Origin of the sequence: Streptomyces sp. NPDC021100 (genome assembly GCF_044333095.1) — a bacterium.
Classification (GTDB): domain Bacteria; phylum Actinomycetota; class Actinomycetes; order Streptomycetales; family Streptomycetaceae; genus Streptomyces.
In genome coordinates this window covers 32,394-146,634 of sequence record NZ_JBIRQH010000004.1, presented here as the reverse complement: position 1 = coordinate 146,634, position 114,241 = coordinate 32,394, and the positions used below count along the sequence as shown (strand labels likewise).

94 protein-coding genes and 2 pseudogenes (1 of these 96 running past the window's edge) are annotated in these 114,241 nt (G+C 74.0%); 43 read left to right on the top strand and 53 right to left on the bottom strand.

Annotation, left to right across the window (positions count from 1 at the left end; all coding sequences use genetic code 11):
- The 4 genes from aceA to ACH4PU_RS10055 form a co-directional block, all read right to left on the bottom strand.
- On the bottom strand, positions 1-801 hold the 5' portion of the coding sequence (aceA, locus tag ACH4PU_RS10070) for an isocitrate lyase (RefSeq protein ID WP_398268853.1). 501 nt of this gene lie to the left of the window's left edge; the window shows 801 of its 1,302 coding nt (coding positions 1-801); it begins with the start codon at positions 799-801; the stop codon falls past the left edge of the window.
- Between the two features lie 34 nt (positions 802-835).
- Positions 836-4,087 (bottom strand): type I polyketide synthase, encoded by a 3,252-nt coding sequence (locus tag ACH4PU_RS10065; protein ID WP_398268850.1) that lies wholly within the window; start codon positions 4,085-4,087, stop codon positions 836-838.
- Positions 4,088-4,098: 11 nt separating this feature from the next.
- Positions 4,099-9,765, bottom strand: a complete 5,667-nt coding sequence (locus ACH4PU_RS10060; RefSeq protein ID WP_398268847.1) for a type I polyketide synthase — start codon at positions 9,763-9,765, stop codon at positions 4,099-4,101.
- Positions 9,766-9,856: 91 nt separating this feature from the next.
- Complete coding sequence (locus tag ACH4PU_RS10055; RefSeq protein WP_398268844.1) at positions 9,857-10,840, bottom strand: beta-ketoacyl-ACP synthase III; 984 nt, start codon at positions 10,838-10,840, stop codon at positions 9,857-9,859.
- 724 nt (positions 10,841-11,564) lie between these two features.
- Here ACH4PU_RS10055 and ACH4PU_RS10050 point away from each other — a divergent pair.
- Entirely contained in the window at positions 11,565-11,951 is a 387-nt protein-coding gene (locus ACH4PU_RS10050; RefSeq protein ID WP_398268840.1) for a helix-turn-helix transcriptional regulator, read from the top strand.
- A gap of 189 nt (positions 11,952-12,140) precedes the next feature.
- Here the strand turns inward: ACH4PU_RS10050 and ACH4PU_RS10045 are convergent, their stop codons facing one another.
- From ACH4PU_RS10045 to ACH4PU_RS10025, 5 genes are all read right to left on the bottom strand, one after another.
- Positions 12,141-13,082 carry an SDR family NAD(P)-dependent oxidoreductase gene (locus ACH4PU_RS10045; protein WP_398268837.1) on the bottom strand — a complete coding sequence of 314 codons (942 nt, stop codon included), beginning with the start codon at positions 13,080-13,082 and terminating at the stop codon, positions 12,141-12,143.
- A 77-nt stretch (positions 13,083-13,159) separates the two neighbouring features.
- Complete coding sequence (locus ACH4PU_RS10040; RefSeq protein WP_398268834.1) at positions 13,160-14,164, bottom strand: SDR family oxidoreductase; 1,005 nt, start codon at positions 14,162-14,164, stop codon at positions 13,160-13,162.
- Positions 14,161-15,486, bottom strand: a complete 1,326-nt coding sequence (locus ACH4PU_RS10035; RefSeq protein ID WP_398268831.1) for an NAD(P)/FAD-dependent oxidoreductase — start codon at positions 15,484-15,486, stop codon at positions 14,161-14,163. The genes ACH4PU_RS10040 and ACH4PU_RS10035 overlap by 4 nt, the downstream gene beginning before the upstream one ends.
- A 59-nt stretch (positions 15,487-15,545) precedes the next feature.
- Positions 15,546-16,436: a class I SAM-dependent methyltransferase gene (locus ACH4PU_RS10030; protein ID WP_398268828.1), complete on the bottom strand. Its 891-nt coding sequence runs from the start codon at positions 16,434-16,436 to the stop codon at positions 15,546-15,548.
- Positions 16,433-16,681 (bottom strand): acyl carrier protein, encoded by a 249-nt coding sequence (locus tag ACH4PU_RS10025; protein WP_004946046.1) that lies wholly within the window; start codon positions 16,679-16,681, stop codon positions 16,433-16,435. The genes ACH4PU_RS10030 and ACH4PU_RS10025 overlap by 4 nt, the downstream gene beginning before the upstream one ends.
- Positions 16,682-17,262: 581 nt before the next feature.
- Between ACH4PU_RS10025 and ACH4PU_RS10020 the strand changes: the two genes are divergently transcribed.
- Entirely contained in the window at positions 17,263-18,339 is a 1,077-nt protein-coding gene (locus ACH4PU_RS10020) for a 3-oxoacyl-ACP synthase III family protein (protein WP_398268824.1), read from the top strand.
- Positions 18,340-18,554: 215 nt separating this feature from the next.
- Here ACH4PU_RS10020 and ACH4PU_RS10015 read toward each other — a convergent pair whose 3' ends face one another.
- Complete coding sequence (locus tag ACH4PU_RS10015) at positions 18,555-19,055, bottom strand: DUF2867 domain-containing protein (RefSeq protein WP_398268822.1); 501 nt, start codon at positions 19,053-19,055, stop codon at positions 18,555-18,557.
- A 111-nt stretch (positions 19,056-19,166) separates the two neighbouring features.
- Here ACH4PU_RS10015 and ACH4PU_RS10010 point away from each other — a divergent pair, with 111 nt between their 5' ends.
- From ACH4PU_RS10010 to ACH4PU_RS10000, 3 genes are all read left to right on the top strand, one after another.
- Positions 19,167-20,075: a class I SAM-dependent methyltransferase gene (locus ACH4PU_RS10010; protein WP_398268819.1), complete on the top strand. Its 909-nt coding sequence runs from the start codon at positions 19,167-19,169 to the stop codon at positions 20,073-20,075.
- A 99-nt stretch (positions 20,076-20,174) separates the two neighbouring features.
- Positions 20,175-22,604, top strand: a complete 2,430-nt coding sequence (locus ACH4PU_RS10005; protein WP_398268816.1) for a hypothetical protein — start codon at positions 20,175-20,177, stop codon at positions 22,602-22,604.
- A gap of 28 nt (positions 22,605-22,632) precedes the next feature.
- Positions 22,633-22,902, top strand: coding sequence for an acyl carrier protein (locus ACH4PU_RS10000; RefSeq protein WP_398268813.1), 270 nt, complete (start codon positions 22,633-22,635; stop codon positions 22,900-22,902).
- A gap of 51 nt (positions 22,903-22,953) precedes the next feature.
- Here the strand turns inward: ACH4PU_RS10000 and ACH4PU_RS09995 are convergent, their stop codons facing one another.
- Positions 22,954-24,522 (bottom strand): APC family permease, encoded by a 1,569-nt coding sequence (locus ACH4PU_RS09995; protein WP_398268810.1) that lies wholly within the window; start codon positions 24,520-24,522, stop codon positions 22,954-22,956.
- Positions 24,523-24,574: 52 nt separating this feature from the next.
- Entirely contained in the window at positions 24,575-25,582 is a 1,008-nt protein-coding gene (locus tag ACH4PU_RS09990; protein WP_398268807.1) for a hypothetical protein, read from the bottom strand.
- A gap of 247 nt (positions 25,583-25,829) precedes the next feature.
- Between ACH4PU_RS09990 and ACH4PU_RS09985 the strand changes: the two genes are divergently transcribed.
- From ACH4PU_RS09985 to ACH4PU_RS09975, 3 genes and pseudogenes are all read left to right on the top strand, one after another.
- On the top strand, positions 25,830-26,711 hold the full coding sequence (locus ACH4PU_RS09985) for a DMT family transporter (RefSeq protein WP_398268804.1): 882 nt from the start codon (positions 25,830-25,832) through the stop codon (positions 26,709-26,711).
- Positions 26,712-26,736: 25 nt separating this feature from the next.
- A complete protein-coding gene (locus ACH4PU_RS09980) occupies positions 26,737-27,276 on the top strand; it encodes an NUDIX hydrolase (RefSeq protein WP_398268801.1) in 540 nt (179 codons plus the stop codon).
- Positions 27,277-27,344: 68 nt separating this feature from the next.
- Positions 27,345-27,615, top strand: a pseudogene (locus tag ACH4PU_RS09975) (transposase); the annotation flags it as partial.
- A 36-nt stretch (positions 27,616-27,651) separates the two neighbouring features.
- Here the strand turns inward: ACH4PU_RS09975 and ACH4PU_RS09970 are convergent.
- From ACH4PU_RS09970 to ACH4PU_RS09960, 3 genes are all read right to left on the bottom strand, one after another.
- Positions 27,652-28,467, bottom strand: coding sequence for a hypothetical protein (locus ACH4PU_RS09970; RefSeq protein ID WP_398268798.1), 816 nt, complete (start codon positions 28,465-28,467; stop codon positions 27,652-27,654).
- A gap of 136 nt (positions 28,468-28,603) precedes the next feature.
- On the bottom strand, positions 28,604-28,717 hold the full coding sequence (locus ACH4PU_RS09965) for a Scr1 family TA system antitoxin-like transcriptional regulator (RefSeq protein WP_398268795.1): 114 nt from the start codon (positions 28,715-28,717) through the stop codon (positions 28,604-28,606).
- Between the two features lie 10 nt (positions 28,718-28,727).
- Positions 28,728-29,183, bottom strand: coding sequence for a helix-turn-helix domain-containing protein (locus ACH4PU_RS09960; protein WP_398269876.1), 456 nt, complete (start codon positions 29,181-29,183; stop codon positions 28,728-28,730).
- A gap of 253 nt (positions 29,184-29,436) precedes the next feature.
- On the opposite strand from ACH4PU_RS09960, the gene ACH4PU_RS09955 reads away from it, so the two are divergent.
- Positions 29,437-29,811: a hypothetical protein gene (locus ACH4PU_RS09955; protein ID WP_398268792.1), complete on the top strand. Its 375-nt coding sequence runs from the start codon at positions 29,437-29,439 to the stop codon at positions 29,809-29,811.
- 11 nt (positions 29,812-29,822) lie between these two features.
- On the opposite strand, the gene ACH4PU_RS09950 is transcribed toward ACH4PU_RS09955, so the two are convergent.
- On the bottom strand, positions 29,823-30,482 hold the full coding sequence (locus ACH4PU_RS09950; RefSeq protein WP_398268789.1) for a TetR/AcrR family transcriptional regulator: 660 nt from the start codon (positions 30,480-30,482) through the stop codon (positions 29,823-29,825).
- A 299-nt stretch (positions 30,483-30,781) separates the two neighbouring features.
- Between ACH4PU_RS09950 and ACH4PU_RS09945 the strand changes: the two genes are divergently transcribed.
- The 4 genes from ACH4PU_RS09945 to ACH4PU_RS09930 all read left to right on the top strand — a co-directional run bounded on the left by ACH4PU_RS09945 (position 30,782) and on the right by ACH4PU_RS09930 (position 34,286).
- A complete protein-coding gene (locus ACH4PU_RS09945; RefSeq protein ID WP_398268786.1) occupies positions 30,782-31,348 on the top strand; it encodes a hypothetical protein in 567 nt (188 codons plus the stop codon).
- Positions 31,349-31,647: 299 nt separating this feature from the next.
- The gene (locus ACH4PU_RS09940) at positions 31,648-32,241 is read left to right on the top strand and encodes a CatB-related O-acetyltransferase (RefSeq protein WP_398268783.1); all 594 of its coding nucleotides are present in this window, start codon (positions 31,648-31,650) and stop codon (positions 32,239-32,241) included.
- Entirely contained in the window at positions 32,234-33,139 is a 906-nt protein-coding gene (locus tag ACH4PU_RS09935; protein WP_398268780.1) for a virginiamycin B lyase, read from the top strand. Before ACH4PU_RS09940 ends, ACH4PU_RS09935 begins: the two co-directional genes overlap by 8 nt.
- A 241-nt stretch (positions 33,140-33,380) precedes the next feature.
- A complete protein-coding gene (locus tag ACH4PU_RS09930; protein ID WP_398268777.1) occupies positions 33,381-34,286 on the top strand; it encodes a DMT family transporter in 906 nt (301 codons plus the stop codon).
- Between the two features lie 94 nt (positions 34,287-34,380).
- On the opposite strand, the gene ACH4PU_RS09925 is transcribed toward ACH4PU_RS09930, so the two are convergent.
- On the bottom strand, positions 34,381-35,301 hold the full coding sequence (locus ACH4PU_RS09925) for an NADP-dependent oxidoreductase (RefSeq protein WP_398268774.1): 921 nt from the start codon (positions 35,299-35,301) through the stop codon (positions 34,381-34,383).
- Positions 35,302-35,342: 41 nt separating this feature from the next.
- Entirely contained in the window at positions 35,343-36,839 is a 1,497-nt protein-coding gene (locus tag ACH4PU_RS09920) for an MFS transporter (protein ID WP_398268771.1), read from the bottom strand.
- A gap of 166 nt (positions 36,840-37,005) precedes the next feature.
- Here ACH4PU_RS09920 and ACH4PU_RS09915 point away from each other — a divergent pair, with 166 nt between their 5' ends.
- Both ACH4PU_RS09915 and ACH4PU_RS09910 read left to right on the top strand, forming a co-directional pair.
- Positions 37,006-37,440: a MarR family winged helix-turn-helix transcriptional regulator gene (locus ACH4PU_RS09915; RefSeq protein ID WP_398268768.1), complete on the top strand. Its 435-nt coding sequence runs from the start codon at positions 37,006-37,008 to the stop codon at positions 37,438-37,440.
- A 243-nt stretch (positions 37,441-37,683) separates the two neighbouring features.
- Positions 37,684-38,679 carry an MBL fold metallo-hydrolase gene (locus ACH4PU_RS09910; protein ID WP_398268765.1) on the top strand — a complete coding sequence of 332 codons (996 nt, stop codon included), beginning with the start codon at positions 37,684-37,686 and terminating at the stop codon, positions 38,677-38,679.
- Between the two features lie 53 nt (positions 38,680-38,732).
- Here the strand turns inward: ACH4PU_RS09910 and ACH4PU_RS09905 are convergent, their stop codons facing one another.
- Positions 38,733-39,368 carry a TetR/AcrR family transcriptional regulator gene (locus tag ACH4PU_RS09905; protein ID WP_398268762.1) on the bottom strand — a complete coding sequence of 212 codons (636 nt, stop codon included), beginning with the start codon at positions 39,366-39,368 and terminating at the stop codon, positions 38,733-38,735.
- A gap of 233 nt (positions 39,369-39,601) precedes the next feature.
- On the opposite strand from ACH4PU_RS09905, the gene ACH4PU_RS09900 reads away from it, so the two are divergent.
- Entirely contained in the window at positions 39,602-40,924 is a 1,323-nt protein-coding gene (locus ACH4PU_RS09900; protein WP_398268759.1) for a serine-threonine protein kinase, read from the top strand.
- A gap of 131 nt (positions 40,925-41,055) precedes the next feature.
- Positions 41,056-41,673 (top strand): hypothetical protein, encoded by a 618-nt coding sequence (locus ACH4PU_RS09895; RefSeq protein WP_398268756.1) that lies wholly within the window; start codon positions 41,056-41,058, stop codon positions 41,671-41,673.
- Between the two features lie 77 nt (positions 41,674-41,750).
- Here the strand turns inward: ACH4PU_RS09895 and soxR are convergent, their stop codons facing one another.
- Both soxR and ACH4PU_RS09885 read right to left on the bottom strand, forming a co-directional pair.
- Complete coding sequence (gene soxR, locus ACH4PU_RS09890) at positions 41,751-42,200, bottom strand: redox-sensitive transcriptional activator SoxR (protein WP_398268753.1); 450 nt, start codon at positions 42,198-42,200, stop codon at positions 41,751-41,753.
- Between the two features lie 16 nt (positions 42,201-42,216).
- The gene (locus ACH4PU_RS09885) at positions 42,217-42,855 is read right to left on the bottom strand and encodes a TetR/AcrR family transcriptional regulator (protein WP_398268750.1); all 639 of its coding nucleotides are present in this window, start codon (positions 42,853-42,855) and stop codon (positions 42,217-42,219) included.
- 198 nt (positions 42,856-43,053) lie between these two features.
- Between ACH4PU_RS09885 and ACH4PU_RS09880 the strand changes: the two genes are divergently transcribed.
- Complete coding sequence (locus ACH4PU_RS09880; protein ID WP_398268747.1) at positions 43,054-43,611, top strand: DUF2165 domain-containing protein; 558 nt, start codon at positions 43,054-43,056, stop codon at positions 43,609-43,611.
- A 216-nt stretch (positions 43,612-43,827) separates the two neighbouring features.
- Here ACH4PU_RS09880 and ACH4PU_RS09875 read toward each other — a convergent pair whose 3' ends face one another.
- Positions 43,828-44,907 (bottom strand): Zn-dependent alcohol dehydrogenase, encoded by a 1,080-nt coding sequence (locus ACH4PU_RS09875; RefSeq protein ID WP_398268744.1) that lies wholly within the window; start codon positions 44,905-44,907, stop codon positions 43,828-43,830.
- Between the two features lie 315 nt (positions 44,908-45,222).
- Between ACH4PU_RS09875 and ACH4PU_RS09870 the strand changes: the two genes are divergently transcribed.
- Both ACH4PU_RS09870 and ACH4PU_RS09865 read left to right on the top strand, forming a co-directional pair.
- Positions 45,223-45,846, top strand: a complete 624-nt coding sequence (locus ACH4PU_RS09870; protein ID WP_398268741.1) for a hypothetical protein — start codon at positions 45,223-45,225, stop codon at positions 45,844-45,846.
- Positions 45,847-45,911: 65 nt separating this feature from the next.
- Positions 45,912-46,550, top strand: coding sequence for a YqjF family protein (locus ACH4PU_RS09865; protein ID WP_398268738.1), 639 nt, complete (start codon positions 45,912-45,914; stop codon positions 46,548-46,550).
- 159 nt (positions 46,551-46,709) lie between these two features.
- Here ACH4PU_RS09865 and ctaD (ACH4PU_RS09860) read toward each other — a convergent pair whose 3' ends face one another.
- Positions 46,710-48,407 (bottom strand): cytochrome c oxidase subunit I, encoded by a 1,698-nt coding sequence (gene ctaD / locus ACH4PU_RS09860; protein ID WP_398268735.1) that lies wholly within the window; start codon positions 48,405-48,407, stop codon positions 46,710-46,712.
- 262 nt (positions 48,408-48,669) lie between these two features.
- Positions 48,670-50,088, bottom strand: coding sequence for an aldehyde dehydrogenase family protein (locus tag ACH4PU_RS09855; RefSeq protein ID WP_398268732.1), 1,419 nt, complete (start codon positions 50,086-50,088; stop codon positions 48,670-48,672).
- Positions 50,089-50,307: 219 nt separating this feature from the next.
- Between ACH4PU_RS09855 and hmgA the strand changes: the two genes are divergently transcribed.
- Together hmgA and ACH4PU_RS09845 are read left to right on the top strand one after the other, a co-directional pair.
- A complete protein-coding gene (hmgA, locus tag ACH4PU_RS09850; protein WP_398268729.1) occupies positions 50,308-51,633 on the top strand; it encodes a homogentisate 1,2-dioxygenase in 1,326 nt (441 codons plus the stop codon).
- 33 nt (positions 51,634-51,666) lie between these two features.
- Positions 51,667-52,416 (top strand): GntR family transcriptional regulator, encoded by a 750-nt coding sequence (locus ACH4PU_RS09845; RefSeq protein WP_398268726.1) that lies wholly within the window; start codon positions 51,667-51,669, stop codon positions 52,414-52,416.
- 147 nt (positions 52,417-52,563) lie between these two features.
- Here ACH4PU_RS09845 and ACH4PU_RS09840 read toward each other — a convergent pair whose 3' ends face one another.
- On the bottom strand, positions 52,564-52,830 hold the full coding sequence (locus ACH4PU_RS09840) for a hypothetical protein (RefSeq protein ID WP_398268723.1): 267 nt from the start codon (positions 52,828-52,830) through the stop codon (positions 52,564-52,566).
- Positions 52,831-53,108: 278 nt separating this feature from the next.
- Positions 53,109-53,918, bottom strand: coding sequence for an SGNH/GDSL hydrolase family protein (locus ACH4PU_RS09835; protein WP_398268720.1), 810 nt, complete (start codon positions 53,916-53,918; stop codon positions 53,109-53,111).
- 383 nt (positions 53,919-54,301) lie between these two features.
- Here ACH4PU_RS09835 and ACH4PU_RS09830 point away from each other — a divergent pair, with 383 nt between their 5' ends.
- The 6 genes from ACH4PU_RS09830 (at position 54,302) to ACH4PU_RS09805 (ending at position 63,876) form a co-directional block, all read left to right on the top strand.
- Complete coding sequence (locus ACH4PU_RS09830; protein ID WP_398268717.1) at positions 54,302-54,862, top strand: hypothetical protein; 561 nt, start codon at positions 54,302-54,304, stop codon at positions 54,860-54,862.
- A gap of 1 nt (position 54,863) precedes the next feature.
- Positions 54,864-55,958 (top strand): GNAT family N-acetyltransferase, encoded by a 1,095-nt coding sequence (locus ACH4PU_RS09825; protein ID WP_398268714.1) that lies wholly within the window; start codon positions 54,864-54,866, stop codon positions 55,956-55,958.
- 416 nt (positions 55,959-56,374) lie between these two features.
- On the top strand, positions 56,375-57,244 hold the full coding sequence (locus ACH4PU_RS09820; RefSeq protein WP_398268711.1) for a glycosyltransferase family 2 protein: 870 nt from the start codon (positions 56,375-56,377) through the stop codon (positions 57,242-57,244).
- The gene (locus ACH4PU_RS09815) at positions 57,241-58,317 is read left to right on the top strand and encodes a glycosyltransferase (protein WP_398268708.1); all 1,077 of its coding nucleotides are present in this window, start codon (positions 57,241-57,243) and stop codon (positions 58,315-58,317) included. The genes ACH4PU_RS09820 and ACH4PU_RS09815 overlap by 4 nt, the downstream gene beginning before the upstream one ends.
- Positions 58,314-59,120: a polysaccharide deacetylase family protein gene (locus ACH4PU_RS09810; RefSeq protein ID WP_398268705.1), complete on the top strand. Its 807-nt coding sequence runs from the start codon at positions 58,314-58,316 to the stop codon at positions 59,118-59,120. The genes ACH4PU_RS09815 and ACH4PU_RS09810 overlap by 4 nt, the downstream gene beginning before the upstream one ends.
- Positions 59,113-63,876, top strand: a complete 4,764-nt coding sequence (locus tag ACH4PU_RS09805; protein WP_398268702.1) for a lipopolysaccharide biosynthesis protein — start codon at positions 59,113-59,115, stop codon at positions 63,874-63,876. The genes ACH4PU_RS09810 and ACH4PU_RS09805 overlap by 8 nt, the downstream gene beginning before the upstream one ends.
- Before the next feature lie 18 nt (positions 63,877-63,894).
- On the opposite strand, the gene ACH4PU_RS09800 is transcribed toward ACH4PU_RS09805, so the two are convergent.
- A complete protein-coding gene (locus tag ACH4PU_RS09800) occupies positions 63,895-64,386 on the bottom strand; it encodes a hypothetical protein (RefSeq protein ID WP_398268699.1) in 492 nt (163 codons plus the stop codon).
- Positions 64,387-64,838: 452 nt separating this feature from the next.
- Here ACH4PU_RS09800 and ACH4PU_RS09795 point away from each other — a divergent pair, with 452 nt between their 5' ends.
- Positions 64,839-65,237: a hypothetical protein gene (locus ACH4PU_RS09795; protein WP_398268696.1), complete on the top strand. Its 399-nt coding sequence runs from the start codon at positions 64,839-64,841 to the stop codon at positions 65,235-65,237.
- An 86-nt stretch (positions 65,238-65,323) separates the two neighbouring features.
- Here the strand turns inward: ACH4PU_RS09795 and ACH4PU_RS09790 are convergent, their stop codons facing one another.
- The gene (locus ACH4PU_RS09790) at positions 65,324-66,697 is read right to left on the bottom strand and encodes a xylan 1,4-beta-xylosidase (protein WP_398268693.1); all 1,374 of its coding nucleotides are present in this window, start codon (positions 66,695-66,697) and stop codon (positions 65,324-65,326) included.
- A gap of 177 nt (positions 66,698-66,874) precedes the next feature.
- Between ACH4PU_RS09790 and ACH4PU_RS09785 the strand changes: the two genes are divergently transcribed.
- Positions 66,875-67,927, top strand: a complete 1,053-nt coding sequence (locus tag ACH4PU_RS09785) for a hypothetical protein (protein ID WP_398268690.1) — start codon at positions 66,875-66,877, stop codon at positions 67,925-67,927.
- Between the two features lie 15 nt (positions 67,928-67,942).
- Here ACH4PU_RS09785 and ACH4PU_RS09780 read toward each other — a convergent pair whose 3' ends face one another.
- Positions 67,943-68,317, bottom strand: a complete 375-nt coding sequence (locus tag ACH4PU_RS09780; RefSeq protein ID WP_398268687.1) for a GntR family transcriptional regulator — start codon at positions 68,315-68,317, stop codon at positions 67,943-67,945.
- 116 nt (positions 68,318-68,433) lie between these two features.
- Positions 68,434-70,302, bottom strand: coding sequence for an asparagine synthase (glutamine-hydrolyzing) (asnB, locus tag ACH4PU_RS09775; protein ID WP_398268684.1), 1,869 nt, complete (start codon positions 70,300-70,302; stop codon positions 68,434-68,436).
- Positions 70,303-70,511: 209 nt separating this feature from the next.
- Between asnB and ACH4PU_RS09770 the strand changes: the two genes are divergently transcribed.
- The gene (locus tag ACH4PU_RS09770) at positions 70,512-71,447 is read left to right on the top strand and encodes a GNAT family N-acetyltransferase (RefSeq protein WP_398268681.1); all 936 of its coding nucleotides are present in this window, start codon (positions 70,512-70,514) and stop codon (positions 71,445-71,447) included.
- Between the two features lie 257 nt (positions 71,448-71,704).
- Here ACH4PU_RS09770 and ACH4PU_RS09765 read toward each other — a convergent pair whose 3' ends face one another.
- Positions 71,705-73,384: an IucA/IucC family C-terminal-domain containing protein gene (locus ACH4PU_RS09765; protein ID WP_398268678.1), complete on the bottom strand. Its 1,680-nt coding sequence runs from the start codon at positions 73,382-73,384 to the stop codon at positions 71,705-71,707.
- A gap of 393 nt (positions 73,385-73,777) precedes the next feature.
- Between ACH4PU_RS09765 and ACH4PU_RS09760 the strand changes: the two genes are divergently transcribed.
- A complete protein-coding gene (locus ACH4PU_RS09760; protein ID WP_398268675.1) occupies positions 73,778-74,266 on the top strand; it encodes a GNAT family N-acetyltransferase in 489 nt (162 codons plus the stop codon).
- A 17-nt stretch (positions 74,267-74,283) separates the two neighbouring features.
- Here ACH4PU_RS09760 and ACH4PU_RS09755 read toward each other — a convergent pair whose 3' ends face one another.
- The 4 genes from ACH4PU_RS09755 to ACH4PU_RS09740 form a co-directional block, all read right to left on the bottom strand.
- On the bottom strand, positions 74,284-74,796 hold the full coding sequence (locus ACH4PU_RS09755) for a hypothetical protein (RefSeq protein ID WP_398268672.1): 513 nt from the start codon (positions 74,794-74,796) through the stop codon (positions 74,284-74,286).
- A gap of 251 nt (positions 74,797-75,047) precedes the next feature.
- Entirely contained in the window at positions 75,048-75,506 is a 459-nt protein-coding gene (locus tag ACH4PU_RS09750; RefSeq protein ID WP_398268669.1) for an NUDIX domain-containing protein, read from the bottom strand.
- 94 nt (positions 75,507-75,600) lie between these two features.
- Positions 75,601-76,722, bottom strand: a complete 1,122-nt coding sequence (locus ACH4PU_RS09745; RefSeq protein ID WP_398268666.1) for a DegT/DnrJ/EryC1/StrS family aminotransferase — start codon at positions 76,720-76,722, stop codon at positions 75,601-75,603.
- Positions 76,719-77,720, bottom strand: coding sequence for a Gfo/Idh/MocA family protein (locus tag ACH4PU_RS09740; protein WP_398268663.1), 1,002 nt, complete (start codon positions 77,718-77,720; stop codon positions 76,719-76,721). The genes ACH4PU_RS09745 and ACH4PU_RS09740 overlap by 4 nt, the downstream gene beginning before the upstream one ends.
- Positions 77,721-77,922: 202 nt before the next feature.
- On the opposite strand from ACH4PU_RS09740, the gene ACH4PU_RS09735 reads away from it, so the two are divergent.
- Positions 77,923-79,311: a helix-turn-helix domain-containing protein gene (locus tag ACH4PU_RS09735; RefSeq protein ID WP_398268661.1), complete on the top strand. Its 1,389-nt coding sequence runs from the start codon at positions 77,923-77,925 to the stop codon at positions 79,309-79,311.
- A 157-nt stretch (positions 79,312-79,468) separates the two neighbouring features.
- Here the strand turns inward: ACH4PU_RS09735 and ACH4PU_RS09730 are convergent, their stop codons facing one another.
- The 3 genes from ACH4PU_RS09730 to ACH4PU_RS09720 all read right to left on the bottom strand — a co-directional run bounded on the left by ACH4PU_RS09730 (position 79,469) and on the right by ACH4PU_RS09720 (position 85,733).
- Positions 79,469-80,371, bottom strand: a complete 903-nt coding sequence (locus tag ACH4PU_RS09730) for an esterase/lipase family protein (protein ID WP_398268658.1) — start codon at positions 80,369-80,371, stop codon at positions 79,469-79,471.
- Positions 80,372-80,601: 230 nt separating this feature from the next.
- Positions 80,602-81,798: a hypothetical protein gene (locus ACH4PU_RS09725; RefSeq protein WP_398268656.1), complete on the bottom strand. Its 1,197-nt coding sequence runs from the start codon at positions 81,796-81,798 to the stop codon at positions 80,602-80,604.
- A 308-nt stretch (positions 81,799-82,106) separates the two neighbouring features.
- The gene (locus ACH4PU_RS09720; RefSeq protein WP_398268653.1) at positions 82,107-85,733 is read right to left on the bottom strand and encodes a DNA polymerase III subunit alpha; all 3,627 of its coding nucleotides are present in this window, start codon (positions 85,731-85,733) and stop codon (positions 82,107-82,109) included.
- 197 nt (positions 85,734-85,930) lie between these two features.
- Here ACH4PU_RS09720 and ACH4PU_RS09715 point away from each other — a divergent pair, with 197 nt between their 5' ends.
- Together ACH4PU_RS09715 and ACH4PU_RS09710 are read left to right on the top strand one after the other, a co-directional pair.
- Complete coding sequence (locus tag ACH4PU_RS09715) at positions 85,931-86,983, top strand: DUF3533 domain-containing protein (protein WP_398268650.1); 1,053 nt, start codon at positions 85,931-85,933, stop codon at positions 86,981-86,983.
- Positions 86,984-87,442: 459 nt separating this feature from the next.
- Entirely contained in the window at positions 87,443-87,889 is a 447-nt protein-coding gene (locus tag ACH4PU_RS09710; protein WP_398268647.1) for a subtilase-type protease inhibitor, read from the top strand.
- A gap of 434 nt (positions 87,890-88,323) precedes the next feature.
- Here ACH4PU_RS09710 and ACH4PU_RS09705 read toward each other — a convergent pair whose 3' ends face one another.
- From ACH4PU_RS09705 to ACH4PU_RS09695, 3 genes are all read right to left on the bottom strand, one after another.
- Positions 88,324-89,460: an SPFH domain-containing protein gene (locus tag ACH4PU_RS09705; protein ID WP_398268644.1), complete on the bottom strand. Its 1,137-nt coding sequence runs from the start codon at positions 89,458-89,460 to the stop codon at positions 88,324-88,326.
- Positions 89,461-89,562: 102 nt separating this feature from the next.
- Complete coding sequence (locus ACH4PU_RS09700; protein WP_398268641.1) at positions 89,563-90,498, bottom strand: S1 family peptidase; 936 nt, start codon at positions 90,496-90,498, stop codon at positions 89,563-89,565.
- A 497-nt stretch (positions 90,499-90,995) separates the two neighbouring features.
- Positions 90,996-92,249, bottom strand: coding sequence for a DUF5685 family protein (locus ACH4PU_RS09695; protein WP_398269873.1), 1,254 nt, complete (start codon positions 92,247-92,249; stop codon positions 90,996-90,998).
- Between the two features lie 242 nt (positions 92,250-92,491).
- On the opposite strand from ACH4PU_RS09695, the gene ACH4PU_RS09690 reads away from it, so the two are divergent.
- Positions 92,492-92,929, top strand: coding sequence for a cell division protein SepF (locus ACH4PU_RS09690; protein WP_004949241.1), 438 nt, complete (start codon positions 92,492-92,494; stop codon positions 92,927-92,929).
- A 137-nt stretch (positions 92,930-93,066) separates the two neighbouring features.
- Here ACH4PU_RS09690 and ACH4PU_RS09685 read toward each other — a convergent pair whose 3' ends face one another.
- Positions 93,067-94,254, bottom strand: a complete 1,188-nt coding sequence (locus ACH4PU_RS09685) for an acyl-CoA dehydrogenase family protein (RefSeq protein WP_398269871.1) — start codon at positions 94,252-94,254, stop codon at positions 93,067-93,069.
- Between the two features lie 247 nt (positions 94,255-94,501).
- On the bottom strand, positions 94,502-96,088 hold the full coding sequence (locus ACH4PU_RS09680) for an MFS transporter (protein WP_398268637.1): 1,587 nt from the start codon (positions 96,086-96,088) through the stop codon (positions 94,502-94,504).
- A gap of 158 nt (positions 96,089-96,246) precedes the next feature.
- On the opposite strand from ACH4PU_RS09680, the gene ACH4PU_RS09675 reads away from it, so the two are divergent.
- Together ACH4PU_RS09675 and ACH4PU_RS09670 are read left to right on the top strand one after the other, a co-directional pair.
- Positions 96,247-97,458 carry a hypothetical protein gene (locus ACH4PU_RS09675; RefSeq protein WP_398268634.1) on the top strand — a complete coding sequence of 404 codons (1,212 nt, stop codon included), beginning with the start codon at positions 96,247-96,249 and terminating at the stop codon, positions 97,456-97,458.
- 326 nt (positions 97,459-97,784) lie between these two features.
- Positions 97,785-98,786: a phosphatase PAP2 family protein gene (locus ACH4PU_RS09670; protein ID WP_398268631.1), complete on the top strand. Its 1,002-nt coding sequence runs from the start codon at positions 97,785-97,787 to the stop codon at positions 98,784-98,786.
- 72 nt (positions 98,787-98,858) lie between these two features.
- On the opposite strand, the gene ACH4PU_RS09665 is transcribed toward ACH4PU_RS09670, so the two are convergent.
- Positions 98,859-99,074, bottom strand: a complete 216-nt coding sequence (locus ACH4PU_RS09665; RefSeq protein WP_398268628.1) for an I78 family peptidase inhibitor — start codon at positions 99,072-99,074, stop codon at positions 98,859-98,861.
- A 573-nt stretch (positions 99,075-99,647) separates the two neighbouring features.
- Between ACH4PU_RS09665 and ctaD (ACH4PU_RS09660) the strand changes: the two genes are divergently transcribed.
- On the top strand, positions 99,648-101,324 hold the full coding sequence (gene ctaD / locus ACH4PU_RS09660; RefSeq protein WP_398268625.1) for a cytochrome c oxidase subunit I: 1,677 nt from the start codon (positions 99,648-99,650) through the stop codon (positions 101,322-101,324).
- A gap of 23 nt (positions 101,325-101,347) precedes the next feature.
- Here ctaD (ACH4PU_RS09660) and ACH4PU_RS09655 read toward each other — a convergent pair whose 3' ends face one another.
- Together ACH4PU_RS09655 and ACH4PU_RS09650 are read right to left on the bottom strand one after the other, a co-directional pair.
- A complete protein-coding gene (locus ACH4PU_RS09655) occupies positions 101,348-102,268 on the bottom strand; it encodes a hypothetical protein (protein ID WP_398268622.1) in 921 nt (306 codons plus the stop codon).
- Entirely contained in the window at positions 102,265-103,515 is a 1,251-nt protein-coding gene (locus ACH4PU_RS09650; protein ID WP_398268619.1) for a glycosyltransferase family 4 protein, read from the bottom strand. The genes ACH4PU_RS09655 and ACH4PU_RS09650 overlap by 4 nt, the downstream gene beginning before the upstream one ends.
- 270 nt (positions 103,516-103,785) lie before the next feature.
- Between ACH4PU_RS09650 and ACH4PU_RS09645 the strand changes: the two genes are divergently transcribed.
- A complete protein-coding gene (locus tag ACH4PU_RS09645) occupies positions 103,786-104,589 on the top strand; it encodes a hypothetical protein (RefSeq protein WP_398268616.1) in 804 nt (267 codons plus the stop codon).
- 284 nt (positions 104,590-104,873) lie between these two features.
- Positions 104,874-105,209: a hypothetical protein gene (locus ACH4PU_RS09640; RefSeq protein WP_398268613.1), complete on the top strand. Its 336-nt coding sequence runs from the start codon at positions 104,874-104,876 to the stop codon at positions 105,207-105,209.
- 201 nt (positions 105,210-105,410) lie between these two features.
- On the opposite strand, the gene der is transcribed toward ACH4PU_RS09640, so the two are convergent.
- From der to ACH4PU_RS09620, 4 genes and pseudogenes are all read right to left on the bottom strand, one after another.
- Positions 105,411-106,871, bottom strand: a complete 1,461-nt coding sequence (gene der / locus ACH4PU_RS09635) for a ribosome biogenesis GTPase Der (RefSeq protein WP_398268610.1) — start codon at positions 106,869-106,871, stop codon at positions 105,411-105,413.
- A gap of 64 nt (positions 106,872-106,935) precedes the next feature.
- Positions 106,936-107,447 (bottom strand): annotated as a pseudogene (locus tag ACH4PU_RS09630) (lysophospholipid acyltransferase family protein).
- Between the two features lie 50 nt (positions 107,448-107,497).
- Positions 107,498-108,226, bottom strand: coding sequence for a (d)CMP kinase (gene cmk / locus ACH4PU_RS09625; RefSeq protein WP_398268607.1), 729 nt, complete (start codon positions 108,224-108,226; stop codon positions 107,498-107,500).
- A 119-nt stretch (positions 108,227-108,345) separates the two neighbouring features.
- Positions 108,346-109,431 carry a prephenate dehydrogenase gene (locus ACH4PU_RS09620; RefSeq protein WP_398268604.1) on the bottom strand — a complete coding sequence of 362 codons (1,086 nt, stop codon included), beginning with the start codon at positions 109,429-109,431 and terminating at the stop codon, positions 108,346-108,348.
- Between the two features lie 255 nt (positions 109,432-109,686).
- Here ACH4PU_RS09620 and ACH4PU_RS09615 point away from each other — a divergent pair, with 255 nt between their 5' ends.
- Complete coding sequence (locus ACH4PU_RS09615; protein ID WP_185944589.1) at positions 109,687-110,049, top strand: DUF952 domain-containing protein; 363 nt, start codon at positions 109,687-109,689, stop codon at positions 110,047-110,049.
- Positions 110,050-110,291: 242 nt separating this feature from the next.
- Positions 110,292-110,984, top strand: coding sequence for a DNA polymerase beta superfamily protein (locus ACH4PU_RS09610; RefSeq protein WP_398268601.1), 693 nt, complete (start codon positions 110,292-110,294; stop codon positions 110,982-110,984).
- A 365-nt stretch (positions 110,985-111,349) separates the two neighbouring features.
- Here ACH4PU_RS09610 and ACH4PU_RS09605 read toward each other — a convergent pair whose 3' ends face one another.
- The 3 genes from ACH4PU_RS09605 to ACH4PU_RS09595 are packed head-to-tail and all read right to left on the bottom strand — an operon-like array spanning position 111,350 to position 114,215.
- Positions 111,350-112,567, bottom strand: a complete 1,218-nt coding sequence (locus tag ACH4PU_RS09605) for a pseudouridine synthase (RefSeq protein ID WP_398268598.1) — start codon at positions 112,565-112,567, stop codon at positions 111,350-111,352.
- Positions 112,567-113,214 (bottom strand): SMC-Scp complex subunit ScpB, encoded by a 648-nt coding sequence (gene scpB, locus ACH4PU_RS09600; RefSeq protein WP_398268595.1) that lies wholly within the window; start codon positions 113,212-113,214, stop codon positions 112,567-112,569. The genes ACH4PU_RS09605 and scpB overlap by 1 nt, the downstream gene beginning before the upstream one ends.
- On the bottom strand, positions 113,211-114,215 hold the full coding sequence (locus tag ACH4PU_RS09595; RefSeq protein ID WP_398269868.1) for a segregation and condensation protein A: 1,005 nt from the start codon (positions 114,213-114,215) through the stop codon (positions 113,211-113,213). The genes scpB and ACH4PU_RS09595 overlap by 4 nt, the downstream gene beginning before the upstream one ends.
- Between the last annotated feature and the right edge of the window lie 26 nt (positions 114,216-114,241).

Genomic DNA, 114,241 nt, shown 5'->3' with positions numbered 1-114,241 from the left:
CATGCCCGCCTCGACGCGGTAGAAGCCCTCGGCGGTGCGTTCGCCGGTGCAGAAGCGGGCGTCGCGCTCGTCGACGTCGCTGGTGAGGAGGTTGGCGGCGAGGGCGTCGGTGCGCGCGACGATCAGGGTGGGAACATCGGCGATGTCGGCGGCCAGGCGGGCGGCGTTGAGGGTGCGGATGTGCTGCGCTGTGGGCACGAGGACCTTGCCGCCCAGGTGCCCGCACTTCTTCTCCGACGCCAGCTGGTCCTCGTAGTGGATGCCCGCCGCGCCGGCCGCGATCATCGCCTTGGTCAGCTCGAACGCGTTCAGCGGCCCGCCGAAACCGGCCTCCGCGTCCGCCACGATCGGCGCCAGCCAGTCCACCGAGGAATCCCCCTCGGCCGTGGCGATCTGATCGGCGCGCAGCAGCGCGTTGTTGATCCGCCGCACCACCTGCGGCACCGAGTTCGCCGGGTACAGACTCTGGTCCGGGTACGTCTGCCCGGCCAGGTTGGCGTCCGCCGCCACCTGCCAGCCCGACAGGTAGATCGCCCGCAGCCCCGCCCGTACCTGCTGCACCGCCTGACCACCGGTCAACGCACCCAGCGCGTGGAGGTAGTCGTACTCGTGCAGCTCCCGCCAGAGCCGCTCCGCCCCGCGCCGGGCCAGGGTGTGCTCCTCACGGACACTGCCGGACAACCGGACGACGTCCTCCGCCGAGTACGTCCGCTCCACCCCCTTCCAGCGGGGGTCGGTCGCCCAGCGGTGGGCGAGCTCCGCGGCGGTGGTGGGCGCCGTCGGCGGGGGGTTGTGGGACATCGGGGGCTCCTCGTCGCATCGGTGGTGGGGGCCGTCAGGCACGTCGGGGCGGGTCGGTGCGGACCCGGTCGAACCAGGCGCCGAGGACGCGGGCGGTCGTGGGGGCCCGGTCCTCCAGGATCGAGAAGTGGTCGGCCAGGACGGGTTCGGCCGCGTCGGCGGCCTTCCAGGTGGGGTCGACGGGGGCGCCGTGGGACGCCTCGGGGGCCACGGCCCGGACGGCGAGGGTCGGGACCTCGACCTCCACCGGCTGCCACTCGGCGTAGAGGCGCACATAGGCGCCCATGGCCATGAGGTTCTCGTCGTTGACCACGACGCCCGTGGGGTCCCGGTCGAGGATCTCGCTCATCGCCCAGACGAACAGGGCCTCCCGCTCCCCCGCGTCGTCGATGTCGTACGTGTCGATCATCGCGACGCCCTGCGCCCGGGTGCCGGACCGCAGCAGGCGTTCGGCGACCGCGCGGGCCATCAGCCCGCCCACGGAGTGGCCGACGAGGAAGAACGGCGCGCCCGCGGCGGCCTCGGCGGTGGCCTCGGCCATGGCGTCGACGGCGGCCGACCACGACTTCGGGAGCGGCGCGGACCTGCCGAAGCCCGGCAGGACCAGGGCGGACGTCCGCAGCCGGGGCCGCAGTTCGGCGGCGAGGCGGGCGAACTGGTGGGGTCCGGAGCCCGCGAGGAACGACGGGACGCAGATCACCACCGGGTCCGGGGCGCCGTCCGCGACGAGGACCGAGCGCGCGGTGCCGGTCAGTTCCGCGGTCGAGGCGAAGGACGGCTGGAAGCGGGACGCCGCCGCCAGCAGCGGTACGGCCTCGGCGATGGCGTGTTCGACGTGGGCGCGGCGGAGCAGCTGGGTGTACGTACCGCCGCGTCGGCTCTCCCCCTCGGCGGGGACGGCGGGGACGGCCGGCCGGTCCGGGGTGCGCTCGGGAGCGCGCTCGGTGAGCCAGTAGCGCTGCCGCTGGAACGGGTAGGTGGGCAGCGGGACGGCGCGTGCGCCGCGGCCGTCGAACAGCGGCGTCCAGTCGACGCGTACGCCGCCGACGTGGGCCTGGGCGAGGGAGCGGAGGAACGCGGTGTGCCCGGGGGCCGCGTCCCCGCCCGTCGGCCGGGTGATCAGGAAGTCGTCCGGGTCGCCGCCCGCCGCGGAGACGGCGGCGGTGAGCGCGTCGGTGAGCGTCGGCCGGAGGCCGACGTCCAGGAACGCCTGGAAGCCCTCGGCCAGCCTCGCGCGCACGCTTTCGGCGAGCGGCTCCACGGGGGCGGGGGCGCCCGTCGCGGCCCGCGCCGCCTCGGGCAGTGTGCGCCGCCCGGCGATCACCTCGGCGGCGGCCTCCCCGCCCGGCGCGGCGAGCACGGCGTCGGGCTCGACGCCGTACGCGCGCCACAGGGCCGCCAGCGACACCGTCACGGCGAAGGAGACGGCCCGTTCGAGAGCGGGGGCGCCGGGCGCGCCCTCGACGGCGGCGGCGAGCGGGTTCCCGTCGGTGTACGGGGCGAGCGCCTCCGCGCACTCCTCCATGCGGCGGGCGAACGCGGGCTCCGCGGCGAGGAGTTCGCGTATCCCGTCCGGGCGCTGCCCGTCGGGGCCCGGTACGACGAAGGCGACGCTTCCGGGGCGGGCCCGGGTGGGCAGCAGGACGTCGGGGGCGGCCTGGCCGGCGGCGACGCGGTCGAGGCCGGCGAGCAGGTCGTCGCGGGTACGGCCGACGACCGCCGCGCGGTGGGAGAGCGTCGCGCGCGTGGTCGCCAGCGAGAACGCCACGTCCAGCGGGTCGGCGTCCGGGTGCTCGCGCGCCCACTCCGCCAACCGCCGGGCCTGCGCGGCCAGTCCGGACGGCATCCGGCCGGACACCGTCCATACCAGCGGCGCGTCGTCGGGCCGGTCGGATGCCGGCTCCTCCGAGACCGCCGGCGGCTCCTCGACGATCACGTGGGCGTTCGTGCCGGACGCGCCGAAGCTCGACACGCCCGCACGGCGCGGCCGTTCCGGAGAGCGCGGCCACGGCCGCTCCTCCGTGAGCAGCCGCACCCGTCCCCGCGACCAGTCCACCTTCCCCGTCGGGCGATCGACGTGCAGCGTCGCGGGCAGCCGTTCCGCCCGCAGCGCGCCGATCATCTTGATGATCCCGCCCACACCCGCCGCCGCCTGCGTATGGCCGATGTTCGACTTCAACGAGCCGAGCCACAGGGGGCGTTGACCGGGGTCTCCGTACGCGGCCTGGAGCGCCTGGACCTCGATCGGATCCCCCAGCGTGGTCGCCGTCCCGTGCCCCTCCACCGCGTCCACGTCCGCCGCCGTCAGCCCCGCGTCCGTCAGCGCCGCGCGGATCACCCGCTCCTGCGCCGGACCGTTGGGGGCCGTCATGCCGTTGCTGGCGCCGTCCTGGTTGACCGCCGAGCCGCGCAGCACCGCGTGCACCCGGTGCCCGTTCCGCCGGGCGTCCGACAGCCGTTCCAGGACGAGGACGCCCATGCCCTCGGCCCAGCCGGTGCCGTCGGCCGCGTCGGCGAAGGCGCGGCAGCGGCCGTCGGGGGACAGTGCGCGCTGCCGGGAGAACTCCACGAACACGCTGGGCGTGGCGAGGACGGTGACGCCGCCGACGACGGCCAGCGAGGACTCGCCGCGGCGCAGCGACTGCATCGCGAGATGGGTGGCCACGAGCGACGACGAGCAGGCCGTGTCGACCGTCAGCGCCGGGCCCTCGAAGCCGAACGTGTAGGCCACCCGGCCGGAGACGAAGCTGCCGAGCGTGCCGATGCCCCAGCGGCCGGCGACCTGGTCGGCACGGGAGCGCGCCACCCAGGCGTAGTCCTGGAACATCGCGCCGGCGAACACGCCGGTGGCGCTGCCGCGCAGGCTCTCCGGGTCGATCCCGGCCTCCTCCAGGGCCTCCCAGGTCCCTTCGAGGAGCAGCCGCTGCTGCGGGTCCATCGCCAGCGCGTCGCGGCGGCCGACGTTGAAGAACCGCGGGTCGAACTCGGTGGCCGTGGACAGGAATCCGCCGGTGCGGACGTAGCTCGTCCCGGGGTGGGCGGGGTCCGGGTGGTAGACGGTGTCCATGTCCCAGCCGCGGTCCTCCGGGAAGCCGGCGATCGCGTCGCGGCCCTCGGCGACCAGCCGCCACAGGGCCTCGGGCGAGTCGGCGTCGCCCGGGTAGCGGCAGGCCATGCCGACGACGGCGACGGGTTCGGCGGCGGTCGCGTTACGCCGCTTGAGCCGGGCGTTCTCCTTCATGGCCGCCCGGAGGGCCGCCACGAGGTCGTGGTTGTCGACGGTCATCTCTCGTTCCCTCATTCGTCGCCGCCGCGCAGTGCCAGGCGGACCAGGGTCTCGGTGTCCATGGCGTCGAGCGCCGCTTCCTCGTCGTCCGGGCTCTCCTGACCGGGCTCCTCCCCCTCCGGGAACAGCCCCGCCTGGAGGAGCGCGGCGACGGCCCGTGGGGTGGGGTGGTCGAACACCGCGGTCACGGGCAGCCGCAGGCCGGTGACCACGCCGAGGCGGTTGCGGAGCTGGACGGCGCCCAGGGAGTCGAAACCGAGCTCGCTGAACGGCCGGTCGGGGCCCACGGCGTCCGGACCCGGGTACCGCAGCACGGTGGCGATCTCACTGCGGACCAGCCGCAGGAGGGCCCGTGCGCGGTCCTTTCCGGTGCGGGCCGCGAGGTCGGCGAGGAGCGCGGCGGGTCCGGCGGCGGACCCGCCGGGCCGGGCCGCGGCCGGGGCCAGGGAGCGCAGCACGGCCGGCAGCGTCCCCGCCTCGGCCTGGGCGCGCAGGGCGGCCGTGTCCAGCCGGGCGGCCAGCGGCGTGGGGTCGGCGGAGCCGAGGGTGGCGTCGAAGAGGGCCAGGCCCTCGTCGGCGGACAGCGCGCGGACGCCGTCCCGGGCGAGCCGTGCCGTGTCCGCGCCGCTGAGGTGGCCGGTCATGTCGCTGCGTTCCGCCCACAGGCCCCATGCGACGGAGACCGCGGGCAGCCCCTGGGCGCGGCGCAGGCGGGCGAGGGTGTCCAGGAAGGTGTTGGCGGCGGCGTAGTTGGCCTGGCCTGGGCCGCCGAGGGCGCCGGCGAGGGAGGAGAAGAGGACGAACGCCGTCAGGTCGAGGCCGAGGTCGCGCGTCAGCTCGTGCAGGTGCCAGGCGGAGTCCGCCTTGGCGCGCAGCACGCGCTCCAGTTGCCCGTCGGTCAGGGAGGTGACGAGCGCGTCGTCCAGGACGCCGGCGGCGTGCAGGACGGCGCGCACCGGGCGGTCGGCGGGGACGGAGGCGAGGAGCCGGGCCAGGGCGTCGTGGTCGGACGCGTCGCAGGCGGCGATCCGGACGTCGGCGCCCTGGGCGGTGAGTTCGGCCGCGAGGTCGCGGGCGCCCGGGGCGTCGGGGCCGCGACGGCCGGCGAGCAGCAGGTGCCGGACGCCGTGCCGGGCGACGAGGTGCCGGGCCACCAGGGCGCCCAGGCCGCCGGTGCCGCCGGTGATCAGGACGGTCGCCTCCGGGTCGAAGGGCGTGCCGGCCGCTCCCCGGGCCCGGGCGGCCCGGGGGACGAGTGGCGTCCCCGCGCGGACGGCGAGTTGGGGCTCGTCCAGGCCCAGGGCGCGGGCGAGCTCCGCGGGGCCGGCCGCCTCGTCGAGGTCGACGAGGGCGAACCGGTCCGGGTGTTCGGCCTGGGCGCTGCGCACCAGGCCCCACACGGCGGCCGTCTCCGGGGCGAGGCGGGCGTCGTCACCGGGGCGGGCGGCCACGGCCGTGCGGGTGACGAACACCAGGCGCGGCCCGTCGCCGCCGGGACGGGTGCCGTCGGCGGCCGGCCGCTCGTCGGCCTGCCACTCCCGCAGCAGGGCCAGGACGCGGCCGGTCAGCGCGCGGGCGGCGGCGGGTGGCGCGAGCCCCTCGGGCGGGGTGACGGGGACGACGAGCCGGCGGACGCCGAGGTCGGGGTCGGCCGGGTCGTAGGCGGGGAACGGCCAGTCCTCGGTGCCGTCGAGGACCGCCACGGACCCGGGCGGCGGCGGCACGGGCGTCCCGGCCGCGGGCGTCCACGCGACGGTGAACAGGCAGTCGGCGGCCACCGGCCGGGCCGCGGCGAGCCGGTCGGCCGTCACCGGCCGGGCGAGGACCGACTCCACGGACGCGACGAGCCGCCCCTCCGCGTCGTGCGCGGTCATCCGCACGGCGTCTCCGCCGGCGGACGCGAGCCGCACCCGGAGCTCCCGGGGCGCGTCCCCGTCGGCCGGCAGCCGGACCCCCGACCAGGCGAACGGCAGCAGCGCCGCGCCGGGCGCGCCTTCCGTACGGTCGGCGAGGGCGGCGTGGAAGGCGGCGTCGAGGAGGGCCGGGTGCACCAGGTGGCGGACGTCGGGGGCTTGGCCGCCCGCGTCGAGGACGACGTCGGCGGCGATCCCGTCCGCGTACCGCCACGCGGCACGGACGCCCCGGAACCAGGGCCCGTACGCGACGCCGCACTCGGCGAGGCGGGTGTAGAGGCCGTCGAGGGCGAGGGGGGTGGCGCCTTCGGGGGGCCAGGCGGCGGGATCCGGGACGGCGGCCGGGGACTCCCCCACCGGCGCCCCCGCCGCCAGCACCCCCGACGCCGTCCGCGTCCAGCCGTCCGCGCCGTCCTCCGCGTGCAGGGTGAATGCGGCGCGCCCGGCGGCATCCCGCTCCGCGACGTGGAGTTGCAGGGCGCAGCCGCCGTCGCGGACGAGAAGCGGGGCCTCCAGGGTCAGTTCCTCGACGACGGGTGTGCCCAGGCGGGTGCCCGCGGTCGCGGCGAGTTCCAGGAGTGCCGTTCCGGGGACGACGATTTCGCCGTGGACGGTGTGGTCGGCGAGCCAGGGGTGGCGTTCCGGGGAGACGTGGCCGGTGAACAGGTGGCCGCCGCCGGCCGCCAGGGGGACGCGGCCCGCGAGGAGCGGGTGGCGGGCCGGGGTCAGGCCGGTCGTACGGAGGTCGCCCGCCTCGGCCTGGACGCCGGCGGTGGGCCAGAAGCGCCGGCGGGTGAAGGCGTACCCGGGGAGGTCGACGCGGCGCGGGCCGGCGTTCGCGTACGTCGGAGACCAGTCCACGTCGACGCCGCCCGCCCACGCCTCGGCGAGGGAGCGCAGGAAGTCGTCCGGTTCCCCGTGGCCGCGCTGGAGGGTGCCGACGACCAGGCCGGAGCCGGCCGGGTCGGTGTCGTCGAGGATCTGGCCGACCGGCGCGGTGAGCACGGGGTGCGGGCTGATCTCGACGAAGACCCGGTAGCCGGCGCCTGCCATGTGCCGCAGGGTCTCCTCGAAGAGGACCGGCCGGCGCAGGTTGGTGTACCAGTAGTCCGCGTCGAGCCCGGTTGTGTCGGCGGGCCGCGCGGTGACGGTGGAGTGGAAGGGGACGGCGGCCGTCCGGGGGCGTACGGGGGCGAGGGCGGCGGCCAGTTCCTCGCGGACGCCCTCGACCTGCGGCGAGTGCGAGGCGTAGTCGACGGGGATCCGCCGCACCCACACCCCGTCGGCGGCGCACTCCTCGTACAGCTCGTCCAGCGCCTCCGCCGGGCCCGAGACGAGCACCGAGGAGCGGCTGTTGACCGCGGCGACGGAGAGTCCGCCGTCGAGCGCGGCGAGCCGGGCCCGGACGTCCTCCACCGGCTCGGCGACGGAGAGCATGCCGCCGCCGGTGCCGAGGCCGCGGATCGCCTTGCTGCGCAGGGCGACGATCCGGGCCGCGTCGTCGAGGGTCAGCGCCCCCGCGACGTACGCGGCGGCGATCTCGCCCTGCGAGTGCCCGACGACCCCGTCGGGCTCGACGCCGTGGGCGCGCCAGAGGGCGGCCAGCGACGCCATGACGGCGAACAGCACGGGCTGGACGACGTCGACGCGGTCGAGCGGGGGCGTGCCGGGGACGCCCTTGACGACGTCGAGCAGGTCCCAGTCGGTGTACGGGGCGAGTGCCGCCGCGCAGCGTTCCATCTCCGCCGCGAACTCCGGTGCGGAGGCGAGCAGTCCGGTGGCCATGCCCTCCCATTGGGAGCCCTGGCCGGGGAAGACGAAGGCGATCCGGCCGGCCGGCCCGCCCCCGTGAGCGACCGGGCCTTCGGTCGCCACGCGGTCGAGGGCGGCCAGCAGGTCGTCGCGGGTACGGCCGACGACCGCCGCGCGGTGCGGCAGCTTCGCGCGCGTGGTCGCCAGCGAGAACGCCACGTCCAGCGGGTCGGCGTCCGGGTGCTCGCGCGCCCACTCGCCCAACCGCCGGGCCTGCGCGGCCAGTCCGGACGGGGTGCGGCCCGAGACCGGCCACACCAGCGGGGTGTCGGTGGGCCGGTCGGATGCCGGCTCCTCCGAGACCGCCGGCGGCTCCTCGACGATCACGTGGGCGTTCGTGCCGGACGCGCCGAAGCTCGACACGCCCGCGCGGCGCGGTCGTTCCGGAGAGCGCGGCCACGGCCGCTCCTCCGTGAGCAGCCGCACCCGTCCCCGCGACCAGTCCACCTTCCCCGTCGGGCGGTCCACGTGCAGCGTCGCGGGCAGCCGCTCAGCCCGCAGGGCGCCGATCATCTTGATGATCCCGCCCACACCCGCCGCCGCCTGCGTATGGCCGATGTTCGACTTCAGCGAGCCGAGCCACAGCTCCGACGACCGCTCCCCGTACGCCGCCTGGAGCGCCTGGACCTCGATCGGATCCCCCAGCGTGGTCGCCGTCCCGTGCCCCTCCACCGCGTCCACGTCCGCCGCCGACAAGCCCGCGTCCGCCAAGGCCGCGCGGATCACCCGCTCCTGCGCCGGACCGTTGGGCGCGGTCAGCCCGTTGCTGGCGCCGTCCTGGTTGACCGCCGAACCGCGCAGCACCGCGTGCACCCGGTGCCCGTTCCGCCGCGCGTCCGACAGCCGTTCCAGCAGCAGGACCCCGAGGCCGTCGGAGAAGCCGGTGCCGTCGGCCGCGTCGGCGAAGGCGCGGCAGCGGCCGTCCGGGGAAACCGCCCGCTGCCGGGAGAACTCCCGGTAGACGGTGGGGGTGGCGGCGATGGTGACGCCGGCGACGACGGCCAGCGAGGACTCGCCGCGGCGCAGCGACTGCATCGCGAGGTGGGCTGCGACCAGGGACGACGAGCACGCGGTGTCGACGGTCAGCGCGGGGCCCTCGAAGCCGAAGGTGTAGGCCACCCGGCCGGAGGCGACGGCCGGGAGGGTGCCGATGCCCCAGTAGCCCTGGAGGTCACGGCCGTCGGCGTGGGCGACGTAGCTGTAGTCGACGCCGGAGACGCCGGCGAACACCCCGGTGCGGGAGCCGCGCAGGCCGGCGGGGTCGAGGCCGGCGTCCTCGAACGCCTCCCAGGTGCCTTCGAGGAGCAGCCGCTGCTGCGGGTCCATGGCCAGGGCCTCGCGCGGGCTGATGCCGAAGAAGTCGGCGTCGAAGTCGGCGGCGCCGCGGACGAAGCCGCCGTGCCGGGTGGTGGTGGTGCCGGGGTGGTCGGGGTCGGGGTGGTGGAGTTCGTCGAGGGGCCAGCCGCGGTCCTCGGGGAAGCCGGTGATCGCGTCGCGTCCCTCGGCGACCAGCCGCCACAGGGCCTCGGGCGAGTCGGCGTCGCCCGGGTAGCGACAGGCCATGCCGATGACGGCGACGGGGTCGTGGTCGCCTTCCGGGACGGCGTCGTCAGCGGGTGCGGAGTCCTCGGCGGCGTCGAACCCGAGCCGGTGCAGCAGTTCGCCCGCCACGGCCCGCGGGTTGGGGTGGTCGAACAGCAGGGTCAGCGGCAGGTCGAGGCCGAAGGCGCGGCTGAGCCGGCCGGTGAGTTCCAGCGCGGCGAGCGAGTTGTAGCCGTAGTCGAGGTAGGCGCGGTGCGGATCGATGGTGTCGGGCGTCCGGCCGAGGAGGTCCGCCGTCTCGGCGAGCACGGCGTCCAGGACCGTGCGCAGCCGGTCGCCGGGCGCGGCCTCGGCCACCTGCCCGGCGAGGGTGCCGGCGGTGTGGTTGCCGTCGGATTCCGCAGTACTCACGTGCATCCCCTCGCTGACGTGCTCTCGGGTCGGAACTCTCGGTGGTGCGAGTCGGTTGGCGGTCGCCGTGTCGCGCCCGTCCTCGTCCCGTTCAGGGGCAGCGGACGACCTGTGCGGCGTAGCTGAGGCCCGCCCCGAAGCCCATGAGGAGCACGGGGTCCCCGGACCGGATCTCACCGAGGTCGATGAGGCGGGACAGGGCGAGCGGGACGGACGCGGCGGAGGTGTTGCCGGTGTGGACGATGTCGCGGCCGACGGCGGCCCGGTCGGCGCCCAGGCGTTCGGCCAGCCGCTCGATCATGCGCAGGTTGGCCTGGTGGGTGACGAAGCCCCGCAGCTCGGTGGGGGCGAGCCCGGCCCGGGCGCAGGCTTCCTCGGCGACGGCCACGAGTTCGGTGGTCACCCAGCGGTAGACGGCCTGGCCACGCATCGTCACGCTGCCGTGCCGGCCGGGGATGGCGACCAGGCCCGCCTGGTCGCCGTCGCCGCCCCAGACGACCGGGTGGATGCCGGGGCGTTCGTCGGCGACGACGACCGCGGCGCCGGCGCCGTCGGCGAAGACCGTGGCGGTGTCGACGTCGGTGGGGTCCACCCAGTCGGTCATCCGCTCGGCGCCGATGACCAGGGCGCGCCGGCTGGTGCCGGAACGCACCAGTCCGTCGGCGACGCCGAGCGCGTAACAGAATCCGGCACAGGCGGCGTTGACGTCGAAGGCGGCGATGCGGGGGACGCCGAGCAGGGCGGCGACCGAGGCGGCTCCGTTGGGCATGGGCGAGGGCAGCGAGCAGGTGGCGAGGACCAGCAGGTCGACGTCGGCGGGGGTGAGGCCGGCGGCGGAGAGGGCCTTGCCGGCCGCGGTGGCGGCCATGGACTGCACCGAGTCGCCGGCGCCCGCGAAGCGGCGTTCGCGGATGCCGACGCGGCGCTCGATCCACTCGGCGGAGACGCCGAGGGGCGCGCCGATCGTCTCGTTGTCGACGATCCGCTCGGGACGGACGCCGGCGACGGCCGCGATGCGGGAGCCGGGGGAACCCCCGGAAGCGGGGGCGGGTGCCGGTGGGGGCGGTGTGATCAAGGTGAGCTCACCTCGTCGGGTCGGCGGCGGGGGACGGCGGGACGGGCGGGTGGCCCGGGGCCTCCGTGCTGGCTGGTGGGTGCGGTCGCGACCGCCGGTGGGCGGGGTGCCGCCGCGTCGTGTCGCGCCCGTCGTGTCCGGCCGCGGTACGGCCGGGGCGGCGGGGACGCCCGGGTGGCCGCGGCGGGCGTACGCCCCCGGCTTCCGGGTGCGCGGTGGACCGGTCCGGGGTCCGGGGGCGCCACCCGTCGGGCCCCGGGCGTCCCAACGGGTTACCGCTGGGCACACGGCGTACCGGACGGTCCCGCCCGGCATCCCGCCGCGGCCCGGCCGGCCGGGCGTCCGGGCATGATCCGAAAGCTTGTATCGGGCCCCTCCGCGTCCTAGGCTTCGCGAGCGGGGCGAATCGCCCGTAGCCACCGCGAGGTTCCGTCCGGGCACATTTCAAACATGAACCGCCGCCCGGGAGTTGTCCGACTCTCCCGGCCCCACCGGTGGCCGCGGGGAACGGTTGACGAGGGGGTGGGCCACCACTGGCAAGAGCGGCCGTCGAGGCCGCGTCGATCGACATCAGGCCGAAGGGGGAATGGCCGATCGTGTCCGTGTTACCGCGACTCCGCAGAACGGCGCCGGCACATCCGTGCGCCGTGAGGCTCGACCGCCTCTTACAGACCTCCTGCCTTCTCTCCTTCGGCGGACATTCCCTCGAGGAGTTGGGAAGCACATGAACGGGGAACACGGGGTGAATCCTTCGCCGAAGCGTCTCGTCGAGACGACCGCCGAGAAGAACGCCGCCGCGGGGCCTTCGACGGTCCCGGCACCGGAACGGGGAGCCTCCCCGCTGCCCGGCGGTGCCCTGGACAAGGGCGTACCGCGATCGGCCCTGCGGGCGCTCACCCCGCGGGAACGCGAGGTGCTGAGCGTACTGCCGAGCGGTGAGGGCAACGTTGCCATCGCCCGCCGCCTGGGCATCGCCGAGCGGACCGTCAAGGCGCATCTGACCAGCATCACCAGGAAGTTGGGGCTGCGCTCCCGGGTGGAGGCGGCGCTGCTGTCGGCCGAGTGGGCCGACGAGCTGCGGGCCGACCGGGCGGACGCGGACCGGACGTAGCGGAGCGAGCGGGGGAACCGGGGGGACGGGGGCGGCGGACACGGGCGGCACCTCCTCCATGCGGACTGTCCTTTCCTGGACGGCGGATGAGTCGAGAGTGGGGCCGGCCTCCGTCCCACGGACCTCGTACGACGCGGCGGCCCCGCGGGTCACCGGCGCCGGCTCGTGCCGGTGACCCGTCCGGGCCCGCTACCCGCGGCCCGCGCCGTCGACCGCCTTGGTCAGCCGGTGCATGCGCGTGGCCAGGCTCATCCGGCCCTCCAGGCGGAACGCCGGCGGGCGCCGCCCGTCCACGTCCGCGAAGCCGTACTCGACCGCCAGGTCTCCGGTGCTGAGCACCTGCCCCGACTTCTCGCCGACGTCCGGGTCGGCGAGCAGCGCGGCGACGGCCCGGCCCACGTACTCCGGGGAGTGCACCACCGCCGCCGGGCCGCTGCCCATCAGCTCCCAGGCGGCGGCCACCCGTTCGGTGCGGACGAAGCCGGGGTGCAGCGACAGCGCGGCGACCCCGCGCTTGCGCAGGTCGGCGGCCATGCCGCGGCACATCCGGTCGGCGGCGGACTTGAACACGTCATAGCCGACCTGGCCGAGGTAGATGTCGCCGTCGGTGAAGCTGATGCCCACCACCAGGCCGCGGTCCTGCTCGAACATCAGCGGGACGAGCCGCCGGGTGACGTCGTACTGCCCGCGCAGCGACGCCTCGAACAGCTCGTAGCGCCACATCGGCTGGTCCCAGAAGGGGGCGTCGAAGCGGACGTCGGCGGAGCGCTCGTAGCCGCCCCAGGCGTTGTTGACGAGCAGGTCCAGCCGGCCGTGGTCGGCGCGGACGCGGTCGGCGAGCGCCTCGTTGTCGGCGGCGGTGCCGTGGTCGCAGCGGAGCGCCACGCCCTTGCCGCCGCGCGCGGTGACCTCGTCGGCGGTGTCGTCGACCGTGCCGGGCAGATCCTCGGTGCGCGCGCCGCCGCGGGTGCTGCGGCCGGTGACGTAGACGGTGGCCCCGGCGGCGCCCAGCGCGAGGGCGATGCCGCGGCCGACGCCGCGGCTGGCGCCCGTCACGACGGCCACCTTCCCCGACAGGTCCGGCGGGGTCCAGTCGTCGGTCGTCCCGGACGCGCCGGTGGCTTCGGTCATCGCTGTGTCCTCCGTTGTGGTTCGTGGTCCGGGCCGGCGTTCCGCGCGCGGGAGTTCAATGGGCGTTCAGCGGGAGCTCATGCGAGGTGCCGGGCCGCGTAGGCGAGGGTGGTGGCGTACGCCGCGGTGTCGTCGACCGGCGGCAGGCCGTAGCGGTCCCGGAGTTCGGGCATCGAGGTGGGCAGGACGCCGCCGCTGCACCGGGTGACCTCGCTGACGTCGCGCAGCACGGACAGGTACGAGCGGGTCATCGGCGGCTGGTCGGCGATGGCCTCGGGGGCGAGGCCGTCGGCGTCCAGCAGCGGCGGGACGGTGAGGTGGCGGCCGCGTTCGGCCGCCTGCTTCACGACGATCGCGACGCAGGTCTCGACGTCCATGGCCGCGGGGCCGAGGGTGACCCACCACTCGCCCTCGTCGTCGCCGCGTTCGACCGCCCGCAGCACCGCCTTGGACAGCAGGTCCTGGGGGACGAAGTCCATCCGGATGCCCGGGTGGACGGGGAGGAAGGGGGCCCGGCCGCGGCCCAGCCAGTCCGACATCTGCTGGACGATCTGCGGATGGGAGGTCCAGCCGGTGACCGAGTCGCCGATGAGGTTGGTGGGGCGGTAGATGGCGTGCGGGATGCCGGAGGAGCGCAGGAGGTCCTCTGCGGCCCGCTTGGAGGTGATGTAGTTCCGGCACACGTTCTCCGCGCGGAGCGGCACGGGGGCGGTGTCCGCGAGGGCCGCCACGAACGCCGTGCTCATGAAGTGCACGGGCGCGCCCGCCTCGCGGGCGAACTCGATCACCCGGCGGGTGCCCTCGACGTTGACGGGCTCGTAGCGCTCGGCGGGCAGCCCCCACTCCGTCAGGCCGGCGGAGTGGATCACGACGTCGACGCGGGCGGCGAGTTCGGCGTAGGCGCCGGCGTCGAGTCCCAGCCGGTCCTTGGTGACGTCGCAGCGCACCACCGGCTCGGTGGCGTCGGGCACGGTGGCCGCGCGGGCGGCCGGCACCAGGCGGACGTCGGCGGGCTCGCGGAGCAGGGAGCGGCCGACGACGCCGGTGGCGCCGGTGAGGAGGACGGTGCGGCGGGCGCTCACGGCCGCGACTCCTTCCAGTTCATGAGCCGCGTCGCGGCGCGGGCCCCGATGTAGAGGGCGGGTTCGGGCGGGAACGAGGCGGGCGGGCGGCGCCGTCCGTCGTCCACGAAGAGGAGCCGCGAGTGCGGGGTGTCCTTGCCGAGCGTCAGGTCGCGGAGGACCTTTCCGCCGGTGTGGGTGGCGGCGATACCGTTCCCGCAGTAGCCGTACCCGTAGAGGACCCGGCCGCCGGCGAGCGTGCCGAAGTGCGGCGCGTAGTCGCGGACGACGTCGGCGGTACCGCCGTAGGCGTAGCTGAACTCGACGTCCGCCCACATCGGGAAGAACCGCAGGAACTCGCGGTGGATGGCGCGGTAGACCTCGGGCCGGTTCATGTTCCGCTGCCGCTTGTCCCGGCCCCAGTAGTACGGGGCGGGGCCGCCGGCGAACATGATCCGGTTGTCGTGGGTGAACCGGGCGCAGGTGAGCAGGGACTTGGCCTCGACCAGGCCCTCGCGGCCCGCCCACGGGACGCGGGCGAGCTGGGCGTCGGTGAGCGGCTCGCTCACCATGGCGTACGTCCAGATCGGCACGACCTTGCGGCGGAACGGCGGGAAGGCGTCCATGTGCACATTGGTGGCGAGGACCACCTTGTCGGCCTTCACCCGGCCGCCGGCGGTGACGACGACGGGCCGGACACCCGGCTCGACGCGCAGGCAGGGGGTCTGGTCGTAGAGCGTGACGCCCTTCTCGCGGACCACCCGGGCCAGCCCGCGGGCCAGTTTGAACGGGTTGACCAGCGCGCCGCCGGTGCGCATGCCGGCGGCGATGGCGGGCGAGCCGACGACGGACATCGCCTCGTCGCGGGACATGATCTCGGGGGGCGCGGCGCCCAGCCGGACGGCGAGGTCGCGGTCCTCCTCCAGCCGCCGGAGCTGGGCGGCGTCGGTGGCCACCATCAGGTAGTCGGTGGCCTCGTACTCGGCGTCGACCTTGTTCTTCCGCGTGAAGCGGCCGATCTCCAGGATCGACCGGCCGACCGCCTGGGACGCCTCCAGGGCGCGTTGTTCGCCGAATTCCCCGACCAGCGCCTGGATGTCCTTGCCGATGGTGGGCGTGACGAATCCGTCGGCGCGGCCCGAGGCCCCGTACCCGGAATGGTGGGCCTCGACGATACGGATGTCGAGGGCCGGCTCGGCCTCTTTCAGGAAATAGGCCGTCCACAGTCCGGTGAATCCGCCGCCCACGATGCAGACGTCACAGTCGACGGTTTCCCGCAAGGGGGGACCGGGCGTGACCGGTTCGGTGTCGTGCCAGTACACGACATGCTTGTACGCGTTCAATGAGTGCTCCTCAACGGCCCGCCGGACGGCTTTCACGACGGCTCTTTCCGGGCGGCTTCTCAGACGGCTTCGAAGACGATGCGCGAGAGACCCAGGTGGCGGTTGGCGAAGTGGCCGACCGTCGCGCCGAGATACCGCTCGTAGTCGGCGACGTTCTGCTCGCCGGCGAGGGCGACCGCCTCTTCCCGCCGCGCCTTCAGCCGGTCGAGCCATTCCCCGCAGGTCCGGGCGTAATGGTCCGGGTCGTTGCGCAGCCGTACCACGTCGAACCGTTTCTCCGCGGCCTCCAGCACCTCGGCGAGCGCTGGAATCTCGGATTCCGGGAAGATGTGGTCGATGATGAACATCAGATCGCGGACGGTCTGTTTGTCCATCCGGACGTTGTTGCCCTTGACGTTGGTCTGGAGGGCGATCCGGCCGCCGGCGGGCAGCCAGGAGCGGCAGCGCTCGAAGAACTCCCGGTAGGCGGCGACGCGCTCGGCGCGGCTCAGCCCGGTGCGGGCGAAGTGCTCGAACGCGCCGATGGAGACGATCGCGTCGTAGGGCTTCGCCGGCTCGTGGTCGAGCCAGTTCTCCACCCGCACCTCGGTGCGCGGCAGGGCACGCCCGCGCAGCAGCTCCGCCTGGCTGTCGCTGAGCGTGAGGCCCACCGCGTGCCCCACGCCGTGCACGGTCACCAGGCGTTCCAGCAGACTGCCCCAGCCGCAGCCGACGTCGAGCACCCGCCCCGCACCGGCCGCCCGCGCGCCCTCGACCAGGTGGTCCAGCTTGCGCCGCTGGGCCGCCTCCAGGGTGTCGGACGCCGCGTCGGGGCCGTCGTCCCAGAGAGCACAGGTGTAGGTCATGGACGCGTCGAGCCACAGGGCGAAGAAATCGTTCGACAGGTCGTAATGGTGGCGGATCGCCTCCGCGGTGGCACCCGCGTACCCCGGCTGGACGGCCGCGGTCACGCCGCGCTGCCCGACTTGGTCTCCTCGGCGAGCCGCACCAGGTCGCCCACGGTCTTCACGCTCGCGGCCTTGGACGGGTCGAACTCGATGTCCAGGTCGTCCTCGATGGAGTAGACGATGTCGGCTATCTGCAGGCTGGACAGACCGACCGAGTCGAAGGCGGTGTCGGCGTTCAGCACATGCGCGTCCGCCTTGCCGCCGAGCTTCTTGGCGATACGGGCGCAGACCTCTTCAGCAGTGATCACGAGACAGCCTTTCCGATCATTTCCGATGTTTCCGGTGCGCGGTGACCGAATGTCCGGGATGAGTGCGTGCGATGGGGGAGGGTGTTCCGGCGGTCGCGAGACGGACGCCGCGTGGAACGGGGGTGCGGATGCCCGGGAGGATGTCCACGAGGCTCGCACCCGGAAGGAATTCCAGCGGTTTTCCGGACGCCGCTGTACGCGATTCCGAACCTTTCCGTGCACGTTTTCGCGCACGGTCCCGTGCACACTCGGCCCGCCCCGGCCACGGGCCGCCGCCGGCCCCTTCCGGCCGTTCGCGTCCCGGCCGGGTGCGGTAACCGCCACGGTCCTCGCGACCAGTGGCTCCGGCATGGGTGTCACCGACCTTACCCAGCCATCCGACAGCACTCCATTGCCCTTTAGGGCAATGATCAACAGCCCCGGCGGATTGCTGGCGAAAAAGGACTCGAGGTGTTTTCCTTGCTCGGTACGAGCGGCCCGGACCGAGCCCGTGACCGTCCTGGACCCGGCATGCCCGCCACCGCGCGGGCCGGCGACGGACGGGCGGCACCGGCCGTGAGCAGGCGTCGAAAGGACCCGCCATGCAGCCCGACGGCACCGCCGGCATCGTCGGTATTGTTGATTTCGGCAGCTACCTGCCCGAGAACGTCGTCGGCCCCGAGTTCTTCCGGGCCCCGGACGCGCCCCTCGACCCCCTCGCCGAGATACCGCTGTTCAAGGTGCCCGCGACCCGCCACCACGTCGCACGGGACGAGCGGGCGGCCGACATGATCGCCAAGGCGGCCCGGCCGGTCTTCGAGCGCCTCGGCGTGGACCCGGCCGGCACGGTGGACGTCCTGCTCACCAACGTCCTGTTACCGGACGAGGCGTTCATGGGCGTCGGGGCGCAGGCGGCGCACCGGCTCGGCATCAGCCCCGAGTGGATCGTGGACCTGCACAACGCGGGCTGCGGCTCGTTCATGTACATGATGGCGCTGGCGCAGAAGATCATGGCGGGCGGCGGAGCGCGCACCGCGCTCATCGCCAATGTGCAGAACACCGCCGGGCAGGTCTTCGCCCAGTCCGAGGTGCGCCGGCAGCCGCACGCGGCCGTCCCCGGGGACGGGTGCGGCGTCGCGTACCTGGAGGCGGGCGGCGGTTCGCCGATCCTGGGGGTACGGACCCTGAACGTCCCCGAGCACTCCTTCGACCTGGGGCTGCGGACGCCCGACGGGCGCAAGTACTGGGAACCGGGCGGCGGTCAGATGGACATCGCCTTCGACCCGGCCCGGCAGACCGAGATCCTGGAGCGCGGCAACCGGCTGGTGCCCGAGCTGGTCGGGAAGCTCTGCGCGGACCTCGGAGTGGCGACCGACGCCGTCGACGTGCTGGTCACCAACCAGCCCAACCGGATCTTCCTGAAGAACTGGCGGGGCGCCCTGGGCATACCGGAGGAGCGCCATCTCGACACCTTCGACCGGTACGGCAACCTCTACGGCGCGGCCGTGCCCATCACACTCGACCGGGCGGCCCGGGAGGGCCGGCTGCGCGACGGCGACCTGGTGGTGATGTCCGGCTTCGCGCACGCGGGCGACTTCGCCTCGGCGGCGGCCGTGCGCTGGCGCGGCGGCGCGGCGTCCTCCGGCCCGTCCCCCGACGCGTCCCCCGGCGCCGCATGAGCCGGCGGATCCGGCGGTGCTCCCGCCGCGCGCCCGCCCCGTACCGGCCGCCGGCCGGGAACGGCGGCGCTACGAACGGCGGTTCCCGGAACGGCGGTGCCCCGGCCGGGCTCCGGCCGGGGCACCGCGGAACGGGACACGACCGCGAGGCGGGACGCGACCACGGAACGGGACGAGACCGCGAGGCGGGACGCGCCGGGCGGCTCCGGGCGGTGTTACCCCGCCGCCGGGCCGGCGGCGCGCTGCCGCGCCTTGCAGGAGCGCCGCAGCAGGTAGGGCACGGCGATCTGGTGCACCGGCCGGGCCAGCCCCCAGAGCAGGCCGGCCCCGCGCCCCTTGAAGTGCTGGGCGGTGGCCCACACCAGCGTCGAGCCCTCGGTGAGCACCACGTTGTAGGAGGAGAACAGGCCCGAATGCCCGTCCATGGTCAGCGCGTTCGGGGCGGAGTCCGTGATGCGCCACCCGAGGACGTGCTCGGCGGACCCGGACTTGGGCCCCATGCGCAGCCCCAGCACCTTCGTCCACCCGAAGCGCAGGAAGAACCGCAGCGCGGCCGGGGCCTCCTCGATCGCGGCCCGCGCCCACTCCTCCGGCGTCCGGGAGCGGGCGTCGTCGACCGCTATGGCGTAGGCCGAGGCGTAGTGGGGGTCGGTGAATTCCTCGGTTTTCCGGAGGGATTGCGGAACGTCGACGCGACGCGCACGGGGGACGGTCATGACGCGGACTCCTTCGGCTGACGGGCGCGGACGGCACAGCAGCGTATCGGACGGCACAGCAGAGCGAACAGGGTAACGGATCGCTCGCAAACTCCCCAGGAGGAAAGGCAGTTGAAACCTCTCGGTTCCCCTGAAAGGGTCCGCTCGGGTGAGCGGAAACCGGTTATCGACAATGTCTCGGATACCGCGCGCTGGGTCGCCGAGTACCGGGCCAGGGAATCCGCCCGCCGGGACCGGCTGTTCAGCGATCCGTACGCGGCCGCGCTGGCCGGCGAGCGCGGCCGGGTGATCGCCGAGGAGGCTCGGCGGGGTTTCGGCAACGGCTGGTTCTTCATCGCCCGGACCAAGCTCATCGACCTGCTGGTCGAGGAGTGCGTGGCGGAGGGCTGCACCCGGGTGATCAACCTGGCGGCGGGCTTCGACACCCGGCCGTACCGCCTCGACCTGCCCTCTTCCCTGGAGTGGGTGGAGGCCGACCTGCCGGGGATCGTCGAGGAGAAGGAGCGGGCGCTGGCCGCCGAGAAGCCGCGCTGCGTCCTCTCCCGCACCGCCGTGGACCTCACCGACGCCGCCGCCCGCCGCGCCTTCCTGGCCTCGGCGACGGCCGGCGGCGGCCGGACGCTCGTCATCACGGAAGGGCTTCTGCTATATCTGGACGCGTCCGAGGTCCACGCCCTCTCGGCGGATCTGAAATCCTGCCGGGTGACATGGTGGACGGCCGACGTCATCGGCCCGCTCATCCGCCGGCTTTCGGCCCGGGCGAGCCGCGAGAACAACGCGCCCGTCGTATTCGCACCGGACGACGGAGTCGCATTCTTCGAACGCGCCGGCTGGGCCGTGGAACGCGTCGGCACCCAGTTGTCCGCGGCGGCGAAATGGCGTCGCCTTTCCCCGCTGATGCGGCTCGTCTCCCGGCTCCCCCAGGCCGATCCGCGGCATCCGGGGAACGCCCTCTGGTCGGCCGTCGTCCGGCTGCGCGACCCGGAATCCGTAGCGCCTTCCGACCGACGTCCCGCCTGACCTTTCGGCCGGCGTCCGCGTGACGTCCGACCGGCGTTCCGCCCGACCCCGCCGCCCCCGGCGATCCGTTGAAACACCACTACCGTTGGGATGTGCCCGATGCCCGAAAACCCCCACTCCGGCGGCCTCCGGAGGCTGGTGGCCGTCGTCTCCGACCGTGACGTCGCAGGCCCCGCGGCGGCCCGCGCGCTGCGGGACCTGGCCGGCGCGCGCGACGTCGTCACCCCGGTGGAGCCGGCCGGTCACGACGGCACCGACGCCTACCGGGAAGTCGTCGACCGCGGCCTGCGCTTCCTCGACCTGGTCGGCCCCGAGGACCGGTTCACCCTGGTCACGGCCGACTCGCTGGCGGGCGTGGAGAGCGCCGTCGCCGAGGCGGCCGGCGACGGGAAGGCCGTGCTCAGCCTGCTGGTCGTCGACCACCGGGAGCTCCGCTACCGGATGACCTCCCCCGACGACCTCAACACCCGGCTGGCCAAGCTGGCCGCGGCCCTGGGCGACGCCGTCGAGTTCGAGCCGAGCCCGTACACCGTGCACGTCTACACGGACCCGGACGTCGAGAGCTTCTACTCGGTCGAGCTGTTCACCCCGCGCTGGGCGCCCGACGAGGAGTGGGTGGTGACCGCCGACCTCGCCTGCGCGTTCGTCGACTCCGTGCAGCTGCACTCCAACCGGCGGCTGCGGCCGGCCCTGAAGACCAGCACCATGGCCGACGCCCTCGCCGACTTCCTCACCGCCGAGGCGGGGACGTCCTGGGGCCTGCACTACTACACCGGCTCCGGCGTCGCGACGTTCATCGACGACATCGAGCGGCGGGCCGTCGGCAACGGCAACCCGATCGTGCGCGGTCCGAGCGAGCACAGCCTGGCCTGTTCGGCGCTGGCCCGCTGGACGCTGGACGGGGCGCCGTTCGCGATCGTGGCGACGAGCGGCATGCACGAGGAGTTCCGCGGCACGCTCGCCAACCACATCTCCGTCGGCACCCGCGGCTTCATCGTCTGCTGCGACTCCAAACTGGACGCCTGGCACCCCTTCCAGGGCACCATGCACCTCACCGAGGACAGCCGTCCCTCGCTGCTCGCCCGTGGCTTCCCGGTGGTGCACATCCCGCGCTCCGCGGACATCGCCCGCGGCCTCGCGGAGGCGTTCGAGGCGTACTCGGCCGGCAAGGGCCCGGTCATGATCATCGCGCCGCGCGACGTCCTCCAGACGACGCTCCCCGACGAGCAGCGCCCCGAGATCCCCCGGACCGCGCCGCGCCCGGCCGTCGAGGCGGTCCGCTCCCCCGAGGTCGACCGGCTGGTCACCCTGCTCAACACCGAGCGTCGCCGACTGCTGTGCCAGGTCGGCCCGTTGAGCGGCCCGGCCCTGGAGCTGATGTACGAGCTGGCGCGGGAGGCGGGCATCGGCCTCGCCGACTCGGTGGCCCAGCCCGGCACCGTCAGCCGCTACCGGGACGGCCGGACCGTCGACGAGTACATCGGCACGCTGAGCATGTACGGCTACTCGCCGCGCGTCTTCGAGTACCTGTACAAGGACGGCGCGCTGCGGCCCGCCGGCGAGCAGGCCGTGATGTTCGTCGGCACCCCCATACCGCAGATCGACACCCCCTTCTCGGAGATCTCCCTGCGGCAGCTCGCCCCCGTCCAGATCGTCGAACGGGAGGTCGACCGGGCGCCGTTCACCGGCCTGGGCGTGGTCGCCGACATCGAGGGCGTGCTGCGCGCCCTGCGGGAGCGGCTGGACGTCGACCCGGAGGTGCTGGCGTACCGCCGCGCGGCCATCGCCTCGTCGCGGGAGTCCGACGGCGACGTCATCGGCCTGCTCCCGGTGCTGCCCATGACCACCAACCACTTCTTCCGGCGGCTGCGCGGCGTCCTGGACGGGCTGATCCGCGAGCAGGACTACCGCTACGTCGGCGTCTACGACATCGGCCGGGCCGGCCTGTCGGCGGTCAACAGCCTGCCGCGCACCAGCAAGTCGTTCTCCGGCTGGTACGGGCGCGGGCTGATGGGCGACGGGCTGATGGCGCTGCCGGGCATCGCGACCCGCCGGGACGAGAACGTCATCTCGTTCACCGGCGACGGCACGGCCGCGATGGTGCCGGACATCGTGCCGACGCTCGTCCAGCAGATCGCCGTGGACCACTCGGCGTTCCGCCGCAACCTGACGATCTTCCGGTTCGTCAACGGCAGCCACTCCGTGATCCGCACCTACCGGGAGAGCGTCGACCCGGGCGCGGTCGACGGCCAGTGCGGTGTGCTGACGTTCACGCCGGAGGACTACGACCGCCGGTACGGCTCGCTGCTGGTGCGGCACCGCCGGGTGACCCGGTTCGAGGACGTGCCGTTCGCGGAGCAGCTCCAGGAGCCGGAGACGGTGAACCTGTACTCGGTGCTGCTGGGCCACAACAACGAGGGCGACGGCCTGAGCCGGTTCTCGTCGCTCGGCTGGCAGCGCGACGAGCTGTCGCCGAAGGCCCTGGCGGTGGCCGGGGTGCCGCTGCCCGAGCGGCCGGCGAAGCCGTGACCCCTACCGGAGAGATGAGGAGGCGGCCATGAACCGGGCCGAGATCGAGGAGCGGGTGATCAACCTGCTCGCGGAAGCCGTGGTGGTGCCGAGAGAGGACGTCGAGGACCTCCGCACCGATCTGCGCGAGGACCTCGGGGTCGACTCGATGGACTACGTCGAGCTGATCACCGTCCTGGAGCGGGACCTCGGGCAGCAGGTGGAGCGCGAGGAACTGGCGTACGTCCGCACGGTGGGCGACGTGGTGGACCTGGTGCAGCGGCTGGTCTCCCGGCGGGACGCGGCGGCGGCGGGGTGAACCGGGCGGGCGGCGCGGGCTCGGGTGCCCGCGCCGCCCGGGACCGGGGGCTCAGGCCCGTCCGGCCGCCTCGTTCGCCGCCGCCTTCTCCAACTGGAACGCCTCGTTCCCGAGCCCGATCCGAGCGTGCACCTCCGGCCGTACGGACTTCAGCACGGCCCCCAGCACCAGCCCGGCGACCAGCGCCACCAGCACGATGCCCGGAAGCAGCCAGCGGAGCGGCGAGCCCGGCCCGGAACCGACCAGCGCGTCGAAGTCCCGGACGGTGATCACGGCGATCACGGTCAGGGCCAGCCCGGCGACGCCCGAGGCGACGAGCCGCCACGCCTGGGCGCGGGCGGCGCCGCGCCGTACGAAGAAGACGATCACACCGGCGGACGCGGCGATCATCAGCACGGTGACGCCGAGCGCGCAGACGTTGCCCAGCCAGTTGGACAGCCGCAGCACGGGCGCCGTCGGGTCGCCGGTCGGCTTGTCGTCGGTGGCGGCGAAGACGATGACGACGAGCAGCGCCACGGTGCTCTGCAGCAGGGAGCCGTGGGCGGGGGCGCCGCTGGTCCGGGAGGTGCGGCCGACGGCGGCGGGCAGCAGCCCCTCGCGGCCCATGGCGAAGGCGTACCGCGCGACGACGTTGTGGAAGCTGAGCATCGCGGCGAACATGCCGGTGACGTAGAAGAGGTGCATCACGTCGGTGAACCCGGAGCCGAGCCGGTCCTCGGTGAGCCCGAAGAGGAGGTTGGGGCCCTCGCTGAGGGAGAGTTCGTGGATCTTCGACGGCCCGGCGGCGACGGTCAGCGCCCAGGCGCTGACCGCGAAGAAGACGGCGATGAACCCGACGGCGAGGTAGGTGACCCGGGCGACGACGACCTGGGGGCGGCTGGTCTCCTCCGAGTAGACGGCGGCCTGTTCGAAGCCGACGAAGGAGGCGATGGTGCCGCAGAAGGCGGTGCCGAGGCCGGCGCCGGAGAGCGTGTCGGGGTGGAAGGCGCGCAGCGAGACGCCCTCGGGTCCGGGTGAGCCGAGGCCGGCGACGTCGAAGACGAGGACCATCACGACCTCGATCAGCAGCAGGACGCCGAGCACCTTCACGTTCAGGTCGATCTTCAGCCAGCCGAGGACGCCGACGACCACGACGGCGATCAGGGCGGGTATCCACCAGGCGACGGTCACGTCCAGGTGCCGCTGGAGCAGGTTGGACAGCTCGAAGCCGAAGAGGCCGTAGATGCAGCACTGCATGGCGCTGTACGAGACCAGGGCCACGATGGACGACCCGGCGCCGGCCGTGCCGCCGAGGCCGCGGGCGATGTACGCGGTGAAGGCGCCCGCGTTGTGCACATGGCGGCTCATCTCGGCGTAGCCGAAGCTGAACAGCAGCAGGATCAGCCCGAGGATGACGTACAGCAGGGGCGCGCCGACGACGCCCAGCACGCCGAAGGTGACGGGCATGCCGCCGGTGGTCACCATCAGCGGCGCGCTGGCGGCGACGACGGACATCAGGAGGCCGGCCAGGCCGATGCGGTCGGCGCGGAGGCTCCTCTCCTGTCCCTTGAAGGTGCTGATCTCGCCGGGTGTCGCCTTGCCTGATGTCGTCCTGCCTGATGTCGTCCTGCCGGTGGGCATGCGGGGGCCGTCCTCACTGGGGTGGGTGTGCGGGGGGAATGTCCTGCGTTGTTCACCGGGAGCCGAGGGCGGCGCGCCGGGCGGCGCGGTAGGCGGCCTTGGGGTCCCGGTCGGGGTAGGCCCAGGGCTCCCGGGTGACGTGCGGGCCGATCCGGATGAGCAGCGCCGCGGCCTCGGCCAGCCGGCCCTCGTGGAGCTTGGCGTGGGCGAGGAAGTTCAGGTCGACCTTGTGCCGGGGGTGCGGCGGGGCGGCGGGTGTCCGGGGGACGCGGGGGTCGCCGGGCGCCTCGGGCGCGTCGTCCGTGTCGTTGACGTCCCACTCCAGCCACCAGTCGAAGGCCGTCTTGAGCACCTGGCGGGCCCGGCGGCCGGCCCAGTGCCCGGAGGCGCCCGGGTCGCGCGGCAGGGTGCCGGCGCGGGCCAGGGCGCGGAAGCGCTCGGCGTGGGCGACGACGGGGAGCAGGGCCAGCGGCGAGTCGGCGGGGGCCTGCTCGGCGGCCCAGGCGGCGAAGTCGTAGACCTCGTGCAGCGGGTCGTCGTGGTCGGCCTTGTGCCCGGCCAGGCAGGCGGCCATCAGGTGGTGGGCGTGGTGATGCTCGGGGTGCCGGGCCCGCACCTGGCCGAAGCAGCGGGCGGGCTCGTCGTCGGTGACGCCGGCGTGCGCCAGGAGGAGCAGTCCCAGCCAGGGGGTGGGGTCGTGGGGCGCCATCCGGGCGGCGGCCCGGCACAGGCTCCGGGCGCTCTCGGCGTCGCTCTTACGGCGTACGGCACGGTGGACGGCGGCGCAGGCGAGCAGGGCGGCGGCGTCGGCGCTGTCGGGCTCGGCGAGCAGCCACTCGCGTCCCCAGGCGGTGCTGGTGGACACGGCGGCGAGGGTGGTGAGGCGGTGGCCGCGCAGGTCCCAGTCGTCGCCGGTCTCCGCGAGGAGCCGGCGGGTCTCGGCCCACCGCCCCCGGGCCAGCTCGTCACGGACGGTGACCAGCTCGGTGTCGTCGAGTGCGGAGTCGAAGGTCGGCCCGCCCCCCAGCCGAGAGCGGCCCAAGGGGGGTGGAGGGGTCATCGTCGGGCGTCCTCCGCGGCGTGCGTCCCTGCGGGGGCCCGGACCCGGGTGCCCGCTGACCGGCATTTTTGATCACGCACAGCAAAGCGTTAGTCACAGCTTCCCGTCAAGGGCGATACGGTCCCGTCCGCTCCGGTCTGGATGAACGTCCGAAAGCGGGGTACTCGGACGGCGTACCGTCCGTGCGGCGACTATCGTCTACCTGGTCAATTCGCTGATGACCGGCAGGTCTTGAGGTGCGCGACGTATGGTCTTCGCCTTCGCCCTGAGCGCGGCTTTCTGCCTCGGTGTCGGGTTCGTCCTCCAGCAGAACGCGGCACAGCGGGCCCCCATGAGCGATTTCCTCTCCTTCCGACTGCTGCTGGACCTGGTCCGGATGCCGCGCTGGCTGGCGGGGATCGGCCTGATGGTGTGCGGCATGGCGCTCGGCGCGGTGGCGCTGGGCGGCGGCGAGGTGTCGCTGGTCGAACCGCTGCTCGCGACGAACCTGCTGTTCGCCATGGCCCTCTCCCGCTGGCAGACCAAGCAGCCGCTCGGCTGGACGGGCTGGGGCGGCCTGTGGCTGCTGGCCGGCGGTGTCACCGCCTTCATCGTCGCGGGCCGCCCGCACGGCGGCGCATCGGTGTCCGACCCGCTCCGGCACTGGCTGATCGTCGGCCTGGTCATCGGCGGCGCACTGGTTCTGGCGGCCGTCTCCAAGCGCCTCCGGATGAGCGCCGAGGCCGCGACCCTCGCCGTCGCCGCCGGCCTGCTGTACGGCCTCCAGGACGCCCTCACCCGGGTCAGCGGCCAGCGCTTCCGCGACGGCGGCTGGGCGTCCCTGGTGATCAGCTGGCAGCCGTACGTGGTCCTGGCCCTGGGCGTCACCGGCCTGGTCCTGGTCCAGAGCGCCTTCGAGACGGCCCCCCTGCGCATGTCCTTGCCCGCCCTGACGGCGGCCCAGCCCCTGGCGGGCATCGCCTGTGGCGTGGGTTTCCTGGGCGACCAGCTGCGCACCACACCGGCGGCCCTCGCCTGGCAGGCGGCCGGCATGGCCGCGATCGTCGTCGGCATCATCCTGATCGGCCGCCACCCGGCGATGCCGCCGGGGACGACGGCACCGGAACTCCGGGACCTCCAGCCGCACTGAGACCCCCTCCCGCTTGAATGTCTCCATGACCGACCGAACCGATCACCCTCAGCCCCTGTCGGCGGACGAGATCCTGGACGTGGTGGACGAACAGGACCACGTCGTGGGCCGGGCCCCCCGAGCCGAGATCTACGCCCGCCGCCTCCTCCACCGCTGCACGTTCATCCAGGTACGCGACGCGGAGGGCCGCCTCTTCGTCCACCGCCGCACCGCCAGGAAGCTGGTCTTCCCCTCGCACTACGACCTCTTCGTCGGCGGCGTGGTCGGCACCGGCGAGACGTACGACGAGGCGGCCCTCCGGGAGGCGGAGGAGGAACTGGGCGTCACCGGCCTCCCCGCCCCCACTCCCCTGTTCCGCTTCCTGTACCGCTCGGAGCAGTACGGGGGCTGGTGGTCGGCCGTCTACGAGGTCCGGTGCGATCTTCCGGTCCGGCCGCAGGCGGAAGAGGTGGCCTGGCACGGCTTCCTGCCGGACGACGAGGTCGCGCGGCGCCTGCCGGAGTGGCAGTGGGTCCCGGACGGCCTGGAGGCGTGGCGGAGGCTGCGGGAGTGGCGGACGGGGTGAGGCGCCCGGCCACTGATCACAGACCGTCGGCACCCGCATCGGTCGAGAGCCCGGTACGCGCGTCATAGGCGGAGGAGGACGTCCGCCGGCCTTGGGAGCGGCCGTTGGAACCAAACAGCCGTTGGAACCAAACAGGCTCACCCCCGCAAGGGTCCGGGCCGGGGGTTCGGAAACCTCCGCCCCCACCTGCCCTGCCCGGCCGTGCGCCCAAACCCGCCCGCCCCGGCTCCGGCAGGCCGCTCGGCTCCAAGAACCAGCAGCCCGCCACCCCGCCACGACGTGGGCAAATCCGTCAGACGCCCCGAGACCATCATCGAACGCGACCGGGCCAGACCTTGACGAGTGCCGTGAGAGGTCCCATGCGGACTCCGCGTGTCAGATCGCGGTGGGGATGTAGCGGGCTGCCGCGAGCTTGGCCATCGTCCGAAGTCTCGCGAAGTAGGAGGCGCAGTACTCCGAGTTGATCGAGGTCACGACCTTGTCGAGGTCGGCGATGCAAGCCCAGAGGAGGGCGATGCCACTGTCGTCGAGCCCACCGTTCAGCTCGCTCTGGACGAGGCCGGCGACGTCGGCGTCCAGGAGGACCAGCTCCACTCCCTCGACGTCGATGCCGCGGAAGCTGTCCGGGTACGGGGCGCGCCGGTGTTCCTCCCACAGCCGGGCGAGCCGGTCTTCGGTCTGCGCTCCGTCCAGGTCGACAGCTGCCACGTCTGCCGCCGATGGCGGGCGAAGGAGCAGGGAAACGGCATCGAAGACGGCACGCACCATGCCGATGGCCGTGACCGGACCGACAGCGGCACTTGTCACAGCGCCCTGCGCGAGCTCGTCGCGCAGTAGCCGGCCACGGTCGAGCTCAGCAGCGAGTTCGGCCGGGATGAGCCCTGCGTCGGCGGCCCGCTCGACGAGGTCCTGGACCGGTTCGTCGATGGCCAGGCACTCGGCGAGGACGTGCTCCAGGGCGAACAGGGAATGCGTGACGGCAACGGTGGCGAACTCGTACCGGTAATAGGAGTGCCGGATGAGTTCGCGGGAGGTTTCCATCGCGCTCATGACATACATCGACGCGTCGCCGGGCAGAACCAGGTCTGCCACCAAGGCGTCCATGCCCGCATAGTCGGGAACGACGTTTCGGGCACGCGGGTCCGGTACTGGCAGAGGAAGCGGGCCGGGCGACGGCGGCAGGGTGTTCACCAGCGCAGTCTTGTCGTCCGAAGGCTCTCGGGGCCAACGGATTTGCCCGGGGCGGTCGGCGACGCAGTGCCGCCCGTCGCCACCAGCCCGGTCCGGCCTTGAAGAACAAGCTGGGCGGGTGCGCCGGTAGGCGCGATCAGGGGGACAAGGGGCCGTTCGGCTCGGCCACGGCGGTCACGAACGGCAGGACGCGAAGGTCGATGTGGGACTCGCGGGATCGCTCAAGGAGGTGCAGCAGTTGAGCACGCATCACTCGCTTGTCACCCGTCCGGATGTGGAGAGCCGCTTCCCCCCAGAATCACCTGGAAACGCGGCGGGTCGGGGCGCAGCATGATCTCGCACAACTCGGCGCGGAAGGCGACCTTGCTCTCCAGATCGCCTCCGTACAGCGGCAGTCCGGCTTCGAGGGCCAGACGCGTGTGCTCCACCGTCTCCAGCACTGCCGGTGTGAAGTCTGTGATGTGGTGGATCGTGGTGGCCCGCGCGTATTCCTTCAGGAACCGTTGCAGCCATTTCGCGTCCGGATTGTCGTCGAGCTCGTCGCGGAGCTTGAAGATGGCCCCGTCCGCGTCCAGCGCCTTGTCGATGCGGAGCGTGACGTCACGGCGCGGGATGTGACTGCCCTTCTCGAAGTGCGAGATGGCGGTGTTGTCGAGCGCGACCTCCTTGCCGAGCTGCTTCTGCAACCAGCCCTTGGCGAGCCGATGCGCTCTGATGGCCTCGCCCTAGCTCGGCGACGCGCCTCTGGGAGGCGGTAAACGGCCTGGGTTCGGGCATGGTTGCGTCCCCCGCGTGAGAGAGCCGGTTCCTTCGGGTCTGGGCGGGGCAGAGCATAGGGGCGGGAGGGAGTACGGGTCAGCGGAACCGGGCGGCCGGCACCGCAACGGCTGGTACTGCGTTCGATTGTTGCCGTCGTGATGCCCGGCCGGCGGCGCCGCACACGTCGTTCAGCGGGAGCCTTTCAGCCACTTGACGCAGGCAGCGGGCCGCCCGGCGAGGCACCCCCACGCCGCCGAGCGGCGTCAGTTCGTATTCCTCGCCACCGGCGAGGTCCGCGGGATCGCCGCGCCGGCCCTGCCCAGCGCCGACGGGATCGCGCGACGGGGGAACACCCTGTACGTCGCCCGTTCCGTGGACAACGAGGTCGACACCCTGCGACTGTCCGACGACGCCACCCGGGCCACCGTCGTCTCCGCCCGCACCTACTCCGGGGCCGATACGACCACGGGCGTCGCCGTGAGCGGGGACCGGCTGCTGGTGACCAACTCGCAGATGGACACGTACCTCAACGGCGCCCCGCGGACCAGTCCGTCCTTCACCGTGGAAAGCCTGCCGTTGCGCTGAGCCCGCATCGCTCAACCACGACCGGGGGGCCTGGCGTTGGGAGTGGCTCCGCCCGGGCTCCGGCCACCGTCGGCGGCCTCGGCGCCGGTGATCCAGCCGTGCAGCGTCGTCTCCAGGAGGGCGTCGACGTAGGCGGGGCCGGCGGGTTTGCGGACGAGCAGCAGTGAGTAGTAAAGCGCCCCGTACATCAGGTCGATGAGGATGTGCGGGTCCCGGCCGGGATCGAGCTGCCCCTGCGCCTGGGCCGCGCGCAGGCGGTCGGCGGCGGCCTGCTCCAAAGGGCCGATGAAGCGGTCGAAAACGGCTTGGGCGAGCTCGGGGTGGTGCTGGGCCTCGCCGATCAGCGCCGAGTAGTGCGGCCAGAGCTCCGGGCCGCCGATGCTGGCGACGGCGGCGTTCATCTGGCTGCGGAGGTCGGCCACGATGTCGCCGGTGTCGGGGAAGGGTGCCGCGTCGACGGTCTGTTCGAGGAAGGCGTCCAGCAGCAGGGCCCCTTTGGAGGGCCACCAGCGGTAGATGGTCGCCTTGCTCGCGCCCGCCCGGGTGGCGATGGCGTCCATGGTGACCTTCGGGTACCCGAGCTCCTTGCACAGTTGCAGGGCCGCCGCCCTGATCGCCCGGGCGGATCGTTCGTTGCGTCGGGACGGAGCGGGAAGGTCGGGCGGAGTCACCCACCGATGCTAACGCGTCGAAACGAAACGAATCGTTTTGACAGAGGGCATACAAGCGCTGCATGATCCACCCCACGTCGAAACGAAACGAGTCGTTTTGCGTGGTGGGGGGGGCTCCGGGGGGAAGCGCCGCGGTCGCGGCGTTCCCCTCCGGTCCCGACGAGGAGTCGGGTCTCCAGCGCGGCGAGGGCCGGTCTTCACGACACGTTCGGCTTCCCGGCCGTGTCGGAGCGGCCGAAGTCGCGGACCCGGCCGCTCCGGGCCCGGACGCGCATCATTGATCGAGGGGGAAAATCGCCGTGAACTATGTCGTCACGTTCTCGCCGTGGATCGTCTACGCGGTCCTGCCGTCCCAGCAGTGGCAATGGGCCGCGCTGGCCGGCCTGGTCGTGGCGGTCGGTGTCATCGTGAAGCAGCGGTCCGCCGGCTACGGCCCGGACGCGCTGATCATCGAATCCTGGTCGGCCGCTTTCTTCGCCGTGCTCGCCGCCGTGGCCTTCGCCGACCCCCACTCGGCCCTGCACCCGTACTCGGCCGCGTTGTCCTCGGCGGTCCTGGCCCTGATCGCGGGGGTCTCGCTGCTGGTGGGCAAGCCGTTCACGCTCGGCATCGCGAAGCAGTCCACCCCGCGGGAGATCTGGGGCCGGCCGCTGTTCGTGCGGACCAACGCCGTCATCACCGCCGTCTGGACCGTCGCGTTCGCGGTGGCGGCAGCCGCCCTGGCGCTTCTCGCGCACGCGGGCCAGGGCCACTCGACCACCGCCACCGCGGTCCAGGTCGTCGGCTTCGTCGCCCCGATGATGTTCACCAAGCGCTACATCGCCGGCGTCCGGCCCCAGACCGCCCCGGCACACGGCGAGCGCTGACGACGCCGAACGCGCGCCAATTCACCGGCGTCCGAGCCCGCCGGCGGCCAGGCCCGGGAGCATCCGGATCCGCCGGACGCGAGAGGACCGTCCGGGCACCGACCGACGCGGTGATCGCCGCCGGACCCGGGCACGGACTCCTCGGCTCGTGGCCGCCACACCGACCGCTGACGTCACCCACGCCCCGGCGGGTCGCGGTCGGCCGACCCGCGCGGGCCCGCCGCCGGCCCGGCCCGAAGGCCGGCCACCACCGCCCCCGACCGCCTCGCTTTCCCAGGAACACCCCCCAGGAACACCCCGTGAACGCACCCATCCCCGACCCCGCCACCCTGCACCCGCTGCCCGGACACGACCGGGTGGTCCTCCTCCGCCCGCTGGTCGCCGACCCGCGGATCGAGGTCGGCGAGTACACCTACTACGACGACCCGGACGGCGCGGCCGAGTTCGAGCGCCGCAACGTGCTGTACGGCTACGGCCCGGAGCGGCTGGTGATCGGCAAGTACTGCGCGATCGCCGCCGGCACCCGGTTCCTGATGGCCGGCGCGGCACACCCGACGATGGGCGTCTCCACCTTCCCGTTCACCATGTTCGGCGGCGCCTGGGCGGAGCGCACCCTCGATCTGGTGACCGGCATGCCCGGCGTGCGGATCGGGGACGGCGCCGTCATCGCGGCCGGCTCGGTCGTCACGGCCGACGTCGAGCCGTACACGGTGGCCGGCGGGAACCCCGCCCGGCCTATCCGCCGCCGCTACGAGGACGCCGATGTGGAGCGTCTGGTACGGGCCTCGTGGTGGGACTGGCCGGTGGAAAGCGTCACGGAGCACGTCCGGACCATCATGGCGGGCACGCCCGCCGACATCGAGCGGATCGCCCGGAGGATCTCGCATGCCTGACACACCCGTCACCCTCACCCGGACGCCCGTCGGCGACGACGGCTGCGGCCCGTACGCCGTCACCGCCGGCCCCGACGGCGCACTCTGGTGCACCCTGGTCCACGCCGGGCAGATCGCGCGCCTCACCCCCGACGGCCGGCTCGACCGCTTCCCGCTCGACTCGGCGTCCTGCGGTCCGTCGGTCATCACCCCCGGGCCGGACGGGGCCCTGTGGTTCAGCCGCCTCAAGGACGGCCGGATCGGCCGGATCACCGTGGACGGCCGGGCCGCCTCCTTCGCCGTTCCGCGGCCGGAGAGCGGCCCGTTCGGGATCGTGGCCGGCCCCGATGGCGCGCTCTGGTTCACACAGCTCCACGGCGACCGGATCGGACGGATCACCGTGGACGGCCGGGTGACGGAGTTCCCGCTGCCGGTGAGCGGCGCGTTCCCGTCCGGCATCACGGTCGGACCGGACGACGCGCTCTGGTTCACCCTCAACCAGGCGGACGCCGTGGGCCGCATGAGCCCGGACGGAGACGTCACGCTCCACCCGCTGCCGACGCCGCGGGCCGCGCCGGTCGGCATCACCCTCGGGACGGACGGTGCGCTCTGGTTCGTCGAGATCGGCGCCGGACAGATCGGGCGCATGGACACCGACGGCCGCACGGACGAGTTCCCGCTGCCCGACCGCGGGAGCCGGCCGCACGCCATCGTCGCGGATCCGGTGCGGGGCGGCTGCTGGTTCACCGAGTGGGGAGCCGGGCGCGTCGGGCACATCACGCCGGCCGGTGAGATCTCGGAGTACGACCTGGAGGATCCCGGCTGCGAGCCCCACGGCCTCGCGGTGGGGCCCGACGGCGCTGTGCACGTCGCGCTGGAGACCGGGGCGATCCTGCGCCTGGAGGCGCCGAGGAGCTGAGGGGCCGAGGGGCCGGAGAGCCGAGGCACCGAGGCTCGGCACACTTCGGCGGGTGCCGAACCGTCCGTACCCGATGCTGGACGGACGGCGGGGCGGAGCGGCGCCGGCGCGTCCGGCCCGTCGGCACGGCGCACACGGCGCACACGGCACGCGGGCGTCCCCGCGCCGCCGTCGCAAGCCCTCCGCAGCCCCGCCGTCCGCCTCGCCTCGCCTGCCCCTCACCTCCAGGAACAGGAACACGATGAACACTCGTCCCTCCCGTCTGGCCGCCGGCGCGGCCCTGGTCACCGTGGTGCTGTGGGCCTCCGCCTTCGTCTCGATCCGCAGCGCGGGCACGGCGTACTCACCGGGCGCGCTGGCGCTCGGACGGCTGCTGGCCGGTTCCCTGACGCTGGGGGTGTTCTGTCTCGTACGGCGGGAGGGGCTGCCGCCGCGCTCGGCGTGGCGCGGCATCGCGACATCCGGGCTGCTCTGGTTCGGCCTCTACATGGTCGTCCTCAACTGGGGTGAGCGGCAGGTGGACGCCGGGACCGCCGCGCTCGTCGTCAACATCGGCCCGATCCTGATCGCGCTGCTGAGCACGCGGCTGCTGGGGGACCCGATGCCGCCGCGGCTGCTCGCGGGAATGGCGGTGTCGTTCGCGGGCGCCGTGGCCGTGGGCCTGTCGATGTCGCGGGACGGCGGCTCGTCCGTGCTCGGTGTGGCGCTGTGTGTGCTCGCCGCGCTGGCGTACGCCTCCGGGGTCGTCGCCCAGAAGCCCGCCCTGCGCACCGCGAGCGTGCTGCAGACGACGACGTTCGGGTGCCTCGTCGGCACGGTGGCCTGTCTGCCGTTCGCCGGACAGCTCGTCCACGAGGCGGCCGGCGCTCCGTCGTCCGCCACGCTCGGCATGGTGTACCTGGGCGTCTTTCCGACCGCGCTCGCGTTCACGACCTGGGCGTACGCCCTCGCCCGTACGACCGCGAGCCGGATGGCCGCGACGACGTACGCCGTGCCCGCGCTGGTCGTCCTGATGTCCTGGCTGTTCGTCGGCGAGGTGCCCGGGCCGCTGACGCTCGGAGGCGGGGCGCTGTGCCTGGCGGGGGTGGCGGTATCGCGGTCCCGGCCCCGGCGGGCCCCGGCCGAGGCCGGCCCGTCCGGCGCGTGAGGGCACCCGCGCGGTGCGCGGTTCCGGGGTCCGGGGCGCGGCCCCGGGAAGCGGCGAAGGGGCCGGCCCGGGGCACCGGCCCGCCGTACGCGCCCTACGGCACGATCACGAGCTTCCCTCGCGTGTGCCCCTCCGCACTCCGCCGCTGCGCCTCGGCGGCCCGCTCCAGCGGGAACGCCTCCGCCACCTCCACGCACAGCCGCCCCCGCTCCGCCAGGTGTCCCAGCGCCGCCAGGTCCGCCGCGTCGGGACGAACCCAGAGGAGCCGGCCGCCCATCTCCGTCACGGCGGGGTCGGCGATCGAGACCAGCCGGGCGCCGGGGACGGTGATGCGGGAGGACGTCTTGATGACGCCGCCCCCGACGAAGTCGAGGACGACGGAGGCGCCCTCCGGGGCGAGTGCGCGGAAGCGGTCGACGAGGCCGTCCCCGTAGGCGACGGGCTCGGCGCCGAGCGAGCTCAGGTAGGCGTGGTTGCGCTCGCTGGCCGTGCCGATCACTCGGGCGCCGGTGTTCCGGGCGAGCTGGACGGCGAGGGAGCCGACGCCGCCCGCCGCCGCGTGGATGAGGACGGTGTCGTCGGGACCGACGCGGGCGGCCCGCAGCGCCTGGTAGGCGGTGAGGCCGGCCAGCGGCAGCCCCGCCGCCTGCTCGAACGAGATGTTGGCCGGTTTACGGGCCAGGGTGCGCACCGGCGCGGCGACGAACTCGGCGTAGGTGCCGCGGGAGAGGAAGTCCTCCCGGACGTAGCCCATGACCTCGTCGCCGACCTGGAACTCGGGGGTGTCCGCGCCGAGCCGGACGACGATCCCGGACACGTCCCAGCCGGGGACGACCGGGAAGACCGCGTCGAGCTGCCCGTCGAGGTAGCCGGCCTGGGCCTTCCAGTCGACCGGGTTGACGGCCGCCGCCCTGACCCCGATGAGCACGGAGTCCGGGCCGACCTTGGGTTCGGGGACCTCGCCGTACTCCAGGACCTCGGGTCCGCCGTAGGCGCGGTAGCTGACAGCCTTCATGGTGATGCTCCTCGGGTCCTGACGTCCTGGGGTCCTGGTGTTCAGCGCGTGGCGCCTGCCGTTTCAGCGTCCGCCGCCGGGGCGGAGCCCGCCACCGCAGCGGACCGCAGGGTGTGAATCCTCCGCAGTCCGAGCACGGCGACCAGCGACACCAGCCCGAACGCCACGGCGGCGATCACGAAGGTCAGGGTGAACTGGCTCTCGGCGGGCAGCTTGGGCAGGCCGGGCGGCAGGTGCTCGACGCTCTTGGAGGCGAGCACGGTGGTGACCATGGCGCTGCCGATGGCGCTGCCGGTGGAGCGGGAGATGGAGTTGATGCCGTTGGCGATGCCGGTCTGGTGGGGCGGCACGCTGCCGACGATCACGGCGGGCATGGCCGCGTAGCCGAAGCTGATGCCGGCGCCGACCAGCATCCCGCCGGCGATCACCGAGAACGCGTGGTCGTGGTCGACGGCGAGCCAGGCGAAGCCCAGGGCGCCGGCGAGCGAGGCCAGGTAGAGCACCGGCCGGGGGCCGTGCTGCCGGACCAGCTTGCCGCCGATGGGCGCGGCGAGCAGCGAGACCAGGGTGCCGGGGAGCAGGAACTCGACGGAGGCCCGCAGGATGCTGGCGTCGAATCCGTAGCCGGTGAGCTTGGAGGGCATCTGGACGAGGTACGAGACGCCGATGAACAGGGCGAACGAGCCGAAGCCGACGAGCAGCCCGGCGAGGTTGGCGAAGAGGACCGGCCGGTGGGCGAACATCCGCATGTCGACCAGCGGCTCCTTGACCTTCCGCTCGACGAGCGTCCACACGGCGGCCATGATCACCGCGCCGGCGAAGCAGCCGAGGGTGCGGGCCGAGGACCAGCCCCACTCGTGGCCCTGCGAGATGGGCAGCAGGAGCAGGACGAGGGTGGCGGCCAGGGTGAGGGCGCCGAGGACGTCCGTCCGGCCGCCGGTGGTCTCGCGGGTGGCGGGGACGAGGGCGGCGACGGCGATCAGGGCCAGCGCGGCGAGGCCGGTGGCCAGCCAGAAGGCGCTGCGGTAGTCGGGGTGGTCACCCGAGGTGAGCAGGCCGACGGCGACCAGGGCGAGACCGCTGCCGAACGCCAGGGTGCCGCTGACCAGGGCCATCGCGCCGGGCAGCCGGGCCGGGCGGATCTCCTCGCGGAGGACGGACAGGGCCAGCGGGAAGATCGCGGTGGCGGCGCCCTGGAGCACCCGGCCGACGATCAGCCAGAGCAGCGAGTGGGTGGTGGCGGCCAGCACGGACCCGGCCACCATGACGACGAGGACGCCGATGAGCGTCTGCTTCTTGCCGTGCTGGTCGCCGAAGCGGCCGAGCAGCGGGGTGAAGACGGCGGCCGAGAGCAGGGTCGCGGTGGTGACCCAGCTGACGTTGGCCGGGGTCGTCTCCAGATCGCTCTGGATCAGGCCGAGGATCGGCACCACCAGGGTCTGCATCATCGAGACCACCATGGCGGCCAGGCTCAGGGCGAAGACGACGACGGTCTCGCTCCGCTGCCGGGCCGGGGTGGCGGGCGCTGGTGTGGTCATGGCCGGTTCGTTCCTCCGCTTGCTTCACGAAGCTGGTGCTTCATGCCCTTGATGCTTCACGACATTGATGCTTGAGGTCGTCAAGCAACTGGGCAACGGTAGGCCCGATACTTGAGGTCGTCAAGTTAATGGTTTAAGCCATCAAGCTCTTCAGTAGACTGCCGTCATGACCGCCTCGATCTCCCCCAGCAAGTCCGAGCTCCTGGAACTCGTGGCGGCACTCGGCACCGCCCAGTGGCAGGACTTCTCCGCCTCCGCCGCCCGGCACGGCCTCACCGGCGTCCAGGCCAAGCTGCTCGCCCAGCTCAAGGGGCCGGTCCCGATGCGCGGCCTGGCCGCCCTGCTGGTCTGCGACGCCTCCAACGTCACCGGCATCGTCGACCGGCTGGAGGCCCGCGGCCTGGTCCGCCGGGAGCCCGACCCCTCCGACCGCCGGGTGAAGAACGTGGTCGCCACCGACGAGGGCCGGGAGACCATCCGCCGGGTCAGGGAGGAGATGCGGGCCACCCACGACGCCCTCGACTCCCTCGACGACGAGGAGCGGGCCGTCCTGCACGGACTGCTGGAGCGACTGCGCACCGGCCTGGAGCGCCGGGCCTGAGCGGGTCCGGGGTCTGAGCGGGCCCCGGGTCCGAGCGGGCCCCGGGTCCGAGCGGACGCCGGGTCCGAGCGGACGCCGGACCTGAGCGGACGCCGGACCTGAGCGAGCGCCCGGGCCTGAGCGAGCATCCGGCCAGAGCACAGCCCGCCCTCCCATATCGCCGCCGCCGTCCGTATTCTGACGGCCGGTCCGGTTCCGCGCACCCGGCGCGGGCCGGGCGCACCCCGAGGAGAGGCGCGCACGATGTCGAGCACCAGCACCCCCCTGTCCGGCTCCCAGGGGGCCGAGCCGTCCGCCGGACCGGCGGACGCCGCCCCCACCGGCCCGGACGCCGTCCCCGCCCCCTACACCGTGCCGCTGGCGCCCGGGGTGAGCGCCTACGTCCAGCCCGACGGCGGCTGGTGCCTGAACAACGCGGGCTTCGTCACCGACGGCGGCCGCACCCTGCTGATCGACACCGCCCCGACCGTCCGCCGCGCGGAGCTGCTGCGCGACGCCGTCGCCGCGAGCGGCGCCCCCGCGCCCTCCCTCGTCGTCAACACCCACCACCACGGCGACCACACCTACGGCAACTGCGTCTTCGCCCCCGAGGCGACCATCGTCGGGCACGCCGGCTGCCGCGAGCAGACCCTGGCCGTCGGGCCGCAGCTGCACGCCATCTGGCCCTGGGTCGAATACGGCGACGTCCGGATCACCCCGGCCACTCTCACGTACACCGACGAACTCACCGTGCACATCGGCGACACCGAGGTGCGGCTGATCCACCCCGGCCCCGCGCACACGGTCGGCGACACCATCGTCTGGCTGCCGGAGCGGCGGATCGTGTTCACCGGCGACCTGGTCTTCAACGGCGGGACGCCGTTCATCCCGTTCGGCTCGCTCAGCGGCTCCCTCGCCGCGCTGGACGTGCTGCGCGGCCTGGACGCCGAGACCGTCGTCCCCGGCCACGGGCCGGTGACCGACCCCGGCGTGTACGACACCGTGGAGCGCTACTTCCGGTACGTCGGGGAGCTGGCGCGCGCCGGGCACGCGGCGGGGCGCACCCCGCTGGAGGTGGCGCGCGCGGCCGACCTCGGCGAGTTCGCGGCGCTCCAGGAGAGCGAGCGGCTGGTCGGCAACCTGCACCGGGCCTACGCGGAGCTCGACGGGCTGCCGCTGGGCGTGCCGCTCGATCTGCCGAAGGTGCTGGGGGACATGGCCGAGATGAACGGCGGCCGGCCGCTGGCCTGCCACGCGTAGCACCCCGGCCGCGTCCCGATCGGCCGTCCCGATCAGCAAGGATCGGCAAGCGCTTACGGCCGGAGCGCCCGCAGCAGGAGGTCGGCCAGGTGGTCGCCGACCTCCCGCGGCGTCAGCGGCCCGTCCGGGCGGTACCAGCTGCCGAGGTGGTGCAGCGAGCCGAAGTGGTAGTCCACCACCAGGTCGGCGGGGGTCGCCCGGCTGAAGACGCCCGTCCGCTGCCCCTCCTCGATGAGCGCCCGGAACCGCTCGTGGTAGCGCCGCCGTTCGGCCCGGACCCGCCGGTACTGCTCGGGGCCGAGCTGGTGCATGGACCGGAAGAAGATCTTCGTGTCGTCCATGTTCTCGATGGTGGTCACCGCCACGTCCGCCGCCGCGTCGCGCAGCCGCTGCTCGACCGGCGCGTCCCGGTCCGCCACGGCGTCCAGCCGTTCCTGCTGCTGGCGCAGGACCCGGGCGTAGATCTCATGCAGCAGGTCGTCCTTGGAACCGAAGTAGTGGTACAGAGCGCCTTTGGTGACCCCGGCCGCCTCGACGATCTCCTGGACGGAGGTCCGGTCGTAGCCCTGGTCCGCGAACAGCCGGGTGGCGGCGGCCAGCAGCCGCTGCGGCACCGGCCTCCCGGCACACACCGACGTTCCGTACGGTCCCGTTCCCCCGTTTCGCTCCGCTCTCTCCGGCCTCTTCATGTTCCCCACCCCTTTGTCGCCTGGTGTCGCTGATGTGCCGCGCCGGGCGGCGCGGCTCCCCCGGGGGGATCTTGCCACTCACGCGTTCGAGCGTTCCGGGCAGGACCCCCGCCCGGCCCGGGAGTTGGCGGCGACAAACCGTCGGACGAACGCAGGAGCGGGCGCAAGAAGGCTGGACAGCCCCCCTTGACAGCAGGACCATGCGCGCACACCGGACCGGCACAGGGGGCTCCATGGCGGACATGAGTGTGCAGCCGTACTGGGAACTGACCTTCGGCAAGGACGGAAGCGTCGACACCGGCGAGCGGGAGACCCTCCTTCAGGGCGTCACCGATCAAAACCTCACCGACTTGGTCATCTTCGCGCACGGCTGGAACAACACCCGGGCCACGGCCACCGCCCTCTACACCCGCTTCTTCGCCCCCTTCCCCACCCTCCTCGCCGGTGCCACCGCCCTCCCGGGCCCGCCGCGCGTCGGCTACGCCGGCGTCATCTGGCCCTCGCTCCGCTTCGCCGACGAGGCGCCGCCCTTCCTGGCCGGCCTGTTCACCGTGACCGACGACGGGCCCGGCCTGCCGCCCGGCACCCGGGAGGCGCTGGCTCTGGCCTTCCCCGGCCGGGAGGCGGTGATCGGCAGGCTGGCGGAGCTGGCCGAGCGGCAGCCCGAGGACCGGGCCCGGCTGGAGGAGTTCACCGGCCTCGTCCGCACCCTGGTCAGCCCCCGGCCCCGGGAGGGCGGGCGCGACGGGAGCGCCGACGACGCGTGGGCGCGGGACACCGCGTCCGAACCGACGGTCCCGGCCATGTTCACCGAGAGCGCGCTGGAGGTCTGCGGCCGGTTCGCGGACGCGCTGGAGACCACCGGCGCCGCCCCGGCCCCCGGCCTCTTCGGCGGCGCCCTCGGCCGGGTCTGGCGCGGCGCGCTCGAACTGCTGCGGCAGGGCACCTACTGGGAGATGAAGCGGCGGGCCGGCGTCGTCGGACGGCAGGGGCTCGGCCCGGTGGCGGGCGAACTCGCCGGGCGCGGGCCGCGCGTGCACCTGGCCGGGCACAGCTTCGGCGCCCGGCTGGTCTCGTTCGCGCTCGGCGGCCTGCCCGACGGCGTCCGCGTCGGGTCGCTGACCCTGCTCCAGGGCGCGTTCTCGCACTACGCCTTCTCGCCCCGGCTGCCGTTCGCCCCCCGCCGGGGCGGCGTCCTGGAGGGGATGGCCGACCGGGTCGACGGCCCGCTCGTCTGCTGCCACTCCCTGCACGACACCGCTCTCGGGACCCTCTACCCCCTCGCGTCCCGGCTGGCCGGCGACGCCGACTCACTGCTGGGCATCGACCTGACCCGCTGGGGCGCCCTCGGCTACGACGGCGTACGGGACATGCCGGGCTGCCCGGCCACCACCCTGGCCGAGGCGCTGGGGGACGGGATGCCGGCGGACGGCTGCGTGAACGTCGACGCCTCGGCGGTCGTCCGGACCGGCGGTCCGCCCGCCGGCGCCCATAGCGACATCTGCCACGAAGAGCTCGCACGTGTCGTCCTTCGCGCCGGACTGGGCATGCGCTAGCGGACGGGACCGACTCGCGCCGCGCCGGAGGGATCCGAATCGCGCCGCGATACGTCCCTACCGTGTCGGCCCTCAGCGGCCGGCGGCGCCATCAGAGGACGTCCGAGTCCGCTCGCCGGAGGTGGGAAGCAGTGGCAGGTTTCAGAGCTCTCGCACGAGAGGTGCGCAACCCGGGGAACACCATCGCTCTGCGACGGACGTCGCTCCGCAAGTGCCTCGAACGCTTCGCCCCGTACGGACACCGGGCCACCTGGCACCACCTGTGCGCCCGGGCCGGCCTGGCCCCCGACGACCGCGCGCCCGACCCCGTGCGGCTGATCCGGGCCCTGGAGGAACTGGAGGAGGCGCGGGAGGTGTGGCTGGCCTACGAGGTGGAGTTCGCCGGCCGCCGCCGGCGCGAGAAGCACGACGGCATCCGCCAGCCCTCCGCCCTCGACGACTGGCACCGCAACACGTGGGGCGGGTGTGACATCGTCCCCTGCGCCTCCCCCGACCTCCAGCCGCGCGCCCGGCTGGCGGACGTGCTGCGGCGGGTGATCGACGCCATGGAATCGGCCCCCGGGGACTGCTGCCCGGTCTGCGCACAGGAGCGCATCGAGTGGCGGACGGGGCTGGAGCGGCACCCTTGGGAGGGGCCGGTGTGCACGGACTGCGGAATCGTGGTGCCGGTCGCCGTCCTCACCCCGCCGGCGCTGGCCGCGGCCCGGCGGTACGCGTTCGTCCCCCGGTACGCGGAAGCGGTGGCGTAGGACGTGCGGAGGCGACGGCGGGTGCGCGGGCGTCCCGGTGGCGACGCCCGCGGCACCGGGCCGCCGCTCGGGCCGGGTCAGCTCAGCAGGGAACCGCAGCGGCCGCTCCCGCCGAACCGGTCGTCCGGATTGGACAGCGCGCACTTGTCCAGCGAGAGGCACCCGCAGCCGATGCACCCGTCGAGCCGGTCCCGCAGCCGCTCCAGCCGCTTGATCCGCTCGTCGAGCTCGCCGCGCCACGCCTCGGACAGCTCCGCCCAGTCCTCGGCCGTGGGCGTGCGCTCCTCCGGCAGCCGGGCCAGCGCCTCGCGGATCGTCGCCAGGGGGATGCCCACCCGCTGTGCCGCCCGGATGAAGGCCACCCGGCGCAGCGTGTCGCGGTCGAACCGGCGCTGGTTGCCGGCCGTGCGGCGGCTGCTGATCAGCCCCTTCGACTCGTAGAAGTGCAGGGCCGAGACGGCGGCGCCGCTGCGGGCCGCCAGTTGCCCGACGGTCAGTTCGTGCAGGGTGGTGGGTATCTGTGGCACGGTCACCGACCCTATGTCAGAGGGGCCGGCCGGCGTCCGGCGCGGGCCGATGGCCGACCATGCGCAGGGCCAGTCCCGCGTAGAGCTCGCCGACCTCCTCCGGCGTGCGCTCGCCGTCGTCGCGGAACCAGCGGGCGACGTCGACGCAGAGGGAGAGCAGCGCCAGGCTGGTCCCGCGCACATCGGGAACGTCGAACTCCCCGCCACGCACGCCGTCCTCGACGAGGGAGCGGAGTACGGCGTCGGTCTCCCGGCGCAGCGCGGTGATCTCAGCCCGGTGGTCCCCGGCGAGCGCCCCCAGTTCGTACTGCACCACCCGGGCGGTGGTGTGGTGCTCGGCGTGCCAGCGCGCGAACGTCCGTACCGCGTCGGCCAGTCGCTCCGCCGCCCCGCCGGACCCGTCGCGGGCGCGGGTGAGGAGGGAGAGCGCGAGCCGGTGGCCCACTCCGCTGATGCGGTGGAGGAGGTCCTCCTTGGTGCGGAAGTGGATGTAGAGCGCGGCGGGGCTCATACCGGCCCGGCCGGCGATGTCCCGGGTGGTGGTGGCGTGGTAGCCGCGCTCGGCGAACGCCTGGACGGCCGCGGTCAGCAGCCGCCGTGCGGCGTCGGGTGTGACATCGGCCCACTCCTCGGCCCGTCCGCCCCCGGCGTCCATACGGCCCCCCTCTGCTCGGCTCTCCCCGGCCCCTCCCCCTCCGGAGGGAACGACACCTTATCCCGCCCCTGAGCAGCCGCTCGGCCCGCGTACGCGCCGCCGGACCCGGGCATGCTGCCCTCAGGCGGCGGACGGCTCCGGGCGCGCCCGGGACCGTCCCGGTGGTCCTGGCACGGGCCTGGTACGAGGGGGGACGGCATGGCGGGAGGACGGTTCGGAGCGGCGGTACGGGGCCGGGCGGCCGGGGTACGGCGGGACGGGCTGCCCCTGGCGGCGGCCGTGCTGACCGGCACGGTGGCGCTCCTCATGCTGCTCGTGGTCTTCGGCAACGTCACGGACTTCGACACCAACCGGCAGTTCGTCCGCCACGTCCTGGCGATGGACACGACATCCGGCGACGACCACCTGACCTGGCGGGCCGTCACCTCACGCCCCCTCCAGGACGCCGCCTACCTGCTGATCATCGCCTGGGAGGCGCTGACGGCGGCGGTCCTGACGGTGGCGACGGCCCGGTGGCTGCGCGGCACGCGGCACGGGCCCCTCGGCCCGGCCCGGCGCGCCACGACGCTGGGGCTGGTGCTGTATCTGCTGCTGTTCGGGGTGGGGTTCCTGGCGATCGGCGGAGAGTGGTTCGCGATGTGGCAGTCGTCGCGGTGGAACGGGGTGCCGGCGGCGGAGCGCCATGTGCTGCTGGGCGGGCTGGTGCTGCTGGTCGCCCACTTGCCGGGGTTGCGGGAGGACGGGGTCGTGGGCTGAGGCGGGGGCCGGCGCGGGGCCCGGCGCACGTGCCGACGCGGGGCTCCCGCGCCGGCCTGGGTTCCCGCGTCCGCAGGGGCTTCCGCGTCCGCTTGGGCCCGGCTCCGGGCCTGGGGTCCGACCCGGCCTTCTTCGCCGGCTCGGACACCCTCGCCGGCCCGGACCCTCCGCAGGCCCCGGCGCCCTCACCGGCCGGCTGCCCCGCCGGGCCACCGCTCAGAAGACCACCAAGGACCGCCCGCCGCGCCCGGCGAGCATCGACGCGAACGCGTCGGGGATGTCCTCCAGCCCGATCCGCCGCGTGATCAGCGCCGACAGCTCGAACCGTCCCTCGCGGACGTGCTCGGCGAGGAGAGGCAGGTCGCGGGCGGGGTCGGTGTTGCCGTAGACGCAGCCGGCCAGGGTCCGGCCGGAGTGGAAGAGCTCCAGGGCGGAGAAGGCGACCTGCTGGTCCCGGCCGCCGACGCCGACGACGGTGGTGCGCCCGCCGCGCCGGGTGGCCGTCCAGGCCGCCCGGATGGTCTCCGGCCGCCCCACGCACTCGATCGCCACGTCGGCGCCGTGCCCGCCGGTGAGCTCGCGGACGCGCCGGACCGCGTCGTCGCCGGCGGGCACGAAGTCGGTGGCGCCACAGGCACGGGCCAGTTCCTCCTTCTCCGGGGAGACGTCCACGGCGATCACCCGCTCCGCCCCCGCGAGGCGCGCGGAGCGCACGGTGGCGAGCCCGACCCCGCCGACGCCCACGACCACCACCGACTCCCCCGCCCGCACCCGGGCGCTGTGGTGCACCGCGCCGTAACCGGTGAGCACGGCGCAGCCCAGCAGCGCCGCGTCGGCAAGCGGTACGCCCGCGGGCAGCGGCAGCACGGCCGCCGCCCGGACGACGGTCTCCTCGGCGAACACGGCGGTCCCCAGGGCCGGGTGGAGCGGCGTGCCGTCGCCGCCGAGCGTGGCGTAGGGCTCGGCGGGGGCGAGGGACTCGGCGCACAGCCACGGCTCGTCGATCCCGCAGAAGTGGCAATCCCGGCAGGCGGGCGCCCAGTTGAGCACCACCTCGTCCCCCGGCGCCACATGCGCCACGCCCTCCCCGACGGCGGTGACCGTCCCCGACCCCTCGTGCCCGAGCACGGCCGGAACGGGCTGCCGCAGCGTCCCGTTGGCGAGGGAGAGGTCCGAGTGGCACACCCCCGCCGCGGCGATCCGCACCCTCACCTGCCCCGGCCCCGGGTCCGGCAGCTCGATCTCGGTCACGCGGAGCGGGGCACCTACGGCGGTCAGGACGGCGGCGCGGGTCACGGGCGGTCACCTCTCGGTCGGGGGCCCGCCCGGCGCGACGGGCGCACCGGGGACGGGCCGGCGGGGCGTACGCGGACGGAGCGTGCCCCGGACCGTACGCACCGGCCCCCGGGACACCCCCTGGAACCGTGGCTCAGCCTAGGCCCCTCGCCCTCCGCCGTCACGGGGGATGCCGGGCAGCCGACCGGGTACTCGTGGGGGCATGAGGACACGTGTGGTGCGTGAGCGCCGGCCCGCCGGAGCCGCCGGGGTGGCGGCGGCGCCCCGGCGGCCGTACCCGGAGCCGCGCGCCGCCGTCGCCCGCGCGACCCGGCCGTGACGAGAGCGCGGCCGCGGTTCGACGGCTGGATCGCGGGGGCCGGAACGGCGTCCGGGACCCGTCTCGTGCTGGGGCACTGGCCTTGGTCGCCGTTCGGCCCCTTCAGCGACGTCATGGTCGAACACGCGGACGGAACGCGCCGGTTGCTGGCCCCCACCGGGCGGGTGGCGGACTTCGTCGCCGCCACCTACGCCTTCGACCGCGTGGACGTCCGGCCCGTGGCGGTCGTACGGACCGCCGACTCTTGGACGGTGACCGCCGGCCCGTTGAGCTGGCGCTTCACCGTCGGTCCCCGGAGCCTCCCGGGCCGGCTCCTGCGCGCCGTGCCCACCGCCGCCGCCACCCGCCCGCTGTGGATCCGCTCGGCGGACCTGCCCGCCCGGCTGCTGGGCCTGCGCACGGTCGGCCGGTCCCCGTCCGGCCGCCGGTCGTTCTACGGCGCCCGCGATCTGCACCCGATCACGGACGGGGAGGCCACGTGGGACGGCACCGGGCTGGGGCCCCTCGCGCGGGTGGAACCGCCCGTGCGCTTCGGACCCGTTTCCGTCCCCCGCCGGCCCGCGCTCGTCCGCGTCACCACGCTGGTGGAACTGCCGGACGGCCAGGTGTTCGTCCGGTGACCGGGCCCGGGGTGCCACCCTTTCCCGGGGAACGTGTCACCCGTCCGTGCCTGACGGCCGGCTGGGTGTGCCAGTCGTTCCTGCACTGGCGCTACGAGCCGCGCGTGGTGCAGGCCCTGCTGCCGCCGGGCGTCGTCGTCGACACCTTCGACGGGGCCGCCTGGGTGGGGCTGACGCCGTTCGTCATGGCGTCGGTGCGGCCACTGGGCCTGCCGTACCCCCGGTGGACGTTCCCGGAGACCAACCTGCGCACCTACGTCCGCATCGGGGACGGCGGGCCGGGCCTGTGGTTCCTCTCCCTGGAGGTGACGGCCCCTGCCCTCCTGGCGGCCCGGGCGCTCGGAATCCCCTACCACCTGGGGCGGCTGCGGCGGTGGAGGGACGGGCCGGTCGTCCGGTACGCCGGGGAGCGGCGGGGTGGGGGCCCGGCGTACCGGCTGGCCGTACGGGCAGGGGAGCGGCTCGCCTCCGGTGACCTGGACGTGTGGCTGACGGCTCGGTGGCGGGCGTACAGCCGTGGGGCGGGGCTGCTGTGGGAGACGCCTGTCGAGCATGAGCCGTGGCGGTTGCGTGCCGCTCGGGCGGAGGACGTGCGGCAGACGCTGACGGCGGCTGCGGGGCTGCCGGAGCCGGCGGGGCCGCCGCTGGTGCACTTCTCACCCGGCGTGCGGGGGGTGCGGCTCGGCTTCCCGCGTCCGGTGTGAGGGTGCCCCGGCCCCGCCCCCAGAATCGCCGGACGGGCTGATCCCAGCCCGTCCGGCGATTGAGGACGAGCGGCGAAGCCGCGAAACAGGGGGTCTGGAGGCGAAGCCCCCAGGAGACGGTGAATGGGGGTGCCCCCTCTGGGGGAGGGCCCGGGGCACTCACCCCCCAGGCTCCACCACATCCCGCTCCCCCACGTTCTCCACCTGATCCCGCTGAGCGATATCCGGGTGGTGCAGGTCAAAAGCGGGCGACTCCGACCGCACCCGCGGCAGCGTACAGAAATTGTGCCGCGGCGGCGGGCAACCCGTCGCCCACTCCAGCGACCGCCCGTACCCCCAAGGATCGTCCACGACGACCTGTTTGCCATATCGCGCGGTCTTCCAGACGTTGTACAGAAACGGCAGCGTCGACAGCCCCAGCAGGAACGACCCGATCGACGAAACGGTGTTCAGCGCCGTGAAGCCGTCCGCGTCGAGATAGTCCGCGTACCGCCGAGGCATCCCCGAGGCCCCCAGCCAGTGCTGCACCAGGAAGGTCATGTGGAATCCGGTGAACAACGTCCAGAAGTGCGCCTTCCCCAACCGCTCGTCCAGCATCTTTCCGGTGAACTTCGGCCACCAGAAGTGGAATCCGGCGAACATCGCGAACACCACCGTCCCGAACACCACGTAGTGGAAGTGCGCCACCACGAAATACGAGTCCGTGACGTGGAAGTCCATCGGCGGCGAAGCCAGGATGACACCGGTCAGCCCGCCGAAGAGGAAGGTCACCAGGAAGCCGGTCACCCAGAGCATCGGTGTCTCGAAGGACAGCGAGCCCTTCCACATGGTGCCGATCCAGTTGAAGAACTTCACCCCGGTCGGGATGGCGATCAGGAACGACATGAAGGAGAAGAAGGGGAGCAGCACCGCCCCCGTGGGGAACATGTGGTGTGCCCACACCGTCACGGACAGCCCGGTGATGGAGATCGTCGCGCCGATCAGCCCCGCGTAACCGAAGATCGGTTTGCGGGCGAAGACCGGGATGATCTCGCTGACGATGCCGAAGAAGGGCAAGGCGATGATGTAGACCTCGGGATGCCCGAAGAACCAGAACAGGTGCTGCCAGAGCAGCGCCCCGCCGTTGGCCGGATTGTAGATCTGCGCGCCGAATTTCCGGTCGGCCTCCAGGGCCAGCAGGGCCGCGGCCAGGACCGGGAAGGCGAGGAGCACGAGGACGCCGGTGAGCAGCACGTTCCAGGTGAAGATCGGCAGGCGGAACATCGTCATGCCCGGCGCGCGCATGCAGATGATGGTGGTGATGAAGTTGACCGAGCCGAGGATCGTGCCGAAGCCGGAGAAGACCAGGCCCATGATCCACAGGTCGGCGCCGACGTTCGGCGAGTGCGCCCCGTCCGACAGCGGCGTGTAGGCGAACCACCCGAAGTCGGGCGCGCCGTCCGGGGTGAGGAACGAGGCGACGGCGATCAGCGACCCGAGCAGGTACAGCCAGTAGGCGAACATGTTCAGGCGGGGGAACGCCACGTCGGGCGCGCCGATCTGGAGCGGCATGATCCAGTTCGCGAATCCGGCGAACAGCGGGGTGGCGAACATCAGCAGCATGATGGCGCCGTGCATGGTGAACGCCTGGTTGAACTGCTCGTTGGAGACGATCTGCAGCCCGGGGCGGGCCAGTTCGGCGCGCATCACCAGGGCGAGAATGCCGCCGATGCCGAAGAAGACGAACGACGTGGCCAGGTAGAGAGTGCCGATCTTCTTGTGGTCCGTCGTGCCGAGCCAGTCGATCGCCGCCGCGCCCACGCCCCGCGCGGGGTCGCGCTCGGCGGGTGCCTCGTGCCGCGTCGTCGTACTCGCCATGCGCGTCCTTCCGCCTGTCTCGGAGGCGGAAGGGCCCGCTCGCCCCCACCACCCGGCGGGCCGCCCACGTCGGTGCTGCCCGTCACCGTGATAGGGCACGGCCGCGCCCGCGGCCGCCCATTGCGCCGGCCGTGGGCGCGGCCGTGCGGGCGGCACCCACCGGCGCCGCCCGCACCGCGCCTCAGACGCCCGCACCGCGCCTCAGACGCCCGCACGACGCCTCAGACGCCCGCACGACGGCTCGGAACGCCCGCACCGCGGCTCAGAGCTGGAGCGACTTCGTCTTCAGGTACTCCACGAGCCCGTGGACGCCGAGTTCGCGGCCCACGCCCGACTGCTTCCAGCCGCCGAAGGGCGCCAGGATGTTGAAGTCGCCGCCGTTGACGTCGACGCGGCCGCACTCCATCCGGCGGGCGAAGGCCACGGCCTCGTCGCGGTCGGCCGCCCAGACGGCGCCGGAGAGGCCGTACTCGCTGTCGTTGGCGAGGCGCAGCGCCTCCTCGGTGTCGCGGTAGCGGAGGAAGGACAGGACCGGGCCGAAGATCTCCTCGCGGGCGACGGTCATGTCGGGGGTGACGTCGGCGAGGACGGTGGGGCGCACGTAGTAGCCCTTGTCCAGGCCCTCGGGCGGTTCGGCGCCGCCGGCGGCGACGCGGGCGCCCTCCTCGGCGCCCTTGCGGAGCAGTTCCCGCACCCGGTCGCGCTGCCGGGCGCTGACGACCGGGCCCAGGCGGACGTCGGGTTCGGTGGGGTCGCCGGGTACGTACGCGGCGACGGCCTCGACGGCGAGGGCCACGGCCTCGTCGTAGTGGTCGGTGTGCACCAGGGTGCGGGTGAGGGCGTTGCAGGACTGGCCGGCGTTGCGCACCACGTCGGCGACGTTGGCGCGGACGGCCGTGGCGAGGTCGGCGCCGGGGAGGATGACGTTGGCCGATTTCCCGCCGAGTTCGAGGGCGACGCGCTTGACGGCGCCGCCGGCGAGGGCGCCGATGCGGCGGCCGACGGCGGTGGAGCCGGTGAAGGAGACGAGGTCGACGTCCGGGTGCTCGGCCAGCGGCTGCCCGGCCTCCGGGCCGTACCCGGTGACCAGGTTGAACACCCCGGCGGGCAGCCCCGCGGCGGCGACGCACTCGGCGAAGAGGCGGGCGGTCAGCGGGGTGTACTCGGCGGGTTTGAGGACGACCGTGCAGCCGGCGGCGAGGGCGGGCGCGACCTTGGCGACGATCTGGTGGAGCGGGTAGTTCCAGGGGGTGATCGCGCCGACGACGCCGGCCGGCTCGTGGAGGACGGTCGAGGTGCCGATCCGCTCCTCGAACGCGAAGGTCGCGGCGAGCTCCGCGTAGGAGCGGGCGACGGCGACCGGCAGTCCGGCGTGGACGCGCCGGGCGAAGCCGATGGGCGAGCCGAGCTCGGTGGTGACGGTGGCGGCGATCTCCTCCTGCCGGGCGGCGAGCGCGTCGGCCAGGGCGGTGAGGTGGGCGCCGCGCCGGGCGGGCGCGGTGGCGGCCCAGCCGGGCAGGGCGGCGCGGGCGGCCCGGACGGCGTCGTCGACGTCCTCGGCCGTGCCGGCCGGGACGCTCGCGACGACCTCCTCGGTCGCGGGGTTCTCCACCTCGATCCGGCCGGTCCCCCGGGCGGGCCGCCAGGCTCCGTCGACGAACATCCCGTCATACGCGGTCACAGGGCGTCTCCTCGCGTTCGCGGTGGGCGTGGGCCCGGAGGCGGGGACTGCCGGGCCCACGGCAGGGACTGCCAACCTAACCGGCCCCCCGGTCCGCACCAAGAGGCGGTCCCCGCCCGGCCGCCCCACCGCGGAACACGGCGCTCAAGGTCCATTGACGCACCGGGCCCCGCAATCCTACGGTCATGCAGAGGATTCCTCCGGCAGTGGGAGCACACGATGACCGGCACGGACAGAGAGCGGGCGCGCAAGACGGCCGAAGGGCTCGTCTACGCCTCGGGGTTCGGCAACGAGCACAGCAGCGAGGCCGTTCCCGGCGCGCTGCCGCACGGGCGCAACTCGCCCCAGCGGGCGCCCCTCGGGCTCTACGCGGAGCAGCTCAGCGGCAGCGCCTTCACCGAGCCGCGGCGGCACAACCGCCGGTCCTGGCTCTACCGGATCCGCCCGTCGGCCGCCCACCCCCCGTTCACCCGGATCGACAACGGCGGCCTGCGCGGCGCCCCCTTCGCCGAGACCGTGCCCGACCCCAACCGGCTGCGCTGGAACCCGCTGCCGGAGCCCGCCGAGGGCACGGACTTCCTCGCCGGGCTGTGGACACTGGGCGGCAACGGCGACGCCACGCAACGCGCGGGCATGGCCATCCACCTGTACGCGGCCAACGCCTCGATGACGGACCGCGTCTTCGGCGACGCCGACGGCGAGCTGCTGATCGTCCCCGAGCGCGGCGGGCTGCTGCTGCGCACCGAGTTCGGCCTGCTGCGTGCCGAGCCGGGCCATGTGGCGCTGGTCCCGCGCGGGGTGCGCTTCCGGGTGGAGCTGCTCGACGCGACCGCGCGCGGCTACGTCTGCGAGAACTACGGGCAGCCGTTCACCCTGCCCGACCTGGGCCCGATCGGCGCCAACGGCCTCGCGAACGCACGGGACTTCCTCGCCCCGGTGGCCGCGTACGAGGACACCGACGGGCCGGTCCGGGTGGTGAACAAGTACTGCGGCAACCTCTGGGAGGCGGTGTACGACCACTCGCCGCTCGACGTCGTCGCCTGGCACGGCAACCTCGTCCCGTACGTCTACGACCTCCGCCGGTTCAACGTCATCGGGACGGTCAGCTACGACCACCCCGACCCGTCGATCTTCACCGTGCTCACCTCGCCGTCGGACACCCCGGGCCTGGCGGGCGTGGACTTCGTGGTGTTCGCGCCGCGCTGGCTGGTGGGTGAGGACACCTTCCGGCCGCCGTACTTCCACCGCAATGTGATGAGCGAGTACATGGGTCTGATCGAGGGCGCCTACGACGCGAAGGCCGAAGGCTTCGTGCCGGGCGGCGGCTCGCTGCACAACATGATGTCGGCGCACGGGCCGGACCGGGAGACCTTCGACCGGGCCAGCGCCGCCGAACTCAAGCCGCACAAGGTGGACGACGGGCTGGCCTTCATGTTCGAGACCCGGTGGCCGGTCACGCTCACCGCCCAGGCGGCGGACGCCGGACACCTCCAGTCGGGGTACGACGACGTGTGGCAGGGTCTGGAGCGGCACTACCGCCCCTGAACCCCCCTGAACCACCGCAGAGCCGGAGCCCCCGTGACCACCTTCGCCCCCGACTCCCTGGCGCTCAACCGCAAACTGCCGCTCTGGTATCAGGTGTCGCAGTCGTTGCGCGCGTCCATACTCGGGCGCCGCCCGGACGATCCGCTGCGCCTGCCCACCGAGGACGCGCTCGCCGCGCACTACGGCGTGAGCGTGCTGACCATGCGGCAGGCGCTGAAGGAGCTGGAGGAGGAGGGGCTGATCAGCCGGCACCGGCGGCGCGGCACCTTCATCGAGCCGAGCGCCCGGCGGGGCTCACCGGTGCGGCTGCTGGGCTCGGTGGACACCATCGTGGCCCAGCAGTCGGGCGAGCGGACCACCGTGCTCGGCCACGGCCCGGCGCCGGTCCCCGGCGAGCTGGCCGAGCACTTCCCGGGGCTGGCGGAGGCGGTGGCGTTCCGGCGGCTGCGCCGGGACGGCGAGACGGGCGAGCCGGTCAACTGGGCGGAGAACTGGGTGCACCCCGACCTGGCCGGCCGGATCGGCCTGGAGGACCTGACCCGCTGGCCCATGACGAAGGTGCTGCGCGACGCCCTGGGGGTGCGCATCAGCCGGATCACGGACACCGTGGAGGCGCGGCTGGCCGACCCGGAGACCGCGCGGCTGCTCGACGTGCCGCTGCTCAGCCCGATCCTGCACTACACGGGGGTCACCTACGACGGGAGCGGCCGGGTGGTGGACGTGGCCCGGATCCACTACCGCGGCGACCGCTTCTCGTTCACGGTGACGGTCGAGGCGCGCTGACGTCCCTGCGCGGGCACGGCAAGGGGCCTGAGCCCTTGCGCGGGCGCGACGGGCGCGTGGGCACGGGTGTGTGCGGGCACGGGGGAACGCCGGGGAGCGTAAGGGAACGCCTGGACCTCTGGGACCGCCGAGCGCCGGGTGCGACGGTCAGGGGCGGCTGCCGAACAGCGACCGGCGGAGCCGGCGCAGGGGCGCGAAGAGGGAAACGCGCGCCGTGCGGCCGGAAGCGTCCGCCCGCGCGTGGTCGCGCGAGGTCAGCTCGCGCATCAGCAGAGTCGCGCCCTCGGTGTCACGCTGCGGCACGGCGGGGCCGGCGAGCACCGCGAGATGGCGTTCGAGACGGGCACCGGAGGCGCCGCTCCCGCACTCGATGGCAGGCACACGCGGCCTGCTGCGCATTGTTATCTGGTCCATGAGACTCCCCACCCGTACGAGGCACCCGGCCAAGGCAGGGTAACCCTACCGCCCCATCGCGTCACCCGCGCATCCGCGAACGGATTCACCACCCCGTCAAGGGGGTTGACGACACTGGCCTGAACCTTTCGGACCGTGGTGGCCTGACGGGACGTCGGCAATGGTGCACGGCGGGCGGAAGTCACCCTCCGTCGCCGCGTGTTCACACGGCGGGCGGGGGCCGGCCGTCCCGGCCCCCGCGACGGCGGTCGCGGGGGCCGGGACGGTCTGGAAGGGACTCAGGCCGCCGACGAGAACACCGGCAGGTATCCGCCGGACTGTCCGGCGGCCGTCGGGTGGTAGGACTCGTCGACCGGCAGGGTCACACTGCGCAGCCACGGGCTGCCCGAGCACAGCTCGTGCCCGGCGAAGGTGGTGTTGACGTCGCCGAAGGCGAAGCCGTGGTCGGCGGCCCGCTTGGCGATGACGGAGTCGAGCAGGTCGGCGGCGTTGTTGATGGCCTTCCGCTTGGCTTCGCTCAGGCCGACGCAGACCGCGTCGAGCTTGTAGAAGCGGGGGTAACCGAGGACGACGACGCGGGCCTTGGGCGAGCGGGTGCTGATGGCGGAGTAGACGGTGTCGAGCTTGGCGGGCAGTTCGTCGCGGATGAAGGCGCTCGCGGTGGCGATGCGGTCCAGGCAGACGCTGTCGCTGTTGAGGACGCAGGTGCTCATGGCGTCCGCGAAGCCGGCGTCGTTGCCGCCGATGCTGATGCTGACGAGGCCCGTCGTGGGGGTGAGGGAGGTCAGCTGCTTGGTGAGGACGTCCCCGGTGCGGGCGCCCGAACAGGCGGTGAAGGCGAACGACGCGGGTCTGTGCGCCGCCGACCACAGCGCCGGGTACGCCTTGTCGCTGCGTTTGCAGTCACCGCTGGACGACTGGTAGGAACCGGCGCCGACGCCGGAGGAGTAGGAGTCGCCGAGGGCGACATAAGAAGGGGCCGCGCCGGCGGCCCGCGGGGCGGCCTGGGCGGCGCCGGCGCCGCCGAGAGCGAGGGTCAGGGCGAGGGCCACGGCCGATGCGGCACCCGTGATGCGGTGCGATTTCATGGATCCTCCCTAGCAGGGGTCTCTGCCACCCCTGTGGTAGCAGCGACACGGAGCTTCCGGAAGTGTCCATGACAAACCTTGCGGCACACTCCCACTCCGATGGCCATTCCGTGAAGGATGAAGGACCTGACGCCGCCCCGGGCCGCGCGCCATCACGCGCCGGGCGTCAACGAACGAACCGAATGATCACCCGAACAGCCGTCGCTCAAAAGTGAGTTGACGATGAAGGGGGCGCGCCGGACGTTCACCGGGAGGCAAGGCTCCGTTTGTGGCCGGGACCCGTGCCCAGAAGCCTGTTCGCCCTTCCTTCACGTCTTGACGGCCTTCGCCCGTTGCGCGACATTGAAGCCCGGCATCCGGCGCTTCGGGGGGCTAAGTCGCCAATGCAGAGCTTCAGCGATCCCATCGGTCTCGATGACAGCGATCTCCGTACCGCGGGCCAGGAACCGCCCGGCGGACCGTCCGGCGGACCACCCGGAGGACCGTACGGCGCGAAACCGCCCGACGGCCCGTCCGGTTCCGGACCGCCCGGCGGGCCGCCCGGGCGCCCGGGGAGAGACGGCGGCCCCCTCTCCCGTCCGGCCGCGGACTCCCTGCCCGTCGTCGCCGGGGCCGCCGCCGCGATGGCCGGGGCGGGTGCGGCGCTGGCGTTGCTGGACATCGGCTCGCCGTTGCGGGCGCCCTTCACCCTCTTCTTCCTGATCGTGGCGCCCGCCTGCGGCGTGGCCGCCGCGCTGCGCGGGCTCGACCCGCTCAGCCGCGCCGTGGTGGCGGCCGGCGGGGCCGTCGCGGTCGACCTGCTGACCGCCCAGACCATGCTCGCGCTGCACAGCTGGACGGTGCGCGGCGGGGTGGCCGCGGTCGCGGCGGTCAGCCTGCTCCTCTTCCTGCTGGCGCACGCCTGGCGCCACCGGGGGCGCGGCACGAGCGACCGGACGACCTGAGGTGGAGGTCAGCGTCCACCGCCCGGGTGAACTCACCGCGGCCGACCGGGCGGCGTGGTCGGCCATGCAGGCGCGGGCGGTGGAGGACGGTGCGCCGCAGCTCGGAAACCCTTTTCTGGCACCGGAGTTCGCGCTGGCGGTGGGCCGCTGCCGGCGCGGGGTCCGGATCGCGGTCGTCCGGGAGGAGGGTGCTCCGGCCGCCTTCTTCCCTTTTCAGCGTTCGGCGTTCGGGATCGGCCGGGCGATCGGGCTCGGCGTCTCGGACGCCCAGGGGCTGGTGCACCGGCCCGGATTCCAGTGGGACGCCAAGGAGCTGCTGGCGGCCTGTGGGCTGTCGCTGTGGGAGTTCGACCACCTGGTGGAGGGGCAGAAGCCGTTCGAGGAGGGTGCGGTCGGCGCCTTCCCCTCCCCCGTCATCGACGTCGAGCAGGGCTTCGACTCCTATCTGGCGGCACTGCGCAAGCAGTCGCCCAAGTTCACCCGCACCACGCTGGCGAAGGAGCGCCGGCTCGGCCGGGACGCGGGTGGGGTGCGGTACGTGCACGACGAGCGGGACCCGGCCGTACTGCGCACGCTGATCGGCTGGAAGTCCGCGCAGTACCGAAGAACAGGGCGCAGCGACCGCTTCGCGCGCCCCTGGATCTCCCGGCTGGTCGAGCAGCTCTTCCACACCCGCTCGGAGGCGTTCGGCGGCCTGCTGTCCGTGCTCTACGCGGGTGGCCGGCCGGTCGCGGCGCACTTCGGACTGCGGTCGCGGACGGTGCTGGCGTGCTGGTTCCCGGCGTACGACCCGGGGTTCGCGAAGTACTCGCCCGGGCTGGTGCTGCACGTACGGATGGCGGAGGGGGCCGCCGCCGCGGGGCTGACCCATCTGGACCTCGGGCGGGGCGGCAAGGCGTACAAGGACTCCTTGAAGACGCGCGAACTCGCCGTGTCCGAAGGGTGGGTGATGCGGCGTCACCCGGTCGCGCTGGGGCACAAGGCCCGGCGTGCGCCGGTGCGTGCGCTGCGCAATGCCGTCGTCGCACGCCCCCAACTCTTCGAACCCGCCGACCGGCTGCTCAAGCAGGTGGGACGGTTGCGGCGGAGCGTCTGAGCCACGGCGGACGTCTTGCGCCGGTGCGCTCCGGGTGTGCGTTCGCACACCGGACGGTGCGTCAGGAACAAAGGACACCAAAGGAGGAGGCTCCGACTCACCTCTTGCCATACAGTCTCAAGCTTCAATACCGTCGTACATCTACCCGCATCGGTCCATCAGTTCTTGCGGCTCCGGGGAGGGGCTCCAGTCGCCGCGATGGATCCGGGGCGGGGCGCGGCAGGGGGTGCCGCGCTCGGCCGGGGAGATCCGTGTCGAGTCGCGTGCCGCGCGGCCTGTGCTCTTCGCCAACTCATCCTGTACGCACGGCGGTTGATCGCCGCACCGGACAGGGTGAGACCCCCTTTTCGAACCGGACACACCATGGGACCGCTCGGGGGCGGGCGGTCCTCCGGACGAGAGGGAAACAGAGAATCATGAGTTCGTTCCTGCGCCCGGCGGCCGGTCAGGACCACGACCGGGACCCCGGGACCGACGCCGGCGGCGAGACCGCCCGGCCCCTCGAACCACCCGCCCAGTACCGCCCGGTGTCGCCGCAGTTCGCGATAGCACCGCCGGTCAGCGTGGTGATCCCCGCGATGAACGAGGCGGAGAACCTGCCGTACGTCTTCAAGACCCTGCCGTCCTGGATCCACGAGGTGGTCCTCGTCGACGGCAACTCCACCGACGACACCGTCAAGGTGGCCCGGGAGCTCTGGCCGGCCGTCAAAGTGGTCGAGCAGCAGGGCAAGGGCAAGGGCGACGCCCTGATCACCGGGTTCGCCGCCTGCTCGGGCGAGATCATCGTGATGGTGGACGCGGACGGCTCGGCCGACGGCAACGAGATCGTCAGCTACGTCTCGGCCCTGGTGGGCGGCGCGGACTTCGCCAAGGGGTCCCGGTTCGCCAACGGGGGCGGCACGGACGACATGACGCCCATCCGCAAGCTGGGCAACCGCGTCCTGTGCTCGATCGTCAACCACAAGTTCGGCGCCCGCTACACGGACCTGTGCTACGGGTACAACGCCTTCTGGAAGCGCGTCCTGGACGACATCGCCCTGGACTGCGCCGGCTTCGAGGTGGAGACGCTGATGAACATCAGAGTCGTCAAGGCCGGCCTGCGGGTCCAGGAGATCCCCAGCCACGAGTTCGTCCGCATCCACGGCGCCAGCAACCTGCGGGCCGTGCGCGACGGGCTGCGGGTCCTCAAGGTCATCCTGCGCGAGCGCGGCTCCCGGCGGCGCCGGCATCCGGCCCGCCGGCCGCTGGCCATCGCGCCGGCCGCGAGCCGCGGGGAGGTGTCTTGAGCACAGCGCCGGCGGAGCGGACCTCGGCGCCGGACGTCTCGGTGGTCGTCTGCGTCTACACCGAGGACCGCTGGGGCGACATCCTCGCCGCGGTGGCCTCGGTGGCCGCGCAGTCCTACCCGGCGCGCGAGACCCTGCTCGTCGTGGACCACAACCCGGCGCTGCTGCGCCGGCTGGCCAAGGTGTACGGCGACGACGGGCTCGGCGCGCCGGACGGCACCGCGGGCCGCGTCCGGGTGCTGGCCAACGCCGGTCCGCGCGGCCTGTCCGCCGGGCGCAACACCGGCGTCGCGGCCTCGTCCGGGGAGGTGGTCGCCTTCCTGGACGACGACGCGGTGGCCGAGCGCGACTGGCTGCTGCACTTCGCCCGGGCGTACGCCGATCCGCGCGTGATGGCGGTCGGCGGCCGCACCCAGCCGGTGTGGGCCTCGCGGGCCCGGCCCGCGTGGTTCCCCGAGGAGATGGACTGGGCGGTGGGCTGCACGTACCGCGGCCTGCCGCCCGGCCGGGTGCGGGTGCGCAACGTCCTCGGCGGCAACGCCTCGTTCCGCAGATCGGCCCTGACGGCCGTCGGCGGGTTCGCCTCCGGCATCGGCCGGGACGGCCACCGGCTACCGCTGGGCTGCGAGGAGACGGAGCTGTGCATCCGGCTGGCCCGGGCGGTGCCGGGGGCGGTGCTGCTGATCGACGACCGGGCGGTGATCCACCACCGGGTCCCGGCCGAGCGGGAACGGTTCGGCTATCTGCGCACCCGGGCGTACGCCGAGGGCCTGTCCAAGGCGCTGGTGGCGCACAGCGTCGGCGCGCGCGACGGGCTCGCGTCCGAGCGCCGCTACACCACCCGGGTGCTCCCGGCGGGCGTGGCGCGCGGGCTGCGCGACGCCCTGCTCGGCCGGCCCGGCGGCGCCGGGCGGGCCGCGGCGATCCTCACCGGGGTGGCCGCGGCGGCGGCCGGTTACGCGCTCGGCAGCGTCCGGGCACGCCGGGGCGGCGGGCGCTTCTCGACGGAGGGGGCCGCGGTGGCGGGGACCGCCGTGGACGGGCCGTCCGACGCCGGGGAGGGGGGCGTATGACGACGACACCCGCCGAGGTGCCGATCCTCATGTACCACTCGGTGGCACACTCCCCCTCCCGGGCGGCGCACGCGCTGTCCGTCGCGCCGGAGGCGTTCGCCGAGCAGATGCGGCTGCTGGACGCGGCCGGCTTCGTCCCGCTGACGACCCGGGAACTGGCCGGGGCCTGGCGGGACGGCCGTCCGCTGCCGTCGAAACCGGTGCTGATCACGTTCGACGACGGCTACGAGGGCGTGCACCGGCACGCCCTCCCCGTCCTCGCCGAACACGGTTTCGCCTCAACGGTGTTCGTCTCCACGGGCTGGCTGCGCGGGCCGTACGACACCGGGGGCGCGCTCGACCTCATGCTCACCTGGGACCAGGTGCGCGAGCTGGCCGAGGCCGGGGCCGAGATCGGCGGGCACAGCCACACCCACCCGCAGCTCGATCAACTGCCCGACGCGGGGCTGGCGTTCGAGCTCGGCCGGTGCCGGGAGATCCTCACCGGCGAACTGGGCCGGCCGCCGGTTTCGTTCGCCTACCCCTACGGGTATTCCAGCCGCCGGGTGCGGCAGGCGGTGCGCTCGACCGGCTTCGGGATCTCGCTGGCGGTGGGCAACGGTCTGGCCGCCCGCCGGCAGGGCCCGTACGCGGTGCGCCGGGTGACCGTGCGCCGTACGACGGGGATCCCCGACTTCGAACGCATGGTGCACGGCCGGGCACTCGGCCGGCTGTTCGCCGCCGACCGGGCCCTGACCAAGGGGTACGCCGTCGTCCGCAGGGGCCGGCAGGCGATGAGAAAGGCAAGAGGGGCGCGTGGCTGACACGTCCACCCAGGACCCGTCCGCACGGGACGTGTCCGCACGGACCGAGGAGCGGGCGGTGGCACCGGCGGGCCGCGGATTCCGGCTGCCGGGACGGGGCGGGGGCGGCGGACGGGGCGGAGGGGGCCCCGGCGGCGACGAACAGGGCGGGCACGGCGGGAATGACAAGGGGGGCAAGAGGGGCGGGAGCGGCGGCAGCCCGCTGTTCCGCAACGCGTTCGCCCTGATGCTCAACACCGGCATCAGCGCCGTGCTCGGGGTCGGCTTCTGGCTGATCGCCGCCCGCTACTACAGCGAGGACGCGGTCGGCCGCGGCTCGGCGGCCATCGCCGCCATGAAGCTGCTCGCCGGCCTCACCGCGGTCACCCTGACCGGAGCGCTGGCCCGCTTCATACCGGTCGCGGGCCGGACGACGGGACGGCTGGTGGTCCGTACGTACGCGGCGAGTTCCCTCGTCGTCGCCGTCGCCGCGGGCGTCTTCCTGTTCACCCTCGACCTCTGGGGCCCGTCCTACGAGGCGCTGCGCGGGCCGTCGCACGGCCTGGTGTTCGTCGCCGCCGTCGTCGCCTGGTCGCTGCTGACCCTCCAGGACGGCGTGCTGACCGGGCTGCGCCAGGCGGTGTGGGTGCCGGTGGGGAACACCGCGTTCTCCGCGGCCAAGCTCGCCCTGCTGATCGCCCTGGCGGCGGCGCTGCCCGGGACCGGGGTGTTCGCCTCCTGGGTGGTGTCGATCTCCGTCTCGGTACTGCCGCTGGGCTGGCTGGTGTTCCGCCGGCTGGTCCCCGAGCACGTCCGGGCGACGGAGGCGTCCGCGCGCCCTGCCTCCGCCCGCGAGATCGGCCGGTTCCTGGCCGGGGACTACACCGGGTCGCTGTTCTCGCTGGCCGTCGTCTACCTGGTGCCGGTGCTCGTCGCCTCGCAGATCAGCTCGGCCGAGAACGCGTACTTCTACATCGCGTCCACCATAGGCGGGACGGTCAACCTGCTCGCCATCAACATGGGCGCCTCGCTGACCGTCGAGGGCTCGCACGACCCCGAGCGGCTGGCGGAGAACTGCCGGGCCGCCCTGCGCCGGATGGCCAAGCTCATGCTGCCGGTGTGCGGGCTGCTGTTCGTCCTGGCGCCCTGGATCCTGGGGGTCTTCGGTCCCGCTTATACAGAGGCGACGCCGCTGCTGCGCTGGTTCGCGGTGGGCGCGGTGCTGCGGGTGGTCATGGAGACGTACTTCGCCGTGCTGCGGGCCCAGAGCCGGACGGCCGGACTGGCGTGGCTCCAGGGGCTGTTGTGCTTGCTGGTCCTGGGCCTGACGCTGCTGCTCCTCCCCCGCATGGGGCTGACGGGGGCGGGGGTCGCGGAGATCTCCAGCCTGACGGTGATCGCCTCGGTGGCGGCGGTGAAGCTGTGGGGCGTGCTCCGGGCCCCTTCCCGGCCCCGGGCGGTCGCGCCGGAGCGCGCCGCCGAGGCCGCCCCGGACGGCGACCTGGCCGACCTCGCGTCCCGCCGGCACCGCGCCCGGGCCGCGGAGACCGGCTACGGCACCCGCTGGGCCCTGCGCGCCGCCCTGGACGCGGACACCCTCCCCCTCGGCGTCCGGCTGGACTTCGACCACCTCGAACGCCGCCCGGACGTCCGCCTCTCCCCCGAGCCGCTCGCCCTCCGCGCGGAGGGCACGGGCCGGGGCGCGCCGCCGTTCCGGGGGGACGGCACCGCACGCACGGCACCGGGCGGCACGCCGAGGCCCGGCGGCGACGCGGTGGCCGCGCCTCAGAACGCCGGGGAACCCCCGGCGGCCACGCCTCAGGCCGCCGGGAACCGCCCGGCGGGCACGCCTCAGGCCGCCGGGAACCGCCCGGCGGGCACGGACGACGACCGGACGACGGCACGGGGGCACGGGGGCCGAGGGAGCATGGACACACCGGAGAACACCGACGGCCACCGCCCGGACGCCGCCCCCGCCCGCGGCGGCGTGCGCCTCCGCAAGGAGCGGACGGGTGCGGCGGGGGGCGGGGAACCGGCTCCGCGGGCGCACGTGCGGGCACGGACGGACGAGGATCCGGGCAGAAGCGCGGGGCCGGGCGCGGGCGCGGGTCCGGAGGCGGATGTGGGCGCGGCCCCCGACGGCCGGGTGCGCCCGGCGGCGGACGCGACGGGCCCGGCGACAGCGGGAGACACGGCGGGCCCGGCCCGAGAGCCGTCCGTCCCGGACCGCCGCACCGCCGAGGCCGCCGAAGCCGCCGAGGCCGCCGCGCCCGCGTCGCGCGGCCCGTCCGGGCCGGCCGCACCGGAGGCCACCGTGGCGCTCTCGGGCACGACGTGGCGACACGAACGGGCGGAAGCGGCACCCCGGGAGGCCGGGCGGACGGCACGGGAACCGGGGGCCCGCCCGGGCCCGGTGAACGGCGGAGGCGGGGCCGTCGTCGACGTCCGGAATCCGGCGGAGGCGGAGGCGGAGGGGGAGGAGGAGGCGGCCGGAACCGCGCCCCCCGAGGCCCGTGAACCGCGGGCGGCGACGGCCGGACCGGCCCACCCCGACGGCGACGGCGACGGCCGGACCGGTGCGCCGGAGCGCCCGGACCCGGCGGGCCCGAACGGTCCGGCGGGGCCGAACGGTCCGACGACGTCCTCCGGCACGCCGACGCGTACCGCGCAGGCAGTGGCCGCCCGGCCGACCGAAGCGGCGGAAGGGCGGACGGCGCCCACCGGTCGGGCCACTCGGTGGGCCGGCCGGTGGGCCACCCGGACCGGCCGGTGGACCGGTCCCCGGCGACGGCCCGAAGCCGGGATCTGGATCCTGCTCGCCGCCGCGCTCACCCTCTACTGGCTCCCCCTCCGGGCCCTCGGCGAGGTCAACCTCGAAGGGATGGGCGGCCTCGGGCTGGTCTCGGTGCTGCCGGTGGCGACCCTCGTCGGGGCGGCGCTGCTGGTCGTGTGCTTCGCCGCCGCGCTGGTGCCCGCCCGGCCCCGCACCTGGCTGCTCGCCGCCGTCCTGCTGGCGACGGTGGTGTCCCTGCACGCCGTACCGGCGGTCCTGGAGGACCGCCCCCGCTTCGCGACGGCCTGGCAGCACCTGGGCTTCCTCGACTACATCGACAGAACGGGCACCGCCGCGCCCGACCTGGACGCGCGCTGGAGCTGGCCGGGCTTCTTCGCGCTCGCCGCGTTCGCCGCGCGGGCGTGCGGCGTGGACGACCTCACCGAGGTGCTGCGCTGGTGGCCGCTCGCCGTCCAGCTCCTCTCGCTCGCGCCGCTGGCACTGCTCCTGCGGGCCGTGCGGGCGCACTGGCGGGCCAAGTGGACGGCGCTGTGGCTGTTCGCGCTCTGCGGCTGGGTCGGCCAGGACTACTTCTCGCCGCAGTCCCTCAACTACGTCTTCTACCTCCTCTTCGTGGCCGTGCTGCTCGTCTGGTTCCGCTGGCCGGGCGAGCTCCCGGGCCGGCGGCTGCCCGGCGAGCGCCGGGTGGAGGAGACGGACCGCCGGACGCGGACCCTCCTGCTGGGCGTGCTGATCGCCCTGTTCGCGGCGTCGGTCGCCAGCCACCAGCTCACGCCGTTCGTCATGCTGGGGGTGCTGACGGCCTTGGTGCTGGTGCGCCGCTGCACGCTGCGCGGCCTGCCGCTCCTCTGCGGCGTGCTGCTGGCGGTGTGGGTGGGGTTCCTGGCGGAGCCGTACTGGTCGGGGCATTTCGACGAACTGTTCGGCGGGCTGGGCTCGTTGGGCGGCAACGTCTCGTCGTCCGTCGCGGGCCGCATCGAGGGCGGCAACCCGGTGCACAAGCTGGTGCTGTACACCCGGGTGGCGCTCGCCGGCGGGGTCTTCGCGCTCGCCGCCCTCGGCTGGTGGCGCCGCCGCCGGGCGGGCGTGGGCGACACGGCCCTGGCCGTCCTGACGTGCGTGCCGTTCCTGGCGTTCGGCATGCAGTCGTACGGCGGTGAAGTGGCCCTGCGCGTCTTCCTGTTCGCGGTGCCGGGCGCCTGCGTCCTGGGCGCCCTGGCCCTCTTCCCGGCGACCGGGCGGAAACCCCGCCCCCTGGCCGCCCCCCTGTGCGCGCTGACGGCCGGCCTGGTCCTGCTGTTCGGCTTCCTGGTGGCCCGCTGGGGCAACGAGGACTTCGAACGCGTCCGCCCGGGCGAGGTGGCGGCCATGGACTACGTCTACGCGCACGACAGGCCGACCGTAAAACTGCTCTGGATGAGCAGCGACACGCTCAACAACGTCACTCCGGCCATGCCCTGGGGCACCCGTGACATGGAACGCGTCCTGTACGAGCCGACGCTCGCGCCCCGCGACCCGTCAGGCGGCGCGCCGGACCTTGTCACGGCCCTCCGGGCGGCCGGCCCGAACGCGTACCTCGTCCTCAACCACGGCCAGTCGACGTACCTGGAACTCAGCGCCGGCTACACCGCGGACTGGGACCACCGCATGCGCCGGGCCCTGGACCGCCGCCCGGAACTCCGCCGCGTCCTGACCAACACCGACGCGGCCCTCTACGAACTCCGCGACAAACCCCCCGGCCCCGCGGACCCACCCCACCCCGGCCCCACCGGCCCCCACATCACCTGGACCCCCGTCTCCCTCACCGGCGGCGTCATGGCCCTCGCCCTGCTGCTCCTGCTGACGGCCCGGGAACTGACCCGGGTGGGCATGCGGCCGGGAGTACGGCAACTGCGCTGGATGCAGGGCTCGTTCTGGTTCGCGATGCCGCTGCTGGCGGTCCTGGTGGCGGTCCTGGTCCAGCGCCTGGCGACGATGTCGTGAGGCCGCCCGGCCCCCGCCTCAGCCCTCCGTCAGCAGGCGGGGGATCTCGCCCTGCGCCCACCGGGAGACGCCGGCGAGACAGCCGACGGCCGCGTCGACATCCCCTTCGGCCGTCGCCCGCCCGGTCTGGCAGTCGAACCCCGTCAGCCCGGTGACGTCCTCGACGATGCCCGCCATGCGATACGCCTCCGCGACGATCCGCCGCGCCGCCTCGCCGTCATGCCGGTACGCCAGCGCGATCTCCGCCGACTCCCCGTCGTAGTCGAGCTGAACGCGCCCCACGTCACCGTTGCGCTCCAGCGTCAGGCCGTAGCGGAACTCCTCCGTGACCACAGGCCCGACCTCCGCACTCACCCGGCGCACGACCTCCTCCCACGCGGCGCGCTGCCCCGGCGTCAGGCTCATGGGCTCCGGCTCGGCCTCGGGATCGAAAGCGGCATTCCTGAGATCGAGCGATTCGGCGACCGTACGGCCGGGGAGCCGGCGGACGAAGGTGATGTCGTAGGGCATCGTGTAGGGTCACTTGTTTCGTGGAGTATCAGATCCAGACAGTAGTCGAGGTTCCCATACCGGCTGGTCAGCTCGGACGGTGGGGGTACTGCGCTTGCATGCCAGCCGTTCTCAGCAGGCACACCGTACGGCGATGTGCAGAACTGCGCACGATTATCGAAGCCGCGTGCGCGATCGTCCCCAACTTGATCACCGCACGAGCACTCCACACCAATTTCCGTCTTCTAGCACGCAGTTGCACTACAGGACGTCTCGTCGGATCCATGCAATGGGTCCGACGCTCCTGCGGCGCTTGGCGCCCGTGCGATGACCAGCCTTTCACCGCGTGTGAGTGGGAAGACTGCACCTGCCGACAGAAGTGACCATAGGAACCGCTTCCGCGTATAAGTGCGTCAAGGCGCCAGATTCGCACCTCCGCTCGTGATGTCAGTGGTGGCTGCCATGCTGACCGCATGACTCCGTGGAACCTGATCGACCTCGACGCGGCCCTGCGCGCGAGTTGGGCCGCTGACACCTGCTCGCCCGACGACCGAGCCGAATGGTGCCCCGCGAACCCCGCCCGGGGGCACTGCGACATCACGGCGCTCGTCGTGAACGACGTGTTCGGTGGTGACCTCATGGTCGGCGAGGTGCACCTCGACGGTGAGCAGCACGGCTTCCACTGGTGGAACAGGCTGGCCAGCGGGGTGGAAATGGACCTGACGCGCGAGCAGTTCCGGCGGGGGCAGACGGTGACCGCGGCGCGCGTCGTGGAGCGGCCGCCGGGTCCGCTCCGCCGTTGGGAGCAGTACCTCCTGCTACGCGAGCGGGTGATACGGCACCTCGGTCACCTGCCGGGGCCCGCCGCCTGACCGGGCGACGTCCTGGCAGCGCATGGGGGTGCGGGGGCGGAGCCCCCGCGGAAACGGCGAAAGGGTGGGGCCGGGGCGACACCCCATCACCCCAGCCACCGCACCTCGTACCCCTTCAACTCCACCGCCCGCCCGTCCACCCGCACCTGTACGTCCGCGTCCCGCGTGTTGACGACCACCGTCGCGTCCCGCGACGCGAGCGCCTGGACGTCCGTGCCGGCGCCCGTGACGTCCGGCCGGCGGACCTCCTTCCCCGGGGGGAACTCCCGGGCGAAGCGGGAGAGGAGGTCCATCATGGGCAGCCGCCCCCCGCCTCCGCCGAGCTCGGTAGGGCTCCAGAGGCAGCCGGGGCAGCTGCCGGTGCCGGTCTCGGGGTTCCAGTAGAAGGCGGCGGAGACGCCGGACTCGGCCATGTTCATCATGGCCGTCGCCTGGACGGCGACGCGGTGCTCCTCGGTCCAGCCGGCCCGGTTGTCCTGGGCGTCGGGGGGTTCGACGTACCACTCGGCCCACCAGACGGGCAGGCCGGTGGTCTTCCGCAGCCACGCGGTGACGTCGGCGAACTTGCGGGTGGCGCGGAACTCGTCGGGGAGGAGCCGGTTGCCGTCCCGGGTGTAGCTGGAGCCGTCGACGACGACGAAGTCGGCGCCCGCCTTGTGGCGGTTCCAGTACTCCAGGGCGTCGACGGCGCGCTGGTCGACGATCCCCCACGGGCCTTGCAGGGACGAGATGTTGGAGGCCGTGTCGGGCGGGTTGCTGTCCATGACGACGTACGGGCCGCCGATGAGGACGTCGTCCCGCTGTTTTCTGATCTCCTCGTAGACGAGGTTGTAGAGCTCGGTGTACCCCTCGTAGTCCCAGCGCTTACGGGATTCGTCGTAGAAGCCCTTGAGCTCGTTCCAGACGATGAAGTGGTGGACGTCCGGGTAGCGCTTGGCGACGACTCCGGCCAGTCGGGCGAAGTCCCGGTAGTGGCCGCGGTCGGGAGCCTTCTCCAGGGACTTCTGGGACCAGTCGGTGCGCGATCCGCCGCCCTTCATCCAGTCGGGGGCGCAGCAGAGGGTGAGGACGGGCGCCCCGCCGGAGCGGCGCATCAGGGCGACGCGGCGGTCGAGGTCGGTGAAGTTGTAACTGCCGGGCCTGGGCTCGGGGTTGTCCGCCCCCCAGCCCATGATGTGCTGGTTCTGCGGCAGGGACTCGGCTGCGAGCAGCTTGGCGGCGGTGCGCCGGGCGGTGTCCTCGCCGCGGTCGGCGCTGTACTGGGTGTGGGTGAAGCCCCATCCGACCTCGGCCCGCTCGTCGTACGGCGTGCCGTCCCGGGAGCGCCAGTCGGCGAGGATCGCGGCGAGCAGCAGGGCCAGGGCGCAGGCCACGACCGCGAGCAGGGCGGTCAGCCGCCACCGCCCCCGTTTCGGCAACGCCGGTCCCCCGGCAGCCGGTCGCCCGGCATGACGTCCCATCACCGGCCAGGGTATCGGCCGGAGGGGCCGGTCCGGGGGCTTCCGGCCGATCGGTGGTGGTGAGCGGTTTCGGGTGGTGGACGCTCCTGCCCCTGGGTATCCGTACTCAGTTCCGGTCCGACAAGTTGAGTAAGCCGTCCCTGCCGGCGGGCGGGGCCCGTGGCGTGGAATCGCCTCATGGAGAAACACCCGCCCCAGGAGCCGACCGTCGCCACCGTGGACACCCCGATCGCAGGGGTGAGCCACAAGGCGGTAGTGCGGCGGTGGCTCGTCCTCGCGGCCGCGGCCGCGCTGCTCTTCTGGGCGTGCACCGCGGTGTCCGACTTCTTCGAGAACCTCGACGGCGGTCCCGTACGGACCGCGGCGGACTACCGTACGCAGGACATCAGGACCCGTGAGGCAGGGAAGGCGGCTGTCGCCGGCCTCCGCCCCGGCGACGGCGACGCGTCCGGCCGGATGAGCAAGGAGAGCAGCACCTCGTGCGTCGACGACCTGGGGGCCGACGGCGACGGGGTGACCAGGGACCAGCCCCACTACACATGGAGCCTGGACTACGCGCGCAAGGCGGACTACCTGGCCGACCTCGACAGGCTCCGCACGTCATGGCGGCGGCACGGCTGGAAGGTCGAGGAGGTGCCGGATCCCGAGGACGCCGATCGCCCCACGCCGCGCTGGCCGGAGATCCGCACCGTCGCCGACCACGGCATCACCCTCTCCATGGGCACCAACCGGTACACGAACAAGCCCGTACTGTCGGCCGACGGCGGCTGCGTCCGCTACCGGACCGACCAGGGAGTCGCCGCCCGTGAGACGTCGGGCGCGGCCGGCGGCCGGACCCCCGCCCGGGAGGGCACCGTCACCTACGACGACGGCGTCCGCGTCTCCATCGGTCCCGTCCGGCCCGTCACCCTTCCCGCCGGCACGACGGACGACGGCACACCGGTGACCCACGCCTACCAGGTGCCCGTCATCGTGACGAACGGCAGCGGAGCCCCGGTGGAACTCCGCAGCTACGACATCGGGAGCCACAGGAACGCGAACCCCGGCGTCAAATGGCTCAACGGCTTTCCTGCAGAGCTCCATTCGGGGCAGCGGGAGGAGGTCGGGGAGGGCGAGTCGACGCGCCTGGAGTTCATGTTCACGGCGGAGAAGAAGCCCTCTCACCTGGAGTTCCTGTACCACCCCGGCGAGCTCCACCGGCCCTGCCCATGGGCCCTGTCCGTCCCCTGAACCGGCCCCCGCCCGTCAGTCCCCGTACACCGCCCGCAGCGCCTCCTCCGCCGCCGCCAGCGCCGCCGTCCGGTCCAGGCCGAGCCGGTGGGCCCGTTCGGCGTAGGCGCGGGCGGCGGTCGCGGCCTCGCGGTCGGCGGTGTCGCCGGGGGCGGCGACGAAGGTGCCGTTGCGGCCGTGGGTCTCGATCACGCCGTCCGCCTCCAGGGCCCGGTAGGCCTTGGCGACGGTGTTGGCGGCGAGGCCCAGTTCCTCGGCGAGGCCGCGGACCGTCGGCAGCCGGTGGCCGACGGGCAGCGCGCCGGAGCGGGCCCGGTCGGCGATGTGGGCGCGGATCTGCTCGTAGGGCGGTTGGGGCGCTTCCGGGTCGACGGTCAGGTGCAAGGCCACGTGGTCTCCTGGCTGGCTGGGCGGTGTGTGTCACCCATTGTGCGCCGTCCGTGGCCTCCGCTCGGTGTCCGCGGGCCCGGCCGCCGCCCCGCGCCCCCTCGCACCCGCGGGTCGATTCACACCCGTAGGTCGATCCCGCCCGTCCGCAGCCACCCGTCCAGTCCGAGGACGAGTTCGACGGCCCCCCGGTACTGGTCGCCGGACTCCTCCGAGAGGGCGTCCCGGAGCGCGTCCTCGCGGAGCAGCGGCCGGACGGGGGCGTCCCGGTCGGCGGCCAGTTCGCGGAGTTCGGCGCGGAGGGCGGCGCCGTAGCGCGGGTCCTGGGTGGCGGGGTACGGGCTCTTGACGCGGTCGGCGACGACGTCGGGCAGGACGTCGCGGACGGCGGCGCGCAGCAGGGACTTCTCGCGCCCGTCGAAGGTCTTCATCGACCAGGGGGTGTTGAACACGTACTCGACCAGCCGGTGGTCGCAGAACGGCACCCGCACCTCGAGACCGGTGGCCATGCTGGCCCGGTCCTTGCGGTCGAGGAGGATCTGGACGAACCGGGTGAGGTGGAGGTGACAGACCTCGCGCATGCGCCGTTCGAGACCGGTCTCGCCGGGCAGCCGGGGCACTTCGTCGAGGGCCTGGCGGTAGCGGGCGTCGACGTAGCCGGGCAGATCGACGGCGTCGAGGACGTCCTTGGCGAGGAGCGAGCCGAGGGCGCTGTCGCCGCCGGCGAAGGTGTGGGCGACGCCGGCCGCGACCCACGGGAAGGTGTCGGCGTGCACGGCCGCCGGGTCGTGGAACCACTTGTAGCCGCCGAACACCTCGTCGGCGGACTCCCCCGAGAGGGCGACCGTGGACTGTTCGCGTATCGCCTTGAACAGCAGGTAGAGCGAGGTGTCGCCGTCGCCGAAGCCGGTGGGCAGGTCGCGGGCGGTGAGCACGGCCCGCCGGTGGCCGCGGTCCATCAGGGCGGCGGTGTCGAGGACGATGTCCCGGTGGTCGGAGTGGACGTGCTCGGCGAGGGCGTGGGCGTACGGGCCGTCGGGGGTGCCGCGCAGGTCGTCGGGGACGAAGTGGTCGGTCTGGCCGGCGAAGTCGACGGAGAACGAGCGGACCGGCCCGCGGCCCGCTTCCGCGAGGCCCTTGGCGGCGAGGGCGGTGACGGCGGAGGAGTCGAGTCCGCCGGAGAGCAGGGTGCACAGCGGGACGTCGGCGACGAGCTGGCGGGCGACGATGTCGTCGAGGAGCTCGCGGACGCGCGCGACGGTGGTGGGGATGTCGTCGGGGTGCTCGCGCGCCTCCAGCGCCCAGTAGCGCCGGACGGTGGTCCGCGCGGTGGACCCGTCCCGGCGGATCCGGACGGTGTGGCCGGGCCGCACCTCGTGCAGCCCGTCGTAGACGCCGTGGCCCGGCGTCTTGACGAAGGCCAGCACCTCCGCCAGCCCCTCCGCGCCGACGGTCGCGCGGACGGCGGGGTGGGCGAGGACGGCCTTCTGCTCGGAGCCGAAGAGGACGCCGCCGGGCGTGGGGTGGTAGTAGAGCGGCTTGATGCCCATCCGGTCGCGGACGAGGAGGAGTTCCTCCGTGCGCGGGTCCCAGAGGGCGAACGCGAACATGCCGTTGAGGCGCTCGGTGAACGCCTCGCCCCATTCGAGGTAGGCGTGCAGCACGACCTCGGTGTCGCTGCTGGTACGGAACGTGTGGCCGCGGCCGGCGAGTTCGGCGCGCAGCTCGCGGTAGTTGTAGACCTCGCCGCTGTAGGTGAGGGCGAGCCGGGTGCGGCCGTCGTGCTCGACGAGCATCGGCTGCCGGCCGCCCTCGATGTCGATGACGGCCAGCCTGCGGTGGCCGAACGCGGCGTGGGTGTCCTGCCAGATGCCCGAGGCGTCCGGTCCCCGGCACTCCATCGTCCGCGTCATCGCCTCGAGCGCGGCGTGCGCCCCGGCGGTGGTGAGGTCCTGGTCGTAAGCGATCCATCCGGCGATTCCGCACATGGTCGCGGTGTCCCCTTTCGGCAGTCGCCCGGGGCTCTTCCGAGCGCTCCGGGGCACGGCTCGACCCCCGTCCGACGCGGACCGCCGCCTTCCGCGCGGGGCCGGCGACGGTTCGCGGGGGCGACGCTACGCCTCATAGATGCATGTACCAACCACACGTACGGAAAACCTTTCGCAAACCGATCGTTCTCCGCCATACGGTTCGCCGCATGCCTATCGCCCTCCGGGAGTTCACTCCCGCCGACGCCGAAGCCGTCGCCCAAGTCCGCCGCGCGGCGGTCCCGTTCATGGTCGTCACCGCCGAAGCGCTGCTCTGGGAACTGCGGACCGCGCCGCCGGAGCAGCGCTACCGGCTGCTCGTCGCCGAGACGGCGGACGGCCGGATCGCCGGCAGCGTCCGCATGGGTCTGTACACGGACGACGATTCCCGGCCGGACGGGCGGGCGTTCGCCTCGCCGTACGCCGATCCGCGGCTGGACGGGCCGGCCGCCGAGGCCGCCGCGTCGGCGCTGCTCGGGGCGGCCGAGGAGTGCCTGGCGGCGGCCGGCGCCGGCTCCGTCTACATCTGGGCGAACGACGACGGCCGCTCCCCCGCCCGGGCCGAGGCCCACGGCTACCGCCGGCTGCGCCGCGCCGGTTTCCTCCGGCTCGACCTCGCGGCCACCGAGCTGCCGCCCGCACCGGAAGCGCCCCGGGACGTCGAGCTGCGCCCCCTCGCGGACTTCGCCGACGACCCGCGCCCGATCCATGCCCTGGACACCGAGTGCGCGGCGGACGAACCGGCGGACGTGCCCGTCGTCGTCCCGCCGTACGAGGAGTGGCTCGACCGCGACTGGCGGCGGCCCGGCCTCGACCTCGCCCTCTCGACGGTCGCCGTCGTGGACGGCGTCCCCGCCGCGTTCACCCTCGTCCAGAGCGACGGCCACGGCCGCATGATGTCGGCCATGACGGGCACGGCGCGGGCCCACCGCGGCCGCGGCCTCGCCAAACTCGTCAAGAGCCGCGCCCTGCGGCGGGCGAAGGCGGCGGGCTGCACGGAGGCGTTCACGGGCAACGACGCGGGGAACGACCCCATGCTGGCGGTCAACGAGTGGCTCGGATACGTGTGGTCGGCGGCGGAGTGGCGGTACGTGCGGGAGCTCTGAGCGCGGGCCCGCGCGGCGGGGGCGGTTCGGCGCGCGCCTCCGCGTGCGCGTGCGCTGACGGCGACCTGTGCGCGTACGACGACGGGCCGCAACGGGGAACGAGCCGTCGGCGCGCGGCCCGGGGCCCCGCTCGTACGGGTGCGGCGGCGGCACACCCGGGTGGCCGGAACCCGACGGCACCACCGGCAGGTTCGGAACGCGCACGGCGACCGCACGCCGGAGCCGGCCGGCGTCCGCACCGAGGGACGCGACCGGCGTCAACACACCGGAGCCCACAGATAGTTGGGGACGTTCACATACTCCGGCGCGCCCGGCCGCAGCATCGGGGTGAGCACGGCGCGGACCGGCAGCCGGGCGGCGTCCAGCAGGCGGGTGCGGAGGACGGCCGCGGCGCCGGGCGGGAGCCGGTGCAGGGCGTCGTCGAGGCGGTCGCGCAGCAGGCGGAGGCCGTCGGCGCGGTCCGTCCCGGTGAGCACGGAAAGGGGCTCCACCGCGCACCGCCGCAGGGCGCCGGCGGCGAGGAGGTCGGCGACGGGACCGTCGTGCCCGGCGAGGATCCCCCGGTCGGCGAAGCCGAGGAGGTCCGCGGCCTCGCCGCCGAGGCGGGAGGCGAATCGCACGCCGTTCACGCGGGGGCCGGCGTGGTCCCGGTAGAGCAGCCGCAGCCGGGTGCGGCCGCGGTGTTCGTCCAGGACCAGCGCCAGGTCCCGGGGGTGGGTCTCCAGCGCGACGCCGTAGGAGAAGAGGGTGGTGCACCAGTCCAGCAGCAGCGTCAGATAGGCGTCGGCGAAGGCCCGCGCCGAACCCCCGTAATAGCGCCGGGCGAGCGCGCCGGCGACCGGTTCCCCGTCGGGCGTCCGGGCGGCCAGCGCGGCGACGGGCACGACGTGGACGTCGGCCGGTTCGTACGGGTCGCGGCGCACGCGGGCGGTGAGCAGCGGGTGTCCGGCGTGCAGGTGGGTGTCCGCGGCGGCGGGGAGGACGGAGCCGACGAAGCCCGGCTCGCACAACAGGACTTCCTCCAGGACCCGTTGCGTCACGACGCCGTCGGCGAGCGCGGCGGGGGCGGGTGATGTGCCGTCGGGGAGCGGCAGTTCGAGCCGGTACTCCGGCGCGTCGACGAGGACGAGGACGCCCGCCGACCGGGTCGGCACCACGTCCGCCCAGGGCTTCTCGGCGAGCCGCGCCGCACCGTCCAGGCCGGTGGCGCGCAGCGCCCGGGCGAGCGGCGGGCCGGCGGTCAGCGGGTGGACCGGCAGCATGGTGTGGGTGGCGGTGAGTTCGGGGAGCCCGAGGGCGTCGGGGGCCGGCCACCAGGGCGGCGGCTCCCCCGGGCCCCGCTGGACGGCCGCGCGGGGCAGGGCGACCCAGCGGAGCCCGAAGCAGGGGTGGAACTCCGGCTCGTAGACGGCGAGTTCGGCGGTTCGCGGCCGGCCCGTCGGGGGGTCGGGCCGGCGGGCGGCGAGGGCGTCGTACGCGAGGGCGCCGCGCGGTCCGGTCCACGCGGCGGCGCTCCGCCCGTACGCGGCGGCCAGCCGTTCGGCGACGTCCTCGTCGGTCCGCTCGCGGAGCCGCAGGGCGGCGAGTTCGGCGGCGCACGCGGCGGTGAGGGCGTCGAACCCGGCGCGCTCCCGGGGATCCGTCGCGGGGCGCAGCCGCTCCAGCACGGCGTGCAGGCCGGTGACCGGGCCGTCCACGGTCTCCAGCAGGGGCGCGCGGACCCGCGCCACGCCTCCCGGGCCGTCGTAGGCGACCGGAAGCAGGATCGTTTCCCCGGCGATGGTCAGCGCCAGCCGCTCCCCGTCCGGCCGGCTCACGGCCCGCGCCGTGCCGCGCAGCCGGCAGACGTCCTCGCGCAGCAGGGCGTCGAGGACGCGGACGACGAGCCGGCCCTCCACGTCACCACCCGGGCCACCACCCGGGGGCCGCCCGCTCATACGACTCCCTCCCGCGCGCGGTGCGGCGGGGTGGGCGCACGGAAGGGGAAGCGATCGGTCAGCCGCACGGGAACGCCTTTCGGGCCGGGGCGCGAGGACAGGTACCGCGGGGGCGCCGCGGGTACGCCGAGGGGACCCTCGGTGGTCCGGGGTCGGTCGGGAAGCTCTGCGGAGGGTGCCGGGTGCGCTAGACGGGGATCGCGACGCCGACGGCGATCGCGTGCAGCGGCGCGGGGCGCGCGCGGAGACGGTTCTCACTCACGGGACCGACCTTAGGTTAGGCAACCCTAACCCTGTCAACGAGGTTAAGCGATATGCCACTTACACCCCCATATATCCCGACGGAGCGAAAAGCCGCTTGTCCACGCCGCCCCGCCCTGGAACGGTCGTCCCATGCCGCAGACCACCGTCCGCCCCCTGCACGCCGGCGAATGGCGCCTCTACCGCTCCGTCCGCCTGGCGGCACTCGCCGACGCCCCCGAGGCGTTCGGCTCCACCTGGGCCGCCGAACGAGCCTTCCCGGAGGAGAGGTGGCGAGAGCGCCTCTCCCGTCGGAACACCTTCCTCGCGGAACGCGACGGCACCCCCTGCGGCCTGACGTCCGTACTCCTCACCGCGCCCCCGACGGCCGAGCTCGTGTCCTTCTGGGTCACCCCCGCCGCCCGCGGCTCGGGCACCGCCGACCTGCTCCTCGACACGGCCCTCGCCCACGCGGCCGCCCACGCCCGCACCGAACTCCGCCTCTGGGTCACCGCCGGCAACGCCCGCGCCGAACACTTCTACCTGCGCAGGGGCTTCACCCGCACGGGAGAATCCCAGCCCGTCCGCCCGGACGAACCCCACCTGGAGCACGCGATGACCCGCCCGACGACCGACGGCTGACGCACGCCGCAGCACACTCAGGCGAGGGTGCGGCAGAGATCCTCGTACCGCCCGCTCAGAGCGAGCAGCCGCTTGGTGTTCCGCCCGTTCTCGTCGCCGAAAAGCACGCTCATGTGATCCCGCGCGACGATCCACCGGTGCGCGGGGCGGTCCCCTCCCTGGAAGCCCGTGGCCCAGCCGTACCCCGACATGACGAACGTCCCGGGACGCCCCGGCGCGTAGCGCATCACCGCCGTACCGGAGACGTCCCGGTCGACGGACTTGCCCGTCCGCAGACTGGTGGCCCGCAGCGCCAAGGCACCGGACTCGACCGCGTAACGCGGGTTGCCCTCGGCGTCGTTCCACGTCTTCACCGTCAGATCACTGACCGGGAACTCGGCGCGAGCGGGAAAGGAACAGACGTCCCCGGCCGCGTACGCGAACGGCACCGACCCCGGATGCGTCACCACCGGCCCCCGCCCCCCACCGGCCGCGGCCTGCCCGACACCCCCGAAGCCTGCCAGCACCCCGAGCACGACGCCCCCGACCACCGCCGCACGCCTACCCTTTCGCCTCGCCCCTCGCACGGATCCCTCCCCGAAACGGTGACCTCGCCAGCCTAGGACGGCCCCCGGACCCGAACCACCTTTCCCCACAAGGCACGCAAGCGGCCGCGCTCACTTACGCACGAGTTCCCCGCCCCACACCCCCTCCCCGTACACCCGGCCGGGAGACCAGTCGTGCGGCACAGGGTCCCGGCCACCGGGAGGGGCGACGGCCGAGGCCCTGCCCGCAGGAACGGTCAGACCGCCTGCCTGCGCCAGGTGTCCAGCACGGTCCGGACGGCGCTGGAGACCTCGCCCTGCCGGCCTTCATCGGCCCACAGGTGCGCGTCGTGCTCGGTGAGCCTGATCGTCTGCCCGGTGACGACGGCGACGAAGTTGAACTGCCGGGTGCGGCGCCCGGAGCCGGAGCGGTAGTCGAAGTGCCCCAGGTAGCCGCCGACCTCTGCCACTGTCAGGCCGGTCTCCTCGGCGACCTCGCGCCGCAACGCCTCGATCAGGCTCTCGCCGGGCTCGACGCCACCGGAGGGCATCTCCCACAAGCCGCCGAGGTAGTCGTCGGCGGGGCGGTGCAGCAGCAGCACCTTGCCACCCTCGTCAGCGATGACGGCGCCGACGACGCTCTTCTCGACGCCGTCGCGCTCGGCGGTGCGGACGAGGGCGTCCAGAAGGTCGGGGGTGACGGTGGAGGAGGTCACGTCAGGTCCTTCGCGTGGGTGGCGACTTTGGCGATGGCGGTGGTGTAGGCGTCGGCCAGGCGGACTTCGCCCTCGCGATGCCACACCGGCAGCTTCAGCGTCGTGGCGTGCACGTGGTCCGCCACCGGGAAGCCGTCGGCGGGCAGACCGCGGCCGCCAGCGTAGCCGGGCAGCAGGACGCCTGGGGTGCGGAACAGCGGGTGGGTGTGCAACGGGCGGGTGGCCCCGGGAAGGTCGGCCTCGGTGGCGCCTTCGGCTCGGAGGGCGTCGAGGAACCGTTCGATCGGCAGGCCGCCGAGTTCGGCCGGCTCGTAGCGCAACGGCAGCGCGTACCACGACGGCTGTGCTGCTGCCGGCAGGTCGGGGACGCGGATGCCGGGGACGCCGTCCAGGGCCGCGCACATCCGGCCTGCCACCGCCCGGCGCCCGCTGAGGTGGTCCTCCAGACGGGGTGGATGCGCAGCTTCAGGCCCATGCCGGTGGTCGCGAAGCGGGCGAGCGGATGGTGGGCGGGGATCTCGCGGCGGCACCGCTTGTTGTACTGGCCGTGCAGCAGCACCCGGTAGTACAGCTCGGTGTCGTCGGTGGCGACGAACCCGCCCTCGCCGGCCGAGAGGGGCTTGGGGCCGTTCAGGCTGAACGCGGACGCGGCGCCGAAACTGCCGGTGCGCTGGTGGTTCCAGGTGGCGCCATGGGCGTGGGAGCCGTCCTCCAACAGCAGCAGCTCATGCTCGTCGGCGAACGCGGTCAGCGCGTCCATGTCCTCGGGCAACCCCCACAGGTGTACTACGACCACGGCCTTCGTCCGGGCGGTCAGCCGACGAGCGGCGTCCTCCAGGTCGAGCCGGCCGCGGTCGTCGACGTCGGCGAGAACGGGGTGAGCACCGAGGTGGAAGAGCGGGGTGGCGGTGGCGTGGAAGGTCAGGGCCGGGACGATGACCTCGTCGCCGGGGCCGATCCCGGCGGCCGCGTACATCGAGTGCAGCGCGGCCGTCCCCGTGCACGTGGTCACCACGTGCCGGACGCCGAGGTAGGAGGCGAGCGCGTCCTCCAGGTCGGCGACGATGCCGGAGCGGTCGGGGATCGAGACGGCCGTCTCCAGTTGGGCGGCGACCGCACGTCGGTCGGTGTTCTCGATCGGCGGCCACACGAAGTGCGGGCCCGGTGCCGTCACGACAGGCCGGCCGCCGAGCAGGGCGAGCGGGGAGTCGTTCATGCCGGGAACTCCCTCGGCTCGACCGGGCGGTTGGTGGCGGCGGACGCGTAAGCGGCGGCGAGGAACGCGGCGTGCGGCAGGTGGGCGGCCGGGCCGGACGGGTTGGGGGCGGTGCCGTCCAGGACGCGGCAGAAGCGGTCGATCAGGGTGGCGGGCGGGCAGGGCCAGGCCGGCTCGCGCCGCAACGCCTCGACGACCTGCCCGCCGGGGTCGAGGAGGCGGACGGTGCCGCGCTCGACGGCGAGCGTGCCGTGCGGGCCGGTGACGGCCAGGCGCTCGGTCTTCGGGCCGGCGGAGCGAGAGACCAGCAGCGAGCCGTACAGGCCGGAGTCGTAGGCGAGGTGGACCAGGGCGGTGTCCTCCGCGTCGTACTCGGCACCCGGCACGGCGGCAGCCGAGGTCCCCGCGAGGACGCGGTCGGGCAGCCCGAGATACCACAGGAGCAAATCGATGAGGTGGTAGCCCATGTCCGCCAGGCACCCGCCACCGGCGAGCTTCGCACGGCCACGCCAGCCGGCGGCCGGGTCGGGGCGGTGGAAGGTGTACCGGGCCTCGACCAGGTACGGGCTACCGATCCGCTCCAGCAACTGGAGGCCGGCGGTATAGACGGGGTGGAAGCGACGCTGGACGGTGACCATCAGCTCGATCCCCGCCTTCTCACACAACCCGGCCAGTTCGGTCGCCTGGTGGGGGTCGGTGGCGAACGGCTTCTCCTTGAGCACGTGCACCCCGGCCTCGGCACACGCGGCGACGACCTCCCGGCCCGCGTGGTGCGGCACCGCGGCGATGACGAAGTCCGGCCGGGCCTCCCGGAGCAGGCGCTCGACGGTGGTGAAGCCGGGCACCTGATGCCTGCCGGCCACGGCGGCCACCCGGTCTGCGTCGATGTCGCAGACCCCGACGAGCTCGGCGCGGTGGCACTGGGCGAGTCCGGGCAGGTGGTCGCTGGTGGCCTGGCCGCCGAGCCCCACCATTGCGGCCCTCTTGCGCGCGTTCATCGCTACATCTCCCTTCGGATGCGCGGGGGCGACCCGCCCGTCCGAGCCGCCTGCTCTTCGAGGACACCGCGGCCGCATCGTGAGCGGCAGGGGCGTTGCCGTGCGCCGCAAAGCCGTTTGCACTCCGTGCAAAGCCCCTCACGGGCCCGGTGGATGCGGATACGGTGTGCGGCGGCGCACTCCCGGCGAGCGGGGGACGGGTATGGACGCGGTCAGAGCACAGTCGGCACCGGCGGTGGACGGCAGCCCCGGGGAGCTGGTCCGGCAGGCGCGCAAGAAGCAGGGCCTGACCCTGGCCCGGCTCGGAGAGCTGACCGGCTACTCCGCGGCCCAGGTCTCCCGTTACGAGCGCGGCGTCTCGTCACTGACCGATGTCACCGTGCTGCGGCGCTTCGCCGTCGCCCTGAGCCTCCCGCCGCAGTCCCTCGGCCTGACCCCACAGCCGGCCGTCCGGCACGGGTGCGCGATCGGCCCGACCACCGCCTACCCCCGCCTCCCGGGCCCTAGGGTGGCGGGAACGGCTCGCCGAGAAGACGGGGAGGACCCGGTGCGGCGCAGGAAGTTGCTCGCGAATCTCGCGGTCACGGCGGCCGCGGCCGTCGGCGCCCCCGTCCTGCCCACCGGCAAGGCCCCGGGCGAGGACGCGGCCGTCGGCGAGACCTTGGTGGCTCGCGTGCGAGACGCCATGCTCGGCCTGCACGCTGACGTCGCCGTGCCGCCCACGGCGGTCCTGCGCGCCGACCTGGCCCGCGCCTTCACCGACTTCCACGCCTGCGCGTACGAGAGCCTGTCCGTGCGGCTGCCCCGGCTGATCTGTGCGGCCCACGCCCGGGCCGACGGCCAGGGCGTCGAGGAGGACGGGCTGCTGGCCCACAGCTACCTGCTGGCTACGCGCATGCTGATCAAGTTGGACGAGCAGCAGCTCGGCTGGATGGCCGCCGACCGCGCCCGCCAGGCCGCCGAAACCACCGGCGAACCGCTGCTGGTAGCGGAGGCCGCGCGGCAGCTCGCGGTTCTGGCCCGCAAGGCCGACTGGCACGATCAGGCTCTGTCCATCGCCCTGACGGCCGCCGACCACCCCGCCCTCCGCGGTGGTGAGCCGGCGCTGGCGGCCCAGCGGGGTCTGCTGGTCCAGTCCGCCGCGTACACCGTCGCCCGCGCCGGCGACGCGGCCGGGATGCGGGAGCTGACCGGCGAGGCCGCCGCCATCGCCCGGGAGCTCGGCCCGGCCGCGGTGCTGCGGGATCACGGCGGCGGATTCAGCCCCGTCACCGTCCAGCTCCACCTGGTCTCCGCCGAGAACTCCGCCGGCGACCCCTCCGCCGCACTCGCGGCAGCCAAGGCGGTGGTGCCCGGGAGCCTGCCGAGCACCGAGAGGCGAGCCCGCTACTACACCGACGTCGCCACCGCCCTCGCCCGCTCGGGCCGCCGGGACGACTGCATCCGCGCCCTCCTGGCCGCCGAACACCACGCCCCGGAAGAGACTCACGCCCGCCCGGCGGTGAAGTCCTTGGTCTCCGGGCTGCTGGTCTCCGGGCGGACGACCACCGAGCTACGCGGGCTCGCCGCCCGAGTCGGTGTCCTCGCCTGACGGCCCGATCGCCGGACACGACGGACCATCACCGTCGTACGGTCCGAACAGGCCCTCCCCCCTCACCCGGTGGCGGAGGCGCGGGACCGTCGCCGCCACCGGGTTCGAACGTCCCGGAAGCCGGGCAAACGTTTCTGCAGCAGCGGCGCGCAGCGCCTCAGCTCACCATGTCCGCGCACGTCGCCGGGGTGGCGTGGGCCGGGTCGAGGGCGTTGGCGACCTCCTTGAAGGCGACGCGGTCGATCATGCCGGTCGCGACGTGCTCGGAGAGGTCGATGGAGCACCGCTCCTGGAGGAGGATGTTGCGGACGTTCGGGCCGGAGAGGTACGAGGTCTGGTACGGGGTGACGACCTCGTCGTACTTGGTGGCGACGACCGTGTAGCGGACGCCGGGGACCGTGTCCGGGCGGGAGTTGAGCCGCTTGAGGAACTCCGAGCCGACGGCCTGGTCGGTGAGGCCGGGGGTGAGGCCGTGGATGGCCTGGCGGGCGCCCGGGACCTTGTCCATGAGCTTGGTGAGGCCCGAGAGGGTCGTGCCGTGGTTGGACGGGGCGAGCGCGGTCAGGGAGTTCACCTTGCCCGCGCCGTCCAGGAAGTTGAGGTAGTAGCGCGGCATCACGCCGCCGCCCTGGGAGTGGCCGACGAGGTCCACCTTCGCGGTGCCGGTGGCCGTGCGGACCTTGTCCACGTAGGCGGAGAGCTGGGCCGACGACTTCTCGACCGGGCCGAGGCCGTTGAAGAGCGGGACGCCGGGGAGCTGGCCGTAGTCCAGGGAGAAGACGCAGTAGCCCCGGTTCACCAGGTAGGGCGCGAGGAAGAGCCAGTTGTCCACCGAGTTGCCGAGGGTGCCGTGGATCAGGACGACGGGCCGGGGGTGGGCGGACGACGGTTTGCAGGAGAAGTCGTTCCAGCCACGGCTGACCGATCGTTCGCCGGCGGTGGCGGCCGGCGCCGCCGCGCCCGCGGCCAGGACCAGGGCCAGGGCGGGCAGCAGGGTGGCGAGGACCTGAAGGAGACGACGGAGACGGCGGACGCGGGGAAGTCTTCGGATTCCGGCCATGGGGGAACCTCGCAGGTGGGAGCGGGCGCACGGGGGCGACGCGACGGCCGACGGGGAGCCTCGCGCTGAAAGGGCATCAACTTACGTGCGAGTAGGTTGCGGGAAGGTCATGACTTCGTCAATGAGTTCGTCATCTCTTCGTTCGCACGAATCCGGCCAGTTACGTGGCAGTAACCGTGGGGTGGTACTCCGTGGTGCTCCGCGGCAGTCAGCGGTAAGCAGCGCGGCGCTCAGGCGACGTGCAGCGCCGCCGCCGGGCCCACCGCCGCCGGGCCGAAGCGGGCCCGCGCCCGGTCCACGGCCGCCTCCACCCGGCGCGCCTTGTCGTCGGCCGCGTCGAACGTCAGCTGCAACGGCGCCCCTTCGGCGTCGGCGAGCCCCTCGGCGCGCAGCGCCACCGCCCGGACCCGGGCACGCTGCAGGCCGAGCGCGCCGTGCAGCTCGTACGCCACGGCCGTCAACGCCGGGGTGTGGGCGGTCGGTTCGGGGAAGGTGCGGGTACGGGTGGTGGCGGAGCCGTCGGCGTACCGGACGGTGAGGGTGAGACCGCGGGCGACCTGGCCGTCCCCGCGCAGCCGGGCCCCGAGCCCGTCGGCGAGCGCGAGCAGGGCGCGACGGCGGCGCTCCGGGTCCAGTTCATCGGTGCCGAACCGGTGTTCCGCGCCCATCGAGCGGGCCCGCGCCTCCGGGGTCACCGGCGTGGGGTCGATGCCGTGCGCCCGCTCGTACAGCGTCCGCCCGGCCGCGGCGCCCAGGATGCGCTGGAGCGCGGGCAGCGGCGCGGCGGCGATCCGGCCGACGCTGTCGAGCCCGTACGCGCAGAGGGTACGGGCGGTGGCGGGGCCGACGCCGTGCAGCGCCGCGGCCGGCCTGCGGGCCAGGAAGGCGGCCACCTCGGCGTCGTCCGCCGGCAGCACGCGGACCGCGCCGGGCGGCGCGTCCTGGGCCGCCATCCGCGCCAGCATCGGGTTGGCGGCGACGCCGACCGCGCAGTCGACGCCGTACCGGGCGAGGGTCCGGACCCGCAGCAGGGCGGCGAGCCCGGCGGGGTCGCGGCCGAAGTACCGGGTCGCGCCCCGGACGTCGGCGAGCGCGGCGGCGGGCGGCAGCGCCTGCACGACGGGGGTGACCTCCGCGAGGAGGGCGAGGAGGCCGTCGTAGTCCTCCTCGTCGAGGGGGGTGTCCGCGGCCGCCGGGTGGAAGCGGACGTAGAGAACGGGGGTGGTGGGGAGCTCGGGCGCGTTCCCCGTCCCGCCCGGCGCGGCACCCCGGGTGTCCGCTCCCGGAGCGCCCGCCCCCGCGGCGTCCGCCCTCGGAGCATCCACGTCCGCGGCCCGCAGCCGTCGGATCCGGGCGTCGTCCGCCGGTCCGCCCGGCGCCGTCTCCGGCGAGCGGCGTCCCGGCGCCGCCTCCGGGCGATTCGGCACGGCCGTCAGGAGGCGCGCTTCCGGCGCGGGCCGCGAGGGACGACGACGGCTCGGCTCGGCGCTCGGAACACATCGGTCCGGCGTGGCTCCCCGGCCCCGCCCACCCGTCCCCACCGTCTCCGGCCCCGAGCGCGCATCCGGCCGCGGCCCCGCGCCCACGCACAGACCCACACCCGGACCCGGTCCCGAATCCGACTCCAGCTCCCTCTCCGAAACCGGACCCGGCTCCGGAACCGCCTCCGTCCCCGGAACCACCGTCAGCCTCCGCCCGACCCCGGCCCCAACCCCAGCTCCAGCCCCAGTCCCGCTCATCGCCCCGCACTCCCCTGACTCGCATGCCACAACTTCCGCCCGGTGGCGGCCCCTTCGCCCGCCGGCCGGAGGTCGGCCCACGGGTGCATCGCGTAGCCGGTGGGCATCTCGACGCGCCGCCGGGGAGCGGCCTCGGCAGGCTCCTCCGCCGGCCGGGCCAGCACGTCCGCCACCGCCTCCAGGCCGCCCTCCGCCCGGAGCGCGGCCAGCTCCGCCAGGTTCCAGGCCCGGACGCCGACGACGCTCAGGCTGCGCGGGCCGCGCCGCTGGACCGTGCCGCGGACCAGCAGCAGCCAGGAGTGGAAGACCGTATGGGCGCAGGCCGCGTGGGAGTCGTCGAAGAAGGCGCAGTCGACCAGGCCCGTGCCGTCGTCCAGGGTCGCGAAGACCACCCGCCGGCCGGACCGGATCGGCGGGGTCTGGGTGGCCGCCTTGGCGCCCGCGACCAGGACGGTCTCGCCGTGCCGCGCGTCGCGCAGCCGGCTCGCCGGGAGCGCTCCCAACTCCCGCAGAAAGGCACGGTGATCGGTCATCAGGTGGCGCGAGGTGTCCATCCCGAGCACGTTCAGCTCGGCGCCCAGCCGCTCCTTCGCGTCGAGGTCGGGCAGGCCGATCGGCTCGGTCCGCGCGTCGTCGACCAGGGTCGGCTGGGCGGCGGCGGGCCCCCGCTGGTGAGCCCCCCGTTGGTGGCGGTGGAGCTCGGCGAGGTGCAGGAGCAGGTCGCGGCGGTTGGCGCCGAACGCGTCCAACGCGCCGACGCGCGCCAGCCGTTCGGCGACGGGCAGGCCGGGCCGGGCCCGTCGCCACAGGTCCGGGAGGGAGGTGTACGGGCGGCCGGCGACGATCCGTCCGGTCTCGGCCTCGCTGATGCCGTGCACCTCGGAGAGGGCGAGCCGGATCCCGAACCGCCTCTCAGACACCAGTTCGATCCGATAGGCGGCGTCCGAACGGTTCACGTCCAGCGGCAGCACCGGCACCCCGTGCCGCCGCGCGTCCGCCAGCAGCAGCCGCTTCGGGTACATCCCCGGGTCGTGGGTGAGCAGCCCGGCGTAGAAGGCGGCCGGGTGGTGCGCCTTGAGCCAGGCCGACTGGTAGGTGGGCACGGCGAAGGCGACCGCGTGCGCCTTGCAGAAGCCGTACGAGCCGAACGCCTCGACGATCTCCCAGGTGCGGCGGACGACGTCGGCGGAGTAGCCGCGCTCCGCCGCCCGCTCCGCGAACCAGGCGCGCACCCGGCCGAGCAGCCCGGGCTCGGAGAGCGCGCGCCGGGTCTCGTCCGCGTACCCCCGGTCGCAACCGGTCATGACCCGAAGGATCTCGATCACCTGCTCATGGAAGACGACCACGCCATGGGTCTCGCGCAGCACCTCCGCCAGGTCCGGATGCGGGTAGCGGGCGGGCGCGCGGCCGTGCCGGGCCTCGATGAAGGGACGCACCATGTCGGCGGCGACCGGCCCGGGCCGGAACAGCGAGATGTCGACGACGAGGTCGTGGAAGGTCTCCGGCTGGAGCCGGCCGATCAGGTCGCGCTGCCCCGGCGACTCGATCTGGAAGCAGCCGAGCGTCTCCGCGGAGCGGATCAGCGCGTACGTGCGCGGGTCCCCGGGCCGTACCTGCGCCGGGTCGTCGAGGTCGATACGGCGGCCGGTGGCCCGTTCGACCTCGTCCACCGCGTGCGCCATCGCGGACTGCATCCGCACGCCCAGCACGTCGAGTTTGAGCAGGCCCAGCTCCTCCACGTCGTCCTTGTCGAACTGGGACATCGGGAAGCCCTCGCCGCTCGTCGGCACGACGGGGGTGCGGGCGCGCAGGGTCGCGTCCGAGAGCAGGACGCCGCACGGGTGCATGGCGACGCCGCGCGGCAGCGCGTCCAGCGCCTCGGTCAGCTCCCACAGCCGCCCGTACCGCTCCGGCCGGATGCCGCGCAGCTCGGGCAGCTCGGCGAGGGCGGCCCGCGCGTCGCGCGCCCGGATGTGCGGGAACGCCTTGGCGAGCCGGTCCACCTCGGCCGGGTCCATGCCGAGGGCGGCCCCCACGTCGCGGAGGGCGTGCCGGACCCGGTAGGTCTCGGGCATGGCGACGGTCGCGACCCGCTCCGGGCCGAACCGGTCGAAGATCGCGCGGTAGACGTCCAGCCGGCGCGCGGACTCGACGTCGATGTCGATGTCGGGCAGCGCGGCCCGGCGGACGGAGAGGAACCGCTCCATCAGCAGGCCGTGTTCGACCGGGTCGGCGCCGGCGATGCCCAGCAGGTGGTTGACCAGCGAGCCGGCGCCGGAGCCGCGGGCGGCGACCCGGACGCCGAGCCCGCGGGCGTCGTCCACGACCCGGGCGACGGTGAGGAAGTACGAGGCGAAGCCGCGCTGCCCGATGACGTCCAGCTCGTCGTCCAGCCGGTCCCGGTAGACGCGGCCGCGGGGGCCCCTGTCGTAGCCGCGCAGCACCAGCCCGGCCGTGCAGCGGGAGCGCAGCACCCGGTCGGCGGTGCGCCGGTCCGCGCCGACCAGGCGCGGCTCGGGGAAGTGGACGGAGCCCAGGCCGATGTCGTCCTCGGGGTCGACGCGGCAGGCGGCGGCGGTCTCGGCGGTGACGGCGAGCAGCCGGTGGGCGGCGTCGCGCCGCAGCCCGGCGGCCTCCGCGATCCGTTCGGCGGCGGCGGCCATGGCGCCGGGGTCCTTGAGCCAGCGCTCGCCGCCGTCCAGCGCCTCGGGCCGGCGGAAGTCGACGGGCACCAGGCGGCGGGCCGCGTCGAGGACGTCGGCGACGGGCCCCTGGCCGGGGTCGGCGTAGCGCGCGGCGTTGGTGAGGACGGCCGGGACGCCCTGCTCGGCGGCGAGGCCGAGGGTACGGGCGGCGAGCCGCAGCGAGCCGGGTCCCGTGCCGGTACGGCCGTGCCAGACGACCTCCAGGCGGAGTGCGCGACCGAACGTTTCACGCCATGGCGCGAGCAGCCGGGCGGCCCGGTCGGGACGGCCGGCGGCGAGCGCGCGGCCGACCTCGGAGTCCGGGCCGAGCAGCACGAACACCGGCGGGCGCGGCCCGGCCGCGGCGGCCGCGGCCTCCGCCCAGGGCAGTTCGGGCCGCTCGGCGGGGCCGGTGCGCCCGGCGTGGGCGGCGGTGACCAGGCCGCACAGCGCGGCCCAGCCGAGCACGCCGTCACGGGCCAGGAAGACGGCGCGGGGCGCGGACTCGTCGACGAACGCCCCGCCGCGCACGGGGGTACGGCGGCGGACGGTCTCCCCCGGCTCGGGTTCCGGGCCGCGGACGGCCAGGTCCACGCCGAACAGCGGGCGCACCCCGGCGGCGGCGGTGGCCCGGGCGAACCGGACGGCACCGGCGAGGGTGTCGCGGTCGGTGAGGGCCAGCGCGTCCATGCCCCGCTCGGCGGCCCGCTCGGCCAGCCGCTCGGGGTGCGAGGCGCCGTACCGCGCCGAGAAGCCGGAGGCGGTGTGCAGGTGGGTGAACGAGAGGACGGCCCTCCGGGCGCGCGGGGCCCCGCCCCGGGCGGCCGGGCGGCGGGCCGGGGAAGAAGCGGAAGCCGTGGAGGACCCCGGGAACACCGGGGACGCCTGCGACGACCCCGGACGCGTCGGTTCCGACGGGAACGCCGAACGAGCACCCATCGCACCTCCCGCCGTTCAAAGCCCGTCATGACCCCCTGGCCGATTTCCGTCCCTCTCCCTCCACCATAAACCACGACATCGAACATTCATGCGAACACGCGAACGAACACCCCACCCCTCACATCCCTGGCGCTCCCCGCTCCCCCGATCGGCCCGCTCCGCCTGCGCCGCCCCTCCCCGTCCCCCACGCTCGGGACATGAGCTCTTTCGTCCGGGAGGTGCGCGACGCGGTCACCGGCCGGGCCGCCCTCCTGGTGACCGGCGTCCTCGTCCTCCAGCTCGCGTTCATCGCCTCCTATGTGGGGGCCTTCCACCACCCGGAGCCGCGGGACATCCGGCTGGGCGTGGTGGCGCCCCGGCAGGCGGCCGGTTCGCTGGCCGACCGGCTGGGGCGGCTGCCGGGCGATCCGCTGGAGCCGGAGGTCAAGACCGACCGGGCGGCGGCCGAACGGGGGCTGCGGGAGCGCGACCTGGACGCGGCGCTGGTGGTCGACCCGCGCGGCACCAAGGACACCCTGCTCGTGGCGAGCGGCGCGGGCGCCTCGCTCGCCCAGGCCGCCGAGGCGGTCGTCACCCGGGCCGAGGCGGCCGAGCACCGGACGGTGAGGGTCGTCGACACCGCCCCCGCCGCGGCCGGCGACTCCCGCGGGCTGACCTCGTTCTACCTCGTGGTGGGCTGGTGCGTGGGCGGGTACCTGTGCGCCGCGATCCTCGCGATCAGCGCGGGCGCCCGGCCCGCCAACCGTCATCGCGCCGTCATCCGGCTGGCCGCGCTCGCGGTCTACGCGGCCGTCTCCGGGCTGCTCGGCGCGGTGGTCACCGGGCCGGTCCTGGACGCGCTGCCGGCCGGCGTCGCCCCGTTGTGGGGGCTGGGGGCGCTGGTGGTGTTCGCCGTGGGCGCCCTCACCCTGGCCCTGCAGAGCCTGGCGGGCGTCGTCGGCATCGGGCTGGCGATCGCGATCGTCGTCGTCCTCGGCAACCCGAGCGCGGGCGGCGCCTACCCCTATCCTCTGCTGCCGCCCTTCTGGCGGGCGATCGGCCCGGCCCTCCCGCCCGGCGCCGGCACCTGGTCGGCCCGCTCCCTCGCCTACTTCGACGGCAACGCCCTGACCTGCCCCCTTCTGGTGCTCTCCGCCTGGGCGGCGGCCGGGGCCGCGGTCACCTGGGTGGGCGCGATCATCCGTGAACGGAAGAAGACCACCGCCGAACGGAACGGGGGCTTCGGCGAACAGGAATCGACCGCCAGGTGACCTGAACAGCCATACCAGACGGTCGGGATGGCACCTCTTCGGTCATTACCGAGTCATCCGCGAGGCGTCCGGAATCCCTCCCCCGCCCCGGGTGGCCCTCTTTTCGGCCGGACCCTCCCCGGAGCCGAACCCTCCGCCCCGAACTCTGGAATCATTGAATCGACGCCCTGTCAATCCTTAGTTTCCAAGGGGGAGTTAAAGTCCGATCAACAATGGCAAGGGATTAACGCAGGTCAATACTCCTGAAACATTAAATCCCCCCATTCCCAGCAGACCGGACACCCCGCGATACCCCGATCGCATGCGGCGCCCCTCCCGCCTCTCGACGAACAGCGGAAACGCGCCACTACGCAACGCTTTCAACCAGCGACTGAAAGCGATCGATCCATGTGCGTTCACTCTGCGCTTGGGCCAAACTTCCGAGCGTTATCGGAACCCACGAACAAGGGAGTGTTCGGAATGCGGTACATCACTGGGGGGATCGCCCTGGGGTCAGCGTTGATCCTGGGCAGCCTGGTGGGGGCCGGGGCCACCGCTAGCGCGACGCCCGCGCCCGCACCCGCCGCCCAGCAGAGCCTGTACGCACCCTCGGCACTGGTGCTCACCGTCGGCCAGGGCGACAAGGCGGCCTCCGCCGGCGTCCAGCGTGCGGTGACCCTCACCTGCATGCCCAAGCCGAGCGGTACCCACCCGAACGCCCGTGGGGCCTGCGACCAACTGCGCACCGCGAACGGCAACTTCGAGGAGATCACCAAGGTCAAGTCCGGCACGGCCTGCACCAAGGAGTGGAACCCGTTCGTCGTGACGGCGGAGGGCGTCTGGGAAGGCCAGCGCGTCAAGTACGAGCACACCTTCGCCAACCCGTGCGAGATGAAGTCGGGCAAGGGCACCGTCTTCGAGTTCTGACGCCGGCCGGGCCGTGAGCCCGCAGGCCCCGCGCGTGAGGCGGCCCCCGGACACCGTGGAGGTGTGTCCGGGGGCCGCCGCCCATGGCCGGCCGGAGCGGGTGACACCCGCGTCCGTCCCGGGGGTTCGGCCGATGCGCGCGCCCGGCGCCCACGACATCGGGGGCGCCCGGGGGCATACGAAGACAACAGCCGGTAGGAGGTCCTCCCGCCCGGAGGGGCGGAAGTCGCGTCCATGCCAAGTTCGTGCGTCCGAGTGTCTCCACCCGGAGTGGGGGAGCACAAGGGCGACTTCCGGTCGCGTGCATGCCCATGCGCGCACCCCCGCCCCGGCGGCCGAGGGGACGACCCCGGGGGCCTGGGAGTCAGGGGGACCTGGGAACCTAGGGGGCCAGGGGACCTGAGGGGTCTGAGAGGCGTGCGGGGCCTGGGGGCTCAGCCGTCACCGAGCCCGCCGGTCTCCCGCCTCGCCGCGGGCCCGCCGTCGCCCGACTCCGTTGCGTCCGGGCCCGGTTCACCGGTGGCCGATTCCCCGGTGTCCTCCGGGGGCCGTTCCCGGGCCACCCGTTTCCCGCCCGGCCGCCCCTTCGGATCCCAGTCCTCGACCGTCCACCGCTCCGGCGTCCGCCCCTCGACGGCCCGCCCTCCGAGGGCCTGCTCCACGGCGGTCCGTTCCTCCCCCGTCCGTCCCTCCACAGCCCGCTCCGCCGACGCCCGTTCCTCCACCGCCCGCTCCCCGGCGTCCGGTCCGTCCACCCGCCGCGCCTCGTCCGGTCCCCGCGCCCCGGGCTCCCGTTCGCCTGTCGGCACCCCCGCCCCCGCCCGTTCCAGGAACCGCAGCAGCTCCACGGGGAACGGCAGCACCAGCGTCGAGTTCTTCTCCGCCGCCACCGCCACGATGGTCTGGAGCAGGCGCAGTTGGAGGGCCGACGGCTGTTCGGACATCGTCGCGGCGGCCTCCGCCAGCTTCTTCGACGCCAGCAGCTCCGCGTCGGCGTTGATCACCCGCGCCCGGCGCTCCCGTTCCGCCTCCGCCTGCCGCGACATCGAGCGCTTCATCGTCTCGGGCAGCGAGACGTCCTTGATCTCCACCCGGTCGATCTGCACGCCCCACCCGATGGCCGGGCTGTCGAGCATCAGCTCCAGGCCCTGGTTGAGCTTCTCCCGGTTGGACAGCAGATCGTCCAGGTCGCTCTTGCCGATGATCGAACGCAGCGAGGTCTGGGCCATCTGCGAGACCGCGAAGCGGTAGTCCTCGACCTGGATGACGGCCTCGGCCGCGTTGACGACCTTGAAGTAGACGACCGCGTCGACCCGGACGGTGACGTTGTCGCGGGTGATGCCCTCCTGAGCGGGCACGGGCATGGTGACGATCTGCATGTTCACCTTGCGGAGCCGGTCCACGCCCGGAATGATCAAGGTGAAGCCCGGTGGCCGGACCTCACTGCGCAGCCGGCCCAGGCGCAGCACCACACCGCGTTCGTACTGCTTGACCACCCGGGCCGCCGCCATCAGGTACACGGCTCCGGCGGACGCCGCGGCCACGACCGCCACCACGAGGTCTTCGACCATCACGGCCCCCTGTGTCCCACGACAGGTGATATGTCCACGGTATGCCCCGCCGGACCCGGGGTCGAGCCCTGGGAGGGCACGCGTGGAAGCGGGCGTCCGGGCTCAGAAGAGGCGGACGCCATAGGCGTCGAGCGCCTCGACGACGGGCTGGTAGAAGGTCGTCCCGCCCTTGAGGCAGTCGCCGCTGCCGCCGGAGGCCAGGCCCAGCGCGGTGGACCCGGAGAAGAGGGCACCCCCGCTGTCGCCGGGCTCCGCGCAGGCGTCCGTCTTGATCAGGCCCCGGACGATCTGCCCGTTGCCGTAGTTGACCGTGGCGTTCAGCCCGGTGACCCGCCCGTCGCGCACCCCGGTGGTGGAGCCGCTGCGGCGGACGCTCTGTCCGACGCGGGGCGTGGCGGCGGAGGTGATCCGCTGGGAGCGGCCGTCGTAGAGGTCGACGGCGGACGGGTGGGGCAGCGAGCCGTTGGCGTAGCGCACGAGGCCGTGGTCGGCCCCGGGGTACGTACTGGCGGCGGTGGGACCGACGGACATGCGGTGCCCGGGGTCGGCGTAGTACGCGGGCTTGCCCTGGGTGCAGTGGCCCGCGGTGAGGAAGTAGTACGTGCTGCCCTTGCGGACGTTGAAGCCGGCCGAGCAGCGCCAGTCGCCGGCGTGCACCGCGTCGCCGCCGGCGATCAGCGGCCGGAAGACCCCGGGGGCGCGTTCGACGCGTATCGCGTCGGTGTCGGGCCCGGCCGCCCGTCTGATCCGGGCGACGCCCTCGGCCGGGACGGTCGCGTCGGCGGTGACGACGACCTCGTGGGTCCGCTCGTCGACCGCCCAGGCGGTGCCCGGCACGTCGGCCTCCCCGACCGCGGTGCTCACCGCGGCGAGCCGGGCGGCGGAAGGCACGTCCGGAGCGCCGGGGGCCGCCCCGGCCGGGGCGACGGCGAAGGCGGAGACGGCGAGCAGCGCGGCGACGAGGGCGGCGGCTCTTCTGGCGGACGGGGTGACGAGGGCGGCGGGGACGGTGGTGCGGGCGGTGCGCTGGTTCCTCACGCTGCTGTCCTCACGCTGGTGGCTGCACGCCGGTGACTGCATGCTCAGCTCTCCACACTCAGCTCTGCACGCTCAGGGTCTCCACACTCAGCTCTGCACGCTCAGGTCTTCACACTCAGGACTTCACGCTGATGTCTTCGCACTGACGTCTTCGCGCCGACGCCTTCAGACTGCCGACGCGTTGAGGCCGCCGACGCCTTGAGCCTGATGTGTTCACGTCGGCGCCTCCCGGAGGAGCGGGGCCACACACGACACGGCACGGCGCGTTCCGTTCCCGCGCCGCGCCCCTGACAAGCACTGATGAGGGAGTATTCGACCGGGCGGCCCCGGGCGCAAGGGTCGAACCGGTCGTTCCGGGCACTTCCCCGCCGGACGGACACCCCATCCGTCCCCACCACCCCGTACGCCCCTCGCCGAACAGGCAACGCCCGGCACGGCCGAAGGCGCCACGCCCCGGGCGAAGCCCAAGTCTCCACAGAAACGCCGCCGTCACACCCTCAGCAGTCGCACCCGCAGCCGTCACACCCACAACCGTCCCCACAGGAACAACAGTTGCCGCAGCAGTCGCAGCAATCACCGCAATCGCTACAGTCATCGCAGTCGCACTTGTGGCACCACCCCTCACGCGGCTCCCCGTTCCACGCATCGTGGTACGGATCCCGGCAGCACACCTGGCAGGTGCAGAAGAGCCCGGCCCACACCGCGCATCCGGCCAGTAGCCCGCGCCGCCGGCCGCGCCGCGGGGGCTCCGGCGGCGCGGGCGGCGGCGGCATGACGGGCGGCGGCCCGAACGCGGCCCGTACTCCCGCCTCGTCACCCCCGCCCTGAGCCACTGCCCGCCCATGCCCCTGCTCGTGCCCGTGGTGTCCGCACCCCTCCGTGGCGAACGCCCGGTCGACGGCGCGCGGGAGTTCGTGGACGAGCAGCAGGTGCGCGAGCCGCCCCTGGGCCTTGCTCGCGAACGTGACGTCGGCGAGCGCGAGCCGCACCCCGTGCACCGCGTCGTCGCACAGCCGCCGGACGTCCGCGAGGCCGGCACCGGTCGCGGCTATCGGGTTCCAGGCGCCCGACTCCGCGTCGGCCTCCAGGTCCTCGACCGCGTCCAGCAGGTGCGCGAGCCGTCCGAAGAGGCGGCCCGCCTCCTCCAGCGGCTCCCGGTTCTCCGGCCGTCCGGCCAGTACGGCGGTGTGCCCGAAGGCGGCGGCGGTGGCGGTCTCGGTCGGTTCGGTGAGCGAGACCAGCGGGGTGCCGGGCCCGGCCAGGGCCTCAAGGCCGGTCTGCCGCTCGACCGCGTCGACCAGCAGCGCGGTGTCGAAGCCCAGGTCGGAGCCGGTGCGGGCGCCCGCGCGGTCCCAGGAGGCGGCGACCCGGCGGGCCGCCGCGGCCACCGGGCGGCGGGCCATCGCTCCGTCCCCGTCGGCGGCGTGGTCACGCAGCTTCGCGGAGGCGAGGACGAGGGAGACGGACGCGGCCAGCCGCGCGCCCTCGCCGGTGGCGACCGACGCACCGCGCATCCCGCGCAACGGGCAGGGCCCGGCCTTCCGTCGCCACCCCGCCGTCTCCCCGGCCCGGCGCGGGGATTGCGCCTCGACCAGGACGGATATCACCAATCCGTCATAGTTCGTAGCTATTCGGGCGAACTGCCCGTGATCTCCCCTCAAAGCCAGGCAGAGACCGCACAGATGAGCCATCCACTCCGTCCGCATGGCCTCCGAGAGCCGATGCCGACACGGCCTGATGATTCCGAACAATGACGCCCCCGTGTTGGTGCCGAGCAACTGGCGCATCCTAGCCATAGGCTCGGTACCGGCCGGTCACGGCCGAGCGGGGGGCTCGCTTCGGAGGCTTCGGGGTTTCTGACGCACCGCCACCTGCTTTGCACCAGATGCGTCACGAAATCCTCGCTTGGCCCCTATCCACTTGGCACACCATCCGCATCATGGACGACCATAGAGGGGCGGGCGGAACACACCGCGTGTGAGAGGAGGCGTCCATGGGTTCGGTGCGTAAGGCGAGTGCCTGGCTTGGCCTCGTCGACGACAGCGATGACGAGCGCTACTACGACGACGAGTACGCCGAGGGGCCCGAGCCCGGTGACTCCTGGGTGACCAGCCCGAGAGTCCGCGTCGCCGACGAGGCGGCCCAGGAACAGGGCACCCGGATCGCCACGGTGACCCCCGACGGCTTCCGCGACGCCCGCGGCATCGGCGAGCTGTTCCGCGAGGGCGTCCCGGTGATCGTCAACCTCACCGCGATGGAACCGAGCGACGCCAAGCGGGTCGTGGACTTCGCGGCAGGTCTGACCTTCGGCCTCCGCGGCTCCATCGAGCGGGTCGCCAACCGGGTCTTCCTGCTCACCCCCGCCGACTACAAGGTGGTCAACGGGGAGCCGGTGGGCCGGGTGAACGGGGGCTTCTTCAACCAGAGCTGACCCTTCCGGCCGGCCCGCGCACAGCGACAGGCCCGGCCGACGCGGCGCCACAGGCCGCGTGTCCTCACGCGTCGGACGAGCACCCCTCCGGCGCCTGAGGACGAGCCCGGGGCCCCCGGCCCCCGACGGAACGCGTCTCAGCGGAACGCGTCGATCCCCGTCAACGCCTTCCCCAGCACCAGCTGGTGCATCTCCACCGTCCCCTCGTAGGTGAGCACCGACTCCAGGTTCGTCGCGTGCCGCATCACCGGGTACTCCAGCGAGATCCCGTTGGCCCCGAGGATCGTCCGGGCGGTACGGCAGATCTCGATCGCCTCCCGCACGTTGTTCAGCTTCCCGAAGCTCACCTGCTCCGGCCGCAGCCGTCCCGCGTCCATCCGCAGCCCCAGGTGGTGGGCGAGCAGGATCCCCTTGTGCAGTTCCACCGCCATGTCGGCCAGCTTGGCCTGGGTGAGCTGGAAGCCGCCGATCGGCCGGCCGAACTGCTCCCGGGTCCGCGCGTAGTCCAGCGCCGCCTCGAAACTCGCCCGGGCCGCGCCCATCGCGCCCCAGACGATGCCGTAGCGGGCGTGGCTCAGACAGCTCAGCGGCCCGCGCAGGCCGACGGCCTCCGGGAGGACGGCGTCGGCGGGCAGCCGCACCCCGTCCAGGACGAGCTCGCTGGTGACCGAGGCGCGCAGCGACCACTTGTGCTTGATCTCGGGGGCCGAGAAACCGGGGCGGTCGGTGGGGACGACGAAGCCGCGGACGCCCTCGTCGGTCCGCGCCCAGACGACGGCGACGCCGGCCACCGAGCCGTTGGTGATCCACATCTTGCGGCCGGTGAGCACCCAGTCGCCGCCGGCCTCGCGCTTGGCGTGGGTGCGCATGCCGGCGGGGTCGGAGCCGTGGTCGGGCTCGGTGAGCGCGAAGCAGCCGATCGTCTCGCCCGCGGCCATCGGCGGCAGCCAGCGCCGCTTCTGCTCCTCGGAGCCGAAGCGGTGGATGGCGTACATCGCCAGCGAGCCCTGCACGGAGACCAGGGAGCGCACACCGGAGTCGGCCGCCTCCAGCTCCAGGCAGGCCAGCCCGTACTGCACGGCGCTCGCGCCGGCGCAGCCGTAGCCGGTGAGCGACATCCCGAGCGCCCCCAGGGAGCCCAGCTCGCGGGCGAGCTCGCGGATCCCGGGCAGTTCGCCGCGCTCGTACCACTCGGCGATGTGCGGCAGGACGCGGTCGGCCGCCCACTGCCGCATGGTGGCGCGGACGGCGCGGTCCTCGTCGGTCAGCAGGTCGTCGATGCCGAGCGGGTCGTAGGGGTCGAACGCGGCGGGCTTCGACGGCATGACGGGCTTGACGGGCCCGGCGGGCGTCACGGGCTGGTCGGCCTCGACGGGCTGGTCGGGCATGGCGGGCATGGCTCCCTCCACCTGGGTGCGGTCCTGCGGCTCGCTCAGACGCTACGGGCCGGTAACCGCCCCGTCCAGAGCGAGCCCCTGTGACCTCCGCGGACGACCGGCCGGGCACGCCACCCGGCGTCCGAGGCCGGCCTCCGGCGACCGGCGACGACCGGCGTCGCCCACCCGCCGTCGCCTACCCCGCGCCCTGCTCCCCGTCCGCCGACCGCGGCAGCCGCAGCGCCGCCACCGCTCCCGCCAGCAGGATCACCGCGCTGACCCCCAGCGTCATGTGCAGCCCGTGCACGAACGCGTTCCGCGCCGCCGTCCGCAGCGCGGCGCCCGGCGGGCCGCCGAGCCGGTCGGCCACCCGGTACGCCTCGCCGAGCGAGTGGCCCGCCGCCGCGCCCGCCGCGCTGGGCACGCCGGGGACGCCGGTCACTCCAGGCGCGTAGACCGCGTTCATCACACTGCCGAGCAGGGCGATGCCCATGCCCGCGCCGAGCTGGTACGAGGTCTCGCCGATCGCCGCGGCGCCGCCGGCCGCACCGGCCGGGGCCTCGCCGAGCATCGACTCGTACGCCCCGAACAGCGTGGTCTCCAGGCCCAGGCCGAGGGCGACGAAGCAGCAGACGAGGAAGAGGGGCCGGTCCTCGCGGCCCATCGCGGTGAGGGCCAGGACCGCGACCGCCGTGAGCACGAAGCCGCCGGCGACCATGGCGCGCGGCCCGAAGCGGTGCAGCACGCGGGAGCCGGCCAGGCCGGCGGCCATCGCGGCGAGGGTCAGCGGCAGCAGCCGCAGCCCGGTCTGCAGGGGGGTGAGGCCGAGGACGAGCTGGAGGTACTGGGCGGCGACCAGCTCCAGGCCGACCAGCGCCAGCATGGCCAGCACGATGCAGCCCACGGACACCCCGAAGGCGGGCCGGGCGAACAGGTCCAGGTCCACCAGGGGGTGCTCGCGCCGCCGCTGCCGGCGGACGAAGAGGATGAGCAGCGCCACGCCCAGGGCGGCGGGCACCAGGGTGAGCAGGGACAGCGGCTCGGCGCCACCGATCCGCTTCATCCCGAGGACCACGCCGAACAGCCCGAACGCGGCCATCAGCGCGCCGAGCACGTCCCACGGCCCGTTCCCGTCGCCCGTCGACTCGGGCAGCAGCCGGCGGCCGACCGGGAGGCTGACGGCCATCAGCGGCAGGTTGATGAGGAAGACCGAGCCCCACCAGAAGTGTTCGAGCAGGAACCCGCCCAGCAGCGGGCCGGTGGCCGCGCCGACGGCGGCCACCCCGGTCCAGACGCCGATGGCCAGCGCCCGCTCCCGCCGGTCGGGGAAGACCTGCCGCAGGATGGACAGCGTCGCCGGCATGATCATCGCCCCGCCGACGCCGAGCAGCGCCCGTGCGGCGATCAGCACCTCCGGCCGGCTCGCGCAGGCGGCGAGCAGCGAGGCGCAGCCGAACAGCCCGTAGCCGAGCAGCAGCACCCGCCGCCGGCCGACCCGGTCGCCGAGCGTGCCGAAGAGGATCAGCAGCGAGGCGCAGACCAGCGGGTAGACGTCGACGATCCAGAGCAGCTGGATCGGGCCGGGGCGCAGGTCCTCCGAGACGGCCGGGACGGCGACGTGCAGCACGGTGGCGTCCACGGCGACCAGGAGCAGGCTGGCGCAGAGGACGACGAGCACGGCCCAGCGGTTGGCGCCGGCCCCGGGGCCGGTGCTGCCGGTGCGCTGCCGCTGCCGGGGAACACCGGCGGTCCACCGGGGGCGGGCCGTCGCCGTTCCGGACATTCACCCACCTCCGTATCGGGCCCCGGCGCTCGTGCGCGGGCCCGAGGGGGGACGGTGGGCCGCGGTGCCGGGGGACGAGTGAGACGACAGCGTACGCGAGTCCCGGCAGGTCACCGGCGGCAGCACCGGCCTCACGACGCGGACGGCCACCGTCCCGGATGCTGGACAATTGGCCGGTGACCGAACCCGCTGCCCCCTCCGCCCCCTGCGGCATACGCCCGGAACCGGTGGCCGTCCCCGGCCCGGCCGTCTCCGGCGCGCTCCGGCGTGCCGCGCCGGCGCTGCTGGCGTACGCGGCGGTCCGGGTGCTGGGGGTGGCGGTCCTCGCGCTGTGGGGGACGGTGACGGGCAAGGACGCGCACCATCTGCTCTCGGGGCGCTGGGACGCGGTCTGGTACTCCCGGATCGCGGAGGACGGCTATGGGTTCACGCTGACCCTGGCCGGCGGGAAGGTCCACTCCGACCTGGCGTTCTTCCCGCTGCTGCCGTGGCTGGAGCGGGCGCTGTCGGCGGTGCTGCCGCTGTCGGCGGCGGACGCGGGGCTGCTGGTGAGCGCGGTCGCCTCGCTGGCCGCCGCGGCGGGGATCTTCGCGGTCGGCGAGCGGCTGCACGGCCGCCGGGCGGGCGTCGCGCTGGTGGTGCTGTGGGCGGTGCTGCCGGTGGGCGTGGTGCAGTCGATGGCCTACTCGGAGTCCCTGTTCACGGCGCTGGCCGCCTGGAGCCTGTACGCGGTGCTGACCGGCCGCTGGCCGGCGGCCGGAGTGTGTGCCGCGCTGGCCGGGCTGACCCGGCCGGTGGGAGCGGCGGTGGTCGCGGCCGTGTGGGTGACGGCGGCGGTCGCCCTGCTCCGGCGGGACCGGCGGCCGGAGCGTCCCGGGATCCGGCGGATGCTGCTCGGTGTGGCGCTCGCCCCGCTGGGCTGGCTCGCCTACGTCGTCTGGGTCGGCGTGCGGACCGGCGGACCGGCCGGCTATCTGGACGTCCAGGGCGGCTGGGGCAACGGCTTCGACGGCGGTGTGGCGTTCGGTTCGTTCATCGCCGGCCGGTTCACCGGCGCGGCCTGGCCGGCCGGGATGGGCCTGCTGGTGGGCGTGGTGCTGGTGGTGTGGCTGTATATGTCCGGGGCGCGGCGGGGGCAGCCGCTGCCGCTGCTGGTCTACTCGGGGACGGTGCTGCTCCTGGCGCTGACCGCGAAGGGCTACTTCGGCTCCAAGCCGCGGCTGATGCTGCCGGCCTTCCCGCTGCTGCTGCCGCTCGCGACGGCCCTGGCCCGGCTGCGGACGGCGCGGGCGGCGGCGATGGCGGGAGCGCTGGCGCTGGCGGCGGCCTGTTACGGAGCGTTCTGGCTGAACGGCTCGGGACCGCCCTGATCATTGCCATGATCGTTTTCCCTGGTCCGCCGCCACCGCGGCCCGATCACCGGACCGGACGGGCGGGCACTCCCGAAAAGCACGCGAGGAACTCCCGGCACCCACCGATAAACATCCGCACACACTTAATTAAAGGATGTCCCATCTTCCCGGCGGCCTGCTCGGCGGACCTTCTTTAGGTGTTTCTTATTTCCCGGCACGTGGTTCCGGATCCGCCGCATCAAACGTGCCGAAAGTCGTGTTTGAGACGCATTCCACATCACATCGTCATCACAAAGCGGCGGGATCGGCCGGACCCTCCCATCACGCAATGTAACGTCGATTGAGTGCGTACCAACGACGAGCTCGTCCCCGCGGAGGAGCGCCCGACCGAGCCCCCGCGCCCGCGGATGACCAGAACCCGCCTGGGCATCTTCGCGGCGACCTCCGTGGTCTACGCGGCGATCGTGGTCGGCGTGCTCACCACGTCCTGGCCGGTGCGTTTCGACTGGCAGGTCATGCTCTTCCGGCCGTACAAGCAGTGGCCCGAGATCCACACCTTCCTCGACTACTTCGTGGTCCTGGGCCAGCGCGGCCCGACCGCCGTCGCCGTGGCCGCCTGGCTGGGCTGGTGCTGCCACCGCCGCGGGACGCTGCGCCCGCTGCTGGTGCTGGGCACGTCGCTGCTGCTGCTCAACGTGACCGTCGGCGCCGCGAAGATAGGGATGGGGCGGCTCGGGCCGCACTACGCCACCGCCATCGGCTCGAACGAGATGTTCGCCGGCGGCGACATATTCCCCTCGGGCCACACCGCCAACGCGGTGGTCACCTGGGGCGTCCTCGCCTACCTGGCCACCACGCCCCGGGCCCGCAGGATCGCCTCCGTCTCCGCCGCCCTGCTGGCGCTCGGCGTCGGCATGACCACGGTCTACCTCGGTACGCACTGGATGAGCGACGTGACGCTCGGCTGGACCGCGGGGCTGCTGGTGCTGCTGGCCCTGCCCTGGTTCGAGCCGCTGATGGACCGCGCCGAGACCTGGCTGCTGGCCGCCTGGGCGCGGCTGCGCGAGCACGGCGCGGCCCTCGCCCCGGCCGCCGCGGCGACGCCGGTCGGACTGTGGGCGCCCCGCCCGCCGGTCGACGACGCCCTCCCCGTCCGCGAACCGGCGGGCGCCGGGCGGGCCGGACGCGTGGCGGAGGCCCGGCCGCGCGCCGCGGCCCGGCCGCATACCGCCCGCTCGGAGCGGACGCCGGTCACCCCGGCGGGCAGCCGCCGCCCCCCGCACGCCGACCGGACGCCGCGCACCCCGCCGCTGCCGGCCGCCGGCCGCGGCCGGACCGTCGGCTGAGCGGAACGCGCGTACGCACGCGAAGGGCCGCCCCGGGAACTCCGGGGCGGCCCTTCGCACGTGGGAGACCGCTCAGCCCTTCCAGCAGCGCAGCACGGTCCCGTCCGCCACTTCGAGGTTCAGCCGGCCCACCACGTACTCCAGGGTGATCACCGCGCCGGGCGGCAGGGTGCGGACGGTCGTCCAGCCCCGCTCCCGCGCCCGGGCCGCGGCCCGTTCGGCGTCGAGGCCGGCGTAGGCGTCGAGGTCGTCGTCGGGGTCCTGGGGGAGGTTCGGCAGCGGCACCATGCGGCCACCGTAGCCCGCCCGCGGCCGGCCGTGGCCCGCCCGGCCCGCTCCCGCCGAGGCCGGGCGGGCCGGCACCGGCCGTCGCCCGGGCCCCACGGGTCACACTTCTGTCACAGAAATCCGGGACCGCGTTTAGCGCGCCCCACATCACTCCCGCGGGTTCTTTCCCGGCGCCCGGGACACCGCCGGAGGACGTCCGCGGGAAAAGCTCCCGGAATTCACCACTCCCACCCCGCGACTTCCACATTCCTCCGGGAAACCCACACCCCTACCCCCGGTAAGGGAATTCCCGCCGCCTTGCGGACGCAACGCCGCCGGCGCCGCCGCGTTCCGCCGAATTCTGCGGAATATTAAATTCCGTTCGGCCCCGCCCACAGCCGCCCACGGCCACCCGCAGCCTCCGCCTCCGCCGCCCGCGGCCTCCGCCCCGCCCCGTCGAGGCACCCTCGCGCGACCCCCTCCCCCGCGAGCATCATGACGGGTGCCCCGGGGCAAGGGGACGGGGGACGAGCCGTACGAGCCGGAGCAGGCGCGCGGGGCAGGTGAGCGCGCGCCGGGAGCGAGGGGGCACGGATGGAGAGCGACACCGCGGAGGAAAGCGCCGTCCCGGAACGGGACCGGCGGCCCGGAGCGTCCGTGGTCGACTGGCTGACCACCACCGATCACAAAAAGATCGGCAGCCTCTACCTCATCACCTCGTTCGGCTTCTTCCTCGCCGCCGGCCTGCTGGCCCTGCTGATGCGCGCCGAACTGGCCCGCCCCGGACTCCAGATCCTCAGCAACGAGCAGTACAACGAGGCGTTCACCGCCCACGGCACCATCATGCTGCTGCTGTTCGCCACCCCGGCCTTCGCCGGCTTCGCCAACGCGATCATGCCGCTCCAGATCGGCTCGCCGGACGTGGCCTTCCCCCGGCTCAACATGCTCGCCTACTGGCTCTACCTCTTCGGCGGCCTGATCGTGGTCAGCAGCCTGCTGACGCCCGAGGGCGGCGCCTCCTTCGGCTGGACCGCCTACGCGCCGCTGAGTGGCGCCGAGCACTCCCCCGGCGTCGGCGCCGACCTCTGGATCATGGGACTCGCGCTCTCCGGCTTCGGCACGATCCTCGGCGCGGTGAACTTCCTGACGACGGTCATCTGCATGCGCGCCCCCGGGATGACCATGTTCCGGATGCCGGTCTTCACCTGGAACGTGCTGTTCACCTCGATCCTGATCCTGCTGGCCTTCCCGGTGCTGGCCGCCGCGCTGCTCTGCCTGGAGGCCGACCGGCGGTTCGGCGCGGTGGTCTTCGACGCGGCCAACGGCGGGTCGCTGCTGTGGCAGCACCTCTTCTGGTTCTTCGGCCACCCCGAGGTCTACATCATCGCGCTGCCGTTCTTCGGCATCATCACCGAGATCATCCCGGTCTTCTCCCGGAAGCCGGTCTTCGGCTACACCATGCTGATCGGCGCCACCATGGCGATCACGGCCCTGTCCGTGGTGGTCTGGGCGCACCACATGTTCGCCACCGGCGCGGTGCTGCTGCCCTTCTTCTCCCTGCTGTCGTTCCTGATCGCGGTGCCGACGGGGGTGAAGTTCTTCAACTGGATCGGCACGATGTGGCAGGGCTCGCTGTCCTTCGAGTCACCGATGCTGTGGTCGGTCGGCTTCCTGGTCAGCTTCCTCTTCGGCGGCCTCACGGGCGTCATCCTCGCCTCGCCGCCGCTGGACTTCCACGTGACCGACACCTACTTCGTGGTCGCGCACTTCCACTACGTGGTCTTCGGCACGGTGGTGTTCGCGATGTTCGCCGGCTTCTACTTCTGGTGGCCGAAGTTCACCGGCAAGATGCTCGACGAGCGGCTGGCGAAGGTCCACTTCTGGACCCTCTTCGCCGGGTTCCACGGCACCTTCCTCGTCCAGCACTGGCTGGGCGCCGAGGGCATGCCGCGCCGCTACTCCGACTACCTGGCGGCGGACGGCTGGACCGCGCTCAACACCGTCTCCACCATCGGCTCGTTCCTGCTCGGCCTGTCGACGCTGCCGTTCCTCTACAACGTCTGGCACACGGCGCGGTACGGCCGGCGGGTCGAGGTGGAGGACCCCTGGGGCTACGGCCGCTCGCTGGAGTGGGCGACCTCCTGCCCGCCGCCCCGCCACAACTTCGTCACCCTGCCCCGGATCCGCTCCGAGTCGCCCGCCTTCGACCTCCACCACCCGGAGACCGCCGCCCGGCAGCAGCCGCAGGTGGCGCGGGACCCGGCCGGCTGACGGAACCGGCCGGGGGCGTGGGGTCAGGAGACCGGCGGCCGCTCGTCGACGCGGATCGCGAGGTCGTTGTCGGCCGTGTAGTACGGCCCGGCCTGGGCGGGCGCATAGGGGGCGTCGACCGGCTGGGCCGGGTAGACGAAGATCTGCTTCTTCTCCGCGACGTCGTCCAGCAGCCGCGCGACCCGGGCCTCCCCGGTCCCGTCTGTGCGCCGCAGCCACAGGTCCCAGGCGTCCGGACCGCCCTCCCAGCGCTCGCACAGCTCCTGGTGGGCGAGGGTGAACGAGAAGCCGTGGCCCGCCGTCTCCAGCGGCACGGCGCACACCAGCTCCGGGTCCCGGCGGCAGCGGGCCTCGGCCACCGCGCCGGCCAGCCACTCCGCGGGGTCCTCGACGCGGTGCAGGGTGCCGTGGACCGTGACGCCCTTGGCGTCCAGCTCGAGGTCGCCCGCCTCCGCGTGCGGGGCGCGCTGCCAGCTGCGCAGCGAGAGGTTGCCGTGCTTCGTGGCGTAGGGGATGCGCACGGTCAGCGGCGAGGTGCTCGGGCCCGGCCGGCGGTCGACCAGCGAGCGCAGGTCGGCGAGGCCGGGCAGCAGCCGCCGGGGGTCCCCCTCGCCGCCGTCCACGTACACGTCCCAGCGGCCCTCGGGCAGCGGCACGGTGCTCGGCAGCACGGCGCGCAGCCGGCCGTCGCCGTTGGGGGTGAGCGGCAGGCGGACCTCATCGTCGGCGTTCTCGACGGCGTCACCGCCCCGGCGGAGCAGCACCAGCGCCGCCGACCAGTGGCCGGAGGCGTCGGCCCCCTCGGGGGCGTCGAGGTCGAAGGTGAGTCCGCCCGCGGAATCCGCGATGCAGTCGGCGCGCGGCGCGGCAGACACGATGGTGAACTCCTCGGGTACGGGCGAGCCCGCGTTCGCGGGCCCGGCGGGGGTCGGGGCGGGTGTCATGCGGCACGCCCCCGGCGCAGTGCGGGGCGGACGGCGTCCTTGGTCCGCAGGGCGCCGCTCAGCAGGGCGCCGCGGGTGCGGTGCAGGGAGCCGCGCAGCGCGCCGCGGCCGGTGAGCTCGGCGAAGAGCCGCTCGTAGCGGCCGCCGATCTCGGCGGGGTCGAAGCGGGCCGAGCTCTCCAGGGCGGCCCGGCCCATCCGGCGGCGCAGCTCGTCGTCGTTGATGAGCTTCAGCAGCCCGGCGGCGATGGCGTCCGTCTTGCCGACCGGCACCAGCAGGCCGTCGACACCGTTGTCGATGATCTCGCCCGGGCCGTGCGGGCAGTCCGTGGAGACCACGGGCAGGCCGCAGCGCATCGCCTCGACGATGGTCATCCCGAAGGACTCCAGGCTGGAGGTGACGGCGCCGATGGAGCCCTTCACCCACTCCGGGTCCAGGGGATTGGCGGGACCCATGAGGAAGACGTGGTTGTAGAGGCCGAGCTTGTCGATGAGGGCACGCAGCTTGGCCTTCTCCGCGCCGCCGCCGTAGATCCGCAGCCGCCAGTCGGGGCGCTCGGCGACGACCTTGCCGAAGGCCTTGATCAGCACGTCGTACCGCTTGGCGGGGGCCAGTCGGCCGGCCGCGACGACCCACTTGCCGGTGGAGTCGGCGGGGGCGACGACGGGGGCCGGGATGCTGTTGGGCACGGCCTCGACCCGGACGCCGGGGAGCCGCATCAGCTTGCGGTACGTGGCCGCGTCCGCCTCGGTGACCGTGGTGACCGCGTCCAGCCGCGGGTAGTGGGTGCGCAGCGTCAGCTTCAGCGGCGCGGAGTGGGTGCTCAGCGTCAGGTGCTCCTGGCCGACCCGGGCGATGCCGCGCCGGGCCTGCTGGGCGATGTGCACGTTCAGGCCCGGGCGGGTGCCCACCACCACGTCGCAGTCCAGGGCGCGCAGGTGGTCGGCGATGCGGCGGTCGGTGAGGGCGCTGTACTGCTTGTAGCGGCCCTCGGTGGACGGGAAGACGGTCGCCGGACGCTCGTACTCCGGATCGTTCCCCTCGTACCCGGGGCTGTCCTTCCGCAGATCCACGAGGTGGCGCAGCCGCACGCTGCCGGACGGCGCGAAGACGGGCTCGTCGCGGTGGCGGAACACCGAGACGATCTCCACGTCGTGGTGCTCGGCGAGCGTCCCCGCCAGGTTGAACGTGGTGCGGATGGTGCCGCCGATGCCGTAGGCATTGTGAATCAGGAATGAGATGTGCATTCGTCCCCGCAGCCGGTGTGCGCGCCTCGTGGCCCGCCTCCTGAAGATTAGACCGTACCGACGATCAGGAGGTTGGCCCCGATCATCAACTCGATCTCGGAACGATGAGCATTCCATGACGGGACCGGGTGTTTTCGGCCACCGTCCCCGATGCCGTGAAGCGCCCCGGCACAGGGCGTGACCCAGGCCGCGCGTCGTCCGTTGTCTTCGTGACGCGCCGGGAACCGCCCGGCGCGCGCGCAACCGCACCGGAAGTCCGAGGAGCCCCCCGTGCCTCGCATGCTCGACGTCAGCGACGAAGTACGCGCCGAGATCGGCGACGAAGAAGCGGACCGACTGCTCGGGGGCGACAACGCCCCGGGCACGTACGACTGCACCTCCTGCCGCACGCCCGGCGACAGTGAGCGGGAGCGCACCAGCACGGTGCTCTTCGTCGGGGAGGAGACGGCCGTCCTGGCCTTCGCGCACGCCTCCTGCATCCCCTCCCAGGTGGTGCCGGTCTCCGAGGAGCAGCTCCAGGGCGCCGTCCGCTCCATCACCGGCGGCGACGCCGGGCAGCAGGGCGGGCAGGGCGGCGAGCAGCCCCCGGGCGACCTGCCGCTCCAGGCCGAGCTGGGCGTCACCAGCGGGCTGCTGCTGATCAACGGGGAGGTGCAGCCGGCGCTCGTCGTGGAGCCGCTGGTGCCGATCGCCCGGCCGGGCACCACCGGCCCGGTCGACGTCTTCCTGGAGCTCCTCAACGAACAGGGCTTCGCCCCCGTCACCGCCATCGACCAACTGCCCGACCTCACCCCCGGCTGGTCGGTGCTGCTGGTGACGGGCCGGCTGCACGCCGTCCTCCAGCCGAACGCCAACGGGGGCCAGCCGGTGGCCTGGTGGCAGGCGCACCAGCCGATGCAGGTGGCCGAGGAGTGGCGGTCGGCGGTCAACAAGACCGGCCGGGTCCTGGTGTACGCGGCACCCGTCGGCACGATCGGCCAGCAGCCGCGCGAGGACCTGCTCCGCGAGGCGATGGACCGCGCGGCGGCCTCGGGCCGGCTGGTCGGCGCGGCAATGCCGCTCGCGGGCACGTGAGGGCTGGGCGCCTGATCACCGGGCGTCCGGCCGGCGGGCGCCTGACCAGCGGCCACGCCGTCGTCCGTACCACCGGCGCTCATAGCACCGGCGGTCGCACGAACGGCGGGCACATGACCGGCGGCGTGCGCCCCGCCGTGCACCCGGCGCACCCCCGATTCCCCCGGTTTCCGCGTAACCCGGCGCTGTCCGCCCCGCATCCGAAGCGGGCCGGGGTCGTTGGCAGGGATGTGTACTCTTACGAACCCGCTTCCCGGACCTCGTACCAGAACTACATCCCCGGCATGCGCCCACCCCGCGAAGCCGATCGCGGCCGTACGGAGTCGGTGACCCCGATCTACGACGCCCTCTGCTCCGAGTACCGCCGGGCCTTCCGGACGCTCCCCGGCGACCGGGCGGGCGAGGAGGAGCTGGCGTTCAAGGGCTTCGGGCCCCAGCCGCAGCCCTACGGCGGCGGCACCGGCCAGGGCTACTACGGCCGGCTCACCGGCCACTCCCCCTACCCCGGTCAGTCCGGCTGGACGGACGGCTGGGACGGCTACCCCGCCCAGGGCCGGGGCCGCGGCGGCCTCCAGGCCCTCCCACCGGGCAATCCGGACGGGCGCCGGCGGGGGTACTGAACGCCCGCCGGGCAGCGGGTCCCCGTCCTCAGGAGCCGGGCGGGGCGACGGCCCGTCCGGGCTCCATGAGACAGGCGCGACCGTGACCTCTCGGGGGCAGCGGCCCCCGACCGCCGCCTACTTCCCGCACCCGCACCGGCCGCGACCACCCGGGGGCAACCCCCGGACCCCCGGCCCGAAGCCCCCTCGCCCGACCGCCGCCTACTTCTTGCGGCTCCGCTTCTCCCGCACCCGCACCGAGATGTGGATCGGCGTCCCCTCGAAGCCGAACTCCTCCCGCAGCCGCCGCTCGACGAAGCGCCGGTAGCCCGCCTCCAGGAAGCCGGAGGCGAAGAGGACGAACCGCGGCGGGCGGGTGCCCGCCTGGGTGCCGAAGAGGATGCGGGGCTGCTTGCCGCCGCGGATCGGGTGCGGGTGGGCCGCGACGAGCTCGCCGAGGAAGGCGTTGAGGCGCCCGGTGGGCACCCGGGTCTCCCAGCCGGCGAGGGCGGTCTCCATGGCCGGGACCAGCTTCTCCATGTGCCGGCCGGTCTTCGCGGAGACGTTCACCCGCGGCGCCCAGGCGATCTGGCCGAGCTCGGTCTCGATCTCCCGCTCCAGGTAGAAGCGGCGCTCCTCGTCGAGGGTGTCCCACTTGTTGATCGCGAGCACCAGCGCACGCCCGGCCTCGACGGCCATGGTGACGATCCGCTGGTCCTGGACGCTGATGGACTCGCTCGCGTCGATGAGGACGACGGCCAGCTCGGCCTTCTCCACGGCGGCGGCGGTGCGCAGCGAGGCGTAGTAGTCGGCGCCCTCCTGGAGGTGGACGCGGCGCCGGATGCCGGCGGTGTCCACGAACTTCCAGGTCTTGCCGCCGAGCTCGATCAGCTCGTCGACCGGGTCGCGGGTGGTGCCGGCCAGCTCGTTGACGACGACGCGCTCCTCGCCGGCCACCTTGTTGAGCATCGAGGACTTGCCGACGTTCGGACGGCCGATCAGCGCGATCCGGCGGGGGCCGCCGACGGCGGTGCCGAAGGTCTGCGCCGGGGCCTCGGGCAGCGCCTCCAGGACGGCGTCCAGCATGTCGCCGGTGCCGCGGCCGTGCAGGGCCGAGACGGGGTGCGGCTCGCCGAGGCCCAGCGACCACAGCGCGGTGGCGTCGGCCTCGCCGGACTGGCCGTCGACCTTGTTGGCGCAGAGCACGACGGGCTTGCCGGCCCGGCGGAGCAGCTTGACGACGGCCTCGTCGGTGTCGGTGGCGCCGACCGCGGAGTCGACGACGAAGACGACGGCGTCGGCGGCCTCGATGGCGAACTCGGCCTGGGCGGCGACGGACGCGTCGATGCCGAGGACGTCCTGCTCCCAGCCGCCGGTGTCGACGACCTTGAAGCGGCGGCCGGCCCACTCGGCCTCGTAGGTGACGCGGTCGCGGGTGACGCCCGGACGGTCCTCGACGACGGCCTCGCGGCGGCCGATGATGCGGTTCACCAGGGTCGACTTGCCGACGTTCGGGCGGCCGACGACGGCGAGGACGGGCAGCGGGCCGTGGCCGGCGGCGGCGAGCTCGCTCTCGATCTCGTCGGCCCCGAAGCCCTCCAGAGCGGCGAGCTCCATGAACTCCGCGTACTCGGCGTCGCCAAGCTCACCGTGCTCGTCGCCGGTGTGGATCTGGTCGTTCATGGAGTCCGTTCCTCGTTCTTCTTCGTCGTCGGCGGCCCTGACGGGTCCGCTACTCAAGTTTCGTTCAGCGGCCGGTGAAGCGCTTGGCGTCCGCCAGGTGCGCGCTCAGCCGCCGCTGGATGCGTACGGTCGCCTCGTCCAGCGCCGTACGCGTGCGCCGCCCGCTGCCGTCGCCGGCCTCGAAGGCGTCGCCGAAGACGACGTCGACGCGGCCGCGCAGCGGCGGCAGGCCCGGGACGAGCCGGCTCCTGCGCTCGGCGCTGCCGAGGACCGCGACCGGGACGACGGGCGCCCCGGAGCGCAGGGCGAAGTACGCCAGTCCGCCCCGCAGCGAGGCGAAGTCGCCCTCGCCCCGGGTGCCCTCGGGGAAGATCCCCAGCACCCCGCCGGCCGCCAGGACGTCCAGCGCGTCGGTGACGGCGGTCCGGTCGGCGCCGGAGCGGTCGACCTTCAGCTGGCCGATGCCGCGCAGGAAGGGGTCCAGCGGGCCGACGAACGCTTCCTTCTTGATCAGGAGGGCCCCGCCGCGGGCACCCGCCAGGCGCCCAGCACACGGGGCTTCCACAGCCCGTTCATCAGGCCGATGCCGATCCGTCTCCCGACGGCCGCACCGGCGGCGGAGGCGGTCACGCGGAACGCGCCTCCGTGGACCGCTTCTCCTCCACCAGGGTCACCACGCACTCGATCACCTGGTCGAGCGTGAGCTCGGTGGTGTCGACCTCGACCGCGTCCCCGGCCTTGGCGAGCGGGGAGGTCTTGCGGCCGGAGTCGGCGGCGTCCCGCTTGATCAGGGCGGCCTGGGTGCTGGCCAGGTCGGCGGCCTCCTTGCCCTTGAGCTCACCGGCGCGGCGGGCGGCACGGGCCTCCGGCGAGGCGGTGAGGAAGATCTTCAGGTCGGCGTCGGGGAGGACGGTGGTGCCGATGTCCCGGCCCTCGACGACGATGCCGAGCGGCGCCTCGGCGGCCATGGACCGCTGGAGCTCGGTGAGCCGCGTCCGCACCTCGGGCACCGCGCTGACGGCGCTGACCGCCGCGGTGACCTCCTGGGTGCGGATCGGCTGGGCGGCGTCCAGGCCGTCCACCGTGATGGTGGGCGCGGACGGGTCGGTGCCGGAGACGAGGTCGGGCTTGCCCGCGGCGGCGGCCACGGCCGCGGCGTCGTTCACGTCGACGCCGTTGCTCAGCATCCACCAGGTGATCGCCCGGTACTGGGCGCCGGTGTCCAGGTAGCGGAGGCCGAGCTTGGCGGCGACGGCCTTCGAGGTGCTGGACTTGCCCGTGCCGGAGGGGCCGTCGATGGCGACGATGACTGCTGCCGGTGCGGTCCGGGCGGCGGTTTCCACGGTGTCTGACACCTTCCTCGTGCACGGCGGCGGGTCGTCGCTGCCTGGCTGGGCCCGTTGGGGGCTCACCCAAGGTTACTGGCTCGCCGGACCGGCCCGTACAGCCGCGCTCCCCGGCCCCCGGCCGCCGGCTACTGGCGCAGCGACCAGCCGCGCTCCCGGAGGGTGTCCGCGAGACCGTCGGCGGCCTTCGGCTCGACCATCAGCTGGATCAGGCCGCTCTGCCGGCCGGTGGCGTGCTCGATGCGCACGTCCTCGATGTTGACGCCGGCCCGGCCCGCGTCGGCGAAGATCCGGGCCAGCTCGCCCGGCTGGTCGCCGATGAGGACGGTCACCGTCTCGTACGCGGCCGGGGCCGAGCCGTGCTTGCCGGGGACGCGGGCCCGGCCGGTGTTGCCGCGGCGCAGCACGTCCTCCAGGCCCGCCGCCGCCTCCTCGTCGGCGGAGTCGCCCGCGCTGTCGAGGGCGCGCAGGGCCCGTACCGTCCCCTCCAGGTCGGCGGCGACGGCGGCGAGGACGTCCGCGACCGGGCCCGGGTTGGCGGCGAGGATCTCCAGCCACATGCGGGGATCGGAGGCGGCGATCCGGGTCACGTCCCGGATGCCCTGGCCGCACAGCCGTACGGCCGTCTCGTCGGCCTCCGCCAGGCGGGCGGCGACCATGCTGGAGACGAGCTGGGGGGTGTGCGAGACGAGCGCGACGGCCCGGTCGTGGGCGTCGGCGTCCATGACGACGGGGACGGCCCGGCAGTGGGCGATCAGTTCGAGGGCGATGTTGAGGACCTCGGTGTCGGTCTCCCGGGTCGGGGTCAGCACCCAGGGGCGGCCCTCGAACAGGTCGGCGGAGGCGGCCATCGGGCCCGAGCGCTCACGGCCGGCCATGGGGTGGGTGCCCAGGTAGCCGGAGAGGTCGCAGCCCAGCGCCTCCAGCTCCCGGCGCGGGCCGCCCTTGACGCTGGCGACGTCGAGGTAGGCGCGGCCCCGGCCGGCCCCGATCGCGTCCGCGAGGGTGGCGGCGACGTGCGCGGGGGGCACGGCGACGACGACGAGGTCGCAGCGGCCCTCCGGCTCCTCCTCCGTGCCGGCGCCCCGGGCGGCGGCCATCCGGGCCCGGTCGGGGTCGTGGTCGCTGAGGTGGACCCGGACCCCCCGGCCCGCCAGGGCGAGCGCGGCGGAGGTGCCGATCAGTCCGGTGCCGATGACGAGAGCGGTTCTCACGGGCGGGTCCTTGCGCTGGGCCGCGGCGGAGCCCGGCGCACTCGGGCGGGTCCGGCCGCGGGACGGGCGGTCACGACGGGCACGGGGAGCCCGGCCCGGCCCGGTGACTCCGGGGCGCGCCCCGGCGGCGTCCGGACGGCCCCCGCGGGCCCAGCCTAGGGCGTCCCGGGCCGGGCCGGGCGCGGGGCCGCCGGAAGGACCCGGCGCGGAGCGGGCCGCCGCGACTGCGGCGGCCCCTTCGGGTAGAAGGGGGGCATGATCTTTCACGTGGTTCCCCTGGACGACTGGCTCGCCGTCCCCGACCGCCCCTTCGCCCCCGCCTCCCTCGACGAGGAGGGCTTCGTGCACTGCTCCCCCGACGAGGAGACGACGCTCGCCGTGGCCTCCGCTTTCTACCGGGACGTCAAGGGGCCGCTGATGGCGCTGCTGATCGACGAGCACAAGCTGGGCGTCCTGGTCCGCTGGGAGGCGGCCGACCCGGCCCCGCCGCCCGGCACCGCGCCGGGCACGCTGTTCCCGCACGTCTACGGGCGGATCAACCGGGACGCGGTCGAGGGGATGATGGAGATCCGGCGGGACGAGGACGGGCGGGCGGAGAGCCTGGCGGTGTGGTCGTGACCCGCCTGGCGCGGACGTGACCGGCGCGGCGCGGACATGACCGGCGCGGTGCGGGCGTGATCCGCCCGACGTGGGCGTGACGCGCGCGGCGTGGTCGGCGGACCGCCGGCCTGCCGGCGGGCCAGGGCGTGCGCGGCGGCCGGCGCGGTTGCGACGGGCGGCGCTCCGGTGACGGACGGCCCGGGCTCGGCCCGGCGGCCCGCCGGGAAACGGTGTGACGCGCCGGCCTCCCGGCGGCCACAATGCGGACCATGCACGCCCTGGTGACCGACCACACGATCTACTCCTGCGTCATGGGCTCGCGCGCCTTCGGGCTGGACACCGAGGCGAGCGACACCGACCGGCGCGGGGTGTACGCGGCCCCCGCCGCGCTGTTCTGGGGCTTCGACAAGCCGCCGACGCACGTCGAGGGGCCCGCGCCGGAGCAGTTCTCCTGGGAGCTGGAACGCTTCTGCGAACTGGCTCTGCGGGCCAACCCCACCGCCCTCGAATGCCTCCACTCCCCGCTCGTCGAGTACGCCGACGAGCGGGGCCGGGAGCTGCTCGCGCTGCGCGGGGCGTTCCTCTCCCGGCTGGCACACCGGACGTTCACCGGTTACGCGGACGCGCAGCGGGCGAAGTCCGACGCCTCCGTGCTGCGGACCGGCGCCCCGAACTGGAAACAGGTCATGCACCTGATACGGATCCTGGAGAGCGCCCGCGACCTGCTGCGCACCGGTGTCCTCACCCTCACCGTAGGCGACCGGCGCGAGGAGCTGCTGGCCGTCCGGCGGGGCGAGCTGCCCTGGCCGGAGGCGGAGCGCCGGCTGGACCGGCTGCGCGACGAACTGGAGGCGGCCGCGGACCGCACCCCGCTGCCGGCCGGGCCGGACCGGGCGCGGGTGGAGGACTTCCTGGTCCGAGTGCGGCGGGAGTCCGTAGCGGCGGCGGGCTGAGGGCCCGGACGACGGGCCGGGCCGATCGCCGGCGGGGGCGCGTCACGCCCGGTCCCGCAGCGCGCCGGGCCATCCCGCCCTGGGCTGGTCCCGGGCAGGCCGGCGCCCCGTACACGCCCGGGAGCGGCTGCCTCGCGGGCCCGGCCCGGGACTCCCCGGCGCCACACGGGCCGGGCCCGGAAGTGGCGCCGGTACAGGCCCGGCCCCGGACTCGGATCGTCCCGCACCCGGCCGGCCCGCACCGCTCCCGGGCGGCCCGCTAGCCCACGCACGGCCGTGTCGGTGTCACACATCGGCCAAGGATCGCGGGCGCCCCGGTGCGGCGGCGGGCCGGGCCGCCGCCGCACCGGGAGGGCACACGGACCCTAGAGCTCGACCTCGCGCATCAGCATGCCCACCTCGGTGTTGGTGAGCCGCCGCAGCCAGCCGGACTTCTGGTCGCCCAGGGCGATCGGCCCGAACGAGGTGCGGACGAGCTTCTCGACCGGGAAGCCGGCCTCGGCCAGCATCCGGCGCACGATGTGCTTGCGGCCCTCGTGGAGGGTGACCTCGACCAGGTAGTTCTTGCCGGTCTGCTGGATGACCCGGAAGTCGTCGGCGCGCGCGTAGCCGTCCTCCAGCTCGATGCCGCTCTTGAGCCGCTTGCCGATGTCGCGCGGCAGCGGCCCGGTGATGGCGGCCAGGTAGGTCTTCTGGACGCCGTAGCGGGGGTGGGTGAGGCGGTGGGCCAGCTCGCCGTGGTTGGTGAGCAGGATGATGCCCTCGGTCTCCGTGTCGAGGCGGCCGACGTGGAAGAGCCGGGTCTCGCGGTTGGTGACGTAGTCGCCGAGGCACTGGCGGCCGTCCGGGTCCTCCATGGTGGAGACGACGCCGGCCGGCTTGTTGAGCGCGAAGAACAGGTACGACTGGGTGGCGACGGTCAGGCCGTCCACCTTGATCTCGTCCTTCTCGGGGTCGACGCGCAGCCCCTGCTCGGTGACGATCTGCCCGTTGACCTCGACGCGGGCCTGCTCGATCAGCTCCTCGCAGGCGCGGCGGGAGCCCATGCCGGCCCGGGCCAGCACCTTCTGCAGGCGCTCGCCCTCCTGCTCGCCGAACGTCTTCGGCAGCTTGACCTGGGGCTTGTTGTGCCGCTCCCGGTTGCGCTCCTCGATCTTGGCGTCGAGCTCGCGCGGGCGCGCCGGGGCCGTCCGCCGGTCGCTGCCGGCCGACGGGCTGCGGCGCGGGCCGCCCTTGGCACCGCCGCGGGCCGAGGTGCCCCGGCCGGAGGACGGGCCACGTCCTCCGCTGCGCTCGCCCTCGGGGCCGACGTCGTAACGGCGCTCCTCCGGGCGCGGACGGCGCGGGCGCTGCTCCGGCCGCCGCTCGTCGCGCCGGCCGTCCTGCCGGTCGTCGCGACGCTCGTAGCGCCCGCCCTCGGAGCGGCCGGCGTCGTAGCGCCCGCCGCCGGAGCGGCCGCCGCCCGCACGCCCGCCGCCGGAGGAGGGACGGGGGGACCCGCCGCTCCGGCCGCCGCCGCTTCGGCCGCCGCCGCCCCGGTTGTCCCGGTTGCCGCTTCCGCTGTTCCTGCCGCTGCTTCGCATCAAAGTTCCGTCTTGTCGTCCGCTTCGGTGTCCGGGGCGTCCGGATCGAACGACGGGACCCCCTCCTGGGAGTCGCCCTCGACCGCGTCCGCCTCCGGGAGGAACGGTGCGAGCTCGGGAAGCTCGTCCAGACCGCGCAGGCCCATCCGCTCCAGGAAATAGTTCGTCGTCCTGTACAGGATCGCACCTGTTTCGGGTTCCGTCCCCGTCTCCTCCACGAGGCCGCGCTGGAGGAGGGTGCGCATGACGCCGTCGCAGTTCACCCCGCGCACCGCGGAGACCCGCGAACGGCTGACCGGCTGACGGTACGCGACGACGGCCAGGGTCTCCAACGCGGCCTGCGTCAGCCGGGCCTGCTGCCCGTCCAGGACGAACGCCTCGACCGCGTCCGCGTAGGCGGGCCGGCTGAAGAACCGCCACCCGCCGCCGACCTCCCGCAGCTCGAAGCCGCGGCCCTGCGCGGTGTACTCGTCGGCCAGCGCGCGCAGCCCGGCGGCGATGTCGCGGCGCGGGCGTTCGAGGATCCGGGCCAGGTGCTCCTCGGCGACGGGCTCGTCGACGACCATGAGGACGGCTTCGAGGGCGGGCCCGAGGGGAAGCGCGCCCACGACGCCCGTCTCGTCCTCTGTACCGCTGCCAGCGCTCATTCCGCCGCCTTCCCTTCCTCTTCCTCGGGTTCCCGGTCGAACTCGTCAGTGACCACGGGTGTGCCGCCGTCCGTCCCCGTCCAGCGGACGGTCAGCGTCCCCAGCGCCTCTTCCTGGTCGAGGGCGACCGCCCGCTCGCGGTAGAGCTCCAGGAGGGCGAGGAAGCGGGCGACGACGGTGAGGCCGTCCGCGGCGTCGGCGGTCAGCTCCTCGAACGTCGCCTCCCCCGCCTCCCGCAGCCTGGCGACCACCACCCCCGCCTGCTCCCGGACGCTCACCAGCGGCGCGTGGATGTGATCCACGTACACCTGCGGCGCGGGCCTGGGCTGCATCGCCTTCACCGCGAGCTCGGCGAATCGTTCCGGCCCGATCCCGAGCACGACCTCCGGCAGCAGCTCCGCGAACCGCGGCTCCAGACCGACGGTACGCGGGCGGCGGCGGCCCTCGGTGGCCATCCGCTCCCCGAGGATCGCCGCGATCCTCTTGTACGCGCGGTACTGCAGCAGCCGGGCGAAGAGCAGGTCCCGCGCTTCGAGCAGGGCGAGGTCGGCCTCGTCCTCCACCTCGGCGGCGGGCAGCAGCCGGGCCGCCTTGAGATCCAGCAGCGTGGACGCGACGACGAGGAACTCGGTCGTCTGATCGAGGTCGAAGTCGGGGCCCATGGCGCGGAGGTGCGCCATGAACTCGTCGGTGACCTGGGAGAGGGCCACTTCGGTGACGTCGAGCTTGTGCTTGGCGATGAGCTGGAGGAGGAGGTCGAAGGGGCCTTCGAAGTTGTCGAGGTGCAGCGTGAAGCGGCTGCTGTCGGGGGTGGGTTCTTCCCCGGCCCCGCCCCTTCCCGAAACCGTGGGCTCCGCCCCCGGCCCCCCGACGCGACGGCCGCCGTCACCATCGCCGCCCTCAGCCGGCACGGCCGGCACAGCGCCCGACCCCGGCACGGCCGGCACAGCGCCCGACCCCGGCACGGCCGGCACAGCGCCCGACCCCGGCACGGCCGGCACAGCGCCCGACCCCGGCACGGCCGGCA

Bases quoted from the DNA above. Each gene is read 5' to 3' on its own strand.
- ACH4PU_RS09785 (WP_398268690.1), top strand. From the start codon at position 66,875: ATGGAGAAACACCCGCCCCAGGAGCCGACCGTCGCCACCGTGGACACC.
- ACH4PU_RS09720 (WP_398268653.1), bottom strand. From the start codon at position 85,733: ATGGGTGCTCGTTCGGCGTTCCCGTCGGAACCGACGCGTCCGGGGTCG.
- ACH4PU_RS09935 (WP_398268780.1), top strand. From the start codon at position 32,234: ATGCCTGACACACCCGTCACCCTCACCCGGACGCCCGTCGGCGACGAC.
- ACH4PU_RS09995 (WP_398268810.1), bottom strand. From the start codon at position 24,522: ATGCCCACCGGCAGGACGACATCAGGCAGGACGACATCAGGCAAGGCG.
- ACH4PU_RS09715 (WP_398268650.1), top strand. From the start codon at position 85,931: ATGAGCTCTTTCGTCCGGGAGGTGCGCGACGCGGTCACCGGCCGGGCC.
- ACH4PU_RS10015 (WP_398268822.1), bottom strand. From the start codon at position 19,055: ATGACCGTCCCCCGTGCGCGTCGCGTCGACGTTCCGCAATCCCTCCGG.
- ACH4PU_RS09680 (WP_398268637.1), bottom strand. From the start codon at position 96,088: ATGTCCGGAACGGCGACGGCCCGCCCCCGGTGGACCGCCGGTGTTCCC.
- ACH4PU_RS09710 (WP_398268647.1), top strand. From the start codon at position 87,443: ATGCGGTACATCACTGGGGGGATCGCCCTGGGGTCAGCGTTGATCCTG.
- ACH4PU_RS09735 (WP_398268661.1), top strand. From the start codon at position 77,923: ATGGACGCGGTCAGAGCACAGTCGGCACCGGCGGTGGACGGCAGCCCC.
- ACH4PU_RS09740 (WP_398268663.1), bottom strand. From the start codon at position 77,720: ATGAACGCGCGCAAGAGGGCCGCAATGGTGGGGCTCGGCGGCCAGGCC.
- ACH4PU_RS09800 (WP_398268699.1), bottom strand. From the start codon at position 64,386: ATGCCCTACGACATCACCTTCGTCCGCCGGCTCCCCGGCCGTACGGTC.
- ACH4PU_RS09745 (WP_398268666.1), bottom strand. From the start codon at position 76,722: ATGAACGACTCCCCGCTCGCCCTGCTCGGCGGCCGGCCTGTCGTGACG.
- ACH4PU_RS09880 (WP_398268747.1), top strand. From the start codon at position 43,054: ATGGCGGGAGGACGGTTCGGAGCGGCGGTACGGGGCCGGGCGGCCGGG.
- ACH4PU_RS10065 (WP_398268850.1), bottom strand. From the start codon at position 4,087: ATGACCGTCGACAACCACGACCTCGTGGCGGCCCTCCGGGCGGCCATG.
- ACH4PU_RS09615 (WP_185944589.1), top strand. From the start codon at position 109,687: ATGATCTTTCACGTGGTTCCCCTGGACGACTGGCTCGCCGTCCCCGAC.
- ACH4PU_RS09650 (WP_398268619.1), bottom strand. From the start codon at position 103,515: ATGCACATCTCATTCCTGATTCACAATGCCTACGGCATCGGCGGCACC.
- ACH4PU_RS09605 (WP_398268598.1), bottom strand. From the start codon at position 112,567: ATGCGAAGCAGCGGCAGGAACAGCGGAAGCGGCAACCGGGACAACCGG.
- ACH4PU_RS10050 (WP_398268840.1), top strand. From the start codon at position 11,565: ATGAACGGGGAACACGGGGTGAATCCTTCGCCGAAGCGTCTCGTCGAG.
- ACH4PU_RS09655 (WP_398268622.1), bottom strand. From the start codon at position 102,268: ATGACACCCGCCCCGACCCCCGCCGGGCCCGCGAACGCGGGCTCGCCC.
- ctaD (WP_398268735.1), bottom strand. From the start codon at position 48,407: ATGGCGAGTACGACGACGCGGCACGAGGCACCCGCCGAGCGCGACCCC.
- ACH4PU_RS09920 (WP_398268771.1), bottom strand. From the start codon at position 36,839: ATGACCACACCAGCGCCCGCCACCCCGGCCCGGCAGCGGAGCGAGACC.
- ACH4PU_RS09760 (WP_398268675.1), top strand. From the start codon at position 73,778: ATGCCGCAGACCACCGTCCGCCCCCTGCACGCCGGCGAATGGCGCCTC.
- ACH4PU_RS10020 (WP_398268824.1), top strand. From the start codon at position 17,263: ATGCAGCCCGACGGCACCGCCGGCATCGTCGGTATTGTTGATTTCGGC.
- ACH4PU_RS09980 (WP_398268801.1), top strand. From the start codon at position 26,737: ATGACCGACCGAACCGATCACCCTCAGCCCCTGTCGGCGGACGAGATC.
- ACH4PU_RS09990 (WP_398268807.1), bottom strand. From the start codon at position 25,582: ATGACCCCTCCACCCCCCTTGGGCCGCTCTCGGCTGGGGGGCGGGCCG.
- ACH4PU_RS09685 (WP_398269871.1), bottom strand. From the start codon at position 94,254: ATGCCGTCGAAGCCCGCCGCGTTCGACCCCTACGACCCGCTCGGCATC.
- asnB (WP_398268684.1), bottom strand. From the start codon at position 70,302: ATGTGCGGAATCGCCGGATGGATCGCTTACGACCAGGACCTCACCACC.
- ACH4PU_RS09810 (WP_398268705.1), top strand. From the start codon at position 58,314: ATGACGACGACACCCGCCGAGGTGCCGATCCTCATGTACCACTCGGTG.
- der (WP_398268610.1), bottom strand. From the start codon at position 106,871: ATGAACGACCAGATCCACACCGGCGACGAGCACGGTGAGCTTGGCGAC.
- ACH4PU_RS09675 (WP_398268634.1), top strand. From the start codon at position 96,247: ATGCTGGACAATTGGCCGGTGACCGAACCCGCTGCCCCCTCCGCCCCC.
- ACH4PU_RS09705 (WP_398268644.1), bottom strand. From the start codon at position 89,460: ATGGTCGAAGACCTCGTGGTGGCGGTCGTGGCCGCGGCGTCCGCCGGA.
- ACH4PU_RS09610 (WP_398268601.1), top strand. From the start codon at position 110,292: ATGCGGACCATGCACGCCCTGGTGACCGACCACACGATCTACTCCTGC.
- hmgA (WP_398268729.1), top strand. From the start codon at position 50,308: ATGACCGGCACGGACAGAGAGCGGGCGCGCAAGACGGCCGAAGGGCTC.
- ACH4PU_RS09925 (WP_398268774.1), bottom strand. From the start codon at position 35,301: ATGAAGGCTGTCAGCTACCGCGCCTACGGCGGACCCGAGGTCCTGGAG.
- ACH4PU_RS09795 (WP_398268696.1), top strand. From the start codon at position 64,839: ATGACTCCGTGGAACCTGATCGACCTCGACGCGGCCCTGCGCGCGAGT.
- ACH4PU_RS09820 (WP_398268711.1), top strand. From the start codon at position 56,375: ATGAGTTCGTTCCTGCGCCCGGCGGCCGGTCAGGACCACGACCGGGAC.
- scpB (WP_398268595.1), bottom strand. From the start codon at position 113,214: ATGAGCGCTGGCAGCGGTACAGAGGACGAGACGGGCGTCGTGGGCGCG.
- ACH4PU_RS09830 (WP_398268717.1), top strand. From the start codon at position 54,302: ATGCAGAGCTTCAGCGATCCCATCGGTCTCGATGACAGCGATCTCCGT.
- ACH4PU_RS09770 (WP_398268681.1), top strand. From the start codon at position 70,512: ATGCCTATCGCCCTCCGGGAGTTCACTCCCGCCGACGCCGAAGCCGTC.
- ACH4PU_RS10005 (WP_398268816.1), top strand. From the start codon at position 20,175: ATGCCCGAAAACCCCCACTCCGGCGGCCTCCGGAGGCTGGTGGCCGTC.
- ACH4PU_RS09905 (WP_398268762.1), bottom strand. From the start codon at position 39,368: ATGAAGAGGCCGGAGAGAGCGGAGCGAAACGGGGGAACGGGACCGTAC.
- ACH4PU_RS09965 (WP_398268795.1), bottom strand. From the start codon at position 28,717: ATGCGTGCTCAACTGCTGCACCTCCTTGAGCGATCCCGCGAGTCCCAC.
- ACH4PU_RS10000 (WP_398268813.1), top strand. From the start codon at position 22,633: ATGAACCGGGCCGAGATCGAGGAGCGGGTGATCAACCTGCTCGCGGAA.
- ACH4PU_RS09690 (WP_004949241.1), top strand. From the start codon at position 92,492: ATGGGTTCGGTGCGTAAGGCGAGTGCCTGGCTTGGCCTCGTCGACGAC.
- ACH4PU_RS09765 (WP_398268678.1), bottom strand. From the start codon at position 73,384: ATGAGCGGGCGGCCCCCGGGTGGTGGCCCGGGTGGTGACGTGGAGGGC.
- ctaD (WP_398268625.1), top strand. From the start codon at position 99,648: ATGGAGAGCGACACCGCGGAGGAAAGCGCCGTCCCGGAACGGGACCGG.
- ACH4PU_RS09835 (WP_398268720.1), bottom strand. From the start codon at position 53,918: ATGAAATCGCACCGCATCACGGGTGCCGCATCGGCCGTGGCCCTCGCC.
- ACH4PU_RS09885 (WP_398268750.1), bottom strand. From the start codon at position 42,855: ATGGACGCCGGGGGCGGACGGGCCGAGGAGTGGGCCGATGTCACACCC.
- ACH4PU_RS09730 (WP_398268658.1), bottom strand. From the start codon at position 80,371: ATGGCCGGAATCCGAAGACTTCCCCGCGTCCGCCGTCTCCGTCGTCTC.
- ACH4PU_RS09915 (WP_398268768.1), top strand. From the start codon at position 37,006: ATGACCGCCTCGATCTCCCCCAGCAAGTCCGAGCTCCTGGAACTCGTG.
- ACH4PU_RS09840 (WP_398268723.1), bottom strand. From the start codon at position 52,830: ATGGACCAGATAACAATGCGCAGCAGGCCGCGTGTGCCTGCCATCGAG.
- ACH4PU_RS09665 (WP_398268628.1), bottom strand. From the start codon at position 99,074: ATGGTGCCGCTGCCGAACCTCCCCCAGGACCCCGACGACGACCTCGAC.
- ACH4PU_RS09985 (WP_398268804.1), top strand. From the start codon at position 25,830: ATGGTCTTCGCCTTCGCCCTGAGCGCGGCTTTCTGCCTCGGTGTCGGG.
- ACH4PU_RS09910 (WP_398268765.1), top strand. From the start codon at position 37,684: ATGTCGAGCACCAGCACCCCCCTGTCCGGCTCCCAGGGGGCCGAGCCG.
- ACH4PU_RS10045 (WP_398268837.1), bottom strand. From the start codon at position 13,082: ATGACCGAAGCCACCGGCGCGTCCGGGACGACCGACGACTGGACCCCG.
- ACH4PU_RS09640 (WP_398268613.1), top strand. From the start codon at position 104,874: ATGCGCCCACCCCGCGAAGCCGATCGCGGCCGTACGGAGTCGGTGACC.
- ACH4PU_RS09790 (WP_398268693.1), bottom strand. From the start codon at position 66,697: ATGGGACGTCATGCCGGGCGACCGGCTGCCGGGGGACCGGCGTTGCCG.
- ACH4PU_RS09930 (WP_398268777.1), top strand. From the start codon at position 33,381: ATGAACACTCGTCCCTCCCGTCTGGCCGCCGGCGCGGCCCTGGTCACC.
- ACH4PU_RS09900 (WP_398268759.1), top strand. From the start codon at position 39,602: ATGGCGGACATGAGTGTGCAGCCGTACTGGGAACTGACCTTCGGCAAG.